This window comes from Kitasatospora sp. NPDC001159 (assembly GCF_053598235.1).
In genome coordinates this window covers 54,381-166,319 of sequence record NZ_JBSFJV010000001.1, presented here as the reverse complement: position 1 = coordinate 166,319, position 111,939 = coordinate 54,381, and the positions used below count along the sequence as shown (strand labels likewise).

The 111,939-nt window shown below is 71.6% G+C and carries 101 protein-coding genes, 6 tRNA genes, 1 other RNA gene and 3 pseudogenes (1 of these 111 cut by a window edge); 51 read left to right on the top strand and 60 right to left on the bottom strand.

The annotated features are described in order from the left end of the window. Positions 1-34: 34 nt before the first annotated feature. From ACWC9T_RS00860 to ACWC9T_RS00845, 4 genes are all read right to left on the bottom strand, one after another. Positions 35-1,018 (bottom strand): DUF5926 family protein, encoded by a 984-nt coding sequence (locus ACWC9T_RS00860; protein WP_449818925.1) that lies wholly within the window; start codon positions 1,016-1,018, stop codon positions 35-37. A gap of 131 nt (positions 1,019-1,149) precedes the next feature. Then, entirely contained in the window at positions 1,150-1,587 is a 438-nt protein-coding gene (locus ACWC9T_RS00855) for an ATP-binding protein (protein WP_449818924.1), read from the bottom strand. A gap of 403 nt (positions 1,588-1,990) precedes the next feature. Next, entirely contained in the window at positions 1,991-2,815 is an 825-nt protein-coding gene (locus ACWC9T_RS00850) for a glycerophosphodiester phosphodiesterase (protein WP_449818923.1), read from the bottom strand. Between the two features lie 79 nt (positions 2,816-2,894). Beyond that, positions 2,895-4,316, bottom strand: a complete 1,422-nt coding sequence (locus tag ACWC9T_RS00845; RefSeq protein WP_449818922.1) for a purine-cytosine permease family protein — start codon at positions 4,314-4,316, stop codon at positions 2,895-2,897. A gap of 371 nt (positions 4,317-4,687) precedes the next feature. Between ACWC9T_RS00845 and ACWC9T_RS00840 the strand changes: the two genes are divergently transcribed. From ACWC9T_RS00840 to ACWC9T_RS00810, 7 genes are all read left to right on the top strand, one after another. Further along, positions 4,688-6,652, top strand: coding sequence for a S1C family serine protease (locus tag ACWC9T_RS00840; protein WP_449818921.1), 1,965 nt, complete (start codon positions 4,688-4,690; stop codon positions 6,650-6,652). 63 nt (positions 6,653-6,715) lie between these two features. Then, positions 6,716-6,803: transfer RNA gene (locus tag ACWC9T_RS00835), tRNA-Ser, on the top strand. Positions 6,804-6,943: 140 nt separating this feature from the next. Continuing rightward, the gene (locus ACWC9T_RS00830; RefSeq protein ID WP_449818920.1) at positions 6,944-7,771 is read left to right on the top strand and encodes a MerR family transcriptional regulator; all 828 of its coding nucleotides are present in this window, start codon (positions 6,944-6,946) and stop codon (positions 7,769-7,771) included. Between the two features lie 58 nt (positions 7,772-7,829). Next, a complete protein-coding gene (locus ACWC9T_RS00825; protein WP_449818919.1) occupies positions 7,830-9,035 on the top strand; it encodes an MFS transporter in 1,206 nt (401 codons plus the stop codon). 132 nt (positions 9,036-9,167) lie between these two features. Continuing rightward, positions 9,168-10,532 carry an FAD-binding oxidoreductase gene (locus tag ACWC9T_RS00820; RefSeq protein WP_449818918.1) on the top strand — a complete coding sequence of 455 codons (1,365 nt, stop codon included), beginning with the start codon at positions 9,168-9,170 and terminating at the stop codon, positions 10,530-10,532. Between the two features lie 456 nt (positions 10,533-10,988). Further along, positions 10,989-11,318, top strand: coding sequence for a hypothetical protein (locus tag ACWC9T_RS00815; protein ID WP_449818917.1), 330 nt, complete (start codon positions 10,989-10,991; stop codon positions 11,316-11,318). 487 nt (positions 11,319-11,805) lie between these two features. Continuing rightward, on the top strand, positions 11,806-12,576 hold the full coding sequence (locus ACWC9T_RS00810) for a pyridoxine/pyridoxamine 5'-phosphate oxidase (protein WP_449818916.1): 771 nt from the start codon (positions 11,806-11,808) through the stop codon (positions 12,574-12,576). Between the two features lie 4 nt (positions 12,577-12,580). On the opposite strand, the gene ACWC9T_RS00805 is transcribed toward ACWC9T_RS00810, so the two are convergent. Then, the gene (locus tag ACWC9T_RS00805; protein WP_449818915.1) at positions 12,581-12,721 is read right to left on the bottom strand and encodes a hypothetical protein; all 141 of its coding nucleotides are present in this window, start codon (positions 12,719-12,721) and stop codon (positions 12,581-12,583) included. 734 nt (positions 12,722-13,455) lie between these two features. On the opposite strand from ACWC9T_RS00805, the gene ACWC9T_RS00800 reads away from it, so the two are divergent. Beyond that, positions 13,456-15,117: a long-chain fatty acid--CoA ligase gene (locus tag ACWC9T_RS00800; protein WP_449818914.1), complete on the top strand. Its 1,662-nt coding sequence runs from the start codon at positions 13,456-13,458 to the stop codon at positions 15,115-15,117. A gap of 56 nt (positions 15,118-15,173) precedes the next feature. Here ACWC9T_RS00800 and ACWC9T_RS00795 read toward each other — a convergent pair whose 3' ends face one another. Beyond that, positions 15,174-18,578, bottom strand: a complete 3,405-nt coding sequence (locus ACWC9T_RS00795; protein WP_449818913.1) for a PAS domain-containing protein — start codon at positions 18,576-18,578, stop codon at positions 15,174-15,176. A 177-nt stretch (positions 18,579-18,755) separates the two neighbouring features. On the opposite strand from ACWC9T_RS00795, the gene ACWC9T_RS00790 reads away from it, so the two are divergent. From ACWC9T_RS00790 to ACWC9T_RS00780, 3 genes are all read left to right on the top strand, one after another. Beyond that, positions 18,756-18,846 (top strand) — tRNA-Ser (locus tag ACWC9T_RS00790). 173 nt (positions 18,847-19,019) lie between these two features. Beyond that, positions 19,020-19,095 (top strand) — tRNA-Arg (locus ACWC9T_RS00785). Positions 19,096-19,126: 31 nt separating this feature from the next. Beyond that, positions 19,127-19,202: transfer RNA gene (locus ACWC9T_RS00780), tRNA-Arg, on the top strand. A 50-nt stretch (positions 19,203-19,252) separates the two neighbouring features. Here the strand turns inward: ACWC9T_RS00780 and ACWC9T_RS00775 are convergent. Both ACWC9T_RS00775 and ACWC9T_RS00770 read right to left on the bottom strand, forming a co-directional pair. Beyond that, the gene (locus ACWC9T_RS00775; protein ID WP_449818912.1) at positions 19,253-20,455 is read right to left on the bottom strand and encodes a globin domain-containing protein; all 1,203 of its coding nucleotides are present in this window, start codon (positions 20,453-20,455) and stop codon (positions 19,253-19,255) included. A gap of 15 nt (positions 20,456-20,470) precedes the next feature. Then, positions 20,471-20,881 (bottom strand): globin domain-containing protein, encoded by a 411-nt coding sequence (locus ACWC9T_RS00770; protein ID WP_449819025.1) that lies wholly within the window; start codon positions 20,879-20,881, stop codon positions 20,471-20,473. A 696-nt stretch (positions 20,882-21,577) separates the two neighbouring features. Here ACWC9T_RS00770 and ACWC9T_RS00765 point away from each other — a divergent pair. Then, positions 21,578-22,813 (top strand): SPFH domain-containing protein, encoded by a 1,236-nt coding sequence (locus ACWC9T_RS00765; RefSeq protein ID WP_449818911.1) that lies wholly within the window; start codon positions 21,578-21,580, stop codon positions 22,811-22,813. Then, a complete protein-coding gene (locus tag ACWC9T_RS00760) occupies positions 22,810-23,100 on the top strand; it encodes a hypothetical protein (RefSeq protein ID WP_449818910.1) in 291 nt (96 codons plus the stop codon). The genes ACWC9T_RS00765 and ACWC9T_RS00760 overlap by 4 nt, the downstream gene beginning before the upstream one ends. Before the next feature lie 59 nt (positions 23,101-23,159). On the opposite strand, the gene ACWC9T_RS00755 is transcribed toward ACWC9T_RS00760, so the two are convergent. After that, entirely contained in the window at positions 23,160-24,113 is a 954-nt protein-coding gene (locus tag ACWC9T_RS00755) for an aldo/keto reductase (RefSeq protein WP_449818909.1), read from the bottom strand. Positions 24,114-24,256: 143 nt separating this feature from the next. On the opposite strand from ACWC9T_RS00755, the gene ACWC9T_RS00750 reads away from it, so the two are divergent. Further along, complete coding sequence (locus tag ACWC9T_RS00750; protein WP_449818908.1) at positions 24,257-24,457, top strand: hypothetical protein; 201 nt, start codon at positions 24,257-24,259, stop codon at positions 24,455-24,457. Between the two features lie 100 nt (positions 24,458-24,557). Here the strand turns inward: ACWC9T_RS00750 and ACWC9T_RS00745 are convergent, their stop codons facing one another. From ACWC9T_RS00745 to ACWC9T_RS00710, 8 genes and pseudogenes are all read right to left on the bottom strand, one after another. Then, positions 24,558-25,538, bottom strand: a complete 981-nt coding sequence (locus tag ACWC9T_RS00745) for an endo alpha-1,4 polygalactosaminidase (protein WP_449818907.1) — start codon at positions 25,536-25,538, stop codon at positions 24,558-24,560. A 22-nt stretch (positions 25,539-25,560) separates the two neighbouring features. Next, a complete protein-coding gene (locus ACWC9T_RS00740; RefSeq protein WP_449818906.1) occupies positions 25,561-26,256 on the bottom strand; it encodes a spherulation-specific family 4 protein in 696 nt (231 codons plus the stop codon). After that, positions 26,253-27,170 (bottom strand): NAD-dependent epimerase/dehydratase family protein, encoded by a 918-nt coding sequence (locus tag ACWC9T_RS00735; RefSeq protein WP_449818905.1) that lies wholly within the window; start codon positions 27,168-27,170, stop codon positions 26,253-26,255. The genes ACWC9T_RS00740 and ACWC9T_RS00735 overlap by 4 nt, the downstream gene beginning before the upstream one ends. Positions 27,171-27,295: 125 nt before the next feature. After that, a pseudogene (locus tag ACWC9T_RS00730) lies at positions 27,296-27,997 on the bottom strand (nucleotidyltransferase family protein); the annotation flags it as partial. Positions 27,998-28,070: 73 nt separating this feature from the next. Continuing rightward, the gene (locus tag ACWC9T_RS00725; protein ID WP_355668787.1) at positions 28,071-29,063 is read right to left on the bottom strand and encodes an SDR family NAD(P)-dependent oxidoreductase; all 993 of its coding nucleotides are present in this window, start codon (positions 29,061-29,063) and stop codon (positions 28,071-28,073) included. Positions 29,064-29,164: 101 nt separating this feature from the next. Then, positions 29,165-30,724, bottom strand: coding sequence for a hypothetical protein (locus ACWC9T_RS00720; protein WP_449818904.1), 1,560 nt, complete (start codon positions 30,722-30,724; stop codon positions 29,165-29,167). A 73-nt stretch (positions 30,725-30,797) separates the two neighbouring features. Then, positions 30,798-32,312: a GT4 family glycosyltransferase PelF gene (gene pelF / locus ACWC9T_RS00715; RefSeq protein ID WP_449818903.1), complete on the bottom strand. Its 1,515-nt coding sequence runs from the start codon at positions 32,310-32,312 to the stop codon at positions 30,798-30,800. Between the two features lie 114 nt (positions 32,313-32,426). Continuing rightward, positions 32,427-34,793 carry a hypothetical protein gene (locus tag ACWC9T_RS00710; RefSeq protein WP_449818902.1) on the bottom strand — a complete coding sequence of 789 codons (2,367 nt, stop codon included), beginning with the start codon at positions 34,791-34,793 and terminating at the stop codon, positions 32,427-32,429. A 357-nt stretch (positions 34,794-35,150) separates the two neighbouring features. Here ACWC9T_RS00710 and ACWC9T_RS00705 point away from each other — a divergent pair, with 357 nt between their 5' ends. Next, positions 35,151-36,098: a tyrosine-protein phosphatase gene (locus tag ACWC9T_RS00705; protein WP_449818901.1), complete on the top strand. Its 948-nt coding sequence runs from the start codon at positions 35,151-35,153 to the stop codon at positions 36,096-36,098. Between the two features lie 9 nt (positions 36,099-36,107). Here ACWC9T_RS00705 and ACWC9T_RS00700 read toward each other — a convergent pair whose 3' ends face one another. The 8 genes from ACWC9T_RS00700 to ACWC9T_RS00665 form a co-directional block, all read right to left on the bottom strand. Next, complete coding sequence (locus tag ACWC9T_RS00700; protein ID WP_449818900.1) at positions 36,108-37,028, bottom strand: RNA polymerase sigma factor SigF; 921 nt, start codon at positions 37,026-37,028, stop codon at positions 36,108-36,110. A gap of 145 nt (positions 37,029-37,173) precedes the next feature. Further along, entirely contained in the window at positions 37,174-37,956 is a 783-nt protein-coding gene (locus tag ACWC9T_RS00695; RefSeq protein ID WP_449819024.1) for an RNA polymerase sigma factor SigF, read from the bottom strand. Positions 37,957-38,290: 334 nt separating this feature from the next. Further along, entirely contained in the window at positions 38,291-38,584 is a 294-nt protein-coding gene (locus tag ACWC9T_RS00690; protein WP_449818899.1) for a Dabb family protein, read from the bottom strand. A 92-nt stretch (positions 38,585-38,676) separates the two neighbouring features. Beyond that, complete coding sequence (locus ACWC9T_RS00685) at positions 38,677-38,841, bottom strand: hypothetical protein (RefSeq protein ID WP_387613602.1); 165 nt, start codon at positions 38,839-38,841, stop codon at positions 38,677-38,679. Positions 38,842-39,295: 454 nt separating this feature from the next. Further along, positions 39,296-39,382 (bottom strand) — tRNA-Ser (locus ACWC9T_RS00680). A gap of 68 nt (positions 39,383-39,450) precedes the next feature. Further along, positions 39,451-39,978, bottom strand: a complete 528-nt coding sequence (tadA, locus tag ACWC9T_RS00675) for a tRNA adenosine(34) deaminase TadA (protein ID WP_355668779.1) — start codon at positions 39,976-39,978, stop codon at positions 39,451-39,453. A gap of 26 nt (positions 39,979-40,004) precedes the next feature. Next, positions 40,005-40,562, bottom strand: coding sequence for a tRNA adenosine deaminase-associated protein (locus ACWC9T_RS00670; protein ID WP_449818898.1), 558 nt, complete (start codon positions 40,560-40,562; stop codon positions 40,005-40,007). A 327-nt stretch (positions 40,563-40,889) separates the two neighbouring features. Then, entirely contained in the window at positions 40,890-41,123 is a 234-nt protein-coding gene (locus tag ACWC9T_RS00665; protein ID WP_449818897.1) for a hypothetical protein, read from the bottom strand. Positions 41,124-41,286: 163 nt separating this feature from the next. On the opposite strand from ACWC9T_RS00665, the gene upp reads away from it, so the two are divergent. Further along, positions 41,287-41,922, top strand: a complete 636-nt coding sequence (gene upp, locus ACWC9T_RS00660) for a uracil phosphoribosyltransferase (protein WP_350506235.1) — start codon at positions 41,287-41,289, stop codon at positions 41,920-41,922. A gap of 97 nt (positions 41,923-42,019) precedes the next feature. Here upp and ACWC9T_RS00655 read toward each other — a convergent pair whose 3' ends face one another. The 4 genes from ACWC9T_RS00655 to ACWC9T_RS00640 form a co-directional block, all read right to left on the bottom strand. After that, positions 42,020-42,703: a LytR C-terminal domain-containing protein gene (locus ACWC9T_RS00655; protein ID WP_449819023.1), complete on the bottom strand. Its 684-nt coding sequence runs from the start codon at positions 42,701-42,703 to the stop codon at positions 42,020-42,022. A gap of 280 nt (positions 42,704-42,983) precedes the next feature. Further along, positions 42,984-43,280 carry a type II toxin-antitoxin system VapB family antitoxin gene (locus ACWC9T_RS00650; RefSeq protein WP_030273186.1) on the bottom strand — a complete coding sequence of 99 codons (297 nt, stop codon included), beginning with the start codon at positions 43,278-43,280 and terminating at the stop codon, positions 42,984-42,986. A gap of 332 nt (positions 43,281-43,612) precedes the next feature. Beyond that, positions 43,613-44,779 carry a hypothetical protein gene (locus tag ACWC9T_RS00645; protein WP_449818896.1) on the bottom strand — a complete coding sequence of 389 codons (1,167 nt, stop codon included), beginning with the start codon at positions 44,777-44,779 and terminating at the stop codon, positions 43,613-43,615. Between the two features lie 97 nt (positions 44,780-44,876). Next, positions 44,877-45,608 carry a rhomboid family intramembrane serine protease gene (locus tag ACWC9T_RS00640; protein ID WP_449818895.1) on the bottom strand — a complete coding sequence of 244 codons (732 nt, stop codon included), beginning with the start codon at positions 45,606-45,608 and terminating at the stop codon, positions 44,877-44,879. Positions 45,609-45,711: 103 nt separating this feature from the next. Between ACWC9T_RS00640 and ACWC9T_RS00635 the strand changes: the two genes are divergently transcribed. After that, positions 45,712-46,230, top strand: coding sequence for a YbhB/YbcL family Raf kinase inhibitor-like protein (locus ACWC9T_RS00635; RefSeq protein ID WP_449818894.1), 519 nt, complete (start codon positions 45,712-45,714; stop codon positions 46,228-46,230). Positions 46,231-46,235: 5 nt separating this feature from the next. Beyond that, a complete protein-coding gene (locus ACWC9T_RS00630) occupies positions 46,236-47,096 on the top strand; it encodes a hypothetical protein (protein WP_449818893.1) in 861 nt (286 codons plus the stop codon). On the opposite strand, the gene ACWC9T_RS00625 is transcribed toward ACWC9T_RS00630, so the two are convergent. Further along, positions 47,093-48,061, bottom strand: a complete 969-nt coding sequence (locus ACWC9T_RS00625) for a helix-turn-helix transcriptional regulator (protein WP_449818892.1) — start codon at positions 48,059-48,061, stop codon at positions 47,093-47,095. The genes ACWC9T_RS00630 and ACWC9T_RS00625 overlap by 4 nt on opposite strands. A 245-nt stretch (positions 48,062-48,306) precedes the next feature. Here ACWC9T_RS00625 and ACWC9T_RS00620 point away from each other — a divergent pair, with 245 nt between their 5' ends. Then, a complete protein-coding gene (locus ACWC9T_RS00620) occupies positions 48,307-49,788 on the top strand; it encodes an MFS transporter (protein WP_449819022.1) in 1,482 nt (493 codons plus the stop codon). Positions 49,789-49,874: 86 nt separating this feature from the next. On the opposite strand, the gene ACWC9T_RS00615 is transcribed toward ACWC9T_RS00620, so the two are convergent. Further along, positions 49,875-50,165, bottom strand: coding sequence for a DUF2087 domain-containing protein (locus tag ACWC9T_RS00615; RefSeq protein ID WP_449818891.1), 291 nt, complete (start codon positions 50,163-50,165; stop codon positions 49,875-49,877). 68 nt (positions 50,166-50,233) lie between these two features. Continuing rightward, the gene (locus ACWC9T_RS00610; RefSeq protein ID WP_449818890.1) at positions 50,234-50,875 is read right to left on the bottom strand and encodes an HhH-GPD-type base excision DNA repair protein; all 642 of its coding nucleotides are present in this window, start codon (positions 50,873-50,875) and stop codon (positions 50,234-50,236) included. A 262-nt stretch (positions 50,876-51,137) separates the two neighbouring features. Between ACWC9T_RS00610 and ACWC9T_RS00605 the strand changes: the two genes are divergently transcribed. The 3 genes and pseudogenes from ACWC9T_RS00605 to ACWC9T_RS00595 all read left to right on the top strand — a co-directional run. Further along, entirely contained in the window at positions 51,138-51,485 is a 348-nt protein-coding gene (locus tag ACWC9T_RS00605) for a DoxX family protein (protein WP_449818889.1), read from the top strand. A gap of 387 nt (positions 51,486-51,872) precedes the next feature. Further along, the gene (locus ACWC9T_RS00600; protein ID WP_449818888.1) at positions 51,873-54,371 is read left to right on the top strand and encodes a terpene synthase family protein; all 2,499 of its coding nucleotides are present in this window, start codon (positions 51,873-51,875) and stop codon (positions 54,369-54,371) included. A gap of 29 nt (positions 54,372-54,400) precedes the next feature. After that, positions 54,401-54,661: pseudogene (locus ACWC9T_RS00595) on the top strand (mycothiol transferase); the annotation flags it as partial. A 26-nt stretch (positions 54,662-54,687) separates the two neighbouring features. Here ACWC9T_RS00595 and ACWC9T_RS00590 read toward each other — a convergent pair. Beyond that, positions 54,688-55,434 carry an ArsR/SmtB family transcription factor gene (locus tag ACWC9T_RS00590; RefSeq protein WP_449818887.1) on the bottom strand — a complete coding sequence of 249 codons (747 nt, stop codon included), beginning with the start codon at positions 55,432-55,434 and terminating at the stop codon, positions 54,688-54,690. A gap of 132 nt (positions 55,435-55,566) precedes the next feature. Between ACWC9T_RS00590 and ACWC9T_RS00585 the strand changes: the two genes are divergently transcribed. Beyond that, a complete protein-coding gene (locus tag ACWC9T_RS00585; protein WP_449818886.1) occupies positions 55,567-56,820 on the top strand; it encodes a hypothetical protein in 1,254 nt (417 codons plus the stop codon). After that, the gene (locus tag ACWC9T_RS00580; protein ID WP_449818885.1) at positions 56,817-57,590 is read left to right on the top strand and encodes an isocitrate lyase/PEP mutase family protein; all 774 of its coding nucleotides are present in this window, start codon (positions 56,817-56,819) and stop codon (positions 57,588-57,590) included. The genes ACWC9T_RS00585 and ACWC9T_RS00580 overlap by 4 nt, the downstream gene beginning before the upstream one ends. Before the next feature lie 85 nt (positions 57,591-57,675). Here the strand turns inward: ACWC9T_RS00580 and ACWC9T_RS00575 are convergent, their stop codons facing one another. Beyond that, the gene (locus tag ACWC9T_RS00575) at positions 57,676-58,461 is read right to left on the bottom strand and encodes a TetR/AcrR family transcriptional regulator C-terminal domain-containing protein (protein ID WP_449818884.1); all 786 of its coding nucleotides are present in this window, start codon (positions 58,459-58,461) and stop codon (positions 57,676-57,678) included. 229 nt (positions 58,462-58,690) lie between these two features. Between ACWC9T_RS00575 and ACWC9T_RS00570 the strand changes: the two genes are divergently transcribed. Then, a complete protein-coding gene (locus ACWC9T_RS00570; protein ID WP_449818883.1) occupies positions 58,691-60,229 on the top strand; it encodes an MFS transporter in 1,539 nt (512 codons plus the stop codon). Positions 60,230-60,304: 75 nt separating this feature from the next. Here the strand turns inward: ACWC9T_RS00570 and ACWC9T_RS00565 are convergent. After that, positions 60,305-60,550, bottom strand: a pseudogene (locus ACWC9T_RS00565) (VOC family protein); the annotation flags it as partial. 308 nt (positions 60,551-60,858) lie between these two features. Between ACWC9T_RS00565 and ACWC9T_RS00560 the strand changes: the two are divergent. Next, positions 60,859-61,800 carry a molybdopterin-dependent oxidoreductase gene (locus tag ACWC9T_RS00560; protein WP_449818882.1) on the top strand — a complete coding sequence of 314 codons (942 nt, stop codon included), beginning with the start codon at positions 60,859-60,861 and terminating at the stop codon, positions 61,798-61,800. Between the two features lie 35 nt (positions 61,801-61,835). Here ACWC9T_RS00560 and ACWC9T_RS00555 read toward each other — a convergent pair whose 3' ends face one another. Further along, the gene (locus ACWC9T_RS00555; protein WP_449818881.1) at positions 61,836-62,348 is read right to left on the bottom strand and encodes a hypothetical protein; all 513 of its coding nucleotides are present in this window, start codon (positions 62,346-62,348) and stop codon (positions 61,836-61,838) included. A 69-nt stretch (positions 62,349-62,417) separates the two neighbouring features. Further along, complete coding sequence (locus ACWC9T_RS00550; protein ID WP_449818880.1) at positions 62,418-62,900, bottom strand: alpha/beta fold hydrolase; 483 nt, start codon at positions 62,898-62,900, stop codon at positions 62,418-62,420. 90 nt (positions 62,901-62,990) lie between these two features. On the opposite strand from ACWC9T_RS00550, the gene ACWC9T_RS00545 reads away from it, so the two are divergent. Beyond that, entirely contained in the window at positions 62,991-63,275 is a 285-nt protein-coding gene (locus ACWC9T_RS00545; protein WP_449818879.1) for a hypothetical protein, read from the top strand. Between the two features lie 12 nt (positions 63,276-63,287). Here ACWC9T_RS00545 and ACWC9T_RS00540 read toward each other — a convergent pair whose 3' ends face one another. The 3 genes from ACWC9T_RS00540 to ACWC9T_RS00530 form a co-directional block, all read right to left on the bottom strand. Further along, positions 63,288-63,911, bottom strand: a complete 624-nt coding sequence (locus ACWC9T_RS00540; protein WP_449818878.1) for a helix-turn-helix domain-containing protein — start codon at positions 63,909-63,911, stop codon at positions 63,288-63,290. Continuing rightward, a complete protein-coding gene (locus ACWC9T_RS00535; protein WP_449818877.1) occupies positions 63,908-65,416 on the bottom strand; it encodes an MFS transporter in 1,509 nt (502 codons plus the stop codon). Before ACWC9T_RS00535 ends, ACWC9T_RS00540 begins: the two co-directional genes overlap by 4 nt. A 189-nt stretch (positions 65,417-65,605) precedes the next feature. Then, the gene (locus tag ACWC9T_RS00530; RefSeq protein WP_449818876.1) at positions 65,606-66,232 is read right to left on the bottom strand and encodes a helix-turn-helix domain-containing protein; all 627 of its coding nucleotides are present in this window, start codon (positions 66,230-66,232) and stop codon (positions 65,606-65,608) included. Between the two features lie 265 nt (positions 66,233-66,497). Here ACWC9T_RS00530 and ACWC9T_RS00525 point away from each other — a divergent pair, with 265 nt between their 5' ends. The 6 genes from ACWC9T_RS00525 (at position 66,498) to ACWC9T_RS00500 (ending at position 72,087) form a co-directional block, all read left to right on the top strand. Next, on the top strand, positions 66,498-66,833 hold the full coding sequence (locus tag ACWC9T_RS00525; RefSeq protein WP_449818875.1) for a hypothetical protein: 336 nt from the start codon (positions 66,498-66,500) through the stop codon (positions 66,831-66,833). Between the two features lie 197 nt (positions 66,834-67,030). Continuing rightward, positions 67,031-67,936, top strand: coding sequence for a hypothetical protein (locus ACWC9T_RS00520; RefSeq protein WP_449818874.1), 906 nt, complete (start codon positions 67,031-67,033; stop codon positions 67,934-67,936). After that, the gene (locus tag ACWC9T_RS00515) at positions 67,936-68,457 is read left to right on the top strand and encodes a hypothetical protein (protein ID WP_449818873.1); all 522 of its coding nucleotides are present in this window, start codon (positions 67,936-67,938) and stop codon (positions 68,455-68,457) included. The genes ACWC9T_RS00520 and ACWC9T_RS00515 overlap by 1 nt, the downstream gene beginning before the upstream one ends. A gap of 50 nt (positions 68,458-68,507) precedes the next feature. Next, complete coding sequence (locus ACWC9T_RS00510; protein ID WP_449818872.1) at positions 68,508-70,127, top strand: peptidoglycan-binding protein; 1,620 nt, start codon at positions 68,508-68,510, stop codon at positions 70,125-70,127. Next, positions 70,124-70,804 carry an ABC transporter ATP-binding protein gene (locus ACWC9T_RS00505; RefSeq protein WP_449818871.1) on the top strand — a complete coding sequence of 227 codons (681 nt, stop codon included), beginning with the start codon at positions 70,124-70,126 and terminating at the stop codon, positions 70,802-70,804. The genes ACWC9T_RS00510 and ACWC9T_RS00505 overlap by 4 nt, the downstream gene beginning before the upstream one ends. Further along, on the top strand, positions 70,804-72,087 hold the full coding sequence (locus tag ACWC9T_RS00500) for an ABC transporter permease (protein WP_449818870.1): 1,284 nt from the start codon (positions 70,804-70,806) through the stop codon (positions 72,085-72,087). The genes ACWC9T_RS00505 and ACWC9T_RS00500 overlap by 1 nt, the downstream gene beginning before the upstream one ends. 407 nt (positions 72,088-72,494) lie before the next feature. On the opposite strand, the gene ACWC9T_RS00495 is transcribed toward ACWC9T_RS00500, so the two are convergent. Both ACWC9T_RS00495 and ACWC9T_RS00490 read right to left on the bottom strand, forming a co-directional pair. After that, the gene (locus ACWC9T_RS00495) at positions 72,495-73,193 is read right to left on the bottom strand and encodes a hypothetical protein (protein ID WP_449818869.1); all 699 of its coding nucleotides are present in this window, start codon (positions 73,191-73,193) and stop codon (positions 72,495-72,497) included. 60 nt (positions 73,194-73,253) lie between these two features. Further along, positions 73,254-73,400, bottom strand: a complete 147-nt coding sequence (locus tag ACWC9T_RS00490; RefSeq protein ID WP_449818868.1) for a hypothetical protein — start codon at positions 73,398-73,400, stop codon at positions 73,254-73,256. A 535-nt stretch (positions 73,401-73,935) separates the two neighbouring features. Between ACWC9T_RS00490 and ACWC9T_RS00485 the strand changes: the two genes are divergently transcribed. After that, positions 73,936-75,189, top strand: a complete 1,254-nt coding sequence (locus tag ACWC9T_RS00485) for a Mu transposase domain-containing protein (protein ID WP_449818867.1) — start codon at positions 73,936-73,938, stop codon at positions 75,187-75,189. A 165-nt stretch (positions 75,190-75,354) separates the two neighbouring features. After that, positions 75,355-76,518, top strand: a complete 1,164-nt coding sequence (locus ACWC9T_RS00480; RefSeq protein ID WP_449818866.1) for a PP2C family protein-serine/threonine phosphatase — start codon at positions 75,355-75,357, stop codon at positions 76,516-76,518. Between the two features lie 76 nt (positions 76,519-76,594). Here the strand turns inward: ACWC9T_RS00480 and ACWC9T_RS00475 are convergent, their stop codons facing one another. Both ACWC9T_RS00475 and ACWC9T_RS00470 read right to left on the bottom strand, forming a co-directional pair. Further along, the gene (locus tag ACWC9T_RS00475) at positions 76,595-77,659 is read right to left on the bottom strand and encodes a PP2C family protein-serine/threonine phosphatase (protein WP_449818865.1); all 1,065 of its coding nucleotides are present in this window, start codon (positions 77,657-77,659) and stop codon (positions 76,595-76,597) included. A gap of 397 nt (positions 77,660-78,056) precedes the next feature. Then, positions 78,057-80,000 carry a PAS domain S-box protein gene (locus ACWC9T_RS00470; protein ID WP_449819021.1) on the bottom strand — a complete coding sequence of 648 codons (1,944 nt, stop codon included), beginning with the start codon at positions 79,998-80,000 and terminating at the stop codon, positions 78,057-78,059. Positions 80,001-80,938: 938 nt separating this feature from the next. Between ACWC9T_RS00470 and ACWC9T_RS00465 the strand changes: the two genes are divergently transcribed. The 4 genes from ACWC9T_RS00465 to ACWC9T_RS00450 all read left to right on the top strand — a co-directional run bounded on the left by ACWC9T_RS00465 (position 80,939) and on the right by ACWC9T_RS00450 (position 83,495). Next, on the top strand, positions 80,939-82,147 hold the full coding sequence (locus ACWC9T_RS00465; RefSeq protein WP_449818864.1) for a PP2C family protein-serine/threonine phosphatase: 1,209 nt from the start codon (positions 80,939-80,941) through the stop codon (positions 82,145-82,147). Between the two features lie 156 nt (positions 82,148-82,303). Beyond that, entirely contained in the window at positions 82,304-82,795 is a 492-nt protein-coding gene (locus ACWC9T_RS00460) for a DUF5994 family protein (protein ID WP_449818863.1), read from the top strand. A 53-nt stretch (positions 82,796-82,848) separates the two neighbouring features. Then, positions 82,849-83,094, top strand: a complete 246-nt coding sequence (locus ACWC9T_RS00455; protein WP_449818862.1) for a hypothetical protein — start codon at positions 82,849-82,851, stop codon at positions 83,092-83,094. A 149-nt stretch (positions 83,095-83,243) separates the two neighbouring features. After that, a complete protein-coding gene (locus ACWC9T_RS00450) occupies positions 83,244-83,495 on the top strand; it encodes a hypothetical protein (RefSeq protein WP_449818861.1) in 252 nt (83 codons plus the stop codon). A gap of 213 nt (positions 83,496-83,708) precedes the next feature. On the opposite strand, the gene ACWC9T_RS00445 is transcribed toward ACWC9T_RS00450, so the two are convergent. Both ACWC9T_RS00445 and ACWC9T_RS00440 read right to left on the bottom strand, forming a co-directional pair. After that, positions 83,709-84,977 (bottom strand): ATP-binding protein, encoded by a 1,269-nt coding sequence (locus ACWC9T_RS00445; RefSeq protein WP_449818860.1) that lies wholly within the window; start codon positions 84,975-84,977, stop codon positions 83,709-83,711. Between the two features lie 125 nt (positions 84,978-85,102). After that, on the bottom strand, positions 85,103-85,549 hold the full coding sequence (locus ACWC9T_RS00440) for a DUF5994 family protein (protein WP_449818859.1): 447 nt from the start codon (positions 85,547-85,549) through the stop codon (positions 85,103-85,105). A gap of 258 nt (positions 85,550-85,807) precedes the next feature. On the opposite strand from ACWC9T_RS00440, the gene ACWC9T_RS00435 reads away from it, so the two are divergent. Beyond that, on the top strand, positions 85,808-86,239 hold the full coding sequence (locus ACWC9T_RS00435) for a CBS domain-containing protein (protein WP_449818858.1): 432 nt from the start codon (positions 85,808-85,810) through the stop codon (positions 86,237-86,239). A gap of 333 nt (positions 86,240-86,572) precedes the next feature. On the opposite strand, the gene ACWC9T_RS00430 is transcribed toward ACWC9T_RS00435, so the two are convergent. From ACWC9T_RS00430 to ACWC9T_RS00420, 3 genes are all read right to left on the bottom strand, one after another. Next, entirely contained in the window at positions 86,573-88,060 is a 1,488-nt protein-coding gene (locus ACWC9T_RS00430; protein WP_449818857.1) for an alpha/beta hydrolase family protein, read from the bottom strand. A gap of 608 nt (positions 88,061-88,668) precedes the next feature. Beyond that, entirely contained in the window at positions 88,669-89,085 is a 417-nt protein-coding gene (locus ACWC9T_RS00425) for an SRPBCC family protein (RefSeq protein ID WP_449818856.1), read from the bottom strand. 27 nt (positions 89,086-89,112) lie between these two features. Beyond that, a complete protein-coding gene (locus ACWC9T_RS00420; RefSeq protein WP_449818855.1) occupies positions 89,113-89,484 on the bottom strand; it encodes a VOC family protein in 372 nt (123 codons plus the stop codon). Positions 89,485-89,623: 139 nt separating this feature from the next. Here ACWC9T_RS00420 and ACWC9T_RS00415 point away from each other — a divergent pair, with 139 nt between their 5' ends. Then, entirely contained in the window at positions 89,624-90,439 is an 816-nt protein-coding gene (locus ACWC9T_RS00415) for a helix-turn-helix domain-containing protein (RefSeq protein WP_449818854.1), read from the top strand. Between the two features lie 278 nt (positions 90,440-90,717). Beyond that, positions 90,718-91,179, top strand: coding sequence for an SRPBCC family protein (locus ACWC9T_RS00410; RefSeq protein WP_449818853.1), 462 nt, complete (start codon positions 90,718-90,720; stop codon positions 91,177-91,179). Positions 91,180-91,558: 379 nt separating this feature from the next. Here the strand turns inward: ACWC9T_RS00410 and ACWC9T_RS00405 are convergent, their stop codons facing one another. Then, positions 91,559-93,106 (bottom strand): hypothetical protein, encoded by a 1,548-nt coding sequence (locus tag ACWC9T_RS00405; RefSeq protein WP_449818852.1) that lies wholly within the window; start codon positions 93,104-93,106, stop codon positions 91,559-91,561. 208 nt (positions 93,107-93,314) lie between these two features. On the opposite strand from ACWC9T_RS00405, the gene ACWC9T_RS00400 reads away from it, so the two are divergent. Continuing rightward, a complete protein-coding gene (locus ACWC9T_RS00400; RefSeq protein WP_181442628.1) occupies positions 93,315-93,464 on the top strand; it encodes a hypothetical protein in 150 nt (49 codons plus the stop codon). Positions 93,465-93,725: 261 nt separating this feature from the next. Here the strand turns inward: ACWC9T_RS00400 and ACWC9T_RS00395 are convergent, their stop codons facing one another. From ACWC9T_RS00395 to ACWC9T_RS00375, 5 genes are all read right to left on the bottom strand, one after another. Then, positions 93,726-94,814 (bottom strand): DUF4041 domain-containing protein, encoded by a 1,089-nt coding sequence (locus tag ACWC9T_RS00395; protein ID WP_380612921.1) that lies wholly within the window; start codon positions 94,812-94,814, stop codon positions 93,726-93,728. A 287-nt stretch (positions 94,815-95,101) separates the two neighbouring features. Next, positions 95,102-96,382, bottom strand: a complete 1,281-nt coding sequence (locus tag ACWC9T_RS00390) for a hypothetical protein (RefSeq protein WP_449818851.1) — start codon at positions 96,380-96,382, stop codon at positions 95,102-95,104. 79 nt (positions 96,383-96,461) lie between these two features. After that, positions 96,462-96,740, bottom strand: coding sequence for a peptide deformylase (locus ACWC9T_RS00385; protein ID WP_449818850.1), 279 nt, complete (start codon positions 96,738-96,740; stop codon positions 96,462-96,464). Positions 96,741-96,798: 58 nt separating this feature from the next. Next, positions 96,799-98,121: a hypothetical protein gene (locus ACWC9T_RS00380; protein WP_449818849.1), complete on the bottom strand. Its 1,323-nt coding sequence runs from the start codon at positions 98,119-98,121 to the stop codon at positions 96,799-96,801. A 14-nt stretch (positions 98,122-98,135) separates the two neighbouring features. Next, entirely contained in the window at positions 98,136-98,897 is a 762-nt protein-coding gene (locus ACWC9T_RS00375) for a hypothetical protein (protein WP_449818848.1), read from the bottom strand. A gap of 60 nt (positions 98,898-98,957) precedes the next feature. Between ACWC9T_RS00375 and ACWC9T_RS00370 the strand changes: the two genes are divergently transcribed. Further along, positions 98,958-99,788: a glycosyltransferase family 2 protein gene (locus tag ACWC9T_RS00370; protein WP_449819020.1), complete on the top strand. Its 831-nt coding sequence runs from the start codon at positions 98,958-98,960 to the stop codon at positions 99,786-99,788. On the opposite strand, the gene ACWC9T_RS00365 is transcribed toward ACWC9T_RS00370, so the two are convergent. Then, positions 99,785-100,792, bottom strand: a complete 1,008-nt coding sequence (locus ACWC9T_RS00365; protein ID WP_449818847.1) for an NAD-dependent epimerase/dehydratase family protein — start codon at positions 100,790-100,792, stop codon at positions 99,785-99,787. The two genes, ACWC9T_RS00370 and ACWC9T_RS00365, sit on opposite strands and share 4 nt — an antisense overlap. Before the next feature lie 41 nt (positions 100,793-100,833). Next, positions 100,834-101,091, bottom strand: coding sequence for a hypothetical protein (locus ACWC9T_RS00360; protein ID WP_449818846.1), 258 nt, complete (start codon positions 101,089-101,091; stop codon positions 100,834-100,836). 370 nt (positions 101,092-101,461) lie between these two features. Between ACWC9T_RS00360 and ACWC9T_RS00355 the strand changes: the two genes are divergently transcribed. Next, positions 101,462-102,868 (top strand): hypothetical protein, encoded by a 1,407-nt coding sequence (locus ACWC9T_RS00355; RefSeq protein ID WP_449818845.1) that lies wholly within the window; start codon positions 101,462-101,464, stop codon positions 102,866-102,868. 23 nt (positions 102,869-102,891) lie between these two features. Continuing rightward, positions 102,892-103,467 carry a GNAT family N-acetyltransferase gene (locus ACWC9T_RS00350; RefSeq protein WP_449818844.1) on the top strand — a complete coding sequence of 192 codons (576 nt, stop codon included), beginning with the start codon at positions 102,892-102,894 and terminating at the stop codon, positions 103,465-103,467. Between the two features lie 770 nt (positions 103,468-104,237). Here the strand turns inward: ACWC9T_RS00350 and ACWC9T_RS00345 are convergent. Next, positions 104,238-105,788 (bottom strand): DnaB-like helicase N-terminal domain-containing protein, encoded by a 1,551-nt coding sequence (locus ACWC9T_RS00345; RefSeq protein ID WP_449818843.1) that lies wholly within the window; start codon positions 105,786-105,788, stop codon positions 104,238-104,240. Between the two features lie 206 nt (positions 105,789-105,994). Between ACWC9T_RS00345 and ACWC9T_RS00340 the strand changes: the two genes are divergently transcribed. The 3 genes from ACWC9T_RS00340 to ACWC9T_RS00330 all read left to right on the top strand — a co-directional run bounded on the left by ACWC9T_RS00340 (position 105,995) and on the right by ACWC9T_RS00330 (position 108,463). After that, positions 105,995-106,537, top strand: coding sequence for a helix-turn-helix domain-containing protein (locus tag ACWC9T_RS00340; protein ID WP_449818842.1), 543 nt, complete (start codon positions 105,995-105,997; stop codon positions 106,535-106,537). Positions 106,538-106,902: 365 nt separating this feature from the next. After that, positions 106,903-107,208 (top strand): helix-turn-helix domain-containing protein, encoded by a 306-nt coding sequence (locus tag ACWC9T_RS00335; protein ID WP_449818841.1) that lies wholly within the window; start codon positions 106,903-106,905, stop codon positions 107,206-107,208. A gap of 10 nt (positions 107,209-107,218) precedes the next feature. After that, entirely contained in the window at positions 107,219-108,463 is a 1,245-nt protein-coding gene (locus ACWC9T_RS00330) for a tyrosine-type recombinase/integrase (protein ID WP_449818840.1), read from the top strand. Between the two features lie 192 nt (positions 108,464-108,655). Here ACWC9T_RS00330 and ACWC9T_RS00325 read toward each other — a convergent pair whose 3' ends face one another. Together ACWC9T_RS00325 and ACWC9T_RS00320 are read right to left on the bottom strand one after the other, a co-directional pair. Beyond that, positions 108,656-108,853 carry a hypothetical protein gene (locus tag ACWC9T_RS00325; RefSeq protein ID WP_449818839.1) on the bottom strand — a complete coding sequence of 66 codons (198 nt, stop codon included), beginning with the start codon at positions 108,851-108,853 and terminating at the stop codon, positions 108,656-108,658. Between the two features lie 1,479 nt (positions 108,854-110,332). Then, positions 110,333-110,417 (bottom strand) — tRNA-Ser (locus ACWC9T_RS00320). Between the two features lie 108 nt (positions 110,418-110,525). Between ACWC9T_RS00320 and ffs the strand changes: the two genes are divergently transcribed. Further along, an RNA gene (gene ffs / locus ACWC9T_RS00315) (signal recognition particle sRNA small type) lies at positions 110,526-110,622 on the top strand. Between the two features lie 99 nt (positions 110,623-110,721). Continuing rightward, positions 110,722-111,939: the 5' portion of a DNA polymerase III subunit gamma and tau gene (locus tag ACWC9T_RS00310; protein WP_449818838.1), read on the top strand. 912 nt of this gene lie beyond the right edge of the window; 1,218 of the gene's 2,130 nt are visible here — the first part of the coding sequence; its start codon is at positions 110,722-110,724; the stop codon falls past the right edge of the window.

Genomic DNA, 111,939 nt, shown 5'->3' with positions numbered 1-111,939 from the left:
CAATGTGACGCGTATCACCCGGATCCCGCGTGCTTTAGTTCAAAGTTACCTGACGGTTCACCAGGTTCGCGCGGGCGCGCCGCTCCTCGGCGGTCAGCGGGGTCTCGTCGGCGAGGACGACGGCGAGCCGCTCGGCGAACTCGGCGGCCGGCTTCTCGCAGTCGGCGGCGGTCATCGAGAGCGGGAGGTCCCACACCGGGACGGTCAGGCCGTGTGCGCGGAAGGAGCCGACCAGGCGGGTGTCCGCGCCGAGCGAGGCCTCGCCGGCGGCGTTCAGCCGGGCCAGCGCGTCCAGCAGCTTCTCCTCGGGCACGGTCATCACCCAGCGCAGGTGGTTCTTGTCCGGGGTGCCGCACCAGTAGGCGGCGTCGAGGCCGGCCAGCTTCTCGGTCGGGATGGCCGAGGCGTTGGCGCGCTCCAGGGAGGCAGCGACCTCGCCGGTGGCGCTCTCGGCGTCCTCCAGCCAGAACTCGAAGCCGGTGTGCACGGTGGGCGTGAACGCGGCGGTGGCGTCCAGCAGGTCCTGCAGGCGGCGCCCGCCCGGGACGGTCCGGCGGGCCGGCACCGGGGTGCCCGGCTCGGTGGCGAGGGCCAGCTCCAGGGCGTCCGCGAGGTCGCGGCTGAGGTCGCCGGAGGCGGACTGGGTCTGCAGGCCGAGCAGGATCGAGCCGTCCTGGCGGCGCAGGGCCGGCCAGGCCAGCGGCAGCACGGTGGCCAGGGTGACCGACGGGACGTCACCGTTGGCGGTCTCGGCGACCCCGGCGGCCAGCGTCAGCGGCACCGTCGCGGCCGGCACCAGCTCGCGCAGCGCCACCCAGTCGGCCTCGCCCGGCAGACCCTCGAACGGGCGGTGCACCAGTTCCTGCACCGCGTGCGAGGCCTCCCGGCCGTGGCAGGCCTTGTACCGGCGGCCGGAGCCGCAGGGGCAGTCCTCGCGGGCCCCGACCACGGGGATCTCGCCCGTGACGGCGGTGGTGGACTGGCGCTGCGGCGCCTTCTTGGCGGCCTTCTTGCCCATGGTGCGGCTCTCCCGGGAACGGTGGTCCTTTGCTCCGGGAAGCCTACTGACGTTCCCCCGGCGCGCGGGAACGCGCCGGAGCGGGCGTCGTGCGGATGCGTGCCCGCGGATGCGTGCCCGCAGGCGTGCGGCTACGCGCTGCGCGCGTCGCCGCCGGTGCGGCGGGCGTGTCGGCCCCGGGCGGGCAGCGCCGCCCAGACCGTCACCTCGCCCGGCGCGTCGCGCACGCCCCAGTCGCTGGCCAGCTGGTCGACGATGCTCAGGCCGCGGCCGCCGCGGGAGGTCAGCGAGGGACTGGCGGGCAGCGGCCGGGTGGTCGCGCCGCCGTCGGTGACCTCCAGGGTGAGCACGCCGTCGGTGTGCATCTGCCAGCGGACCAGCACGCCGCCGCCCGGCTCGTCAGCGCCCTCGAGGTGCTCGTGGCCGCCCGGTGCGGGGTGTGTCCCGGAGGGGACGCCGACCAGCAGTTGGTCCACCACCTCGGCTACGGCCCCGCAGCCGAGGGCCGGCAGCGGGCCGAGCGGACGGGCGTATCGACAGGCGTTGCTCAACAGTTCGGAAAGGATCAATACGGCATCGTCAATGACCGGTTCCGGTATCTGCCGGTCACCCAGATCTCGACGCAGTCGGCGCCGTGCGACCCCGACACTCGCTGGGCCGTGCGGCACTGCCATGGTCGATGAGGTCGGCCCAACTCCTGTGGGCACAGTACGCGCCACCATCAACGCCACCCCCGGACCTCCTTCAGCGTATGCCGAGGGATGGATGCCCCTTGGTAATGCGTCGGAAACGACCGCCGGAGGATCCCGCGAGTCCATTTCGAGCAGCGCGACTCAGGGTCGACAAGAGGCCATTCCGTGCTCACCCTCTGTCGCCCGAACGCAAGAATTCCGGCAATTACGTGCGCGGAAGGTTTGGCTGCCGACCAGCGTGATCAGGCTGAACCGGTACGGCCGTCGGCCCGCCGGCGGATCACCGTCCGAGCTGGGCCAGCACCTCCGCGGGCCGGTTGGTGATGATCGCGGCCACGCCCAGCTCCAGGCAGAGCTCGACGTCGGACGGCTCGTCCACGGTCCACACGTGCACCTCGTGGCCCAGCTCGCGCAGCCGGGTCACCAGCTGCGGCTTGGCCCGGACCAGGTCCATGCCCGGCCCGGCGATCCGCGCGCCACCCGGCAGCGGCTTGCCCGGACGCAGCTGGCCGAGCAGCGGCAGCATCCGCTCGAACAGGAACACCCGGTGGTACTCCGGCGCGGCGGCGGCGACCCGGTTCAGCGCGATCGAGGAGAAGCTCATGACCCGGGCGGCCGGGCGATCGCCCGCCCGGGTCGGGCTGATCTTGAACCGCTCCAGCATCCGCAGCAGTTCGGCCTCGACCCGGCCGCGGAAGCGCACCGGGTGCTTGGTCTCGATGGCCAGGTCCACCGGGCGGCCGCAGTCCACCACCAGCTCCAGCAGGCGCTCCAGCCGCAGCACGCCGCGCAGCTCGGGGTCGGTGCTGGGGCGGCCGGTCTTCCAGGCGCCGAAGTCGTACGCCTCCAGCTCGGCGAGCGTCATCGCGGAGACGGTGCCCTGGCCGTTGGAGACCCGGCCGATGCGGCGGTCGTGCACGCAGACCAGTTCGCCGTCGGCGGTGATCCGGACGTCGCACTCGACGGCGTCGGCGCCCTCGTCGAGCGCGCGCCGGAAGGCCGCGAAGGTGTGCTCGGGCAGGGAGTGGGAGGAACCGCGGTGCGCGATCACCTGGACGGAGGGCGCGGTGCGCGCCGTCGCCGAGGACAGGTCTGGGCTGGTCACGGGGGCAACGATAGGGGGCCAAAGTGAAGCGGAGGCGAAGCCGGTCCCAACCTGCGGGGCCGGCTTCGCCTCCGCGGTCTCAGGACTGCGCCGCGCGCCGGGTCAGCGGGGTGAGCGCGAAGGTGACCAGGGCGGGCGCCAGGAAGGCGAACAGCGAGGCGGAGGTCCACTCCTGCGGGGTGAAGTGCAGCGCCCGCTGGGCCGAGGTCCAGAAGTCCGTCCACCAGTCCGCCACCGCGGTCGGTGCGATGAACTGGTAGACCGCGAAGCCCAGCACCCACGGCAGCAGCATCAGCCAGCGGGACGGCGCCTTCTCGGAGAGGTCCCAGCCCTGCCGGCCGGCCCCGAAGAAGTAGTCCACCGCCAGCACCGCGAGCAGCGGCACGAACACCGAGCCGATCAGGCTGAGGAAGTTGCTGTAGGTGTCGGTGAACTTGTCGATCTGCAGCGCCAGCACGGTGGTCAGCACACCGATACCGCCGCTCAGCACCCGGCGGTCCACCCGCGGCAGCAGGTTCTGCAGCGACATCGCGGTCGAGTACACGTTGGCGAAGGACTGGTCGGTCTCGCGCAGCACCAGCACCAGCAGGAACAGCCAGCCGGCCCAGACGCCGAGGAAGGAGTCGAAGATCCGGCTCGGGTCGCCGTCGGACTGCAGCAGCGCCATCAGGCCGAGCACGTAGCACCAGACCTGGGCGACGGTGTATCCGGAGAAGCTGCCCCAGAAGGCCGAGCGGGCGGTGCGCGAGTGCCGGGTGTAGTCGGCGGCCATCGGGACGAAGGAGACCGACACCGCGATCATCGCGTCGGTGGCGCCCAGGAAGCCGTGCCAGTTGCCCGCGCCCGGGTCCGGCACGCCCTGACGGCCCAGCTGGACCGTGAAGTACACCATCGCGACCGCGACCGCCCCGGCCACGAAGCGGCGCAGCACCGCGATCGCGCCCAGCGGCCAGATGGTCAGCGCGGTGGTCAGCGCGCCCGCGGCCAGCACGAACAACCAGCGGTAGCCGCTGGTGTGGGCGACGGTCTGCGCGCCCGCCGAGATGGTCAGCAGCTCGAACACGCCCCAGCCGATGCACTGGACGATGTTCAGCACGGTCGGCAGGTAGGACAGCCGGGTGCCGAACAGCCCGCGCAGGTTGGCCATCGCGGGGGCGCCGGTCCGGGCGCCGATCAGCGCGGCCACGCCGAGCATCGCGGTGCCGACCGCCGTACCGGCCACGATCGCGGTCACCGCGGCGGCCAGCGACAGCTCGCTGCCCTTCTCGCCGAGCACGGTGGCGGCGGTGGAGAAACCGATCAGGCTGACGCCCAGGTTCATCCAGAGCGCGAAGTGGTCCCGGAAGCGCAGGGTGCGCGGCGGCTCGGTGTCCAGCACCAGCGGCGCCTCGACCCGCTCGTCGGTCGCCGGGGCGGCGGCCGCAGCCGAGTCCGCTGGAAGATCGAGGAAATCCTTGGACGCGGGCGCGCCCGAAGAAGAGGATGGCGAAGCAGGCGGCATGGCCGATACTCCCTACGCCGGCATTACCCGGACAGGTTCCGGCGGTCAGCGCCCCCTCGACGGTCCGCTGGTTCCTGCCTTGGCGTACGGTCGACATGCGCACTCTCAGCCTGGTCGGTCCAAGCTCCCGCGTGTCAGTTTGGAGCGACAGGCTAACCGGCACGGGTACGAACACCAAAGGCCACGGGGTGCGCGGTCCGCATTGCGGAACGCCCGGGCGGGGGGAGGGAGCCCCCCGACGGTCACCCGTCGTCGCTGTCGTCGGTGTCGGCTAAGGATTCTTATGAGTTCTTCAGAGGGGTCCTTACGGCAATCGAATCGACAGTGCGAAAAACTATGGTCCTTGGTTCTGTCAGCTATGGAGGTCGTCCGTGAGCACCGAGCGCGAGGTTGGGCCCACCGGGCCGCAGGGGGAGCAGCCCGCGGGTCCCCAGGAAGCGGCTGGGTCCGCGTCCGACGGCACCGCTCAGGGCGGCCACAAGCCGACGATGGCGTTCAGCCGGGTGCCCGAGCCCGAGGCCAAGCCGGAGGCCGCTGACGCGGCGCCGGCCGACGGCGCTCCGGGCGACGGCGGGCACAAGCCGACGATGGCGTTCAGCCGGGTCCCGGAGCCGGAGGCCAAGCCCGAGCCGGCTGCGGCCGAGGCCGCCCCGGAGGCTCCGGCCGCCGAGGCCGCTCCCGCCGAGGGCCGGCACAAGCCCACCGTGGCCTTCACCAAGGTCCCGGCGCCGGAGGCCCCGGCGGCCCCGGCGGAGGAGCCCGCGGTCGACCCGGTCACCGGCTACATCGACGCCCCGCCGCCGGTGCTGCCACCCGCGCCGCCCGCCGCGTCCGCCCCGGCGGCCCCCGCCGCGCCGGCTGCTGCGCCGGCCGCGGCCCCGGCCGCCCCGGCCCTGCCGCCGGCTGCCAACCCGTACGCGACCCCGTCGCACGGCGTGCCCGCCGCCGGTGCGCAGGAGCCGTACGGTGTTCCCGCCGCCAGCCAGGAGCCGTACGGCGCTCCGGCCGCCGCCGGCCAGGAGCCCTACGGCGCCACGCCCGCCGGTGCGCCCGCCGCTCACGGCCACCACCCGTTCGGCGCCGGCCAGCCGCTCGGCGGCTGGGGCGCCGGCCACGACGCCACCTCGGGCGGCGCGGGCTACCCCGGCGGTCCCGGCGGCCCGTTCGGCTACCCGGCCGACTACTCCGGCGGCCCGAACGGCCCCGGCGGCCCGCGCAAGAAGCGCGGCGGCCTGGTGGCCCTGCTCGCGGCCGTCGCGCTGGTCGCCGGTGTGGCCGGCGGTGCGATCGGTGTGGTCGTCACCAACCACACCAGCAGCAGCAGTTCGGCGGACGACCACCGCAGCACCACCGTCCAGGCCAGCAACACCCAGAAGAGCGAGCCCGCCCCCGGGTCGATCGCCGCCATCGCGCAGAAGGCGCTGCCCAGCGTCGTCACCATCAAGGCGCAGGGCAACGGCGAGTCGGGCACCGGCACCGGCTTCGTCTTCGACACCGAGGGCCACATCCTCACCAACAACCACGTGGTCGCGCCGACCCTCAATGGCGGCAAACTGACCGTCAAGTTCGCCGACGGCACGTCCTACAGCGCCTCGGTGCTGGGGCACGCCGAGGGCTACGACGTCGCCGTGGTCAAGATCGACAACCCGCCGAAGGGCAAGCTGGCGCCGCTGCCGCTGGCCGACTCCGACAAGGTCAACGTCGGCGACGCCACCATCGCGATCGGTGCGCCGTACGGCCTGGAGTCCACCGTCACCAGCGGCATCGTCAGCGCCAAGGACCGCCCGGTCGCCTCCGGCGACGACACCGGCTCGCAGGCCTCGTACATGAACGCCCTGCAGACCGACGCCTCGATCAACCCCGGCAACTCCGGCGGCCCGCTGCTCGACTCCAGTGGCGCGGTGATGGGCATCAACTCGGCGATCCAGTCCAACGCCTCCGCCAACGGCCGGGCCGGCAGCATCGGCCTGGGCTTCGCCATCCCGATCAACCAGGCCAGGTGGGTCGCGGACACCCTGATCAAGACCGGCAAGCCGGTCTACGCCAAGCTCGACGTGCTGCGCAACGACGACTACAAGGGCGACGGCGCGCAGATCCAGACCCGCGACATCCAGGGCCAGCCGGCCGTCACCCCCGGCGGCGCGGCCGACAGGGCCGGCCTCAAGCCGGGCGACGTGATCACCAAGCTCGGCGGCGTGCCGATCGATAACGGCCCTGCCCTGGTCAGCCGGATCTGGACGCATAAGCCGGGCGAGACCGTGGACGTCGAGTACACCCGCAACGGCCAACCGTTCAGCACCAAGGTCACCCTGGCGGAGCGCGTCGGCGACCAGTGATCCCCGGGTGCGCGGAATCGTGTGCGCCGAACCCCGCCGGAACCGTTAGGCTGACCTCCGCCTGGAGAGCTGCCCGAGCGGCCTAAGGGAACAGTCTTGAAAACTGTCGTGGCGTGACCCGTCACCGTGGGTTCGAATCCCACGCTCTCCGCTGGTAGGAGAACCACCTGCTCAGGGCGGGTGCCGAGACCACTCGGCACCCGCCCTCGGTGTTTGTCGGGGCGGTTCGGGGGGCGGTCCGACGGCCGGGGTTGACCCTGACACCGTGGGAGGCGGTGGAGTGGGAGCACCATGTTGAACATCGGAGACTTCGCCAGCCACGGCCGGGTGTCGGTGCGGATGCTGCGCCACTACGACGCGATCGGACTGCTGCGGCCCGCCCGGGTGGACCCGGTCACCGGGTACCGCTCGTACGGGGCGGGGCAACTCGCCCGGCTCAACCGGGTGATCGCGCTCAAGGACCTCGGCTTCACGCTGCAGCAGGTGCGGGCCGTCCTGGACGACCAGGTGGACGCGGTCGAACTGCGCGGGATGCTGCGGTTGCGGCGGGCCCAGCTCGCCGCGGCGATCGCGGCGGACGAGCAGCGGCTGGCCCGGGTGGAGGCGAGGCTCCGGACGATCGAGAGCGAGGGGAACATGTCCGAGCACGATGTCGTGGTGAAGCCCGTCCCGTCCGTGCGGGTGGCCCAACTGGCCGGCGTGGCAAGGAGTTACCAGCCGGAGGACATCACGCCGGTGATCGGCCCGCTGTTCGACGAACTGTGCCGCCGGATGGCCGCGGCCGGCGTCGAGGAGACCGGCCCGGCGGTCGCCCGTTACGAGGACACCCCGGAGGGCGACGGCTCGGTGCTGATCCTGGTCGCCGTGCCGGTCGGGCTGGCGGTGCGGCCCGACGGGTGCGACTTCGAGGTGGTCGACCTCCCGCCGGTCGAGGAGGCCGCGACCATCGTCCACCGCGGCCCGATGGACGACTCCATGGGCAGTTTCCAGGCCCTGGCCCGCTTCATCGACGAGAACGGCTACCGCTCGGCCGGCTACGCCCGCGAGCGCTACCTGGAGTGCCCGGAGGACCCGTCCGGCTGGGTCGTCGAACTCCAGGAACCGGTGACCCGCCGCTAGGGCCTGCCCCGGGGCGTGTTTGCCCTCGACCAGGTCGAGGGCCCTAGCGTCGCCCGGCATGACCACTGCCACCATCACGCGGGCGCCGCTGCCCGGGTCGTACCTGCTCTGGTTGGCCGGAACCCAGGCCGGACTGCTCGGCGACGCCGCGCTGTACTTCGCCCTCGGCTGGGCCGCCTCCGCGCACGGCGGCGGGGCGGCCGGGCTGGTCCTGACGGCGATCACCGTCCCGCGCACCGTGCTGGTCCTGCTGGGCGGCGCGGTCGCGGACCGGTTCGGCGCCCGCAGGGTGATGCTCGTCGGGGACGCGGTGATGCTGGTCGCGACGGCCGCCCTGGCGGTCGCGGCGGGCGGCCGGGGTGCGCCGCTGTGGCTACTGGTCGCGGCGGCGGCAGTGATCGGGACGGTCGACGCCTTCTACCTCCCGGCGAGCGGGTCGATGCCGCGCCGGCTGGTGCCCGCCGACCGGCTGCCCCGGGCGCTCGCGCTGCGGCAGGCCGGCGGGCAGAGTGCCGTCCTGCTCGGGGCGCCGATGGGAGGTCTGCTGGTCACCGTCGATGGGCTCGCCGGCGCGGCGCTCGCGGATGCGGTGAGCTTCGGGGCCGTCCTGCTGGTCCTGCTGCGGGTCCGGACCCGGCAGGACGCCCCCGGGCCGGCCGCACCGAGCGGGCTGCTGCGCGAGGCTGCGTCCGGGGTCCGGCTCGCCCTGCGCGATCCGTTGCTGCGGGCCGCGCTGCTGCTCACGGGGGCTGCCGCAGGTGCGCTGCTACCGGTGGTGTCGCTGCTCGGGCCGCTGCTCGCCCGGACGCACGGCTGGGCGGCGGGGACGGCCGGACTGGTGACCGGCGGGCAGGCGGCCGGGGTGCTCACGGTGGCAGGCCTGGTCGCCTGGCGCGGCGCGCTGCCCCGGACGGGGGTCGGGGCAGCGACCGGGCTCTGTACGGCCTCGGCGGGGATCGCGCTGTTGGCGCTGTCGCCGGTGCCGGTGGTGGCGGTGGCGGGCAGCACGGTGACCGGGGTCGGTTCCGGGCTGTTCGCCTGCCACCTCGGGCCGCTGGTTCTGGGTGGCGCGCCGACGTCCCATCTCTCCCGGGTGCAGGCGCTGTTGACGCTGGTGCAGAGCGTGGCGCTGGTGCTGTTCAACGGGCTGCTCGGCCTGTTCGCGGACGCTGCGGGTGCTGCCCTGCCCGCCCTCCTGTGTGCGTGTGCCTCCGGGGTCGCCGGTCTGGCTGCTCTTGCCACCCCGGCCCTGCGCCGCGCCTGACCCCGGCCGTACCCCTGGTCTTGTCCAGGGGTACCCCTCGTGCGCCGACACCCCCGAGGCCCACTTGCCCGCCCCGTCCCCTCCGGGCAGAGTGCGGAGGTGGAGGCGGGCGGCCATCGAGTGGAGGCGGCGATGAGTGATCTGACGGACCGACTGGCGCAGGGCCTCCCGGCGGAGGCCGTCGTGGTGGACCCCGATGTGACCGCCGCCTACAGCCATGACATGGCGGGCTTCTGCGCCGCCGGTGCGCCCGCCGTGGTGGTGTTCCCGGAGACGGTGGAACAGGTGCAGCACGTGCTGCGCACCGCCACCGAGCTGCGGGTGCCGGTGGTGCCGCAGGGGGCGCGGACCGGGCTGTCGGGGGCGGCGAACGCCGTGGACGGGTGCGTCGTGCTGTCCCTGGTGAAGCTGAACCGGATCCTGGAGATCGATCCGGTGAACCGCGTCGCGGTCGTCGAGCCCGGTGTGGTGAACGCCGAACTCTCCCGGGCTGTGGAGGAGTCGGGGCTGTACTACCCGCCGGACCCGTCCAGCTGGGAGTCCTGCACGATCGGCGGCAACATCGGCACCGGCGCGGGCGGGCTCTGCTGCGTGAAGTACGGCGTCACCAGTGAGTACGTGCTCGGGCTGGACGTGGTGCTGGCGGACGGGCGGCTGCTGTCCACCGGGCGCCGGACGGCCAAGGGGGTGGCCGGGTACGACCTGACCCGGTTGCTGGTCGGTTCGGAGGGCACGCTCGGGGTGGTGGTGCGGGCGGTGCTGGCGCTGAGGCCGGTGCCGGCCCCGCAGCTGGCGCTGGCGGCGGAGTTCCCGAGCGCCGACACGGCCGGCGCGGCGGTCTGCGAGGTGATGGCGCGCGGGCTGACCCCGTCGCTGATGGAGCTGATGGACGCGGTCTCGGTGCGGGCCGTCAACGAGCTGGGGCAGATGGGGCTGCCGGAGTCGACCCGGGCGCTGCTGCTGGTGGCCTTCGACGGGCCGGACCGGGAGGCCGAGTTGGCGAAGGTCGCCGAGCTGTGCCGGGCGGCCGGGGCGACCGAGGTGGTGCCGGCCGAGGACCAGGCGGAGTCGGACCTGCTGCTGGCGGCCCGGCGGCTGGCGCTGCCCGCGATGGACCGGCTGGGTACCACGGTGATCGACGACGTGGCGGTGCCGCGCTCCCGGCTGGCCGAGATGCTCAACGGCGTCGCGGAGATCGCCGAGCGGCACGCACTGACCATCGGGGTGGTCAGCCACGCCGGGGACGGCAACACCCATCCGATCGTGATCTTCGATGCCGCGGACGAGGAGCAGACGGTACGGGCCCAGCGTTCCTTCGACGAGATCATGGCGCTCGGGCTGGAGCTGGGCGGCACGATCACGGGGGAGCACGGGGTGGGGCTGCTCAAGCGGGACTGGCTGGCCCGCGAGTTGGGGCCGGTCGCGCTGGACCTGCAGCGGCAACTGAAGGCGGTTTTCGACCCGCTGGGAATCCTCAACCCGGGCAAGATGGTCTGATTTTCCACACCCGCGACTCACCTTCGCCCCGTCCCCTACCGGCCGCATTTTCAGTACGACTTTCAGATGGTCTATGAATGGCCGAAAAAGTCGACATGGAAGGGTGGTCGAACTTTTCGGTGGCGCGTTCACAGGTGGACTGCGCCGGGGTGGTGCGCCTGGTGGTTCGCGCGGCGTCGAAGCGCCATTTCCCGGAGGTCGTCGAGCGGCCTCCCGGTCGGGCGAAGTGCCAGGTCACCGGTGGTGTGTCGGCACGCTGTCCGGGTCGGCTGCCGTTATGCGCGGCCCGGGTGGATATCACGCTAACGGGCGAAAATCGCCCCGTCGACTGGTGCTTTGTCGACTTGTTGCGGAAGTCTGTCTCCCGGCGTCGCAGCCCGCAGGCGTTCGCCTGGCCGGCGAACTCCCGCACTCCGTGCTCGACATTGCTCGATCAACAGCTTCATGGAGGCTCACATGGCTCGCATCCATACCCGGCGGGTGGCCGGGTTCCTGCTCGCCGCCCCACTGGCGGTCGGCCTGCTGCTGGCGGGTGCCGGTGCCGCGGCCGCCGACAACGGCGCGGGTGCCGCGGCCGGCTCCAACGCCGGCGTGGTGTCCAACACCGGTACCGGCAACGTGTTCGGCGGGGTCGACGGCAACTACGTCTCCACCCAGCAGACGGCCACCGGTGCCGGTGCCTCGAACCGGGACAACACCGTCGCGGTGAAGGACAACGCGGGCAACGTCCTGGCCGGCCAGGGCAACAAGAACATCGACGTCATCTTCGCCCCGGTCTTCCGCTGACCGCCTCGGGCACCACCGACGGCGGGGGCGCCGGAGGTGGACGGCCGCAGGTGAGCTGAGCACCCGTGGAGGGGCTCGAAGCGGTCCCCGGGCGGGCCCCCGTCCGGGTGCGGACCGGGCAAGTGCTTCGACCGGCCGAGCGGAAAGGGTCGCCGCGAAACCGGCCTCGTGGGCGGTGCCGATGACGGCACCGCCCACGAGTGCGTTCGGTCACCGGTCGGCGGGAAGCCCTTGGGCCGGTACGAAGCGCCCGGCCAGGCGTACGAAGTCCCCGGTCCGTGCGGGGCTGCTGGTTCGTACAAGTCGCCTGCCCGTACGAGGCCCCCGGCCCGTCCGGGCGGCCCGGATCCGTTCATCGAGGGCCCGCGCCCGGAGCCGTCGGCCCACGGCGGTACGGTTGCGCTCCGACAGCGCACCACGTGCCCGGGTCCGGAACGGACGGCCCGGCCGGCGCGACGACCGCGGCAACCGGAAGGAAGGGCGCGCGATGGCGGCGGAGGACGAGGACCTGACCGGCCCGGAGGGGGCCAGGCCCGCACCGGAGCCGGAGGCATGCCCGGCGCCGCCGGACGAGCACCGGCCCGAGCCGAGGTCCGTCCCCGAGCTGCTGCTCGGCCGCCCGCCGATGGCCCGCCCGCTGCCCTCCTTCGACCACGAGGCCGCCCCCGCCGAGCCCGGCCCGCTGTTCGTGGACTGGCTCGCCACCGCCCTGGACGCCGGGGTGCTGGACCCGCAGGCCTTCACCCTCTCCACGGTCGACGCGGACGGCGTGCCGGACGCCCGGGTGCTGGTGTTGCGCGACGTCGACGCGGCCGGCACCGGCTGGAACTTCTCCGCCGCCGCCGACAGCCCGAAGGGCCGTCAGCTCGCCGACCACCCGGCCGCCGCGCTGTCCGTCTACTGGCCGCAGCTGGGCCGCCAGGTTCGGGTCCGTGGCACCGTCGAGCGGGCCGCCGACCTGGTCGCCGCCGCCGAGTTCGCCACCCGCTCGCCCGCCGCCCGGGTCGGCGCGCTGGTCGGGCGGCAGAGCGAGCTGCTGGGCGCGCTCACCGAGTACGACGAGGCGGTGACGGTCGCCCGTCGCCGGCTGGAGGCCACCCCGGACGCGGTCGCGCCCGGGCACGCGGTCTACACCCTGTGGGCGCACGAGGTGGAGTTCTGGCAGGGCGACGCCCAGCGCCGGCACGTCCGGCTGCGCTACACCCGCACCGGCCCGGTACGCAGCCCGGAGTGGTCGCGCACCCTGCTCTGGCCCTGACGCCCTATCGCCGTCCGGTCAGCGTGGCCCCCACGCTGGCCGCCACCACGCAGCCGATCCCGGCCAGCTGAGGCGCGCCCAGCAGCTGGCCGAGCACCACCAGCCCGACCAGCGCGCTGACCGCGGGCTCCAGGCTGACCAGCACGCGCGTACGGGATCACCGGCAGCAGCAGCGACACCCCGGCCACCGCGGCGAGCAGCACCAGCGACGAGGCGCCGGGCGCGGTCAGCCCGTCCCAGGCCTCGCCGAGCCCGAACGGCGCCAGGGTGAGCGCGCCGACCGTCATCGACACCGCCAGGCCCTGGAACCCCTGGAAGCTGGCGCCGACCTCGTCGGTGAACAGGATGTACGCCGAGTAGCAGGCGGCCGCGCCGAACGCGTACAGCAGGCCGACCGGGTCGAGCGGGCCGCCGCCGTCGCCCTGGTCCGGGCGTACACGCCGTCGGCGCGGGGCGAGGGAGAGCTGGGGCCGTGCTGTGGGCCGATGACACCCGCTACGCCCGCGCGAAGGACCAGCCGGAGTACCGGTGGCAGGAGGGCGGCACACAGGTGTGGAGCTTCACCGACCGGCACCGTGCCGCGTCGGGGCTGAGGACGAGGGCGGGTGGTCGAGCCGGGGGCGGACGGGGTGTGGCGGAGTCGGACCCTCACCCCGGACCAGTACCGGGCCATCCCGGCGGACGTGCGCACCTGGCTGCCGGCGGGGTTGCGAAAGCCGGCGGAGGGCGAAGTCGGCGCGACGACTTCGTGATCCGTGCAACGGCGTCGGGATGCTGACAGGGGGTGGCGCGGGGCGGCAAAATCGGGCAGGTGCGCGCATTACCGCTCGGTAGGTGCCGCAGGCGCAGCCGCCAGTGCCGCCAGGTCGAGGAGGACCCGTGTTCAGCACGATGCAGGACGTACCGCTCACCGTCACCCGGATCCTGGAGCACGGGTCGACGATCCACGCCCGGTCCACCGTCACCACCTGGGACGGCACCGGGCCGGTCGTCCGCAGCTACGCCGAGGTGGGCGCCCGGGCCGCGCAGCTCGCGTACGCGCTGCGGGACGAGCTCGGGGTGACCGGGGACGACCGGGTCGCGACCCTGATGTGGAACAACACGGAGCACCTGGAGGCGTACCTCGCCGTCCCCGCGATGGGGGCCGTGCTGCACACGCTCAACCTGCGGCTGCCGGGCCAGCAGCTGTCGTTCATCGTCAACCACGCCGCCGACCGCGTGATCATCGTCAACGGCAGCGTGCTGCCGCTGCTCGCCGCCGTGCTGCCGGAGCTCGCGCCGACGCTCAAGCACGTCGTGGTGGCCGGCCCCGGCGACCGCTCGCTGCTGGCCGGCTTCGCGGGCGGCGTGCACGACTACGAGGAGCTGATTGCCGACCGGCCTACCGACTACCCGTGGCAGCGGGACATCGACGAGCGCCAGGCCGCCGTGCTCTGCTACACCTCCGGCACCACCGGGGACCCGAAGGGCGTGCTCTACAGCCACCGCTCGATCTACCTGCACTGCATGCAGGTCAACACCGGCGACAACTTCGCCTTCACCCCGCGCGACACCGCGCTGCCGGTGGTCCCGATGTTCCACGTGAACGCCTGGGGCATTCCGCACGCCTCGTTCATGTCCGGCGCCAACCTGCTGATGCCGGATCGTTTCCTCCAGCCCAAGCCGATGGCCGAGATGATCGCCGCCGTCCGCCCCACCGTCAGCGCCGCCGTCCCCACCATCTGGAGCGGCCTGCTGGACGAACTGGACACGGGCGACTACGACACCTCCAGCCTGCGCATGGTGGTCATCGGCGGCAGCGCCTGCCCGCCCTCGCTGATGAAGGCCTTCGAGGAGCGCCACGGCATCCGGGTGCTGCACGCCTGGGGCATGACCGAGACCTCCCCGCTCGGCTCCTTCGCCCAGCCGCCGGGCGGCCTCACCCCCGAGGAGGAGTGGCCGTACCGGATCACCCAGGGCCTCTTCCCGGCCTCGGTCGAGGCCCGGCTGATCGGCCCGGGCGGCGAGCGGATGCCGCACGACGGCGTCTCCGCCGGCGAGCTGGAGGTGCGCGGCCCGTGGATCGCCGGGGCGTACTACGGCGGCGCCGGGCAGGACCCGCTCCGCCCGGACGACAAGTTCTCCGAGGACGGCTGGCTGCGCACCGGCGACGTCGGCACCATCACCGCCGACGGTTACCTGACCCTCACTGACCGGGCCAAGGACGTCATCAAGTCCGGTGGCGAGTGGATCTCCTCGGTGGACCTGGAGAACCAGCTGATGGCCCACCCGGACGTGGCCGAGGCCGCCGTGGTAGCCGTCCCGGACGAGAAGTGGGACGAGCGTCCGCTGGCCACCGTGGTGCTGCGCCCGGGAGCGACCGCCGGGCTGCAGGAGCTGCGGGCCTTCCTGGCCGAGCGGATCGCCTCCTGGCAGCTGCCGGAGCGCTGGGCGATCGTCGAGTCGGTGCCGAAGACCTCGGTCGGCAAGTTCGACAAGAAGGTGATCCGGGCCAGCTACGCGGCCGACGAGCTGGACGTCACGGTGCTCGGCAAGGCGTAGCGGCGGGGCGGCGAGGGCCGGTCCCCCCGACCGGGGGGACCGGCCCTGTGCCGTACTCAGCCCGCGGCGGCGACGCCGGCCTCGCCCATCGCGCCGATCCGCCCGAGCAGGTCGACGATCCGGGACTGGACGTCCTCGCTGGTCGAGCGCTCGGCGAGGAACAGCACCGTCTCGCCGGTGCGCAGTCGGGGCAGTTCGCGCGGGTCGAGGTCCACCGAGGTGTAGACCACCAGCGGGGTGCGGTGCAGCCGGTCGTTGGCGCGCAGCCAGTCCAGCAGGCCGACCCGGCGGCGGCGGATCCGGAACAGGTCCATCACCACCAGGTTGGGCTGCACGCTGGCGGCCCGGGCGACCGCGTCGTTCTCGTCCGTCGCGTGCTCGACGTGCATGCCGCGCCGCTCCAGGCTGCTGATCATGGCGGCCGCGATGTCCGGGTCGCCCTCGACCAGCAGTACGCGCGGGGCGTGGTGCTCGCCGTCGCGCGGCGCGAGGGCGCGCAGCAGCACGGCCGGGTCGGCGCCGTACGCGGCGTCCCGGGTGGCCTGGCCGAGACCGGCGGTGACCAGCACCGGGACCCGGTTGTTGAGCGCCGCGGTGCGCAGCGACTGCAGCGCTGTGCGGGTGATCGGGCCGGTCAGCGGGTCGACGAAGAGCGCCGCGGGGAAGCCTGCGACCTGGGCGTCCACCTCCTCGCGGGAGCGAACGATCACCGGCTGGTAGCCGCGGGCCTGGAGGGCCTGGTTGGTGGCCGGATCGGGCTCGGGCCAGACCAACAGGCGGCGGGCGTTGGCCAGCTCACCGGCTGCGGCCTGTGCCTGCTCGGCCGGGATCGGTCCGTCGGCGGGCGGCAGCTCGGCCAGCGGGCGCGGCGCGGTCCGCGCCTCGGCCGGTACGGGCGGCTGCGGCGGCACGGCGGGCACCGGCGGGGTGCCAAGTGGGCGCGGCGGGGCGAGTTCGGCCAGACCGCTGCCGACCGGGCGCGGGGCGCTCTGCTCCTCGGCGGTGGGCAGTGCGGGCCGGGCGGGCTCCAGCGCGGTGCCGGGGCCCGGAGCGCCCTGGGAGTCCGGTCCGGCCGGGGCCTCCGGCCCGGGGCCGGGCGGCACGGAGAGCCGACGGCGGCGGCCGGTCGGCGCGGCGGCCGGCGCGGGCAGGGCGGGCGCCGGACCGGCCGGCAGGGCGTGCTCCAGGCCCGGGTACACCGGGGCCTCGGGCATCCCGGGCAGCGCGAAGCCGCCCGAGGAGTCCTCGGCGGAGGGCAGGGCACGTCGCCGGCGCGGCTTGGCCTCGCCGCCGTCCTCGGCTGGCGCGTCGGCGGGCTGAGCGGAGGCGTCGGAGGGCGCGGGGCCTAGCGCGAGCGGCTCCCGGCCGCCGGGCCGGTTCTGCTGCGGGCGCCCGCCCTCGACGGGCACGGCGTAGGCGGGACCGGAGCGGCCGTCGTCCTTGCCCCACGGGTCGCTGTGCGCCCCGTTCGGGCCGGCCAGGCCCTGGCGGCCGTACGCGGGGTCGTTGCCGGTGCCGTTCCACTGCTCGGGGACGGCCCGCTCGACCCGGGCGGGGGCGTTCGGCCATTGGTCGGACTGGACGGCCGGGGCGGTGGTGGCCGCGGGGGCCTGTTCCTCGGCGGCGGGCTTGCCGCGGCGGCCGCGCCGCTCGGCCGGGGGCTCCTCGGCGGGAGCCTGCTCGGGCTTCGGGGCCTTGCCGCCGGGCTGCTCGGACGCGGCGGCGGCCTCGGCCTGCTCGCCACTGGTGGGCAGCTGCGGGATGCCCGGCAGCTCGGGCAGGACGGCGCTGTCGCTCTCCTTGGGCCGGTCCGAGCGGCCCTCGGCGGCCGCGCGCTCGGCGGCGGCCTTCGCGGCGGCCGGGTCCAGCGGCAGCTCGACCACGTACGTGGTCCCGGCCTTGCCGGGTAGCTCGTGGGGCTGGAGCACGCCACCGTGGCGCTCGACCACCGCGCGGGCTATCGGCAGGTGGACGGCGCTGCCGCCGATGCCGGGGCCGCGGATCTCGACCCGGGCGACCTCGCCGCGCTGAGCGGCGGCCAGCACCACGGTCGGCGGTTCGGCGGGCGTGGGCGGCGCGGGCGGGTTGCCCAGCCCGGGGACGGACAGTCCGGGGACGCCGAGGCCGGGGGAGGGGCTGGTGGGGGGGTCCAGCGAGAGGCCGACGCCGCTGACGTCGGCGACCAGGTGTGCGAGTGCCTGGGCGAGCCGCCGCTCGTCGGCTATCACCTCGACCGCGGCTGCGTGCACCGAGAAGCGCACCCGGTCCGGGCCGACCAGGGCGCCGGCCTCCTCGACGGCCCGGCGGACCACCTTGTCCAGGGCGACCGGCACCTGCTTGGCGGCCTTGCGCCCGTCCTTGCCGTCCTTGTCGCCCTTGGTGTCCTTGCCCTCCGCCGGGCCGTTCTCGCCGGCCTCGGAACGCTGGTGTTCGAGCACGCCGTCGATCAGCTTCCCGAACCGGCGGCACTCCTCGGCGAGCCGGCGCAGGGTCCAGTTGGCCTCCGGCCAGAGCTGCCCGGCGGGGTCGGCGGCGAGCGCGTCCAGCCGCTGGTTGAGCGCGGTCAGCGCGCCGCCGAGCTCGCTCTCCAGGACGGCGGTGAGGTGCTCGTTGCGGGCGATCAGGGCCAGCTCGCGGCTGCGGTCGGTGAAGGTCATCACCGCGCCGACCAGCTGGTCGCCGTCCCGGACCGGGGCGGTGGTGAGGTCGACGGTGACCGGGCGGCCGTCCTTGCGCCACAGCACGGTGCCGCGCACCCGGTGCTTGCGCCCGGAGGTCAGGGTGTCCAGCAGCGCGGACTCCTCCAGCGCCAGCGGGGTGCCGTCGGCCCGGGAGTGCTGGATCAGCGGGTGCAGCTCGCGCCCGCCCAGCTCGCTCGCTCGGTACTCCAGGATGTGCGCGGCGGCCGGGTTGACCAGCACGCAGCGGCCTTCGAGGTCCACGCCGAGCACGCCCTCGGCGGCGGCCCGCAGGATCATCTCGGTCTGCTTGTGCTGACGGCGCAGCTCGGCCTCGACGCCGAGCCGGCCGGAGAGGTCGCGGACCAGCAGCAGGAGCAGGTCAGAGGAGGAGGGCGGGCGCGAGCCCTCGCCGTACGGGTCGTACGGCGCGAGCGGGGAGCGCGAGTAGCCGTCGTCGTCGGCGAAGTCGTTGCCGGAGACCTCGACCGGGAAGGTGGTGCCGTCGGTGCGGTGGGCGGTCATCCGGACCGGGCGGTCCAGGGCGTCGCCGTCGCGGGTGGCCGGGCGCATCGAGCCGGGGATCCGGCTGGGGTCGAACTCGGGCAGGAGGCCCAGCACGCCCATGCCGACCAGTGAGGTGCCCGGCGCCTGCAGCGCCTGGACGGCCGCGCTGTTGGCGTCCACGACGGTGCCGTTGCTGTTCACCAGCAACAACGCGTCGGGCAGGGCGTCGAGTATGGCGGCGAGGCGAGCAGCGCCTCGGATCGGCCTGCTGCTCACGTCGACAGGTCTCCTCGGCTCAGGGCAGCTCCTCCGGAGGAGGCAGTATCTCATTCTTCTTTGCGGCGGGGACGACCCGCCTAGTAACGTGGGCGGTGGTTGGTGCCGAGCCCCAGGGTTGTGGCATCATCACTGACACACGGAACGGGTCCGCTCGCGCGGGCACGGTCCATGTGGGGAGGCTTCGCCTAGTCCGGTCTATGGCGCCGCACTGCTAATGCGGTTTCGGGGTTATTCCTGATCGAGGGTTCAAATCCCTCAGCCTCCGCAGCCGGGAGCCCCGTCGACGATCTTGTCGGCGGGGCTCTTCGCGTGTCCGGGCATGTCCGGGGCGTGACCGTCGGCCGGCCCGGAGGGGGCGGATCAATCGATTTCGTCCTGCGTCGCAGGTCATGTAATGTTGTCCCCGCAACGCCCCGGGGGCAACGTTCACCAGGGCGAGCGCTCATAGCTCAACGGATAGAGCACTTGACTACGGATCAAGAGGTTGCAGGTTCGAATCCTGCTGAGCGCACCAAAATCCGCAAGATCGGGTTCGCCCGTTCCTTGCGCTCATAGCTCAACGGATAGAGCACTTGACTACGGATCAAGAGGTTGCAGGTTCGAATCCTGCTGAGCGCACCATCGAGAAGCCCCCGGCCACCGGCCGGGGGCTTCTTCGTTCACGGCGCCGGTCACTCCAGCTCGGTCCGGTTGATCCACGGGACGTTCCGGTGGTCCAGGAACCAGTCCGAGCTGGTCAGCGGCCGGTTCCGGTTGAAGGTCGCCGGCGCCGGGTCGTGCTTGACCAGCCAGGGGTCGGCGCCCAGGGCGAGCAGCAGTTCGGTGAGCTCGGCGACCAGCTCCGGCGGGCCGCTGAGGTGAACCTCCCAGCCGGTGAAGTCGCCGTGCCCGAGCAGCGTCTCCCGCAGCAGCGCGGTGGCCCCCGCCGGGCCCGCGGGGTGGTCCGGGGCGGCCGTCAGCACCCGCAGCCGGGGATTGCGGGCGAGCAGCCGCCGTACCGTGTCCAGGTCGTACTGCCCGGCCGCCGACCGGGCCGCCAGCAGCACGGTGGCCGGCCGCTCCGGCTGCTCGGCGGTGACCTGCTCCAGCAGCGCCTTGGTCTGCCCCCAGCCGCTGCCGCCGGCCACCAGCAGCAGCGGCCGGTCCGAGGCGGGGGTGAGCACCGCGTCGCCGAGCGGCGGCCCGAGCCGCAGCAGCTCGCCGGGCATCACGTCCTCCACCAGGACGGGACTCAGCAGCCCGCCGGGCACCCGCCGCACGTGCACTTCCAGGCTGCCGTCCGGGCGCGGCGCGTTGGCCAGCGAGTACGGCCGCCAGACCCGGGGCGTCCGGGGGCTGCTGAGCGTGACGTACTGGCCGGCGGTGAAGGGGTACGGGCGCATCGGGGCGAGGGTGAGCACGACCAGGTCGGCCGCGGCCCGGCGGCGGGAGGCGACCTCGACCTCCCACCAGACCGGGTGGTGCTCCGGGAGGTCGGTGGCGGCCTCGGTCATCACCTGGGCGATCACCGTGTAGGCCTCGGTCCAGGCCTTCTCGGTCTCCGGCGTCCAGGAATGGCCGGAACACTGCCGCAGCGCGGCGATCAGGCTGGCCCCGACGGCCGGGTAGTGCTCGGGCGCGGCCTGGAACTTGCGGTGGTCGCGCCCGAGCGCCCGCAGGTACCCGGTGAGCCGTTCGGGGTCGTCCAGCCGCAGCACGATCCGGGTGAGCGCGGCGAACAGCCGGTCCCGCTGTTCGTGCAGCTGGGCCGGGAAGAGTGAGCGCAGCCCGGGGTTGTGGCTGAACAGGTGGGCGTAGAAGAAGGTGGTGAGTTGGTCGGCGCGGCGCTCGACCACGGCGAAGCTGGCGCGGATGACCGCGGGGTCGAAGGGCACCGCGCCGTTCCCCTGCTAGGCCGACCGGGCTTCGGTGAGCGCCGTGCCCATGGTGTCGCTGACCACCGCGTAGACGGTGGTCCAGGCGGCCTCGGTCTCCTCGGTCCACTCGTCCCCGGCGTAGTGGGCCAGGGTGGCGAGCAGGCTCGCGCCGACGGCCGGGAAGTGCTCCACCAGCGCGCCGTACCCGGCGTGCCGCGAGCCCAGGTCGCGGAGCAGCCCGAGCACGGTGTCGGTGTCATCCAGGTGGGTGACGAGCGCGCCGAGCGCGGCGAACAGCCGGTCCTGCTGCTCCTCCAGGTGCTCGGCGAAGAGGCCGCGGACACCGGGAGCGTGCTCGAACAGATGCCGGTAGAAGTATTCGGCGACGGCCGGGCCGTGCGGTTCGACGACCGCGAAACTGCGCTTGACGAGTACGGGGTCCATGGTCACGGGTCCCGACTCTACTGAGCGGGTGGGTAATTCGAACAGCATGCCCCGACGGATGGTCAGGTACCGGACGTCGGCGTCCGCCGGATTGGCCGGGATTCCCCGTTCCGCTCGTTCGGACGGGTCCGTCCGTTCGGGTGGGACCTGCTGCCGCCCAGTGGATGAATGCAGCTGTTTCAGGTGCATCCCGTCCTGCCGCCCGGATGACCGCCAAACGGGTGGGACACGGCCAAAAGCACAGGTGTCGCAGTATGGCCGGTCCGGGGTCGTGATTCCGTTTTGTCGGATCTTGTGCCCGGACTGCCCATCACCCGGCAGCCGACCGCGAAGGAGAGCCAGATGAGCCGACAGTTCCCGCGCACAGCTGCCGCCCTGGCCGTTCTCGCGGCCGGGCTGCTGACCGGTGCCCGACGGCGCTGACCTGCGTCGAACCGTCCCGACCATCCACTCATGCGCCCGGCTCGCCTCGCGCGCCAGGGGCATTCGCCCACACGCACCTTTTGATGACTCGCCCGCTCCGCTCACTCATGTGTCCGCACGTCAGGTCGGCTTTGGACGATTCGTCAGTAAATGTCGACACACCTTATCTCAAATGTCGCATTTGATGACGTATGAACTTAGCCTGACCTCTGGCACTGCCCGTCAGATCCGGGCCGCCCGTTGCGCGACACACCGACCCATGAGGATCCGTGCATGGACGTCACCCGCGATTCTTCGCAGCGCCCCGACAGCCTGCGCGAGGCGCTCCCTCCGGCTCTGCCGGAAGGTCCCGCCTCCGCTGCCAGCCCGCTGGCCAAGGTCTCGACCGTGAAGGCGGCCAAGGCCGCCAACCCGGTCGTCCCCGGTCCGTCCCCTGCCAGCCCCGCCGACTTTCGGGACCCGCTGGAGACGGCCGCCCCGGAGACCGTCGAACTCCCCGTCGCCGTCTGCGCTCCCGTCGCCGCCACCTCGCGCCGCCCCCCGCGCGCCGACCAGGCGCTGCGTGAGCACACCGCCACCGCCCTGCCGGGTTGGCTCGCCCTGCTGGTGGTGCTGCTGGGCCTGGCCGGTGTGGGGTGCGTGCTGCTGCGCACCGGTGTCATCCCGCACTGGGAAGCGCTGCCCGAACTGCGCGGCGCCGCCGCGAAGGAGAGCGGCCGGGCCGAGGTGGACGTCCAGGCGATCGCCGCGGTCGGCGCGGCCGGTCTGCTGGTGCTGCTCGCGCTGGCCGGTCTGCTGGCGAACGCGGGCGGTGAGACCCGGGTGCTGACCCGCTGGGGCCGCTACCGCGGCACGGTGCGCAGGACCGGGCTGGTCTGGGTCAACCCGCTGCTGCGCCGTCGCCTGGTGGACGTGCGACTGCGGCACTGGCGCAGCGAGCTGGTCAAGGCGGTCGACCGCACCGGCACCCCGATCGTGGTCCGGCTGCTGATCGTCTGGCGGGTCAGGGACACCGCGCGGGCGACGCTGGCGATCGAGGACCACGAGAGGTACCTGCGCGAGCAGGTCCAGGCGGTGCTCACCCGGACCGCGTCCACCCTGCCGTGCGACAGCAACGCGGCGCCCGGGCCCGCGCTGCGAGACGGGCATTGGTTCGCCGACGAGATGACCCGTGCGCTGGCCGCCGAGGCCGCCCCGGCCGGCCTGGAGGTCTACTCGGCGCAGCCGCTGGCGCTGGACTACGCACCCGAGGTCGCCGAGTCGATGCGCCGCCGCCGGCTCGCCGACCTGGACGCGGGCCTGCGGACCGTACTGGTCGACGACGCGGTGGAGGCCGCGGCGCTGGCCGTCCGCCGACTGGAGCGGGCGACCGCGCACGAACTGGACGAGGCAGCCCGCAGCGCGCTGATGGAGCAGCTGCTGGTCGCCTTCGTCGCCCCGCCCGGAGTGGCCGCCCCGGTACCGTCCCCGGCTGCCCGGGCCGGGCGGAAGGAAGGACGGCCCGCATGAGGATAATCACCGGCGCGTACGCCGACCCCGGCATCGACCTCGACGCAGACTCCGGTCTGATCGGCTTCGAGGAGCGCCTTGGCAGCACCCCCACGATGACGGGTTGCGGCTGCCCGAACTGCGCGGCCCGGCCGCGCACGGCGCGCGGTGCGGCGGCGCCCGGTAGCGGCCGAATCAACCGCGCCGTGCGAAGCACCTGCCTGGCCACCACCGTGCTGGCGGGCGCCGGCATGGTCTTATCGACGCTCGACTCGGGCTACCATCCGACCCACTTCGGGCGGCCGTAGCGCCGGGAGACGACACCGGGCCCCCGACAGCGCTCCGCTGTCGGGGGCCGGTCGTGTGTTCACTCGGAGGCGGCGTCCAGCAGGGCGGTCTGCTCCGGGGTGAGCTCCAGCGCGGTGGCGGCCAGTAGCGGCGGCAGCTGGTCGACGGTGCGGGCGCTGGCGATCGGGGCGGCGACCGTCGGGCGGGCGGCGAGCCAGGCCAGGGCGACGGTGGCCGGTGTGACGTCGTGCTCGGCGGCGACCGAGTCCAGCGCCTCCAGCACCCTGGGGCCGCGCGGCTCGGCCAGGTAGCGGGCGGCGCCCTCGGCGCGGGCGCTGTCCACCTCCGGGCCGCCGGGGCGGTACTTGCCGGTCAGGAAGCCGGAGGCGAGGGCGTAGTACGGCACGGTGGCGAGGCCGTGCTCGCCGACCACGTCGGCCAGCGGGCCCTCGAACGTGCCACGGGAGACCAGGTTGTAGTGCGGCTGGACCGCGACGTACTTGGCCAGGCCCTCGCGCTCGGCGAAGTCCAGCGCCTCGGCCAGTCGCTCAGCGGAGATGTTGGAGGCGGCGACCGCGCGGACCTTGCCCTCGCGGACCAGTCCGTCCAGCGCGGTGACGAACTCCTCGACCGGGGTGTCGTCGTCCAGGTGGGTGTAGTAGAGGTCGATCGACTCCACGCCCAGGCGGCGCAGCGAGGCCTCGGCGGAGGCCCTGATGTTGGCCGCGTCCAGGCCCTTCGCCTCGGGGTGCATGCCGACCTTGGTGGCGATCACGATGTCCCCGCGGTTGCCGCGGCTGCGCAGCCAGTCACCGAGGACGGTCTCGGACTCGCCGCCGGCGTTGCCCGGGGCCCAGGCGGAGTAGACGTCGGCGGTGTCGACGAAGTTGCCGCCGGCGGCCGCGTAGGCGTCCAGCACGGCGAAGGACTGCTGTTCGTCGGCCGTCCAACCGAAGACGTTGCCGCCGAGGGACAGCGGGTAGACGGACAGGTCGGAGTGGCCGAGGCGGACCCGGCTGGGGTTTCCGGTCATGTTCGAAGTCAACCCGATTGTGTGGGAACGAATTCCGGGAGTCGCGAGCCGTTCACACGCCCGTCGCACGTCGGGGCGGTTCGCCCGTCGGGGGAGGGGTCCGGGGTGTGCCTGAGGTGGGCTGATTCGTTAGAGTCCGTGCCATGGCTGACAACGACTACGACCCCGCCGGTAGCACCCAGATGTTCCGGGCGTTCGTCGACGAGAGCCCGGCGCCTCAGGCACCGGGCTCCGTCTCCACCTACGGCAACAGCAACAGCGGCAGTCGCACCGGAGTGATCGCGCTGATCGCCGTCGTGGCCCTGGCCGCCCTGGGTGCGGTCATCTGGCTCGCGGTCAAGTGACCCTCACGCGGGTGACCCCGATCAGGGTCACCCGCGCGACGGGTGGCACCGGCCGCAGGGCCCGTCCTCGAACTCTCGCCTGCGGGGTGATGCCGGGGTACTAGCAGGGCTTGCGCCAGGCGTTGAGGTCGAGTTTCTTCTGCATCGAACTGAAGCCCAGCGACTTGGCCTTGGCGCAGAACTGGTCCGTGTCGAGCTTGTACTCGACGTGGAACACCGCCTTGCCCGCCTTGATGAAGGGCGAGACCCGGTCGCACTCGTCGAACTGCGAGCACTCCTCGTTGACCGCGAAGTCGAAGTCCGGCAGCAGCGCGGGGATCTGGTCCAGGTCGTTCTTCAGGCCGATGGCCAGGCCGCGCTCGTGCGCGAGCTGGGCCAGCATCCGGTTGTACGCGAGCTGGTCATCGGGGGTCAGCGGGAAGCCGCTGTTCTGGTTGTAGGCCTCGATGGTGTCCGGCTCGATGGCGTCGAAGCCCTTGCTCTTGCACATGTCGAAGCGGGCGGCCATCAGCGGCTTCAGCTGGTCGAGCTTGCGGATGTCGAACCACTTCTCGCCCTTCCAGCCGGTGTCCGAGCCCTGCAGCGCCTTGGCGAAGGCGTTGGAGTCGGGGCGGAAGTCCTCCCAGGAGCCGGCGTTGATGTAGCAGATCACCTTGCGGCCCTTGGCGTGCAGTGCGGCCACCACCGAGGCGTCGTTCTCGAAGCCGTCGATGTCGTAGACCGGGACGTCCACCGACTGGTCCACGGTGCCGCCGAGCTGCCACTGCCAGGCGAGGCCCGGGGCGGGTTGCCAGCGGGCGCCGGCCGGGGGCGGGGCGGTGGTGCCGGGCGGCGTGCTGCTGCCCGGCGGGGTGGCGGGAGCGGTGGTCGCGCCGGGGGTGGCGGGCGCGGTGCTGGTGGTGCCCGGGGAGGACGGGGTGCCGGGGGTGCTGGGCGCGGTGGCCGCGGGCGAGTTGCTCGGGCTGCCGTCGGCCGGGTCCTGGTCGTCCTCCGAACCCGAGCTGCTACACGAGGTGACCAGCAGGGCGGTGACGGTGGCGAGGGCCAGGGTGGCCGGCAGCAGCCGGGTACGGCGGTTCACGGTAGTTGAACTCCGGATCGGGTCAGGTCAGTTCAGCGGCGGTCAGACCGTACGGCAGGGTGCGCCAGGGGTTCTCGCCGGCGCCCGGGACGGCGCAGCCGACGCCGGCGCGCCGGGCGGTGATCAGTGCGGAGGCGTCCGGGGCGGCGTCGGCCGGGACGTCGTAGACCAGGTGGCAGAAGCGGGAGGCCGCGTGGCGGCCGGTCCACAGCGGCAGCGTCATGGCGCGGTAGGTGTCCCAGTCGCCCTCGAAGGTGACCAGCAGGTCGGCCAGGCCGACCTCGGCGTAGCCCGGGTCCGGGTGCTCGCCGTGGCCGAACACCACGGTGCCGCAGCCGGCTGCCCGGGCGGCCGTGGCCAGCCGCCGGTAGTGCGCCAACGCGCCCGGGTGGGTGGCGACTTGGTCGAGGTACACGCCGGTGATGCCATGGCGCTGGCGGTACGTCAGGATGTCGGCCACCACGGCCGCGTGCGGCCTGCGGCCGTAGTCGGTGTCGGCGTAGCCGACCAACGGCAGGCCGGCCGCGCGGAGTTCGTCGGCGGCCTCGGCGAAGACGTCGTCCGGGACCTCTCCCGGACCATCCGCGAGGTTGAGCACCACGGCGGCGATCCGGGCGGGGTCGGCGGCGGCGACCGCCCGCCAGGCCGCCGGGTCCACCGCGGGGTGGACGTACAGCGGCACCAGCAGGCGGCCGTCGGGGGTGGTCCCGGCGGTCATGCGACCACCGGGGTCGGGGTGGGCTCGGCGGTGCTGAGCCACAGGTCGCGCAGGGTGTCGGAAAGGTCCGTCTCCGGGTTCCAGCCGAGCTCCCGGGCGGCGGCCGACACGTCGGCCTGCTGCCAGGAGACCGCGGCCGAGCGTTCGGAGCCGGCCCCGCTCTCGTCGATCCGGCCGGTGAAGCCGGCCGCCGCGACCAGTCCGTCGGCGATCGCCCGGACCTGACGGGCCCGCCCGGAGGCGAGGTTGAGCACCCGGGGGAGCGGACCGTCGGCGGTGACCGCCAGGCCGACCGCCGTGGCGATGTCCCGGGCGTCCACGAAGTCGCGGTAGGCGGAGAGGTCCCCGACCGTGATCACACCGTCGGCGCCCTCGGGCGTCACCCGGCGCAGCTCGGCGGCCAGCCGGCCGGGCAGCGAGCCCACCGGGGCGCCCGGGCCGACCGGGTTGAACACCCGCAGCACCACCGCGTCCAGCGGCGAGCCGGCCACCGCGAGGGAACCGGCCAGCTTGGTCGCGCCGTACACACCGACCGGGCGGGCGTCGGCCTGCTCGGACAGCGAGTCGCCCTCGGCACAGACGCCGTACTCGCCAGCCGAACCGATGTGCACCAGGCGGGACTTGGGGGCGCCGAGCTGCAGCGCCTCGCAGAGCACTGCCGGGCCGCGGGCGTTCACCTCGGCGAGTCTGACCGCGCTGCCAGCCACCGCGCCGGCGAAGTTGACCACCACGTCGGGGGCCAGCGCGGCCAGTTCCTCGCCGAGCGGGCCGGCCTGGGCGGTGCCCAGGTCCAGCCGGAGGTCGTGGGCGGGCCGCCGGCCCGCGGTCAGCACGGTGGCCCCGGGCAGTGACCGCAGGGCGGCGGAGGCGTGACGGCCGAGGAAGCCGTCGCCGCCGAGCAGCAGAATCCTCACGCGGCCCGTCCGTCGCTCTCGGCGCCCGCGGCGGCGGGCTCCTCGACGGTGGCGTCCGGGGCGGTGAGGACGGCCGGGATCGGCAGCTCCGCGAGGCCCGGCCCGGCGTCGGTCGACTCGAAGGGCATCAGTACCGGGCGGATGCCGGCGAACTCGGCGTTGGCCCGGTCGTAGTCGTCCGGGCGGCCGATGTCCAGCCAGTAGCCGCCGAAGTCGTAGGCGGCCGGCGGGGTGCCGGCGGCCAGCAGGTCGAGCACCAGCTCGTCGAAGCCCAGCGGCAGGCCGGGGGTGTACTTGGCGAGCGCCGAGCGCGAGACGCCGTACACGCCCATCGAGACGCGGTAGTCGATGCTGGGCTTCTCCTGGAAGCCGGAGATGGTGCCGGAGTCGGTGGTCAGCACACCGAAGTCGATCTTCACCTGGCGGGCGTAGGTGGCGATGGTCAGCGGGGCCCCGGACGCCTCGTGGTGCTTGAGCACCCCGGCGAAGTCCAGGTCGGTGAGGATGTCGCCGTTCATCACCAGGAAGTGTTCGGGCAGGCGGTCCTGCATGGTGAGCAGCGGGCCCATGGTGCCGAGCGGGCTGTCCTCGACGGCGTAGCCCACCCGCAGGCCCCACTGGGAGCCGTTGCCGACGTAGGCGCGGATGATGTGGCCGAGGTGGCCGATGGCCAGGGTGACGGTCTTGAAGCCCGCGGCGGCGAGCTGACGCATCACGATCTCCAGGATCGCGTGCTGGTCGCCGATCGGGACGAGCGGCTTGGGAAGCGCGGTGGTGTACGGGCGGAGGCGGACGCCCTTACCGCCGGCCAGGATCACTGCGTGCATGGTGTTTCCCCCACGGAAAGGATGCGTAGGACACGAACCTTGGTTACCAGGACGAGCATGATCGTTAAGGCGCTCAGACGTTGTAGATGTCGGTCTTGTACCGGGCCAGGTTGGCCGGGTCGCGGAAGAACTCGATGGTCTGCTCCAGTCCCTGCTCCAGCGTGAACTGCGGTGCCCAGCCGGTGGCCTCGCGCAGTCGGGTGGCGTCCGCGACCAGGCGCATGACCTCGGAGTTGGTCGGACGGATGCGCTGCTCGTCCTCCTTCACCACCAGGTCAACGCCCATCAGCTTGCCGACCAGGGTGACCAGGTCGCCGACGGAGATCTCGCCGCCGGTGCCGGCGTTGAAGGTCCGGCCGACCACGGCCTCGGCGGGCGCGGTACCCACGGTGCGGAAGGCGTTGGCGGTGTCCTTCACGAACATGAAGTCACGGGTCGGGCGCAGGTCGCCGAGGGTGATCTCGGTCTGACCGGCCGCGACCTGGGCGATCACGGTGGGGATGACGGCGCGCATCGACTGGCGCGGGCCGAAGGTGTTGAACGGGCGCAGGGTGACGACCGGGGTCTCGAAGCTGGCGTGGTAGCTGTCGGCCAGCCGGTCCCCGCCGGCCTTGGACGCGGCGTACGGGGACTGGGTGTTGATCGGGTGGTCCTCGGTGATCGGCACGGTCTGCGCGGTGCCGTAGGTCTCGCTGGTGGAGGTGTGCACCAGGCGGGGGATCTCCAGGTGGCGCACCGCCTCCAGCACGTTCAGCGTGCCGGTGACATTGGTGTCCACGTACGAGTGCGGCGCGCGGTAGGAGTATGGGATCGCGATCAGGGCGGCCAGGTGGTAGACCGCCTCGGTGCCCTTGACCAGGCCGTTGACCGAGCCCGGGTCCCGGACGTCGCCGAGGACGATCTCGACCGAGTCCAGCACCTCCTCGGACAGGGTCTCCAGCCAGCCGAAGGAGGAGAAGGAGTTGTACTGGACCATCGCGCGGACGTGGTGCCCGTCGGCGACCAGGGTCTCGACGAGGTGGGAGCCGATGAAGCCCTCGGCTCCGGTAACCGCGACGCTGCTCATACGGGATTCGCTTTCTCGATTTCGGGGGACGGCCGGGCGCTCTGTGGCGGCCGGCCGGTGGTGTCTCGGTTGAGGCTGGACCCTTCAGCGATGCTGAGGAGTCAGCGGTGTTGGGTGGTGCGGCCGAGCGCGGGCCCGGCGATGGCGGTGAGGACGAGTGCGGCCGCCCCGCAGCCGATCAGCTGCAGGACGATCGGGTCCGCACCGGTCAGCAGCCCGGCGCTCTCGGCGACCGCGGCGGCCAGACAGATGAGGGCGGTGCTCCAGCTGAACCCGAAGGCGTTCAGCAGCAGCGCCAGCCAGAGCGAGCCGCCCAGGAGCAGGATCGCGCCGAGCTGCGGCACACCGAGCGAGGGGGCGCCCGGCCACAGCACGGTCGCGGCTGCGTCCAGTGCGGCCACGGTGGTGAGGTAGATGAACAGGCAGCCGAGCAGGATCCCGCCGGTGCGGCGGGTGAACTGCCCGGTGGTGTGGCTGGTGCGCAGCGCGGCGACGGCCATCGCCCGGTAGCGGAACAGCAGCCACTCGGCGAGGCCGAGACTGAGCGTCAGCGCGATCATGGCCGGACCGGTGGGGGTGGTCTTCAGCTCGTGCACGGGGTGGCCGTGCAGGGTGTGGGCCGCGGTGTGCGCGGCGTGGGAGGAGGCGCGCACCGCCTGGTGGATGGTCTCGCCGAGGCCGGCGATCAGCGTCAGCGCGCCGCAGGCCAGGCCGAACAGGAGGTGGGGGACCTCCTGGCGGATCGGTAGCTTCAGCTCCACGCCGTCCCGCTCGCCGCCGCGGACGGCGACCAGCAGCTCCCGGACGGCCAGCCCGACGGCCAGCGCCAGCGAGGCCAGCAGCACCACCGTACGGACCAGCTGCGGGACGTCCGCCGCCAGCACCACGCCCGCGCCGACCGAGGCCGGGGCCAGCGCCGCCAGCAGGAACTTCTCCCGGCCGAGCACCAGCAGCACGGTGGCCGCGCCCAGGTAGAGCGACTGTCCGGCGGCGAACCACAGCGCGCCCAGCGGCCCGCCGACCAGGTACGCCGCGGCGGCGCCGAACAGCGCGCCGACCGGTGCCCCGGCGGCCAGGCAGACCGCGGCGTCCCGGCGGCGCAGCCGGCTCAGCCAGCGGTACGCGCGGTGCGCCAACGCCTGGTTGAAGCCCCAGCTGACCAGCGTGGCGATGGACAGCGCGAGCATGCCCGAGGGCAGCCCGAAGCGCATCCGGGCGGTCGCGAACAGGTTGGCGCCGAGCAGGTAGCCGAGCCCGGGCAGGGCGAACACCAGGCCGCGCACCACGCAGCGCCAGGGGTCGGCCCGCCAGGGGTTGGCGAACTCGGAGCTCGGGCCGGGGTAGCGGCGCTGGACCTTCTCGAACAGCTCCTCGGCGACGGTGAACGCGTCGGGCCGGCCGTACAGCAGGGCCGCCTGCTCGTCGGAGAGGCCGTCGGACTCCAGGAAGGCCGCGATCTCGTACGGGTGGACGGCGTCGGCGCAGATGTCGTGCAGGCGCTCGGCGAGCTCGTCCAGCGGGTCGGCGGAGAGGCCGAGCTGCTCCGCGGGTTCGGGCTCGACGGGCGGGGCGGGGCGGCGGCGCTTCAGCGGCAGGGTGCGCAACTGCATCGTCCGCTCGGCGCCGCCCTCGTCCGGAACCAGACGAATGGGACCGCTCACGCGCCCACCTCGCTACGCTCGGCAGCCGCTTCGCGGTACGCGCACCTGTCGATGGTTCGCTCACTTCGCTCGCTCACGCGCCCACCTCGCTCGGCCGGGGCTGGGCGGCGGCCAACTGCTGGTCCCAGTCGGGGCTGGGGACCTCGTCGGTGACGGCCACCACGCCGCCGGGCATCCAGCGGGCGGTGCCGAGGAGTTCGGTGTAGATGCCCCGGAAGCCGTCGATGTTCTGGCGGAGCGTGAACTGCTCGATGACCCGCAGCCGGGCGCCCTCGCCGAGCCGGGCGCGCCGTTCGGGGTCGCGCAGCAGCTCGATCGCGGCGGCCGCCATCGGCTCGGGCTCGCGCGGCGGGACGACCAGGCCGGTGTCCCCGACGGCCTCGCGCACCCCGCCGACGTCGGTCGAGACGGTCGCGCGGCCGCAGGACATCGCCTCGATCAGGGTGAACGGGAAGCCCTCGCTGATGCTGGAGAGCATCACCACGTTGCCCGCCGCGTACGCGTCGGTGATGTCGGCGACGCGGCCCTCGAAGGCCACCGAGTCGGCGATGCCGAGCTCGGCGGCCAGGGCTATGCAGCCGTCCCGGTACGCCTCGCCGCCCTTGGGAGTGCCCCCGAAGAGCCGCAGCCGCGCCTCGGGGATCTCACGGTGGACGATGGCGAAGGCCCGGATCAGCGTCTCCAGGTCCTTGATCGGGTCGACCCGGCCGGCCCAGCTGAGGGTCGGCGTCTCGGGCTCGGGACCGGCCGGGGGGAAGGCGGCCGGGTCCACCCCGTTGTAGACGGTGCGGATGTGCGCGGACGGCGTGCCGCCGCGCTCCTCCCAGCGCCGGTTGTACCGGTTGCCGGGGGTGACCAGCGCGGCCTGCCGGTAGCTCTCCTCGGCGAGCATCCGGTAGAAGCCGAGCAGCAGCGCCTTGACCGGCCAGCGGTACGGGCCGGTGCGGTAGCCGAGGTAGCGCTCGCGCAGGTAGATGCCGTGCTCGGTGAGCAGAAACGGTACGCCGAACTGCTGGGCGGCGATCAGCCCGGGCAGGGTGGCCAGACCGCCGCTGGCCGCGTGGGCGACGCCGTCGGTGGGCGGGTTGACCGAGAGCGGCCGCAGGGCGTGCTCCAGCAGGTCGGTGGCGTTCAGCGCGTCGTGCAGGGTGGGTCGGGAGACGGCGGTGGGCAGGTAGTCGCGGGTCCACACGTGCTGGAGGGTGCGCAGGGCGCGCTCGCTGCGCAGCGCGGGGCTGAGCAGCCCGCGCCGGGCGAGGTCGGCGAAGCCGTACAGCTCCGTCCCGAAGTGCGTGGTGTAGACCGGGTCGAGGATGGAGTGGAGGAAGCGCTCGTACGCGTTGAGGAAGCGCCGCATCTCCTTGCCGCGCGGCGGCCGGGCCTCCGAGGCCGGGCCCCACAGCGGTGCGGTGGTGACCGACCGCACGTTGGCGGGCAGTTCCCAGGCCAGTGGCTCCTGACCGGTTCCGGTGACGGCGATGACGTCGAAGTCGACGTCCGGCATGCCCTGAACGAGCTGGTCGCACCAGACGCTCACGCCGCCGTGCTGGTGCGGATACGTCCCCTCGGTGAGCAGGGTGACGCGCATCTCCTGTCCCCCCTCCTGTTCTTGCGTCGGTTGTCCGGCCTGGGTGGCCGGAGCGGGAGCCGTGGCGGGGCCGGGCCGGTTGCCCGGCCCGACCCCGTCAGCGGGTGGTACGGGTTACCGGTTGCCGGAGCGCCGGTTGGTGCTGCCGTGCGAGGCCGTCCCCCCAGAGGCCTTGCCGGACTTGTCGCCCTGGCCGTTGTCGCCGTTCGAGCGGGCGCCGTCGCCGTTGGCGACGCCCTTGCCGGGCACCGGGGTTCCGCTGCCGGGGACGAGCGACTTGGCAGCGGGCTTGCGGGTGGTGTCGCTCGGGCCCACCGGGACCGGGGTGGCGACACCCTGCGGCACGACCTTCTTGTCCGCCGGGGCCGGGGCCGGGACGGACTTGGCCGCGACGCTCGGCGCCACGGCGGCCGGGGCGGCCGGGGCGCTGCCGGAGGGGAGCTGCAGGATGACGCTGCTCTGCAGGGCGCCCGGGGACACCCAACCGGAGAGCGTACCGGCGTAGGCCGAACCGAAGGCGGTCGAACCGATGGCCAGCTTCTGAGCAGTTCCGGTCGGCATGGTGGCCTGGATCTGAACACCGGCCGGCGCGCTGACCGTGACGCTGTTGCCGACCTTGTACGCCGTCACCTGGCCGGAGGCGAGAGCCGCGTTCCAGGCTGCGCGACGCTGGAACTCCAGGCCGATCTCCCGCTCGCTGAGGTTCACGATCGGGGTGTTGTCGGCGTGCAGCGAGCGGTAGGTGCCGAGGATCTTCTCCAGCACCGGGTACGCGATCCGGCCCTCGGAGAGGTTCGACTGGTGGATGAAGTGCGGCCGCGGGTCGTTGCTCAGCACGTGGCCGAGGTCGATCCGGGCCTCCAGCGGCACGATGTACGACTGGTAGCCGGTGGTGGTGTCCAGCGGCTTGGGCAGGCAGGTGGAGTTGGCGTTGTTCTCGCAGACGCCGCTGCCGCCGTTGGCCTTGCTGGTGTAGATCCAGTTGTACTCGTCGGCCTCCTCCTGCGCCGTGCCGGCGTTGTAGAAGACGTTCATCGGGTAGCGCGGCACGGTCAGCGTGGACGAGCCGACGGGCCGCTGGGCGGACTCGCGGGAGGCGTCACTGCCGGTGAACTTGATGCCGTTGGCGGCCAGTGCCTGCGCCAGGTTCGGGTTGTCGCTGGTCTCCTGCGGCGCGGTCAGCAGGCCGGAGTGCTCGCCGGTGACGAGCACCTGCGGGTCGACCTTGAGGCCGTTCGTCGCGGCCCAGTCGAAGTTGTTCTTGATCTGGGTGGAGATGGTGTTCTGGTCGACCCAGACGGTGTTGCCCGAGGCGTCCTTGGTGCAGCGCCAGGGCACCACGCTGACGTCCTGGACGCAGCCCAGGTACGGGTGGCTGTAGGTGTGGTTGACCCAGCGGTAGCTGTTCTGGTCGGAGATCATCTGGCTGGCGGTCGGGTCCACCGTGGTCTGGTGGTCGGCCTTCCAGTCCTCGCTGCCGTTGCCGTTGAACAGCATGTCGAGGGTGAAGTTGTTGGTGGCCTCCCACTGCTTGGCGTACTGCGCGTCGGCCTGGGTCATCCGGATCGGGTTGGTCGTGTCCGGGGTGCCGGGCGGGCAGGTGACGTCGCCGGGGGTGCACTTGAGCACCGTGTCCCAGCGGTCGTCGGCCAGGAAGACGTCGTCGATGTGGGTGGCGAAGTAGTTCCGGTCGTAGCCGAGGTGGACGCCCTGGGTGATCCAGTCGACCATGCCGCGGGCCAGCAGGCGGTACTGCTGCTGGTACTGGTTGTAGACGAAGGTGACGACCAGTTCCTTGCGGCCGTCGTGGGTGTACTCGCCGACCAGCGAGCCGCGGGTGGTCGAGTTGGGTATCGGTGCGTCGACCAGCGGGACGAAGGAGGCCCCGGACGGCAGATTGGCGAGCGGGGTCGCCAGGTAGCCGTAGCTCTCACTGACGGTCGGGTCGTTGTCCTCGAACGGCACGTTGCCCTTGAGGTACCCGAACGGGCCCGAAGTTCCGGCCGTGGTGGTGGCGGCCTGGAATCCGTCGAGGGTGCCGACGAAACCGGGATTCTGCGCGTAGTTCAGACCAACGGCCGGGCTGGCCCAGGTGTACGCGTCAATCTGCCGCACGTTGAAAGCGGCTTCGTACGTCGCGATCGCCGTCATCTCGGCGGCACTGTTGGGGAAGGGGTTTTCGTTGGGCAGCACGATGCCCTGGTACTTCCCCCGCGGCAACCCGTTCACCGTGTCGCTCAGGAAAGCCGAGTCGATGACGGGGCGGTTGGGGTCATTGAGGCTGACGACCTTGTACGGCGTCCCCTGGCTCTTCAGCTCGGCGGTGATCGCCGCGACGGACGGACCCCCGTCATCGATGACCAGGACGGTGAGGTCGATCCTGGGCGGCGTGGTGTCGCCGTGGGCCAGGGTGGTCTGCAGGCCGCTGGCCAGCAGAACTGCCGCTGCGCAAGCGGCAACTCTTCGGGTCGCTCGACCCATGGTTGATCCTCCCCTTGGGGCTGGCGCAGCGCTGCTCTGCGCTCGCCCGCCCGTGTAGCTGTTCGCGGGCAGCAGGCTGCCCGGCGCCCATCCTGGTCGAGGGTCGGCGGTGCGAGGGACCAATTGGGCGAGAGTGCAGCGAACCTGTTACCAACGTTCATGGCGAAGCCATGGAGGCGCTGATTGTGACCGTAACCGGACCGCCCGCGCAAATAATGAATTGAAAATGAAAAAACGGAAGCCGAGCGCTACACCTGGTTACCGAGTGTGCGGCTCAGGTGGTTCTGCAGGACACCTACACTGTCGTCAGTTGCGCATGACACTCTCGCACATCTTGCCGGTCTGACGGGCAGGTTCATGCAATATCGGGCACCGCTGTGCCATGTGACAGTCCGAATATGCAATGGAGGCGCGCGGGTGGCCGATCAGCAGATCGAGTCCGAGCGAATCGGAGACATGTGGAATGCGCTCCCGGAGCGAGGTGGAACGGAGCTCGTCGGGCGCAGTCTCGGCCTGCGCGGGGCGGTCAACGCCCGGGATCTGGGTGGATATCGGACGGCTGACGGACGGTCGGTGCGCGCTGGTGTGGCCCTGCGCAGTGATGGCCTGAACCATGTCACCGCCGAGGACCTCGGTCCGCTGGGCGCGCTGGGCCTGCGCGGGGTGGTGGACCTGCGCAGTTCCGAGGAGGTCCGCGAAGCCGGCCCGGATCGTCTGCCGGACAGCGTCACCCTGCATCATCTTCCACTCTTGGCAGTGGACTTCGACATTCACGGGACGTTGCGCAGCGCGCTGGCCGACCGCAGTGCGCGCAAGCAGCGCGCCCTGCTCGGCGGCGGTCGGGCGGCCGTCATGATGACCGGCCTCTACCGCTGGTTCGTCACCGACGCGCAGGCCCGCGAGCGCTTCGCCGCCCTGCTGCGGCTGCTGGCCGCGCCGGACGGGGTGCCGCTGCTGTTCCACTGCTCGGCGGGCAAGGACCGCACCGGCTGGGCCGCCGCGGTGGTGCTGACCGCCCTGGGCGTGGACCGCGAGACCGTGCTCGCCGACTACCTGCTCACCAACGAGCGCTCGGCCCCGGTGGTGACGAGGGTGCTGGACGACTTCGGCAGCCGCGGCCTGATGCGCGAGCCCGATCTCCTCCTGCCGGTCTTCCGGGCCGACCGCGCCTATCTGGACGCGGCATTCGCGGAGGTCGAGGCCAGCTGGAGTGGCTTCGACGCGTTCTGGCGGGAGGGGCTCGGGCTGGACGACGACGTGCTGGCCGGACTGCGCGCCAACCTGCTGGACGGCGACGGGAGGTGAGCGGGCTGATCAGCCCTCGCTGATCAGCCCCTCGCGGAGCTGGGTGAGCGTCCTGGTGAGCAGCCGGGAGACGTGCATCTGGGAGATGCCGATCTCCTCGCCGATCTGCGACTGGGTGAGGTTGCCGAAGAAGCGCAGCATGATGATCCGGCGCTCGCGCGGCGGCAGCTTGGCCAGCAGCGGCTTGAGCGACTCCCGGTACTCCACGCCCTCCAGCGCGAGGTCCTCGTAGCCGAGCCGCTCGGCCAGTGGCCCCTCGCTGTCCTCCTCGCTGGGGCTGGAGTCCAGCGAGCTCGCGGTGTAGGCGTTGCCCACCGCGAGGCCCTCGACCACGTCCTCCTCGCTGACCCCCAGGCAGACGGCCAACTCGGCGACGGTGGGGGAGCGGTCCAGCCGCTGGGACAGCTCGTCCCCGGCCTTGGTGAGCGCCAGCCGCAGCTCCTGGAGCCGCCGGGGCACCCGGACCGACCAGCTGGTGTCCCGGAAGAAGCGCTTGATCTCGCCGACCACGGTCGGCATCGCGAAGGTGGGGAACTCCACCCCGCGCTCCGGGTCGAAGCGGTCGATCGCCTTGATCAGGCCGATGGTGCCGACCTGGACGATGTCCTCCATCGGCTCGTTGCGGCTGCGGAAACGCGCCGAGGCGTACCGGACCAGCGGCAGGTTGAGCTCGATCAGGGTGTCGCGGACGTAGGTGTGCTCCTCGCTGCCCGGTTCCAGCGCGGCGAGCCGCAGGAACAGCGAGCGGGAGAGCGTCCGGGTGTCCAGCCCGGAGCCGGGCGGCGTCTCGGGCGGAGCGCCGGCGCCGGGGGTCTCGGGGACGGGCTTTTCGAGGGACCTGGCCCGCTGCTGCGGGATCCGGTCCTCGGCGACCGCCGTGCCCTTGGCCTGACCAGCGTGGATCTCCGCAGTGCCCAGCTCTCCGGACATGCACCCACCCCCTTGTGACTGACAGTTGAACGGGGGCCGACACGCGGAGGTTCCCGGCGAGGGCCCAACCCCCTCCATACCGGAACACGGTGCACGGCAAACCCGAACGTCGCAAGATGTCACGCCGAGGTAACGCGCTGCAATCTCAATTTTCCCAGGAGTTGCCGGTGCGAAGCCTCGTCAGGATCCGCGAGAGCAGCCGGGAGACGTGCATCTGGGACATCCCCAACTCGGTGCTGATCTGCGACTGGGTGAGGTTGGCGAAGAACCGCAGCATCACGATCCGCCGTTCCCGTTCGGGGAGCTGGACCAGCAGGTGGCGGACCATGTCGCGGTGTTCGACCTCGGCCAGCGCGGAGTCCTCGTATCCCAGCCGGTCCAGTAGGGCGAGCCCGCCCTCGTGCTCCTGGGCGGCCTCCAGGGAGGCCGCGTTGTAGGCCCGTCCGGCGTCCAGGCAGGCCCGGACGTCCTCCTCGGGGATCCGCAGGCTGGCGGCGATCTCGGGCACCTTGGGGGCCCGGCCGTGCAGCACCGTCAGCTCCTCCATGGCGCCGCTGACCTGGACCCACAGCTCCTGGAGCCGGCGCGGGACGTGCATGGTGCGGACGTTGTCCCGGAAGTAGCGCTTGATCTCGCCCAGGATGGTCGGTAGCGCGTAGGTGGGGAACTGGACGCCGCGGCTGGGGTCGAAGCGGTCGATCGCGTTGATCAGGCCGATGGTGCCGACCTGGACGACGTCCTCCATCGGCTCGCTGCGGCTGCGGAAGCGGGTGGCCGCGTAGCGGACCAGCGGGATGTTCACCTCGATCAGGGCGGCCCGGACCCGCTCCCGCTCGGGGGCGTCCGGGGGCAGCTCGGTGAGCCGCTCGAACAGCACCCGGGTCAGCGTCCGGACGTCCACGGCGGGCCGGCCGCCGGTGCCGCGCAGCCCGTCCGGGCGGAGCTCGCCAGCCGGGCTGATGATCGCAGCCAGCACCTCGTCCACGGACACGTCACCCCTCCCAAAGTCGACAACGGCGGGCCCTGCGGATCGGGTGTCGCGGCTGGTTCACCACCTCGCCATGTCCGGCAAAACCGGTCATAGCATCACAAGGTGGGCGCAGGTCGGGCAAGCACCCGATGGAGGTGTGTTGGTGGGGCGTTCGGCCTTCACCGGCCCCGCGGGCGAAGCGCCGCAAGGATCGTTCCCGGACAGATCAAGACGCCCCGCCCGGGGGCAGGGCGGGGCGGGGCGGTCCGTCCGGGGGACGGGCCGGCGGGGATCAGACCTCGATGTCGGCGATCACCCAGGTGGCGAACTCGCGCCACTGGCCCGCGGCGGCCTGGTGGGCCGGGTGGGTCAGGTAGGCCTGCAGGGTCTCGCGGTTCTCCACCAGGCTGTTGATCGCGTAGTCGTACGCGATGTCGCGCTCGGTGGTGTTCCAGCCGCACTCCCACTCGCGCAGCTCGGGGATCAGCGAGCCGAGCTCATCGAACGCCTTGGCGCCGGCGAGCACGCGCTCTTCGTCCTTGGCGACGCCTTCATTGAGCTTGAACAGGACCAGATGCCGGATCACGATTGCCGCTCCTCGCGGACGGGGGTAGAGGGTCCCGCCCACGGTATCGGGTGCCGGGGTTGTCGCGGGCCGTCCGGCAGTCGGGCGGACCGCTACTTGATCAGGCCGGTCATGAAGGTGCCGACCGCCTTGGCCGCATTGGAGATGCCCTCGAAGCCGAGCTGGACCAGTTCGGCGGAGCGGGCGGGCGAGGTGATGATCGAGTAGAGCACGAAGATGAGCAGGAGGATCATGCCGATCTTCTTCGCCTGCGCCATCGTGACCTTCCTCCCTGCGGTGGGCCGCCGCCATTCGGGTCCCCGAACGGCCCTGCAGGGCAGCTTATCCACCGGACGGGCTATCAAGTGTGCGACGCGTTCGTCCGGCGGGACGAAGGTCCTCGCGAGGGGGGCCTTTCTCCGGGTGCCCGGACGAGGGCCGGGCGGCAGGATGGATGACGTACCGAGGATCTGGCAGGAATCTCCGGTGCGTGGATCCGGAGCTCCCCGCTGTGGGGCCGGACGCCGCGGCTTCCCCCCGACGCGGCGCCGGTTGTGGGACTCCGCCGGGGGAGCGGTCAGTCCCCCGAGCCGCTCCCCCTCCCCTTCCAGGCTCCGTACGGGCCGGGCAGCGGTGGTTGTTAGCCCGGAGGCGCGGAGCCCTTTCCGCGTTCGAGGGTGCGCGGAAACGCCGAGGGCCCGTCCGGATCGGACGGGCCCTCGGGCTTTCCAGCGGTAGCGGTGGGATTCGAACCCACGGTGGAGTTGCCCCCACACACGCTTTCGAGGCGTGCTCCTTTGGCCGCTCGGACACGCTACCGAGGGGAACTCTACCGGACGGGTGGCGCGGTCACGAAATCCGTATCGGGAAGGCCGTCACCGGGGGCCTCAGCGATGGGTGTCGAAGAAGGCGCGCAGCTGCTCGCCGCACTCCTCGGCGAGGACGCCCCAGATCACCTCGGGGCGGTGGTTGAGCCGGCGGTCGCGCATCACGTCGAAGAGGGAGCCGGCCGCGCCGGCCTTCTCGTCGAGGGCGCCGTAGACCACCCGGTCGATCCGGGACAGCACGATGGCGCCGGCGCACATCGTGCAGGGCTCCAGGGTGACCACCAGGGTGCAGCCGCTCAGCCGCCATTCCCCGGTCTTCTCGGCCGCCTGCCGGATCGCCACCACCTCGGCGTGCGCGGTCGGGTCGCCGACCGCCTCGCGCTCGTTGTGGCCGCGGCCGATCACCTCGCCGTCCGGGCCCAGGACGAGCGCCCCGACCGGGACGTCCCCGGTGGCCGGCGCCAGGGCGGCCTCGGCGATGGCGAGGCGCATCGGCGCCGCCCAGCGGTCACGGACCGGGTCGGGGCGGACGGGGGCGGGCAGCGGGGGGATGTGCGGGACGGTCAGCGGGGTGGATGCGGGCTGCATGGCATCCAGTGTCGGGCATCGGTCCGCTACCGGACCGCCTCCAGGACCTCGCCGCAGCCCAGGGCCTCGGCGATCTCCTCCAGGGCGTCGCCCGGCACCGCGCCCTCGCCGCTGAGGGCGAGCAGTTCCTCGGAGGCCAGGCCGAACTCGGTGAGCAGGTGGGCGTCGCCGAGCGGGCCGACCGGGACGCCGCCGCGGGCGTCCGCGTCCTCGTCGTCCTGGTCCTGCGCTTCCTCGGCCTCGTCCAGCAGGTGGTCCAGGTCTCCGAACTCGCTCTCGCCGGCCTGGTCGACCAGCTCGTCGGTGAGGACGGAGCCGTAGGAGCTGCGGGCGGCGGCGGCACCGTCCGACACGAAGATCCGCGGGTCCTCCTCACCGTCCACCCGGACGATGGCGAACCAGGCGTCCTCCTGTTCGATGAAGATCAGGACGCTGTCGTCGTCCTGCGCGGAGTCGCGGGCCAGGTCGGTCAGATCGGCCAGGGTTTCGACATCGTCGAGTTCCGTCTCGCTTACATCCCACCCGTCCTCGGTGCGAGCAAGCACTGCAGCGAAGTACGCCACCAGGGACACTCCCAAGATCATCGGTCTCGGCTGTCGGCGCGCTCGGGCAACGCGGAAATCTGGCCGCCCCCGCGCCAGAGGCGGTCCGCTTGTTCGGACCGTCCCATCGGAATCGTGACAGAAAGCCCGCCCTTGCGGGGGGTGTTCGGCAGCGCGTCTTTGCAGGTCGTGTCGGAAGGACCGGGTGGCGGACGGCGGAGTCGGGCCGGGACGGTCCGACACCGGTCGAAATTTGGTCCGAACGCCCGTTGGGGTCGGGTCGGGCCGACTCGGCTGCTGTCGCGGACCGGCATCCGAGCCGGCCCCGGATCCGGGTCAGGCCAGCGTCAGGCCGACATCAGGCCTGCGTCAGATCCGGAATGTTCGCATCCGCATCGCTTCGCGCATCCGCCGTTCCTTGGTCCGACGGGGCTGGACCCGCTCCCTCAGCTCGCGGGCCTCGGCGAGCTCGCGCAGGAAGACGGCCCGCCGCCTGCGGCGCTCCGTCTCGGTCTCGGGAGGGTCGTGCGGCGGGCCGGCGCCAAGGGCCGACCCGACGGGCTCGTCCGCCGAGCCGTCCCCGGCTTTCGGGTTGCTCGTCATAAGACACGACATTCCCAGAACGGGCGGGTTGATACCACAGCAGCCGGTTCCGTCCGGACGTTCGCGGTACGTCGCGGTGTGTCACGGCACCGTGACGCCGGTCGGCGGGAAGCCGTGGCACGGCGTGTCGTACAGGCGTCCAGGACCGGGCTAACCTCGATACATGCGTCTCCACGTCGTCGACCACCCCCTGGTCGCCCACAAGCTCTCCACCCTGCGCGACGAGCGCACCGACTCGCCGACCTTCCGTCGCCTGACCGACGAGCTGGTGACCCTCCTCGCCTACGAGGCCACCCGGGACGTCCGCACCGACGAGGTGGAGATCACCACGCCCGTGGCGGTCACCCTCGGTACCCGGCTCAGCTACCCGCGTCCGCTGGTCGTGCCGATCCTGCGGGCCGGCCTCGGCATGCTGGACGGGATGACCCGCCTGCTGCCCACCGCCGAGGTGGGCTTCCTCGGCATGGTGCGCAACGAGGAGACCCTGGAGGCCTCCACGTACGCCACCCGGATGCCCGACGACCTCTCCGGTCGCCAGGTCTACGTGCTCGACCCGATGCTGGCCACCGGCGGCACCCTGGTCGCCGCGATCAAGATGCTGATCGAGCGCGGCGCCACCGACGTCACCGCCGTGGTGCTGCTGGCCGCGCCGGAGGGCGTCGAGGTGATGCGCCGCGAGCTGGCCGACCTGCCGGTCACCGTGGTCACCGCCGCCCTGGACGAGCGGCTGAACGAGAACGGCTACATCGTCCCCGGCCTCGGCGACGCGGGCGACCGGCTGTACGGCACCGCGGGCTGAGTCCCCTTCTCCGTGCGGCTGATTCGACGCACGACTCCGAACGACCGAGAGCCCCCGGCACTGCGTCTGCCGGGGGCTCTTCCGTGTCCGTCGGGCGTCAGCAGCTGCCGGTGGCGCTCGGGGTGGGGGAGGGCTTGACGGCCAGGGCGAGGGCGGCGGCCGCCTGGGTCTCGTCCAGCAGGGCGTTGTAGCTGTCGCCGATCACGAAGTCCACGCTGGCGTCGGTGCGGGCGTCGGCGGTGACGGTGGCCCCGGCGATCTGCGAGCCCACCAGGGTGCCGGCCCCGGCACCGGACGGGCCGGCGATCACCTGGGCGGTGCCGGGCACCTTCTTGTCCAGCTCGGCCGGGGCGTTGCCGACCTTGCCGATGACGAAGCCGCGCTTCTTGAACTCCTCGGCGGTCCGCCCGGCCAGGCCGGCCTTGGTGGTGGCGTTGTAGATGTTCACCGTGACCGCCGTGGCCTGCGGGATGGTGTGCGGGTCGCCGCCCGGCGCGGCCGGGGCGCCGGAGGCCGCCGGGGTGCCCGGGGTGGCACCCGCCGTCGGGGCGGCCAGCGCCTTGCCGGACGGGCTCGCGCAGGCCTGTGCGGAGGTGTGCTTGTCCCTGCCGCTGAAGATGTCGTAGAGCTGCACGCCGCCGAGGGCGATCAGGGCCAGCGCGAGCAGGCCGGCGAGCGCCGCGATGACCTTGCGGCTCTTCTTCGGGGGCCGGCCCAGCCGTGGGTAGGCGTTGCCGGTGATGCGGTACTGCTTCCCCTTGAGACCTTGGGGAGTCAACATGCTCACGGTTTGTCTCCCCCTCGTGCCAGGGCGGGGTCGGGATGACGGGCGGGCCGGGTAGAGGTGTCCCCCAGGTGCGGGCGGATCCCCTGGTCGCGGCCGTAGTCAGCAGATTAGTGCCGTACGGCTGTGAAGGTACTAAACGATCATCATCTGGAGCACTCCAGTACCCGAAAGGGGGTACCCGGGTACGCGTGGACCGCCCTCCGCCGGTTGGCGAGGGGGCGGTCCGTGAAGCCTGTGTGGATGTCCTGGGCGGGTGTCCCGAGGTGGGGCGCCGTCAGTCCATTTCGAGGACGCGGGCGTGCAGCACCTGGCGCTGTTGCAGCGCGGCCCGTACGGCCCGGTGTAGCCCGTCCTCCAGGTAGAGGTCGCCGTGCCACTTCACCACGTGGGCGAAGAGGTCCCCGTAGAAGGTCGAGTCCTCGGCCAGCAGGGTTTCCAGGTCGAGTTGGCCCTTGGTGGTCACCAGCTGGTCGAGCCGCACCGGACGTGGGGCGACGTCAGCCCACTGGCGGGTGCTCGTCCGGCCGTGATCCGGGTACGGCCGCCCATTGCCGATGCGCTTGAAGATCACACGGAAAGCCTACCGTTTGGGCGGCGGATGGCGCAGCAGCCGCGGCACCGCCACGCGCACGGGTGTGAGCCGCGGATGGACGAATGCGGCTGTTTGGTGGGAAATGTCGCGAACATCGGTCCGGTTTCGATCGGGTTCCGGTCCTGAATCCGAAGCGTTCCGGTCCCGCGTCCCGATCCGCCCAGGAGGGTGCACCGATGTCCTCCACCCTCGCCCCGTCGGGCGAGCGCACCGGCTCGCGTGCCGCCGAGGTCGGGCAGCAGCGGACGCCGCAGGGCTGCCCGGCCGAGGGACGTCCAGGCGGCGGCGGTGAGCCCCCATCCGGAGGGCCGTCAGCCGGAGAGCGCGGCGCCGATCCGGTCGAGCGAGGACAGCCGCATCAGGCCGTAGTTGTAGAACTCGACCTCGGGGACGCCGAGTTCGCGCAGGGTGGCGATCTTGGCGGCGAGGTTCTCCGGGCCGTCGCAGTCCGAGGCCATCGGGCGCAGGATCACCGCCATCCGCTGCGGGCGGACGCCGTGCAGGGCGAAGGCGGCGAGCTTCTCCCGGACGGCCTCCGGGGTCCTGGCGTAGCCGAGGGTCTCGATCTGGTCGGTGGCCTCGGCGAGGGCGGGCAGGTCGATGCCGGACAGCCAGCCCTTGCCGGGGCCGCCGCCGTCCATGAAGCTCAGCCGCATGCCGTGCCGGCGGGCCTGCTCGGTGAGGTCGGCGGCGAGGGCGGTGACGGTGGTGGCGGAGGCGTCCACGTAGGCGGCGAAGGCGCCGTCGGCGAGGGCGCTCAGGTCGGCGGGCTCGGCGGCGGCCTCCTGGTCGGCCAGCCGGCGGCGCAGCTCGGTCCGTACCGCCCCGGCGACCTGCTCGGCCGGGACACCGGAGCGGGTGGCGGCGGCGCGGCAGTGCGGGCAGAAGCAGACGCCGAGCAGGGCCTCGGCGGTCGGGCCCAACTCCTCGAAGTAGCGCTCGTGGTGGTAGCCGTGGCGCAGGCCGTGGAAGTGCAGGGACTCGGCGCGGATCGCGTCCACGCCGTACCGGGCCAGTTCGGCGACCAGGGTCAGTGCGTACTCGCGGACCTCCGGGGCGGCCGGGCAGAGCTCGGTGAGGTGGCGGTCGCCGAAGGCGTTGGCCGGGGCGCAGTCGGGATGGGCGAAGCCGAGCCGGTCGTTGTGGCAGAACACCGTCCAGGCGTGCAGCTTCAGGTCGCGCCGACCGGCCTCGGCGGCGGCCTCGGCGAAGGGGTCGCGGTCGCCGATCGCGGTGGACGGGACGGGCGCCAGGCGGCGGCCCCGCCAGCGGGCCGGGTCGGGGCGGAAGTAGGCCGCGCCCGGCTCCAGGTAGCGGATCACCCGGCGAGGGTTGTGCGGGAAGACGTCGCGCGCCTCGTGGTAGACCGAGGCCAGGGTGACGCCGCCGACCCCGGCGCGGTCGGTGAGGTTGCCGAAGAAGATGTCGGTGCCCTCGTCGAGCAGGTCGGTGGCGAAGGCGAGGACGGACGACTCCACGGTGCGGCTCCGGAGCTGGGGGGCGGATGCGCTGTTCACGCTAGCCGCGGGAGCTGGGAATGGTCTATACCTAGCTCGCCGGGCTCCCCTGGTGGGCCTACAGGCCGAGGTCGTCGAGCTCCTTGAGCAGGGCGGCGTTGGGGCTGCTCGGGTCGGTGGCGGGCTTGGCGTTGGACCTGGCCTTGGCCTTGGCGTTGGACCTGGGGTCGGCGACCGGGCGCGGGGCGCGGTTGCGGAAGATCCAGGCGCCGGCGAGGCCGCCGACCAGGCCGCCCAGGTGGGCCGACCAGCTGATGCCCGGGGCGACGCCGGGCAGGGCGCTGGTGACCATGTAGGCGTAGGAGGCGCCGAGCACCACGCCGATCAGGGTGTCGATCGGGTTGCGGTCGAAGATCCCGCGCAGCACCACGTAGCCGAAGTAGCCGAACACCACGCCGCTGGCGCCGGCGCCGATCCGGTTCGGGCTGTCGAAGACCCAGGAGGTCAACTCGCTGGTCAGGGCGACCAGCAGGGTCAGGCCGAGGAACTTCTTGACCCCGCGGTAGGCCGCCAGGAAGCCGAAGACGAACAGCGGGCCGGAGTTGGCCTCCAGGTGGGCCCAGTTCCAGTGCAGGAACGGCGCGGTGACGATGTTCGGCAGTCGGCCCAGGTCCTGCGGGATGATCCCGAAGCGCTTGCCGAGTTCGTAGTCGTCCATCCAGTTCACCAACTGGATCAGCCAGATCGCTGCCAGCACCCCGACCATGGTGAAGAGCGCCCGCCGGGCGTCCGCGATCATCTGGACGGGGTCGAGCGTGCTAGCCGTGCTGCTGCGGTGTTCCGAGGCCATGACCTCGACTTTAGGGGCGGCGGAATCGGACGTGCACCCCATTACAGTGATTCGAGACGGTCAGTCCGTGGCCGTCACGGGCCCGTTGAGAGGTGACCACCCCATGAGTGTTCGTCCGCCGCTGCCTTACGAGTTCCTGCCGCAGGTGCCGTCCTTCCCGCTGAGCAGCCAGGACATCACCGAAGGCGCCACGCTGGGCAAGGAGTTCATCTACGCCGGCGGCAACCTCTCGCCGCAGCTGGCCTGGTCGGGCCTGCCCGAGGCCACCAAGAGCATCGCGGTCACCTGCTACGACCCCGACGCCCCGACCGGCTCCGGCTGGTGGCACTGGCTCGCCCTCAACCTGCCCGCCGACACCACTGAACTGCCGCGCGGCGCCGGTTCGTCGGACGAGAGCCTGCCGGGTGCCGCCTCCTTCCACGGGCGCAACGACTTCCCGGGCAACAAGTACGACGGCGCCGCCCCGCCGCCCGGCGCCCCGCACCGGTACGTGTTCGCGGTACACGCGCTGGACGTGGAGAAGCTCGACGTCACCGCCGACACCCCGCCGGCCCAGGTGGGCTTCAACCTGACCTTCCACACGCTGGGGCGGGCGCTGCTGACGGGCGAGTACGGGGTCTGAGCACCTTGGCGCCCGAACGTCCGGTCGAGGTCTGGCGACTGCCCGAGGAGGATCGGCGGGCGGGCCGCCGGGCCCCGGCCTGGACGGTCGGGCCGGGCGGGGAGCTGCTGGTTCTGCTGACGGTCGGCCTGGAACCGCAGCCGCCCTACGACGCCAGTCTGGTGACCGTTGCGCGGGGCGGCGAGCAGCGGCTCGATCTGCCGCAGGTCTCCCTCCACCGCCCGATGTACCTCGGCCTGCTGCCGGGCGGTCGGCCGCTGGTGGTGGACGGCCGGGCGGAGGAGTCGTCGGACGGCTGGGAGCGCAACGGCCTGGTGTTCGCGCCGGACGGTCGGCTGATCCGGAAGCTTCAGCTCGGCGACGACATCCAGGCACTGGTGACCGACCGGGACGGCCGGATCTGGCTGGCCTTCGGCGATGAGGGCTGCTACGGCGACAACCCGCTCGCCCGGCACGGCCTGTTGGGGCTGGACGACGCCGGGCGGACCGTCTGGGAGCCGGACTCCGAGCAGCTGCCCGGTGATCCGCTGGAGGGCCTGGCCGCCGCCACCGAGGGGCGGCGGGTGTGGCTGGCCTGGTACGGGGATCGCACCTTCCTCACCGCCGTCGATCCGGGCGGTGCGTCGTCCACCGGCATGCGGCTCCCGGCCCGGCAGCCGGTCGGCATCGCGGTCGTCGAGGACCGGGCCGTCTTCCTGCAGCCCGACGGCGAGCTGGTCCGGTGCGCACTGGAGGGCAAGCAGTGGCGGGAGGTCAGCCGGGATCGGCTGGACCTGCCAGGGGAGTTGGACCGACACCATGCGTACGGGCGGGACGGTGTGCTCTGGTTCCGCTGTGGGAACGGGTGGTACCGGGTCGCGGTCTAGCTCCCTTTTCCCACCGCCAGGTTGGCACGTTCCGCGAGGATGCGCAGGTGCTCGCGCAGCTCCGGCGGCTCGTGCACCTCGAAGGCGCAGTCCAGCATCAGCAGCCCCGCCGCCAGCCACCTCAGGGAGTCCGCCCGGGAGCGCAGGCGGCAGCTGTGGTCGTCGATCGGTTCGATCTCGTAGTCCCCGGTCCAGGGCATCCAGCCGTCGACCTCGGTGGCGGACCGGTGGACGGTGGCCACCATGGTGTGCGTCGGCGACTGGCCGCGCAGCCTGCTCGCCACGAACACGGCGGCGTCCTCGGCGGGGAGCGGGCGCGGGGTGAATCGGACGCCGGTGGCGAAGGGTTCGCTCAGCCGGTCGATCCGGAAGAGCCGCCAGTCCTCGCGGTCCAGGTCGTAGCCGATCAGGTACCAGCGGCGACCGGTCGAGACGAGGCGCTCGGGTTCGACGTTGCGTCGGGTCTCGGCGCCGTCGCGGGCCCGGTAGGCGAAGCGCAGCCGCTCCCGGGCGGTGACGGCGCGGGCGAGCACGGTGAGGTCCTCCGGGTCGACGGTCGGGCCGTCCCCGGCGAGCAGCGGCACGGTGGCGGTGTTGAGGGTGCCGACCCGGTGCCGCAGTCGGCCGGGCAACACCTGGAGCAGCTTGCCGAGGGCCCGTACCGAGGCCTCCTCGATGCCGACCACCGCGTGTCCGGCGGCCGCGCGGAGCCCGACCGCGATGGCCACCGCCTCCTCGTCGTCCAGCAGCAGCGGTGGCATCGCGGTGCCTGCCACCAGCCGGTAGCCGCCGTCCGCGCCCATGGTGGCCTGCACCGGGTAGCCGAGGTCGCGCAGCCGGTCGATGTCGCGCCGGATGGTGCGGGGGCTGACGCCGAGCCGTTCGGCGAGTTCGCTGCCGGGCCACTCGCGGGGGGTCTGCAGCAGGGACAGCAGGTTCAGCAGTCGGGCCGGCGTGTCGCTCATGCGCCCGCCTCGCTTCGCTCGACAGGGGCATTCGCCCGCGCGCACCCTTGATTGATTCGCTCGCTGCGCTCGCTCATGCGCCCGCCTCGCTTCGCTCGGCAGGGGCATTCGCCCGCGCGCACCCTTGATTGATTCGATCAGTTCGCTCGCTCATGCCGTCCAGCATGCCGGATGAACTGGGACAGGTTCTGACCTACATGGCCGTTACCGTCGTGGACGTGCAGCAGACGAGCGAGGAGTACGCAATGACCACGGCGGGAACCGACCGGCGGAGGTGGATCGCGCTGGCGATCGTGATGGTCGCCTCCTTCATGGACCTGGTGGACGTGACCATCGTCAACATCGCCATTCCGAGCATCCAGCAGGACACCGGCGCCTCGTTCGGCGCCATCCAGTGGGTTACCGGCGGCTATGCGCTGGCCTTCGCGATCGGCCTGATCACCGGCGGCCGACTGGGTGACATCCACGGCCGTAAGCGGCTGTTCCTGATCGGGATCGGCGGCTTCACCCTGGCCTCCGCGCTGTGCGGGCTGGCCTCCGGCCCCGAGATGCTGGTCGGGATGCGGCTGCTGCAGGGCGGTACGGCGGCGTTGATGGTGCCGCAGGTGCTGTCGATCATCCACGCGACCTTCCCGGCGGAGGAGCGCGGCAAGGTGTTCGGTATGTTCGGCGCGGTGGTCGGGCTGGGCGCGGTCTCCGGTCCGATGATCGGCGCGCTGCTCACCGAGTGGGACCTGCTGGGCCTGGCCTGGCGGCCGATCTTCCTGATCAACCTGCCGGTCGGCATCGCCGGACTGCTGCTCGGCCGCCGCTTCATCGACGAGTCCAAGGCCGAGCACGCGCTGAAGCTGGACCTGGTCGGCGTGGCGCTGGCCAGCCTCGGCCTGCTGATGCTGATCTACCCGCTGACCCACGGCCGGGAGGCTGGCTGGCCGCTCTGGGGCTATGCGTCGATGGCCGGGAGCCTGCCGGTGTTCGTGCTGTTCGTGGTGTACGAGAAGGCCAAGACCCGGCGGGACGGTTCGCCGCTGGTGGAGCTGTCGCTGTTCCGGGTGAAGAGCTTCGCGGCCGGGATCTGCGTGCAGCTGGCCTTCGGCGTGGCGCTCGGCATCTTCTTCCTGGTCTGGACGCTCTACATGCAGGTCGGACTGGGCTGGAGCCCGCTCAAGGCCGGGGCGACCGGCATCCCGTTCTCGCTCGCGGTCTCCACGGCGGCCGGGCTGTCGGTGCAGAAGCTGGTGCCGCGGTTCGGGCGGAAGGTGCTCCAGGCGGGCGCGCTGGTGATGGCGGCGGGCGTGCTCACCTACATCTGGGAGGCGGACCGGTACGGGACGTCGATCGCGCCCTGGCAGATGGCGTTGCCGCTGGTGGTGATGGGCCTCGGGATGGGGCTGATCGTCGCTCCGATCACCGACGCGGTGCTGTCCGAGGTGCCGCGCCGGCACGCCGGGTCGGCCTCGGGTCTGATCAACACCGTGCAGCAGGTGGGCAACGCGCTCGGGCTCGGGCTGGTGTCGGTGGCCTTCTTCGGGGCGATGGACGACGTGGTCGCGCCGGACGCGGTCGGGGCGGCCTTCGGCGGGGCGTTCACCAACGCGCTGTGGTGGGTCGCCGGGGTGCTGCTGGTGGTGTTCCTGCTGATGTTCGCGCTGCCGCGCAAGCGGGCGGCGGGGGTCGTCGCCGCGGCCGAGGACGCGGCGCAGGAGCGGGAGACCGCACTGGTCTGACCTGGTTCCTGACGTGGTTCCCGGCGAGGGCCTCGGTCGCGCTCCTGCGGCCGGGGCCCTCGGTGCACCGCGGGCCGGGCCGCCCGCTACGGGTGTCCGGGTGCCGGGACCCGCTGGTAGCTGCTGCCGTCCCTGGGGCGGGCCAGGTGGCCTGCCTCGACCAGGTCGCGGCGCAGGGCGGGGGCGTTGTCGTGCACGGTGTGCAGGGCGTCGTTGACCTCGGCCTCGGTGTAGTTGCGGCCCGGCTCGAACAGGGTCCCGGCGAGATGGGCCAGCAGCTGCTCCCGGCGGACCGCCTTGCGGGGGACGGCGGTCAGGCGCCCATCGGGGGTGAAGAGCGCGGACACGCCGTGGCGTGGGGAGGTGGATGCGGTCATGCCGGAAGCGTCGCCCGGTGGGGCGGGGCCGGGCAAGCGGTTTTCGGCGTCGTCGTCCTGCGGCCGGCTCAGCAGGTGCCGGTCGCGGCCGCGGCGGTCGTCCGGGACGTGGTGCGGGGCTTGGCGGCGGCCTTCGCCTCCTTCGCGGCGCGCTTCAGCTCCTGCTTGAACTCCCTTACCAGGGTGAGGGATTCGGGGCCGGTGATGTCGGCGACCGAGCGGTACGCGCCCTCCTCGCCGTACGCACCGGCCGCCTCGCGCCAGCCCTCGGGCCGCACGCCGTACTGCTTGCCGAGCAGGGCCAGGAAGATCTGCGACTTCTGCTTGCCGAAGCCGGGGAGGGCGTTGAGGCGGCTGAGCAGCTCCTTGCCGGTGCGGGCGTCCTTCCACAGCGCGGCGGCATTGCCGTCGTACTGCGCGACGAGGAACTGGCACAGCTGCTGCACCCGTTTGGCCATCGCGGCCGGGTAGCGGTGGACGGCCGGCTTCGCGGAGAGGAGGGCGACGAACTCCTCCGGGTTGTAGGTGGCGATCTCGTGGGCGTCGAGGTCGTCCCGGCCGAGGCGCTGGGCGATGGTCAGCGGGCCGGTGAACGCCCATTCCATAGGCACCTGTTGGTCCAGCAGCATGCCGACGAGCGCGGCGAGCGCACTCCGTCCGAGCAGTTCGTCGGCCTCGGGCTGCTGGGCGAGCCGGACGGTGACGTTCATGGGGTTTGCCCTCCTCGGAGTTGACGTCGGGTCGGCGCCCAGTCTTATGGACGCGGCGTGGGCGGACGCCGTCAACACGCCCGCATCTGGGGAAGTCTTGGAGTCCCGGCCTTGCCAGGCTTGCATAGTTCGTTGGCGGAATGGTTGCTGGGGCCCTTCGTAGGGAGCGCGGAAAAATTTTTGTCCGCGCCTGTCACACCCGCGACGCGTGCCGGGTCAGTGCTGTGTCCGACCGACCAGCCACTGAAATGGGGAGCACACAATGTCCGTCGCCTACACCATCGTCACCGTCCTCGGCGCCCTCATGGTCGGCTTCTCGGCCTACTCCGTCTTCGCCAAGGCCGAGTACGTCGTGGGCCCCCTGGCCGAGTACGGCGTCCCGCGCGCCTGGTGGACCTGGCTCGGCATCGCCAAGGCCGCTGGCGCCCTCGGCCTCCTGGTCGGCCTCGCCGTTCCGGCCCTCGGCTACGCCGCCGCCGTCGGCATCATCCTCTACTTCCTCGGCGCCGTCATCACCGTCGCCCGCGCCCGCGCCTACGCCCACATCCCCTTCCCGCTGATCTACATGGCGCCGGCCGTCGCCTCCCTCGTCCTGGGGTTCGCGGCCTGACCGGGGTCGACTGCGGCAGGGGCGGACCACTTCGGTGGTCCGTCCCTGCCGTGGTGCTTCCGTGGGGAGTTGGGGGCGATCGCGGTGGTGCGGGTTGGGGTGGGGCGTGCGTCGGAGGGGGTGTGCGCTCGGCTGATCGGGTGGTTGCGGTGGGGTGAGTGTGGGGGGCGAAATCGCTGGTGGGGTGGTGATCCGAGCCTCGTGCGGGCGATCCGGGGCCGACCGATCGATCGGGCGGGAGTTCGGGCCTGAATTTCGGGCGGGGGTTCGAGAGGGGATTCGAGCAGGTGGGTCATCTCATATGACTGTTCCTGTTGTGCCGGTGCGGTGACCCGACGGCGGGTCATTCTTGGTCCAATCGACGCGTCCAGAAAGGCTCGCCCCGCCGTGACCCAGCCGTTCGAACTGCCGTCCTTCTACGTGCCGCACCCGGCACGCCTAAACCCCCATCTGGACGAGGCGCGGGCCCACTCCACCGACTGGGCCCGGGAGATGGGCATGCTGGAGGGATCGGGCATCTGGGACCAGGCCGACCTGGCAGCCCACGACTACGGCCTGCTCTGCGCGTACACCCACCCCGACGCCTCCGCCGAGGCGCTGTCGCTGGTCACCGACTGGTACGTCTGGGTCTTCTTCTTCGACGACCACTTCCTCGACATGTACAAGCGCACCAACGATCGCGAGGCCGGCAAGGCGCACCTCGACCGGCTGCCGCTGTTCATGCCGGCCGACCCGACCACTCCGGTGCCCGAGCCGGAGAACCCGGTCGAGGCGGGGCTGGCCGACCTGTGGCGGCGCACCGTGCCGGCGATGGGCGAGGACTGGCGGGTCCGGTTCGCCGAGAGCACCCGCAACCTGCTCAACGAATCGCTGTGGGAGCTCTCCAACATCAACGCCGGCCGGGTGGCCAACCCGGTCGAGTACATCGAGATGCGGCGCAAGGTCGGCGGGGCGCCGTGGTCCGCCCAGCTGGTCGAGTACGCGGCCGGCGCCGAGGTACCGCAGGAGGTGTCGGGCTCGCGCGCGCTGCGGGTGCTGATGGACGCCTTCTCCGACGGGGTGCACCTGCGCAACGACATCTTCTCGTACCAACGCGAGGTCGAGGACGAGGGCGAGCTGAGCAACGGCATCCTGGTGCTGGAGCGCTTCCTGGAGTGCTCCACCCAGGAGGCCGCCGAGGCGGTCAACGACCTGCTCACCTCGCGGCTCCAGCAGTTCGAGAACACCGTGTTCACCGAACTGCCGGTGCTGTTCGCGGAGACCGGGCTCGACGCCGAGGGCCGCGCCCGGGTGATGGCGTACGTCAAGGGCCTGCAGGACTGGCAGTCCGGCGGGCACGAGTGGCACATGCGGTCCAGTCGGTACATGAACGGAAGGGGCACGAACGGCGGTGGCGCGACGGCGGGTTCGGCCGACGAGGTGGCTCCCGGCTCCGGCGGCGGGCTGCCCGGGCTGCCCGGTTCCGGCAACTGGTGGGACCAGTACGCGATCGGCGGCATCGGCACCTCGGCGCTGGACATCCTGCGCAGCGGTGCGGTGACGGGCGGGCCCCCGGCGGCCCCGGTGCCCCACGCGGCGCCCGCCGAGCGGCGGGCGCGCTCGCACGGGCATGTGCCGTTCCAGGCCGTCGGCCCGTCCCAACTGCCTGAGTTCAAGCTGCCGTTCGGTCTCTCGCTGAGCCCGCACCTGGACGGCGCCCGGGAGCGGGTGATCGAGTGGGCCGAGCGGATGGGCCTGCTGTCGGATCACCCCGGCATCCCCGGATCCGGCATCTGGGACGCCGAGTCGATGCGGGACTACGACCTCCCGCTCTGCGCGGCCGGCATCGATCCGGACGCCACCGTCGACCAACTCGACATCTCCTCGGCGTGGTTGGCCTGGGGAACCTGGGCCGACGACTACTATCCGAAGGTCTTCGGACGCACCCGCGACCTGGCCGGTGCCAAGGCCGCCAACGCGCGGCTGTCGCTGTTCATGCCGCTGGACGGCGGCCCGGTGCCCGAGCCGGCCAACGCGCTGGAGCGCGCCCTCGCCGATCTCTGGGAGCGGACCACCGGCACGATGACCGTCGAGGCCCGGGGCCGGTTCCGCGAATCGGTCGAGGTGATGACGGCCAGCTGGATCTGGGAGCTCAGCAACCAGATCCAGAACCGGATCCCGGACCCGGTCGACTACCTGGAGATGCGCCGCACCACCTTCGGCTCCGAGCTCACCACGGGCCTCAGCCGGCTGTCGCACGGGCAGACCGTGCCGGAGGAGGTGTACCGGCACGGCTCGATGCGCGCGCTGGAGAACTCCGCCATGGACTACGGGTGCATGATCAACGACGTCTTCTCGTACCAGAAGGAGGTCGAGTACGAGGGCGAGCTGCACAACATCGTGCTGGTGGTGCAGAACTTCTTCAACTGCGACTACCCGGCGGCGGTCCGGATCGTCGACGACCTGATGCACTCGCGGCTGGAGCAGTTCCAGCACGTCGCGCAACAGGTACTCCCGGTGATGTGCGAGGACTTCGGGCTGAACCGGGCCGCTCGGAAGCTGCTCGCCGGGTACGTCACGGAGCTGGAGAACTGGCTCGCGGGCGTCCTGAAGTGGCACCAGGACTGCCGCCGCTACCGCACGGTGGACCTGGAGCGGCACTTCGGCGCCGAGCGGGACCTCGCGGACGCCGTCCGGGCGCGGGCGGCGGCCCCTGAGGCGTCTGAGGCACCCGAGGCGCCGGTGACCCCGGCCGCCCCCGTCCCGTCGGTGCCGGTCCCCGTACCCGCCTCGCAGGCCCCCGAGCCGAGTGCCGCCGCGGTGACCGGCGCGGTACCGCTCGGCCCGACCGGCCTCGGCACGAGCTCGCTGCGCCCGCCGCTGAACGGGGCGGTCCCGGCGAACTGAGGCGGGACGCCCGAGGCGCACCCGACACACGCCCGAGGCGCACCCGCGCGGGATGGCTCGCGCGGGTGCGCCGCGTCGTGGCTACGCTGGCGAGTCGGGGGCCGCGCGCCTTCCGGCACGCGGCCGCGTCGCCACACCTCGCCCACCAGCTGCCGCCCGAGCCCTGGCTCGAGGGGGCGAACTGGTCGGCCCGGCGGGTGCTGCTGCACCTGATCGCCGAGACCGCGCAGCACGCCGGGCACGCGGACATCACCCGGGAGTCGCTGGACGGGGCGAAGTCGATGGGGTGAGCGGGCCCGGGACACGGTGAGCGGGCTCAGGACACCTCGACGGACACCTCGACACCGAGGAGTTCGCGCAGCGCCCGGCAGCCGTCCGGGGTGACCCGCAGGGCCCGGCCGGAGCCGATCCGCTCCACCCAGACGCGGTCCAGGGCGGTGCGGCAGAGCGCCGCGCCCAGCGCACCGCCAAGGTGGCTGCGGCGCTCCGTCCAGTCCAGGCAGCTGCGCACCACCGGGCGCGCGCCCGGGCGGCCGGCGCGCGGCGGCAGCTCGATCGCCTGCGCGGCCAGCCAGGCGTGGCCGCGCTCGGTGACGGCGAGTCCGGCGTCGTCGCTGACCAGGCCGCGGTCGAGCAGCGCGTCGGCGACGGCCACGCCGAGGCGGCCGGCCAGGTGGTCGTAGCAGGTCCGGGCGCGGGCCTCGGCGCTCTGCCGGGTGGCCTCACGGAGGGTGGTGGGTGCCCGGTCGGGCTTGCCGCCAGCCTCGGCGAAGACGGTGAGGTCCTCGATCAGAGCGGCGACGGCCGGGCTGGCCAGCCGGACGTACCGGTGCCGGCCCTGCCGCTCCTCGGCCAGCAGGCCGCCCGCGATCAGCCGGGACAGGTGCTCGCTGGCCGTGGACGGCGCGACGCCCGCCGACCGGGCCAGCTCGCCGGCGGTCCAGGCGCGGCCGTCGAGCAGCGCGGAGCAGAACTCGGCGCGGGTGGGGTCGGCGAGCAGGGCGGCGAGGGCGGCGAGCGAGGAGCCCCGGTGGTCCAGCGGCATGCGTCCATGGTCGGGCATACCGCCATGGTCGCCCCGGCACAGTTCGGCCGGGGCCGAAACGAGTCGGGGCCACGATGGCGGCATGAGTGAGCGAATCATCGAGAGGTGCGTGTGGGCGAATGCCCCTGTCGAGCGAAGCGAGGCGGGCGCATGAGTGACCCCACGGAGATCCGACTCCACTTCTCCCGGTACGAGGACGTGACCGCGGCCCTGGCCGACCCGGCGCTGGTCCCGCCGCCCGCGACATCCGGCCGGTACGGCACGGTGGCCTGGCTGCGGGCCGCAGTCGCCCGGTTCAGCACGGGTGAGCCGCACGCCCGGCGGCGGGCGCTGGTGCTGGCCGATCTGGAACGGCTGGACCCGGCCGCGCTGCGGGTCGCGGCGGCGGGCGGCTACGGGACGGACGTCCGGCTGCGGGTGGTCCGGGCGCTGGCGGCGGCGCTCGGGCTGGCCGAGCCGGAGGCCGTCGCGCGGGACGTGAAGGCGGTGTCCCGGGCGTACTTCGAACCGGCGCCGGACGACCCGGAGGCCGATGCCGCGGTGGCCCGGCTGCTGCCCGCGATGGGGGACGCCGACGAGGAGACGGCGGCGAACCGGATCGGCCTGCTCGTGCAGGCCTGCGATGCCACGGCCACCCTGGTCGAGCACGCCCGGCGGCATCCCGACGGCCTGGTCGGCGCACTGCGGGAGGACTCTCCAGTGCGGGGGATGCGCCGGTTCGCCGCCCGGGCGACCGAGGTCGGCGGGGTCGCCGTACCCGCCGGGGCGCAGGTGCTGCTGGACGTCGCCGCCGCCCAGCAGCCGGGCCGCGAGCCGCTGGCCTTCGGCGCCGAGCCCCGGCTCTGCCCGGGCCGCTCGCACGCGCTGGTCCTCGCCGGGGGCATCCTGTACGGCGCCTCGGACCCGGCGGACGCCTCCGGGCCATCCTCGCGGGACATCGGAAAGGACGAACTCGTCGCGCTGGTACCGGAGATGGTGGATCACGTGCTCGATCTCGCCGCCACCTGGACGGCCTGGGACGGCCGCCCGATCGTCAACGCCGACGGCCGAACATACACCCCGCACAAGGCGGTTCGCCGGGTTGCCGACCATCTCCTCGACCACCTGGCCGAGTTGGAGGCCCGTTTGGCCGGCCAGTCGACCGAGCCCGACCACTGGCACGCCTCCAACGTCACCACCCCGGCCGACCTCGCGCCGTTCACCGCCGCCGACCTGGACGAGGCCCGCAGCCGGCTCACCCGGCTCGGGCGGATCTGGGCCCAGCGGGTCGCCGCGCTGCCGGAGGGGCACCTGGACGACTCGCCGGGTCGGGGCTGGAGCTTCCGTCAGATCGTCTGTCACCTGGGCGGGTCCGGCTACTACGCCGACTCGGTCGGGAAGTTGGCCCCGGAGGTGGCCCGATGACCCCGTTCGCCGCACTGCACCACCGCCCCGGCCGCCCGCTGCTGCTCCCGAACGCCTGGGACCACGCCTCGGCCGTCGCCCTCGCCGCCGAGGGCTACCCCGCGATCGGCACCACCAGCCTGGGCGTGGCGGCCGCCGCCGGACTGCCCGACGGCGCCGCCGCCACCCGGTCGGAGACCGTACGGCTGGCCCGCCGGCTCGGGCGGGACGGCTTCCTGCTCAGCGTCGACGTGGAGTCCGGCTTCACCGACGATCCGGACGAAGTCGCCGCACTGGCCGTGGAGTTGGCGCAGGCCGGGGTGGCCGGTATCAACCTGGAGGACGGCCGGGCGGACGGCACGCTGGCGCCGGCCGCCGTTCACGCGGCGAAGGTCGCGGCGGTGAAGGCGGCCGTACCGGAGCTGTTCGTGAACGCCCGCACCGACACCTACTGGTGCGGGCACGAGGACCCGGAGCCGGAGGCCGTCCGGCGGCTGGAGCACTACCAACGGGCGGGCGCGGACGGGGTGTTCGTCCCCGGTCTGGCCGAACCGGCGGCGATCGCCCGGCTGGTCGAGAGGGTCGCCGTCCCGCTCAACATCCTGCTGGCGCCGACCGGCCCGGGCCTCGCCGAGCTGGCCGAGCTCGGAGTGGCCCGGGTCAGTCTGGGCTCGCTGCTGTACCGCGCGGCGCTGGCGGCGGCGGTGGCCACGGCGGCCGCCGTCGCCTCGGGCAGAGCGGTCGGGCCGGTGCCGGGGTACGCCGACGTGCGGGCGCTGAGCGGGAGTTGAGCGCTGAGCGGTAGTTGGGCACTGATCGACGGTGATCGACGGCCCGGGCGTTCGCAGTGCACTGCCCGGGCCGTGGTGATGGGGCTCAGCCCTTGTCCTGTGCGGCCCGGGTCGCCTCGATGCCGTCCAGGATCACCCCGACGCCACGAATGAAGCTGTTGTCCCGGCTGCCCTCGTTGACCTCCTGCTGCACCTGGGTGGTGTACAGCCGGTGCAGTCGAGGATGGCTCTTGGTGGCCTCCAGAACGGCGGGCAGCAGCTGCTCCATCCACACCCGCTCGTCCTGGCCGCTCTTGGTCAGCGCGCTCAGCCAGGCGGCCTCCACGCAGGCGGTCCCGATGGTGTAGCCCATGACCGCGCTCATCGCTTCGTTGGCCTCGGCGAGTTCGAAACCGGCGGTCTCCATCAGGGCCAGGAGGGACTCGGAGAGCCGCATCCAGTTGGGGCCGAGGTAGACCATCCCGACGTCGCCGATCACCGACACCAGCCACGGGTGGCGCATGATGGCCGCCCGCATGCTGCCGGCGCAGTCAACGACGGCCGCGCGCCAGACCTCGGGGTCCTCGGCACCCTCGGCCGTCGGCATCGGGAGCTCGCCGAAGACCTGGTCGACGATCAGGGCGAGCAGTTCGTCCTTGTTGGCGACGTGGGTGTAGAGCGAGGTGGCGCCGGCGTTGAGGCGGGCGCCGAGCTTGCGCATGCTCAGCGCCTCGATGCCGTCGGAGTCCAGCAGTGCGAGCGCCTCGGTGACGATCTGCTCGCGGCTGAGGGCGGGCTGGTCCCGCCGTCGCGGCGGGCGGCTCCACGGCGACTGGAAGCCGGCCGGGTCCGGTCGACCGTCCGACGATGTGTCCTCTGACCTGGCCGCCATCGGCCCTCCTCGCTTCTCGGTCCGGGTTCTCCCGATTCAGCATAAGCCGCGACGCACGCTGTACGGCGTTGCGAACAGCGTACGGTGGCCGTACGTTGTTCGATGTGGCGCACGCCGTACGGCTGGGGACGGCGGACGGCGTGCCCACGCGGACTTCCGCGCGGCTGTCGCCGATGCGAGGACTTGTGCGCGGCTGCGGTCGGCACGCCGATACCGAAGGGGGATCGCGGTGGATCGTCACCCGCGTCGCTGGCTCATCCTGGTCGTGCTCTGTCTCAGCAGCCTGGTGCTGGTGATCGACAACATGGTGCTCACGGTGTCCATCCCGCCGATCGCGGAGGACCTCAAGGCCGGGGCGCAGGACATCCAGTGGATCATCGACTCGTACATCCTGGTCTTCGCCGGGCTGCTGCTGACCTCGGGCAGCCTCTCCGACCGCTTCGGACGGCGAAAAGTGATGATCACCGGCCTGGCGCTGTTCGGTGCGGCCTCACTGGTCGCGGCGGTCGCCACCAGCCCCGGCCAGCTGATCGCCGGACGCGTCCTGATGGGCGTCGGCGGCGCGCTGGTCATGCCCAGCACGCTGTCCATCCTGATCACCGTCTTCGACGACGAGGAGCGGCCCAAGGCGATCGCCGCCTGGAGCGCGGTGGCCATGGTCGGCCTGGTCGGCGGCCCGGTGCTGGGCGGCGCGCTGATCGCGCACTTCTGGTGGGGCGCGGTGTTCCTGATCAACGTGCCGGTGGCGGCGGTGGCGATCGTCGCGGCGGTCGTGCTGATGCCGGAGTCCAAGGGGCCGTGGCGCCGGCCCGACCTCCCCGGGATGCTGCTCTCGATGGTCGGCATGACGGCCCTGGTCTGGTCGATCATCGTGCTGCCCCGGGACGGCTTCACCAGCCCCAGCACCCTCGGCTCGCTCGCGGTCGCGGTCGCCGCACTGACCGGCTTCGGCGTCCGTCAGGTTCGCACCGACTCGCCGATGGTCCCGCTCAAGCTGTTCCGCAACCGGGTCTTCACCGGCGCCAGCTTCTCGCTGGTCCTGCTGACCTTCGCCACCGGCGGCCTGATGCTGGTGCTCACCCAGTACCTGCAGTTCGTCCTGGAGTTCTCGCCCACCGACACCGGCCTGGCCTTCATCCCGCTGGCCGTCGCCTCGCTCACCTTCAACGTGATCGGCGCGGCGCTCGGCAAGAAGCTCCAGCCGCGGGTGCTGACCTCGATCGGAATGGTGATCATCGCGGGCGGCTTCGCCCTGCTGGCCACCCTGTCGGTCGACGACGGCTTCACCAAGGTCGCCCTGGCCATGCTGGTGCTGGGCATCGGCTCCGGCCTCGGCATGCCGGCCGCCGCCAACGCCCTGATGGGCTCCATCCCCGGCGAGCACGCGGGCGTCGGCTCCGCGCTCAACGACACCATCCAGCAGTCCGGCGCCGCGCTCGGCGTGGCCATCCTCGGCACCGTGCTGTCCGGCACCTACACCGACTCGATGCCGACCGGCACCCCGGCCCCTGCCCGGCACGCCATCACCGACGCGCTCGCACTCTCCGCCACCACCGGCGACGGGGCCCTGGCGAGCGCGGCCCGCGAGGCCTTCAACACCGCGACCTCGACCACCTTCACGGCCGGCGGCTTCGCCGTCCTGGCGGCCGCGGCGCTGACCCTGGTGCTGATGCGCGACCGCGGCAAGGGCGGTCGGGCGGCTGGGCAGGAGGCCGGTCAGGAGACCCCCGCCGAGTCCGCCGAGCCCGCCGTCGAGGCGGTCGGCTGACCCCCCACCTGCCCCGGCTGCACGTCGCAGCCGGGGCAGGTTGGCTGTTCGTACGGGCGGTGGCGCGGGCGGTCAGCGGAACGCCAGCGCGGCCCGGCCGTTGCCGGTCGGCGGCCGCCAGTCGGGGTCGAACGAGCGGATGGTGGACTCGGCGTCGAGCACCAGGAGCAGCCCGCCGGGCAGCTCGGCCTCGACGTGCGGCTCCTGCTCGGAACCCTCGGGTAAGACGATCCCCAGCCGCCGGTAGAACGCGACCGAGGCGACCATGTCGGAGACGGCGAGGCCGAAGAAGGCGAGCTGCGGTGCGGGTGTGCTGTTCATGGTCGTCACGCTAGGCGGGGTGCGGGCGGGCGGTCTTGAAGGAATCGGACATCCGGTCCGGCCGACCCGGGCCGGTGGCCGCCACCCTCGCGGGCCTGTCCACGGGTGGCGTCCCGCTCGGCGCGGGCGCAGCGGGCGGCCGCCTCCGGGTGGCCCAGGTGGTCGCGGAACAGCAGGAGGCGCGGGCCTTCGGGGCCTCCAGCGCCGTCGGGCCTCCAGGGCCTGGGCGGCGACCGGAAAGGCCCGCTGTCAGTCGCTCCTTGTACTGTCGATCGCGGAACAGTGATCACTGCACGGGGGTGTGACGAATGATCAGGACCGACCCGGAGACACCGGACCTCTACCTCACTCCGGTCGAGGACGTCTTCATCCGCAACCACCTCGGACCGCACCCGCGGCTCGACCCCGACACCTGGTCGCTCACCGTCGAGGGCTTGGTGGCGCGGCCCCTGCGGCTGGACTTCCGGACCCTCCGGGGCCTGCCGCAGACCCGCTTCACGGCCGTCCACGAGTGCTTCGGCAGCCCGCTGCGCCCCGAGGTGCCGACCCGCGCGGTCACCAACCTGGAGTGGGCCGGCGTTCCGCTCGCCGCCGTGCTGGAGCTGGCCGGCCCGCGTCCGGAGGCCCGGCACGTCTGGCTGGAGGGCGCCGACCGCGGCGACTTCGCGGGGGAGAGCGGCGTGGGCTACCTCAAGGACCTGCCGCTCGACCAGGCGGGCGCCGAGGTCGTCCTCGCGCACACCATGAACGGCGAACCGCTGCGCCCCGACCACGGGTACCCGGTGCGTGCGGTGGCGCCCCGGATGTTCGGTACCAACTCGGTCAAGTGGCTGACCCGGATCGTGCTGGCCGCCGAGCGCCCCGAGCACCTCTTCACGACCCGGTTGTACACCCGCGTCCTGCCCGGCGAGAGCGAGTCCCGGCCGGTCCGCGAGAAGGACGTCAGCAGCAAGCTGCTCACCCCGCGCGACGGGCGGCACGTCCCGGTCGGAGTCTGTGAACTGGCGGGCTACGCCTGGAGCTCCACCGAGGTGACGACCGTCGAGGTCGCCGTGGACGACGCCGACTGGCAGCCCGCCGAGCTGGACCGGCGCGGTCCGGACCCCAGCTGGCAGCGCTTCCGGTTCCGGTACGACCTCGCCCCGGGCCCGCACCGCGTCCGCTGTCGGGCCACCGACTCGGCCGGGCGGGTCCAGCCGCTCGCCGGCGACCGGAACGCCGTCCATGAGATAACCATCGTCGCCGGGTGACCGGTGCCGGGTGCCGGGCGACGGTGTCGCCGAGGTCAGCGGGCGGCCGGCTGGGCGGTGATCGCCGGGCGGACCTTGGTGAGCATCAGGTCGAGGAACTGGTCGGGGTGGCGGAAGCTCGCGAAGTGGCTGGCATTCCGGATCAGGGCGAACCCCTTGACCGGCGCGGTGACTTCGTCGAAGAAGCGCTTGGCCGGCTCCGGCGGGGTGAGGACGTCGCCGTCGCCCTGGAAGACGAAGAACGGGATCCGGAACTCCGTCCCCTCGGCCCGCTCGTCGATGGTGGCGGCCTCCAGCTGGAGGCGCTCGGAGAACTCCATGGCCTTCATGTACGACCGCAGGCCGCGCAGCGTGTGCAGGGGTGAGAACCAGAGCGAGCGCACCACCACGGTCTTCATGGTGTCGAAGGAGAGCGGGTCGGTGGTGAGGACCAGCTTGTTGTACTCGCCGACGTCCTTGGTGGTCCATGTGGACCGGTCGGCGCCCATCGCCAGGGCGGCGGCCAGTTCCTTCCCCTTCTTCCGGCCCGCTGCGCGCAGCCGGCCCACGAGCGCGTCGTATGCCGAGCGCTCCCGGCCGCCGTCGATGACGTTCTGGTCGGTGCCGACGTAACCCGACTACAGCTCCGGGTGGTTGCGGGCCAGCCGCAGGCCGAGGACGGTGCCGAAGGAGTTGGCGACCAGCAGCAGCTCGTCGACGCCGAGCCGGGCCCGCAGGTGCTCGGTGACCTCCAGCGCGTCGCGGTGCAGCTGCTCGTAGCTCAGCTCGCCCTGCCCCTCTGGGCTGGTGGCGGCGAAGGTGAAGCCGGCGCCGCGCATGTCCCAGCGCACGATCGTGAAGTGCTTCTCCCAGCTGCGGGTGCGGGGGACGAACGCCAGGTTGGAGGCGCCGGGGCCACCCAGGATCTCCAGGATCACCGGGTTGCCGCGGTCCTCGCCGCGGATGGAGACCCACTGGTCGATGCCGCCGATCCGGACGAAGCCCGCCTCGTCGATGCGGTTCGGGCCGCCGGACAGTCCGCTCGGACGAACACCAGTGCCGCCAGCCCCAGGTAGACGCCGCCGACGGCCCGGGACAGCCGCGGGGTGCCGCGCAGCCACCCGGTCAGCGCGGCACCGAGCAGGGCGTAGCCGGACATCCCCGCCCTCGCGGACTCCCGCGAACACCTCCGCCGCCAGCAATTGGCCACCATGGCCGGCCTGTTGGTCGACCGCCTACCGGACTGGCGCTGGCCGACCACGCACGGCGGCTCGGTCCTGTGGATCCGCCTGCCGCCGGGCGCCGACACCCGCGGTTACGCCCAACTCGCCCTGCGCCACGGCGCGGAGGGCATCCCGGGCAGCGCCATGGACCCCACCGGCGCCCACGACGACCACCTGCGGCTGCCGTACTCCTTCACCCCGTCGCTCGCCGCCGAGCTGGTCACCCGCCTCGCCGCGGCCTGGGCGGCCCTTCCGCGCACGGGGAACCGGTGAGGCCTACCTCCGCTACCGGGTCGGGGGGCGGCTGGCGGCCAGCAGGTCGTGGAGGAGGGGGAGCAGTTCCCCGGGTTCGGCCTTGGCGAGTTCGCCGAAGGCGCCGCTGGAGCGGGCCAGGATGATTCCGGCGAAGGCGGCCGCCGCGAGTTCGGCGCGCAGCTGGGGGCGGTCCACGTCCTCGGCGGCGAAGCGGTCGTGCAGGGGCTGCACCAGGCGTTCGTGGAGGTAGGTGCGGGCGGCCTGCTGGACCTCGGTGTTGTCGCCGGGGAGTACCGCGGCCTGGAAGGAGGGGCCGGGGCCGCGGCGGGTGAGTCGCTCCACCAGGGTGCGCAGGCGGTCCTCGTCCAGCAGGTCGGCGGGTGCCGAGTCGCCCAACTCCATGCGGACGGTGGCCAGATAGAGCTGGGTCTTGCCGCCGAAGTAGCGGGCGATCAGCGCCGGGTCCACGCCGGCCCGGTCGCCGATCTCCCGGGTGGTGGTGCGCTCGAAGCCGCGGTCGGCGAAGAGTTCCAGCGCCGCCCGGATCAGGAGCTCCCGGCTGCGGGCGGCGTCCCGGCGCCGGGGGGCCGCGGGTTCCGGCCGTCCGCTGTCCGCGGCGGTGGTCCCGTCGGACCCGGGGGCCGCCTCGGTCACCGCTCGGCCCCGGCCCGCAGCGCGGGCACCTCGGCCTCGCCGGCCACGCCGTCGGCGATGCTCTCTTCCACCATCAGCTCCTCGTCCACGCGCGCACCCCTGCGGGCGGCGGTCGCGGCACTGAGCCGCGGCAGGACGATCGTAGTCAGGCCGATCACCACCCACACCGCACAGCCGATCAGCGCGGCGTCGCGGTAGCCGCTGTCCGCGGGCAGCAGCTGTCCCGGCGCGGTGCGCGCCTGGAGCACGGCACCGCACAGCGCGCTGCCGGTGGAGTAGCCGACGGTGCGCAGCAGTTGGTTGAAGCTGACCGCGCTGCCGACCTCCTCGGCGGGCACCGCGTTGACGATCAGCCCCGGCATCACGGCAAAGGTGCAGCCGACGCCGAGTCCGGCGATCCCCATCACCACCAGGAGCTCCCACAGGTGGGCGCGGGCGAACAGGAAGAACAGCATCGAGGCCAGCGAGACCGCGCAGCCCAGCGGCAGCACCAGGGCGGACGAGGTGCGCCGGGCGAGGCCCGGGACCACCTTGCTGGACAGCAGGCTGACCGCCGAGAACGGCAGCAGCACCAGGCCGGCGACGACGACCGAGGCGCCCAGGCCGTAGCCGGCGCTGACCGGGGTCTGGACGTAGCGGATCACCAGCGACATCAGCAGGTACATCCCGACGCCCGCGACCAGACCGGCCACGTCCGCGGTCAGCACCACGGGGTTGGTCAGGCTGCGCAGTTCCACCAGGGGGTGGGCGGTGCGCAGTTCGTGCCAGATCCAGCCGGCCAGCAGCAGCAGGGACACGCCCGCCACCGTCCACAGCCGGGCGCTGCCCCAGCCCCAGGTCTCGCCCTCGCTGAGCGCCAGCAGAAGTCCGACCAGCGCCAGCCCGAGCAGCACCGCACCGAGCGCGTCCAGCGGGCGCCGCTCGCGGTCCGTGGCCGGGGGCAGCACCAGGACGGCCAGCACCAGGGCCAGGGCGCTGATCACGGCGCCGAACCAGAAGCCGGCGTGGATGCCGAAGGACTGGGCGATCAGGCCGGTGATCGGGTAGCCGAGGCCGACGCCGGCGACGGTGGTGATGGAGAGGAGCGCGACCGCCGAGCGGGAGGCCGTGGCGGGCAGGGCGTCCCGGGCGGTGGCGATGGCCAGCGGGGTCAGGCCGACCCCGACGCCCTGCAGCGCCCGCCCCGCGATCAGCCAGCCGAAGCCGAGCGGCAGCGCGGCCAGCACACTGCCGAGCACCACCATGGCGGCGGCGGTGAGGGTGACCGTACGTCGGGCCGGCCCGTCGCCCAGGCGGCCGAGCACCGGGGTGGCGACCGCCCCGACCAGCATGGTGATGGTCAGCGACCACTGCGCCTCGGCGAGCGACACGTGGTCGACGGCCGCGATGGTCGGGATCATCGGCGCACCGAGGCTGCTGATCACCGCCACCACGGCACTGAGGAACACCAGTACGGGCACCAGGGCCCGTACACGTCGCGTCGACAGGCCCGTCGGGGTCTCCATGGACGCGCCCTCCCTTGTCGGAGATCGGGTGTCCAACGACTGTCATCATGCGATGTCATCAGACGATGTCTTCGCATGATGACATACTTGCCCGGCCGGGCAGAAGTCCGTACCGGCAGGGGGCGGCTGCGACCGGGCCGCGGAACGGCGAAGGCCCCGACCGGAATCCGGCCGGGCCTTCGGGAGGCGTCAGGGCTTTCGGCAGGCGCTGAGGCCTTCAGGGGAAGTCCGGGCTTTCGCGAGAAGGAGGCGGCGATGCAGCAGGGCGTGCCGTCGGTCGTCGTGGGAGAGCCGCTCGGCCAGGGCGGCGAGCGGCAGTTCGGGCTGCACGGCCAGGACGGCGCCGAGCAGTCGTACGGCGCTCGGCTGTCCTGAGCACGCGGCCAGCAGGGTCGCGGTGATCCGCGGCTCCCACCGGGCGGGATCGGCCAGGCTGAGTCGGCGGAGGGTCGAGACCACCTCGGAGTCGCTCAGCAGTCCTTCCTCCTCGTGCGGCGCCGCCTCCTTGCGCGACGTCGCCTCCTCGTACGGTGCTCCCTCCTCGCGCGGGAGGTGGCAGCCGTTCCGGGGGCCGATGCCGCAGCGGGTGGACGTGGTCGCCGCGTACCGGAAACCGGAGGCGCGGTCCTCGTCGAGGTCGAGGGCTTTGATCAGTTCCCTCAGGGTGTTGCCCCTCGGTCGGCTGCAGCCCCGCTCCAGGTTGCTGATCGAACGGGCCGTGATTCCGGACCGTTTTCCGAGTTCCTCCTGGCTGAGTCCGCAGAGTACGCGGGTGCGGCGCAGCAGTGCGCCGAAGCTTTCTACCTGCTCTGGCAACGAATCCCCCCGTGGTCGGCGGCGAGGCAGGTTTGTTCGGGCAGGTGTGCAGTCTAAGCAGTATCAGGGGGGCGAAGATCGTGTGATGCGCATCACGTCGCGGTATTCGGAACATATCGTTCCGCTCCGCTTCGGGGAAAATCTTCTGGCAATCTTCCGTGGAATTTCGGGTCCAAATTCATGTTGCAGCTCCGGCCGACTCTGCAGAATTGCTGCCGCGAACAGTCGTTCGGCTGCTCGTAAGGCATTGATCCAGGGAGGGTAAATGCGCAAGATCGCGACCACGGTCGCCGCGGGGCTGCTGAGCCTGGGCGCACTCGGGGCGGGCAGCGGGGTGGCCGAGGCCGGGCAGTGGGGCGGCTACAACACCCGCGACGGCGGCGTGGCGCTGCGCAACTGTGCGTGGACCAGCTGCACCTTGTACGGCCGCGGCTACAGCGACCAGCACGCGTACATCTACTGCTACGTCATCGGCCAGAGCATCAATGGCGACGCCGGCTGGGCGGACCACGATCACTACCTCGCCGACTGGTCGTACTACGGTCGCTACTACAGCGCCGACAACTACATGACCTGGGGCGGCAGCATTTACAAGTGCTGAACCGGGGCGCTGCGCGCGGAGCGGATTCGCCCGCTCCGTGCGCAGCGCGCATTCGGATGCCTCCGGCGTGCCGGAAGTTCTCCAGAAATATCGCGGATACGGCAGCCTCGGCTGCCCGTCCCTGCTCTAATCGGATCAAGGATCCTCGACGGTGATTGCCTGAATTCGATCACCGTCCGACCGGGAGGGTGGAATTCGTGGTGCGAGGCCGCGAGCTGCGACGATTCGGCGCGGCTGTCGTCCTGGCGGGGCTGGTCACCGGCTGTGGGGGTTCCGGCGGTGGCGGCGGTCACGACGCCGCGCTGGCCGAGCCCGCCCTCCCCGCCGTGCTGGCCGAGCCCACCGACGGGGCGGCGGTTCCGCTGCCGCTCGACGGATACGCCGTCAGCAGCGCGGACTCGGCGCTGATCTTCCAGGCCCGGGAGGCGGCCACCCGGGCGTGCATGAAGTCGAAGGGGTTCGACTACACGCCCGCCGTGCTCCCGGACGCGCCTCCGCCCTCGCCGCTCGACCCCGACTTCCTCGGCATCCTCTCGGCCACGGCGGCCCGGCAGACCGGCTACCACCGCCCGCCACCGCCGCCCGGGCAGAGCGCCGTCCAGCAGCAGCGCAACGACGGCCCCGAGTACCGGAAGGCCCTGGAGGGCGCCGGGGGCACGCCGGGGCCCGGGGATCCGACGGCCGACCGGGGCTGCATGGCCGCGTTCGACCAGCAGCTCGGCGGAGCGCTCGCCGCGCCGGCCAAGGACGACGTCGTGGGCGGACTGCGGTCCAAGGCGTACGACCACGCCACCGCGGACAGCCGGGTGAAGGCCGCGATCGCCAAGTGGGCGGGCTGCATGACCGGGCAGGGATACCACTACTCCACGCCGACGCAGGCGAGTTCGGCCGCCTGGTCGGATCCGGCCTCGCAGCAGGAGAAGGACACCGCGGCGGCCGACATGACGTGCAAGACCCAGGCCCAGCTACTGGGCACCTGGTACGCGGTCGAGGCGGGCTACCAGAACGAGCTCATCCAGCAGAACGAGCCCGCCCTGCAGGCGGTCAAGGACCGGGTGACCCAGCGGGTGGCCGCGGCCAAGAAGGCGCTCGGGGCGGGCTGATGGCGATCTCACGAAAGCGGGTGCTGCTGCCGCTCGGCCTGCTCGCCGCCGCCGCGTGCGGGGTCGGCTTCCTGGTCGGCGGCCCCGGCAGTGACACGGACGCCCACGGCGACGCGGCCTGGACCCCGCAGCAGGAGCAGGTCCGGCAGCGCTATCTCGCCTACTGGGACGCGCTGTTGCAGGCCAACGCCACCGGTGACGCCGACAGCCCGGCACTGGCCGGTACCGCGGCGAGCAACCAGCTGAACCTCGTCCGGCAGAACGTGACGCATCTGCGTGGCCAGGGCGCGGTGGCCAAGGGCGCCGTCGGGCACGCGGTCCGCGGCATCTCGGTGCAGGACGGCGTCGCCACCCTGGTGGACTGCGTCGATGTCAAGAACTGGATCCAGTACGACCTCGCCACGGGCGCCCAACGGTCCGGGCAGCTGATCGACCGTCCCAGCCAACTTGGCAGCTACACCTTGGCGTTGAAGGACGGTCAGTGGATGGTGACGGACAGCAGGTCGGGCGGGACGTGCTGAACGGACGGTCCCGGGGCCGAGGGCGCGCGGGACGGGGAGGGGCCGACGTCGTGTCGGTGGAGACGGACGAGCCGTCGGGCGGCCGGGGTGAGGAGCCGGACGAGCTGTCCGGCGGTCCGGGTGGCGGCCAGGCCGGGCCGGGGCGGCCGCGGTTGGCGCGCCGCCGCCGTGCGCTCCTGGGGGTCGCGGTGGCCGCGACCGTGGTGGCCGGCGGAGGGCTGGGCGCCGCCTCGCTGATCAAGTCGCCCGCCGAGCGGGCCGCGGACACCGCACCGCCGCCCAGCACCCTGATGACCGCCCGGGTGACCAAGCAGGTACTCACCGAGACCACCGTCATCCGGGGCCAGGTGTACCCGCCGACGCAGTACAACGTCTCGCCGACGGCGGCCTCTCCGGACATCACCCAGCTCTACGTCTCGGCGCTCTCGGTCAAGTCCGGCGACCAGGTCGCCAGCGGCCGCAAGCTCGCCGAGGTCTCCGGCCAGCCGCTGTTCGTGCTGGAGGGCCCGGTGCCCGCGTACCGGGATCTCAAGCCGGGCTCCAGCGGCCCGGACGTCACGGAACTCCAGGCCGCACTGGACCGGCTCGGCTACGGGCGCGGCGACGATGCGCCGGGGACGTACGGTCCCGGCACGGCCAAGGCCGTCGCTGACTACTACCACCACCTCGGCTACACCGCGCCGACGACCGGCGCGACCACCCAGCAGGCCGTCGACACCGCGCGGAAGACCGTCGAGGCCGACCAGCAGACCGTCGACGGGCTCAAGGCGCAGCAGGCGGCCGGCACGTCCGCGCCAGCCGGCACCCCGGCGCCGACCGCCCCCGGCGGTGCCACCGCCGCAGGCGGGACCTCCACAGGTCCGACCTCCGGAGGGCAGGCTCAGGGTGCCCCCGCCGGGCCGGGCCTCGCACAGCAACTCGCCAACGCCCGGAAGAAGCTGGCCGAGGACGAGGACGCCCTCGCCAAGGCGGAGGCGGTCAACGGGCCGATGGTCCCGGCCGGTGAGGTGGTCTTCCTGCCGTCGCTGCCGGCCACCGTCACGGCCGTCAACTCGGCGGTCGGCGCGCCGGTCTCCGGTCCGCTGCTCTCGCTCACCAGCGGCGGCCTGGCCGCCACCGGGCAGCTCACCCCGGCTCAGGCGGCTGGGATCAAGCCGGGCATGGCGGTCGAGATCTTCTCCGAGGCGAGCGGGACGACGGTCAAGGGCACCGTGGCCGAACTCGGCGCGCAGAGCACGACCCCACCGGCCGGCCGGGTGATCGCGGTTGGCGGTGCGGCCGGTGCCGGTGCCGGTGCCGGGGCCGGCGGCGGCGCGGGTGGCACCGGCACCGGAGGCGCGGGTGCGCCGAACGCGCCCGGGGGCCAGCCGGTCGCCGCCTACGTGCCCCTGCAGATCGCCCCGGCCGACCCGCTACCCGCCGCCTTCAGCGGGCAGAACGTACGGATCACCGTGCTGAGGAGCAGCGCGGCGGACCCGGTGCTGGGCGTCCCGGTCGCGGCCGTCTTCACCGACTCCGCCGGGCAGACCGCCGTCACCAGGGTCGACCGGGCAGGGCAGCGCACCACCGTTCCCGTGACGACCGGGGTCAACGCCAACGGCTTCGTCGGCGTCACCCCGACCGGGGGCGCGAAACTCGCCGAGGGGGACCAGGTGGTGGTCGGCGAGTGACACCGGTCATCCGACTCGACGGGGTGGGGCGGAGCTTCCCCGGCACCCCGCCCGTCGTCGCGCTGCACCCCTGCGATCTGACGATCGAGCGGAACGAGTACGTGGCGATCACCGGCCCGTCGGGATCGGGGAAGTCCACCCTGCTGCACCTGCTCGGCCTACTCGACACCCCGACCACCGGCAGCTACACCCTGGACGGCATCGACACCGCACGGCTCTCCGACCGCGACCGCTCCACCCTGCGCGGGCGGCGGATCGGCTTCGTGTTCCAGTCCTTCCACCTGCTGCCGAACCGGACGGCCGAGGAGAACGTGCTGCTCGCCCAGGTCTACAACCGCACCCCGCGCGCCGGGCGCCGGGAGGCCGCCAGGGCCGCCCTGAGCCTGGTCGGCCTCGGCCACCGGGCCGACTCGCTGCCGACCGTCCTCTCCGGCGGCGAACGGCAACGGATCGCGATCGCCCGGGCGCTGGTGAACCGGCCCAGCCTGTTGCTCTGCGACGAGCCGACCGGCAACCTGGACTCGGCCAACGCGAAGTCCGTGCTGAACCACTTCCGGCAGCTGCACGAACAGGGCTACACGCTGGTCGTGATCACCCACGACCCGGCCGTGGCCGGCGGGGCGCAGCGGACGGTGCGGATCAGCGACGGCCGCCTCAGCGAGCCGGTGACCGCCTGATGGCCCGCGAGCCGAGGAGCCGCGAGCCGAGGGGCCGCAGCGCCGTCAGTGACCCGCCCTCTCGGCTGAGCCTGCGGGACCTGGCCGCGGAGGCACTGGCCGGGGTGCTGCAGCGGCCGGGCCGCTCGGTGCTGACCATGCTCGGCACCGTGCTCGGCATCGGCGCCTTCGTGGCCGTCCTCGGCCTGACCGCAACCGCCTCGGGGCAGATCGGCCGGCAGTTCGACCTCACCAAGGCGACCACGGTGACCGTGGCCGACAACCCGGTGGAGGACGGCGTGCCGCCCGGGACCAACCCGCCGATGAGCTTCCCGGAGGACGCGGACGCCCGGGCCCGGGGGGTGAACGGTGTCACCGCCGCAGGCGTCTGGTGGCGGGTCCCGGCCGACCAGCACCGGATCGGCACCTCGCCGACCTCCGACGGCTCCGCGGGACAGGGGCTCTCCCTCTTCGCGGCCACGCCCGGCGCGGTCACGGCGATGCGGCCGACTCTCGCCGCCGGGGTCACCCTGGACCCGTACGCGCAGCAGGCCCGGCTGCCCGTGGTGCTGCTCAGTCGCACGGCGGCCGGCCGACTCGGCGTCACCCGCCTCGACGCCCAGCCGGCGATCTTCATCGACGGTCTGCCGTACACCGTGATCGGCGTCTACTCGGACGTGCAGCGGCTGCCCGACACCCTGCTCGGGGTGATCATCCCCGGCACCACGGCGCTGGACCGCTTCGGCAACCCCGGCAAGGGCCAGGACCAGGGCGCCCACCTGCTGGCCGCGACCAGGGTCGGGGCGGCCCCGGTGGTCGCCCGGCAGCTGGCGGTGGCCCTGCGCCCCGACGCGGCCTCCCGGTTCACGGTGACCCCGCCGCCGGACCCGCACAGCCTGCAGGACCACATCACCTCGGACCTCACCGGTCTGTTCCTCGCGCTCGCCGCGATCTGCCTGGTGGTCGGTGCGGTCGGGATCGCCAACACCACCCTGGTCGCCGTCCTGGAACGCACCCAGGAGATCGGCCTGCGCCGCTCGCTCGGCGCCCGCACCCACCACATCGCGGCCCAGTTCCTCACCGAGTCCACCGCCCTCGGCACTCTCGGCGGCCTGCTCGGCACCAGCTTGGGCGTCCTGGTCGTGCTGGCGGTGGCCGCGGCCCGCTCCTGGACCGCCGTCCTCCAGCCCGCGGCCACCCTCCCCGCCCCGCTGATCGGCACCGTCGTCGGCCTGCTGGCCGGCCTCTACCCGGCTCTCCGCGCCGCCCGCACCGACCCCCTCAAGGCCCTGCGCAGCGGCTGACCACCCGAACCCGACCCCGTGCCCTACCGGCGGCCCGCACCCGCACCAGCCACTTCGCAGCACTCGCCCCGCCGAGCAGCTCGGCGGGGCGAAGTGATCAGGACTCCGGATTCACCGACAGCGTCGGAACCCGTCGGGGCCCTCGGGAACGCGGAGACACCCTGAGGCCGTCGACCGCGTTCCGCCCCTGTGACCGCGGCCGGCAGCCCAACGGCCCGGGTGGTCTTCGTGTCCGTCTGCCGCCCGGGTCGGTGGCACGGCAGGTCGAGGGCAAGCGTGGCCGGGGAGCCGTCAGGGTTTCCCGCACCCACCGGTCGGCGTCGGGGCGCGCGACGACGGCTTCTCGGCAGTTCAGCCGTTGTCGACACGGCTGAGCGGGCCGACGGGGACGGGCCTCCGGCCCGGGCTCAGCGCCTTCGCCGCCGCGACACCCGGTGGGTGGTGTGTCGTGGCGACGGGCGGGAGGGACGAGAGGTCGCTGCGATCTGCCGCACCAACTGGTGCAGACAGACGGCCGAGGTGATCGGCGGCAGGCCCGCGACGACGATGTCGAGCGGATCGAGAGATGTCCGGTACACCTCGAAGGAACACAACCCCGTCGCGATGCCGGAGAAGACGACCACCACGACCCACGCGTGCACCAGCCTGCGTGACTCCAGCGTGCTGCGCAGCGTCGAGAGGCTGCCCACCAGCCACGGCCCGTAGATGATCACTGGCCACAGGTGGTCCATTCCGTGCGGCACCCGGGACCCGGCGAGGTCGCGCAGCGGGTTGTAGCAGAGCACCCAGTCCAGCACGCAGACGGCGGTGACCGTCATGGCCGTCAGTACCCCGAACAGCCTGCGGAAGACCAGCGGCCACGATGTCACCCGCTGTTCGCGGCGGTGCCGGACGGCCGGAGCGGGCTCTCTCGTCGCCTGGTGCGGCACGGTGTCGAGCAGGCTGAGGTCGTCCAGCGACGCGTAGGCGTGGAGCGGCCCTGGCTGCCCGCTGTCCCATCCGGGCTGCCCGCTGTCCCAACTGACCCATTCCTCGGCGGTCGGGACGCCGAGGACACTGGCCCCGGTCCGGAACCAGGCGGAGGACTCGCCCATCGGGTCGTACATCGCCAACTCCCAACTTTGTGCCGTCCGCTGCCCTGCTCGCCCGCCGCCGAGTCGTGCGGGTCAGCATTCGGCCGAGGCCGAGGAGCCGGTGCGCTGGGCGTGGTTCTCCTGGAGGTGGCGGATCGTACGCAGGAAGTCGGCCAGCAACCGGGAACAGTGCGCCAGGACGACGCGCTCCCCGTTGCGCGACAGGTAGCCGCACTGCACGTCTCCCGCAGGATTTCGACGATCGGGCACAAATAGCCAGGTGCCGACGCTGCACACGGGGTCCCGGTCTGCCGGGGGCAAATTTTGCCATTGACGAATTACACTCATACCCCGATCAACGACGGGGATGGCCCATCGAATGTCCGCAATCCGAGCGACCTTTAATAGCTCATTTCGGGCATGCTACATGGAATTCCCCGGTCGGTCCACCCGGGCTGCTGGATTAGGGATCCCGCATGATGCTCGCGAAAATTCCTCACCCATCAGAGTGGTGGTCATATGTTCATAACTGGCCGCACCTGCTTAATGATCCTCCCCGAGTGGTGCGACGGGCGGCGCACGCGGAGACCACATCCTCCCCCGTAATGCCCAACGAGCCATTGGTGTAGACATCCTGCCCGCTTCGCATCTTCCGGATACTCCTGTAAGGTCTTTGGCTCGTTGGAGGGATCCGCCATCCACGTGCACCCGGCATGATTTTTTGGTCGGTTTCGGCAGGGGGACTGGAATGCTCGCCGGAAAGGAATACTTGGAGATGCGGGAGCTGCATCTCCAGGGCTGGTCGATCTCGGCGATCGCCCGGCATCTGGGGCGCGACCGCAAAACGGTGCGGTCCTATCTCGGCGGCGGCCGGGTCGCGGGCGTGCGCAGTGCGACGCCGGACGTGTTCCTGCTCTTCCTGCCCTACTGCCGGCAGCGGCTGGCCGATGACCCGCACCTCCTGGCGACCCGGCTGTTCGCGGAGGTGGTCGAGCTCGGCTACCGCGGCGCCTACTCCACCTTCACCCGGTCGCTGCGTCGGCACCTGCTGCGTCCGCCCTGTGCGCACTGCCCGCCCGGTGCGTACCCGGGCGGGCCGACGGTCGCGCCACGAGGCGGCCAGGAGATCCGGTTCGACTGGCTCCGGTTGCCCGCCCCGCCGGCGTGGTGGGGGTGTGGTACCCACGCGCACCTGCTGCTCGGCACCCTCACCACCTCCGGTCGCTGGCGCGGCGTGCTGAGCGACGGCGACGACCTTCCGCACCTGGTGGAGGCGATCGACCGGGTACTGCGCCGGTTCGGTGGCACCCCCGAACGCTGGTGGCTCGGCCGGACGCCGGTCGCGTGCAGCGTCGCGACCGGCCAGCCGAAGCCGGCCTTCGCGCAGGTGGCTCGCTACTACGGCGCGGCAGTCCGGCTTGGTCCGGCCGACCACGTCGACCCGCCGGACGAGGCCCGGGGCGCGGTGCTGCGTGACTGGTGGCACGGCGCCGCGCGTGACACCTGGTTGACCGATGCCCAGGACGAGCTCGATCGGCTCGCACTGTGCCAGGACGCCCAGGACGACCATCGGCTGCCGGCCCTGCCGGCCCTGCCGGCCCTGCCGGCCCTGCCGGTCACCCCGTTCCCCGCGCGATTGTGCGCTCACCGGGTCGTCGGCCCGGAGGGGCTGGTGCCGTACCGCGACAGCTTCTACGCGGTCCAGCCCGACCTCGTCGGCGCGTTGGTGACGGTCCACCACCGGCTGGACGAGCCGTACCTGTCGATCGCGACCCCCACGGGCGCGGTCATCGCCCGCCACCGGTTCGCGCCGCCGGGGTCGGCCCGAACCATGGCCGACGGTGCCGAAACGAACACCCTGGAACGCCCGGCGCGCCTGGAGCACCCCCGGGTTCCGGCCTGCCGCGACGGCCGGGGGCCCAAGCCGCTCTCGCCGCAGGCGTTGGCCGAGGCGCAGGCGCTGCGCGGGGTCGACGGCGGACGCGCGGGGGTGGCGGACGCCGGCCCGGAGTCCGTGGCCGCCCATTGACACCAGGTGCACCGGCGAGGACGGCACGAAGGGAGTCCGACTCGGTATCGATCACACCCCCGCCTCAACCGGAGCGGGTCACGACGTGCCACCGGACTCGGTGACGGCGGCCATCGCCCGTGCTCCGCGTTCGTCGGCGACGCGGGAGAGGTGCACAGTAAAAGGGTGGGTCTCGGACGGCGCTTCGCCGGTCTGGGGCAGCCATGGCGGTCGCGCCATGCGCTGCTGGTGATTCCGCTCGTGCTCATCGCGGTGATCACCGTGGCGGACCTTCGTTCTCCCACGGGCGTCCACCTGGGGCCGGCTCTGGTCATCGCGCCCGCGATCACCGCGTCGTTCGCCGGTCCCCGGTCGACCGCGGCAATGGGAGCGCTGGCCCTGGCAGCGCAGGTGATCATCGCGGTCTTCCACGGAGGACTGACCACGACGAACCACCTGGTGCAGATCGTCACCCTCGCCGTGCTGTCGGTCCTGGTCGTCTGTTTCTGTCTGGTACGCGAGCGGCGCGACCGCCAGCTGGCCAAGGTGCGGTCCGTGTCCGAGGCCGCGCAGCACGTCCTGTTGTGGCCGCTGCCCGAGCAGATCGGCCCGCTGCAGATCTCCTGCCTCTATCTGGCCGCCGAGGAAGAGGCCCGGATCGGGGGTGACCTGTATGCGGCCACCCGCACCGAAGACGGGGTCCGAGTGATGATCGGCGACGTCAGGGGCAAGGGCCTGCCCGCGGTCGGAGAGGCCGCGATCCTGCTCGGAGCCTTTCGCGAGGCTGCACACCAGCACACGGACCTTCCGGCGCTGGCCGCAGCCCTGGAGCACAGCATCAGCCGCTACCAGGCCGAGTTCGCGACACCGGACGGCGACGCGGGAGAGCACTTCGCCACCGTTCTGCTGCTGGAGATCCCCGACGGCGGCTCCGCCACCCAGATGATCAGCTGTGGACACCCCCCGCCTCTGCTCCTCACGCCGGACCACTCCGTCTCGCCCCTGAGCCTGCACCCCGCGCCTCCACTGGGCGTGGCCGAGATGGCGGCGGCGGACCACGCCCCCGATGTGGTGGCCTTCCAGGTCGGCGACACCCTGCTCCTCTACACCGACGGCGTCATCGAGGCCCGCGATCACGACGGCGACTTCTACCCTCTCGCGGAGCGGACCGCGCACTGGACGGACAGCTCTCCCGACGTGCTCCTGCACCACATCCGTCGCGACCTCCTCGCCCACGTCGGCGGGCGACTCGACGACGACGCCGCGCTCGTCGCCATCCACCGCCCGCCCACTCCGCACCCCGGCCACCGCCTGGGGAAAGCCATCCACGCGGGCAACTCCCGCCGTTGAGCACGCCACAGCGGTGGTGTGGGCGCACTGCACCGATACCGGCGGCGCGGCGGCGCCGTGGGAGTCCGCTTCCTGATCAGGTGGCGCGGGAAGGGTGGTGGCGCCGGGTGACCACCAGGATGGCCATGTCGTCGTCGCGTTTGCCCTCGGTCCAGTGGCCGACGTCTTCGGTGAGGGTGTCCACCACCGCATCGGGGCCACTGAACTGCCTGTGCATGCGCTCTGAGGCGAGCGGATCGTAGAAAGTCCCCCGCTTGTCCCGCGCCTCGGTGACACCGTCGGTCACCAGCAGTAGCGAGGCCCCCGGGGGCAGCCGCACGACATCGGCGGGCACGGAGCCGGCAGGAGCGAGATCGCCCAGTCCCAGGCCGAGGGGCAGCTGTGGGACGGTCGGGTCGAGCCGCGCGAGCTGTCCGTCGTACATCAGGTACGGGGGCGGATGCCCGCGGTTCACCAGGCTCAGTACCTCGCCGTCGGCGGAGACCTCGGCCAGCACGGCGGTGACGAAGCCCTCCGTAGAAGACAGCGGGTCGCTCCGGGCTGCTTCTCTGGTCACCGCCTCGTCGATCCGCTGTCCCAACGTGACCAGGCTGGGAGCGTACTCGGCCTCCTGGCGGAAGGCTCCGATCGCGATCGACACGGTGGCGACAGCCGCAATACCTTTGCCCCGCACATCGCCGATGACCATCCGCACCCCGAACGGCGTCTCCTGCACGGCGAAGAAATCACCGCCGATCCGTGCCTCGGCCTGCGCCGCCGTGTACCCCGCAGCCACTGCCAGCGGCCCGACGTTCCTCGGGGGCTCCGGGAGCACCGCCCGCTGGACCCTCTCCGCGACGTCCCTGGTCAGTGCCAGATCGTGCCCTTGCCGCACGATCAGCTGGTTGACCGCGAGAGCCAGCACGCCGATCACGCTGACCACGGCGAGATCGACGATCAGTGGTGTCGCCGGACGCCCGCGTTCGATGTCCACCAACACCGAGACCACGCACGTGACGCACACGACGGCGAGCGCGGAGCGGAAGGACAGTGTGGCACCCGCGATGAGTGGTGCGGCTGCCAGCAGCGGGAGCCCCGTGTACGGCTGGGGCGCGAAACGGTCCAGCAGGAGGCCGGCCACGAGGACCAGCGCCGCGAGCATCCACGGCACCTTCGCCAGTGTGGGTCGCAGGACTTTCACGGTGCATCTCCCGTCCCGGCCGATCAAGGCCCAGAACGCAGGCCCCGGCCAGCCTGTCACATCACGGACTTACCCGATCTTTCGGACACGCTCGTGGTCGCCCGCAGGGCTTGCGGCCCGGCTGCTCCGCTCCTCCGTCGTCGGCGGTGCCTCGCGCCCGGCAGAGGACACGGCGGCGGGCAAGCCGGGGCTACTGCGGATTACTGACACCGAGCAGAGGCATGTTCTTCCTCGGCCGGTTCCGTCCGCCGTAGTGCTTCTGCGCCGTAGCGCTTCTGCACGACGCGGGTGAAGGCGGACCGGACGACTGGATGCGGCAGGGCGAGGTCGCAGCCGCTGGTGGCGGTCGGACCGGCCGCTACCGGTCCGATGGCGTCTCCGCCGGGTCCAGGGACAGGGTGAACCAGGTCGTCTTCCCCTCCACAGCGGGGCGCACACCCCAGTTGTCGGCGAGGACGTCGACGAGCAGCAGGCCGCGGCCGGACTCGTCGTCGTTCTCGGCCAGGCGGGGCTGCGGCAGGTGCGGGCTGCGGTCGGCAATCTCGATGGCGAGTTCGGAGGCGTGCCGGTACAGGCTCAGGTGGACCGGGCCCTCGGCGTGCTGGACCGCGTTGGCCAGCAGCTCGGAGGTGAGGAGTTGGGCGTCCGCGGCCCGGTGGACCTCGCCCCAGGCCGCGATGACCTTGCCGACGAAGGCCCGGGCCTCGGGCACGGAGGCGGCGATGGCGGGCAGGTCGATCGCGGCGGTGGCCAGGGGCGCCTGGGGCAGTCGGGCCAGGAGCAGGGTGACGTCGTCGTCGTGCTCGGCGGCGTCGGGGAGCACGACGCCGAGGACGTGGTCGGCGGCGGCCTCCAGGTCGTTGGTGGCAGCCAGAGCGCCGGTCAGGATCGCGGTCAGGTCGGTGAGCCGCTGCTCGATGTCGCTCCCGGGGGTCTCGATCAGTCCGTCGGTGTAGAGGGCGAGGGTGGTACCGGGCGGCAGGACGACGGAATTCTGCTGGTGCGGTACGCCTCCGACGCCGAGTGGCGCGCTCACCGGAGCGGGCAGGCCGCGCACCCGCTCGCCGGGGGCGGTGATGAGGACGGGCAGGTGCCCAGCCGAGCAGACGGTCACCTCCCGGGTGTCCGGAGCGATGACGAGGTAGCAGCAGGTGACGAGCTGATCGGGGACGTCCAGGCCGGCGACGAAGGTATCCAGGGCATGCATCAGCCGCCGGGGTTCCAGCCCGATGGCTGCCAGGGCGTGGGCGGCGGAGCGCAGCTGACCCATCACGGCGGCCGCCTCCAGGCCGCGGCCCATGACGTCGCCGATCATGATTCCCACCCGGCCCGCGCCGAGCGGGATGAGGTCGAACCAGTCGCCGCCCACACCGGCGCCCTGGGTGGCGGGCCGATACCGGTGGGCGGTGGCAAGCCCGGGGATGGAGGGGGGAGTGCCCATGAGGCTGCGCTGGAGGGTGAGGGCGATGTGCCGCTGCTGTTCGTAGAGGGCGGTGAGTTCGGCCTCGACCCGTTTGAGGTCGCTGATGTCGCGGATGATGGCGCACGCACCGGTGACGGTGCCGTCGGCGCTGCGGGTGGGCCAGAGCGTGACGTCGACGTCCAGTAGCCGACCCGACCGGGTGACCCGTAGGGTTCCGAAGTGCTCGACCTTCTCCCCGCCGCACAGCCGGTCGAGGATCGCACCGACCTCGTCGGTCCGGTTGGCCGGTGCCAACAGACTTACGTGCCGGCCGATGGCCTCGGCGGCCGTATAGCCGTACATCCGCTGTGCGGCGGCGTTCCAGTAAGTGGTGTACCCATCGAGGGTCATGGCGAGGATGGCATCCTGGGAGGACTCGACCAGTCCGGCCAGTTCACTGATGCGCTGCTCGGCAGCCTTCCGCTCGCTGACGTCACGGACAGCTGCGGACACCAGCGGCCCGTCGACGGTTTCCAGCGGGCTGAGGCTGATCTCGACCGGGAACTCGGTGCCGTCCTTGCGCAGTCCGTGGAGTTCCAGCCCGGCGCCCATCGGGCGCAGTTGTCGGTTGGCGGCGTAGTGCTCGCGATGGCGGACGTGGTGCCCGCGGAACCGGCCGGGGACCAGCAACTCCACCGGCTTTCCCAGGAGTTCCTCGCGGCGGTAGCCGAACAGCGCCTCGGTCTGCGCGTTGACGAGCCTGATCGTCCCGGTGTCGTCCACGATGACCATGGCGTCGGGCGCCGCCTCCAGCAGCCCGCGGAAGAGTTCTTCGCCGATCGCCGACGTACCCCTGTCGGGTCTGGCCGGATCAGTCGTTGCCCTGCCCGCTTCTGCCATGTCGACCTCAACCGCCTCGATGTCGGTGGTGATTTCGGGCAATCCCAGCGCAATTCCGGCCCTCCCGGGACGGGGTTTCGCCTACTGGCGCTGCAATGTTCGAACGGTTGTGTGCGATGTCGGAAAACGACCGTCCGGACGGGGCGTCGGCAGCGGTCCGGGCGTGGCCTCCGAGCAGGCAGATCAAGGTGAGGACAACCGGTCACCGACGAGAGCGGGGCTTGGCGTAATCCGTGCTCCGCCCGGGGGCTCCGCAGCCGAAGGGTTGGCTATCCGAAGCGCCTCCTGGAGGACGCCGGAGTGCGGGACGGCCGGTTGCACGACGCGCGGCACACTGCGGCGGCGGTCCTGCTGATTCTTGCGTCCCCGAGCGGGTCGTGACGCAGATCATGGCATAGTCGTCCACCGCCATGGCCGCGCGGTGCCAACCCGTGACCGGCGGCATCCTGCGGGACGTCGCTCGCAGGGCTCCGGCGAGGACAGCGCGGAGGACTCCGAAACGGCCCGTTGAGACTGCGGACGAGACTACGGACGCGGACGGCCCGCGCCGGTTTCCCGGTGCGGGCCGTCTACCTGCGGAGGATACGAGATTCGAACTCGTGAGGGGTTGCCCCCAACACGCTTTCCAAATGTTCGTCCGATTGTCCGGGGAGGTCCACACGTGTCCTGACCTGTGGCGGAGCGTCCAGCCAGCCGGGCTCTGAACGGCAATGGACGGAGGTGAATGCAACCCGAGCTGCAACCACGGTGGGGGTTGTGCTCCGCCCGCCCGGGGCTTCGCCGGCGGGTGGCCGGTGAGCGGAATCGTGACCCGGGGGCGCAATGCACTGCCGTCGGGCGTAATGGAAGGACCTGCCCGGCGAACTGCACCGATTGGCGGGGTTGACCAAGCCGGGGCCGAGTGCCCGCGACAGGAGTAGGTCGGCGGTGAGTCAGGGATGAGCGGTGAGCGGCCGTCCGGCGCAGCGGGACCGGACCGGTCGGAGGGGCGCGGCGAACGCCTGCTGGGCGCGCTGCTCGATCAGTCCCGCGAGCTGCCGCCCCAGCTGATCGCTCCGCTGGTCGCCGACGCGGTGCGCGGGTTCGGCGGCCGTGACCCGGCGCTCCTGCTGCAGGACTACGGCCAGGTGGTGCTGACGCCGCTTCCGGGGCGGGGGTTGGCCGACGGGGAGCCGATGCCGATCGACGGCTCCCTCGCGGGTGCGGCCTTCCTGCGCGGTGTCCCCGTCGAGGAACCGCAGGCCGACGGGGTGCGGGTGTACCTGCCGTTGCTGGACGGCGGCGACGAGATGGGGGTCCTGGCCCTCACACTGGACGCCGTCGATGACGACCACGACCGGTTGCAGCTGCGGCGCCTCGCCGCCCTGGTCGCCGATCTGCTGATCACCAAGAGCGGCTACACCGACCGGATCTTCCAGGCCCGGCGCCTCGAACCGATGAGCGTGGCCGCGGAGATCCAGTGGTCGCTGCTGCCACCGCTGTCGATGACTGTTCCCCGGGTCGCCGTGGCCGGCATCCTCGAACCCGCCTACCAGGTGGCCGGCGACAGCTTCGACTACGCGCTCAACGACGACCTCCTGCACGTGGCCACGATCGACGCGATGGGCCACGGGCTGGACGCCGCCACCATGGCGACCGTCGCCATCGGCGCGTACCGGCACGCCCGGCGCGCCGACATCGGACTGGCCGAGATCTACGCCTTCATGGACCGGGCCATCGCCGAGCAGTTCGGGCCCGACCACTTCGTCACCGCGCAGATGATGCGCCTGGACACCGGAACCGGCCACCTTCAGTGGGTCAACGCCGGTCATCCTCAGCCGTTGCTGATCCGCGACCACGTCGTCGTCGAGAGGCTGGAGAGCGCCACCACCCTGCCGGTCGGGTTCGGCGGCGAGCAGCCGGTGATCAGCGAGCGGGTGCTGCGGCACGGTGACCGGGTCCTGTGCTTCACCGACGGCCTAGTCGAGGAGCGCGAGGCCGGCGGGGAGCAGTTCGGGGAGGAACAGCTCATCGACTGGGTCAACCGCATCGAGCGCTCGCAGGCCGGGGTACGGGCCGTGGTGCGCGCTCTCTCCCACGTCCTGAAGGAGAAGCGGGGCGGTCGTACGAGTGACGACGCGACCCTGTTCCTGATCGAGTGGCGCTGAGACAGCCGCACCCCCGCCGCGGCTCTCCTGAGCGGCCGGATCGGTCCGGCGCGGGCGGAGTACCGTGGGGATATCGGGGCGGCCCGAGCCGCCGCGCTCTGAGGGTCGGCCCTCGCTCAGCTGGCTCGGCCCGCGCCCGCGGATGGGTGGCGAGCCATGTCGGATGAAACCAGTGCTTCGCACCACGGGCTTCTGCCGGACCGGTTCCGGCAGACCGCGAAGCCGGGGACGGTCCTGTTGCGCCTGGAGACCACCCAGTCACGCGAAGGTGCGCTCGACGGCGCGTGGTGGCCGCATTCACGGGACATCAGCGCCGAACTTCCCGGCCTGGTCCGCGCGTTGACCGAACACCTCGGCCCCATCGCGAGCGTCGGCCTGGACACGCAAGCCTGGGACGACGTCCCGGCCCGCCTGGTCGTCGACGGCCGGGCGGTGCACATCGACCGGTACCCGGTCGGCGACGACACCGTGATCATCACGCGGGGCGACCGCGACCACTTCAGCCTGCTCGTCGTCCCCCCGCGGGCGAGCCAGGAGGCGGCCCTGGCCGCGATGGCCCGCGCGGTCGAGGCCGGCGGAAGCGACTCGGCACGGCAGATCCTCATCGCCACTGGCATCGGCTCCCAGCCACCGGCCGAAGCGTCCTGAGGGACGGCCTCGTGGGCCGGGCTCCTCGGGCAGACAGGAAAGGCGGGAGAGAGATGTCCGTCTACGTGAAACTCTCGGCCGACGCCCGGGCGCCGGCGGAGCCGTCGAAGGGGCCGCTGGACCTGCAGTACGAGGACGCCGCCGACGGGGTCACCTTCGAGTACGACCTGCATCCGAGTGGCGCGCTGCGCGTCCTGCGGGTCTTCGAGGACACGCCGCACCGGATCGAGGCGTGCTTCAGCGCCGGGGCGTGGCTCCAGGTCGTGGGCACCTACCTGCGAAGCGGCTCCGAGTACTGACGGCGATCCGTTCCGGGCGAACCGCAGGCCGTCGGCGGCGGTTTGCCCGGCTGCTCAGCGGTAGCCGGGCGGAGTCCACCGGTCGCGGTTGACCCGTCCCGCCCATACCGTCGTGTCCGGGGGTGGGATCGTCGGCACGGGAGGCCAGGATGCGGCACTACCGATGGGTTCTGGAGACGCAGGACGACGACGGCCACTGGTCCCGGCAGGACGGCAAGCACATCCAGAATCCGCTGGAGTACGACGGGCCGCCCCAGCGGGCGGCCAACCACCTGCGGGAGGTGTTCGTGCGCACGCTCTCCCGGCCTGCTCCCGGCCCCCGGGCGATCAGGATCCGCCTCTGGGAAGAGGCCGATGCCGACGGCCTGCCCCAGGCCGAGGCCGAATGGTCACGCGAGTGACACACCCGGCCCTGCGGCCGTACGGGCGGCTCCCCGTTCCGCGGACTACGCGGGTGTCGGCCAGGAGGCGGCCCGGCTGCGGGCGACATCCGCCCGCCTGCCGGCCTCACCGGCGCCGTCGGAGGGAGCGACGGCCGACGGCAGGAAGCCGGAACGCGACTCCGGCCCCTGCGCGCCGCCGCCCGTCCACGGCGGAGGAACGAGGGCGGCCGCTCAGACACGCCCGTAGCGGACCGCCTGGTCGGCGAACTCCCGGGCCATCTCCTCGGAAACGGTCGGACGGGTGCGGTGGATGGCGTCCAGGTAGTCCTGGGTGCTGGGCTGCGTCCGCTCCCCCGTGTCGAGCGTGCGCTCGAACGCGCTCTGGGCAACCGCCATGGCGACCTGCCTGATGTCGGCGGGAGTGAAGCCCTCGCTGGCTTCGGCGAGGACCGCGGTGTCGGCGGCGGTACCGGTTTTCGCCGTGTAGCCGGCCCACAGCACGTCGCGGGCCGCGGAGTCGGGTGGCCCGACCGGCAGGACGTAGTCGAACCGGCCGTGACGCAGGAACGCCGGGTCCAGGGTGGTCACCGAGTTGGTGGCGCAGACGAGGAGCCGGCCGTCGCGGTCACGGAACCGCACGATCGACTTGAGGAGTTCGTTGACCACGCCGACCGACGCGGGGGCGGCGAGGCTGCGCGTACCGGCGACCTCCTCGACCTCGTCGATGAAGAGCAGCACGTGGTCGAGCTGCGCCACCTCCTCGAAGCGGCGGCCGAGTCCGGTGGCCAGCCCGTCCTCGGACGCGAGCCGGGAGGGGAAGAGCTCGACGAACGGCCAGCCGAGCCGACCGGCCACGGCCCTGGCGAACGTGCTCTTGCCCGTGCCCGGCGGACCGAACAGCACGACCGCGCGGGGTGGCTCCACTCCGTGGGCGTCCGCCAGCTCGGGATTCGCCAGGGGCAGCACCAGGCGCCGTTCGATGAGCCGCTTCTCGTCGGCCATGCCCGTGAGTTGCTCCCAGAGGCGGGCTTCGGGCATGACCGCGCCCAGCATGGCCAGGACCGTCGAGCCCTGGGCGCTGACGGCCTCCGACTTCTCGAAGTACGTGAGCCCCCGGCGGGGGCGGAATCCGGAGTTGACCAGTGCGGTGGCGCCGGTCTCCTCATCGGGCAGTATCGCTGCGACGATCCTGGCGCCGTCGTCCCGCAGACGATGCTCCAGCGCGGACAGCAAGGCGGAACCCATGCCCAGGTTCCGCCAGGCGGGGTGCAGGGCGATGCGCAACACCCATGCCCGGTCCCCGTCCACCCGGCCCACCGCCGCGCCCACGAGATGTCCGTCGGCCACCACGACGACGCTCGGATTCCGTGCCTGCAACGCGGCGACCACGTCGGAGAGGCGGAAGACGGCGGCGCGGTCCGTGGTGGCGCTCTCGGCGTCGAGCCGGACCACCGCTTCGAGGTCGTCCAGTGTGAAGTCCCGAACATGCCATACAGCCATACGCCGCTCTCGAACGTCGCGCGCCCCCGGACTTCCATCATCGGGCGACGCCGGCGCGGCCGCCTGCCTGGACGAGCGGCCATGACCGGTTCGCGCCGGGGGCGGGCATAGCGGTGCCGGACCGCTCAGCCGAGCAGGAGTTCTGCCGCTGGGGTGTGGTTCCCGGTCGCCGAGGCGCCGGCCATCGCCGAAGCGGCCGTCGCCGGGTTGGTGCCGGGCGGCACCACCAGCAGCAGGAAGTGGTCCTGGAAGCCCCGGGTGACACTGACCGTCGCGTCGCTGCCGGCGAACCAGTTGATCCTGATCGTCAGGCCGTTCGCCGCGACGGACCGGGGCACGCCGTCCCAGGCCGTGGTGTCGAGGCCGACCCGGACGATGCGCCCGAAGTGGGCGCCGAGCGCGGTGATCAGGTCCGGCAGTTCGGCGAGCACGTGGTTCGAGCGGGGCCACCAGGCGCCGTCGAAGACACCGTCCCGCGACATCGTCGGCTCCAGTTCCAGCCGCGGCAGCAGCGGGGTGCCGGGCACCGACCACGGCCCGGAAGAGGAAGAGGTGGGGAAAGGAATCGGCATCATGCGAAGCCGCCCGTCCGGTCCACGAGGGACCCATCACGACCCAGGGCGACGTCGGCGCTGATGCCGATGTGCGGAATGTCCTCGGTTGTCTCCCACGCTACTCCGCAGCGGTCTCCTCCGGGCCGCTCGCCACGGGAGTAGAGTCGTAGGCATCCAGGGCATGCCGCATTCCGGTACCCGTTCCGGCTTCGTTCTGGGTGAAGGACAGCCCGGCAGCCCCCGGCGGGCAGCCAGAGACGGGAACGGTGAACGCCGTTGTCCACTTCTCCCTCCCCGCAGTCGGCACGGCGCAGCCACGGCCTCACGGTCGCCGACGCCATGGAACCCTGCGACTACCAGATAACCGACGACAGCACCGTCGACCAGGCCAACGACGTCTTCCGCAGCGCCGACGTCGAGTACCTGCTCGTCCGCGACCACGACGGCCGGTGCGAGGGGCTGGTCACCCGCGCCGGACTCCGTCCGTTCCTGACCCGTTCCTGGTACACCGAGCTGGCCACGATCAGCATCACCTCGCACCAGCGCGGCCCGTTCGCCTGGCCGACCATGGGCCTGGCCCTGGCCGCGCTCACGATGCGGATCAAGCACCTGGCGGTCTGGCCCGTCGTCGACGAGGACGGCTACATCCTCGGCGTACTCACCGCGGACCGCGCCACCGGCCTGCTCGCCGTCGCGCCGACTCCGTGAAGCGCCCGGTGTTTCCCGCCGTTCGGTGAGAACCGGGCGGACTACTGAGACCAAAACTGAGACCACGACATGACGAAGGCCCGGACCGCTGAGCGGCCCGGGCCTTCGACTGCCCTACTGGGCAAAGGCGGAGGATACGAGATTCGAACTCGTGAGGGGTTGCCCCCACCGCTTTCCAACTGTTCGTCCGGTTGTTCGCGGGCGGTCGCAGGGGTCCTGGCCTGGTACGAAGCAGCTCGCCCTGCGGTAGTCGGACGGTGCCGGACTGGCGTGAATGCAACCAGAACTGCAACCAGAGCGGGTAGCGAGGTGAGAGGGCGCACGCAGGGGCTGTCAGGGCAGGAGGAGACCCCAGTAGGCCGCCCAGGGGACGAACACCGCGCCGGCGGCCAGTAGAAGGCCGAGCCGGGTCTGCTCCAGCGGTGACAGCACAGGCCGAGTGCGCCGCCATGTGACCACGGTCCACGCGGTTGCGATGACAGTGACAACGGCCAGGCACTGGACGGCGAGCCAGACCGCCGGTCGGCCCAGGAGCACTGGTCCCAGCATGTTGGCCGCTGTGATCACGCAGAAGAGCAGGTAGCCGACCGCTCCTGTCGTGGCGGCCAGCCCGGCTCCGGCGAGCCAGCGGGCCGGTCGGCCCAGCGGCGCGGGGGTTCGGCCACCGAGGAGCCTGCGCACGGCACCGACCAGCGGGTAACCGGCGAACCCGGCGGCGAACAGCACGATGGCCACCAGTTGGAGCCAGGACGACTCGTACCAGCTCAGCGGGGGCAGTGTCCGGCTCTGCTGGTCCTGATGCGGAGCGGGGTCGATGCTGACCGGGGGAAGGCCTTCGCTGTCACTCAGCCGCTGAATCCAGGACGCCTCGTAGCCGGCGTAGTCGGCCGGAAGCGCTGACGGCCGGTCGAAGCCGTCGCCGTCGGTCAGGTGCAGGTTGTGGCGAACCGCTGGGACGAAGTGGATCGTGTAGTGAGTGTTGCCACCCCGGTCCAGCGCCTGCCGGATGATCTGGGCGCTCTCCGCGGGTGCGGCCTCGCGGTCGAGCTCCCCCCAGAGGGCCAGGACGGGCTGGTGCACGCCTTCCCAGGCGGGCACCGGGTCGTAGTCAGCTTGCGGGAACAGTCCCGCGCCGACCAGTTGCCGGGTGGAAGTGTCCTGAAGGGCATTCAGCAGGGAGCCGGACACCCGCTGGTGACTGAGGAACTCGCCGTAGGACCATGCCTGTTGCCGGGCGGGGGTGAGCCCCACCGCGCCGGCGGTGATCAGGAACGCCACGTCGGCGGAGCGACTGGCGGCCAGGGAGGCCGGCCATGCTCCCTCGGACAGGCCCCAGAGCCCGACCCTGTCGCGGTCGACGTCCGGCCGCTCCCGGAGGAGATGGAGGCCGGCGAGGGCGTCGTCGGCGAGCAGCGAGTAGTCCCGGTGGACCATCGAGTACCCGGTCGTCCGCTTGTCATAGATCAGGGTGACCACACCGTGACGTGCGTACGCCTCCGCGGCGGTCCGCAGTTCCGCCCGTCCGCCGGGCCCCGCTCCGGACAGCATCACCAGGCCCGGGTGGCGCGCGGTGGCGCCCTGCGAAGCAGGTGCCACGACCGTTCCGTGCAACTCGACGCCACCGGCCCCAGCGAAGGAGACCTCGCTGGTCGTGAGATCCGCGGGGCTGGCCGCGGCGGGACCCGCGGGTAGCAGAACCATCGCGACGCACGCCAGGACCAGGGAGACCACGACGCGACGGCAGGTGGTGACGACCTCCGCGAGGGCGGTGAGCGACCCGGCCCGGCCCCTGTCCCGCTTCCCGATTCTCACTGTGCGCATGGCGGTCGTCCCCCTGGTGCGGGCCGCCCCGGCGGCCGTCGATTTCGTACCGCCAGCCTCGTTCACCGCACCCTGACGGTCCATGAGGAGCGCCCCCGGATGAGGGTTGGGATAACACCAGCGCGCCGGGAAGGCTTCGGGACGTGGTCGGACAGGGTGAACGCAACCAGGAACGGAAACCCGGGGCGAAGGGACCGGCCGTGGGACCTGTCATCAGGTCGTGTAAGTCCCGGGCATGTCCGGTCGGGCACAACGGAGACCAAACCGAGACCAGAGACGACGTCGGCCCCGACCGCTGAAGCGGTTGGGCCTTCGAGCTGCCCTGGCGGGCAGGTGGCGGGCGAACTGCTGCGGAGGTCGAGATCGCGAAACGACGAAGGCCCGGACCACTGGTGCGGTCCGGGCCTTCTGCCGGCGGAGGATACGAGATTCGAACTCGTGAGGGGTTGCCCCCAACACGCTTTCCAAATGTTCGCCCGGCTGTCCGGTGGCGGCCCTAGGCGTCCTGACCTGCGGCGGAGCGGCTCGTTCGCCAGGTTTCGGACACTGCTGTACGAGGGTGAATGCAACCGAAACTGCAACTGTGCCGAGTGTCGACGGCCTGCTGATCAGTGGGCCGGGGTGGCTTCTCGATCCAGGGTGCGCTTGATCACGCGGATGCCCTGGTCGACCATTTCGGCGATGGGCTCCCCGAGGCTGTCCGGTGTCACGTCGGTGATCCAGACGAAGCGACTGCGGTTCTCGGTGTCGCTGACGACCTGCATGGACGCGTGGTGGTGCTTGGGCTTCAGGGAGCCGCCGATCACCGAGTAGGCGATGCGCCGGGCCTCGTCGTCGATGTCGACGATCAGCTCGTGCACCACGGTGCCGCTCGCGAAGGTCACGATCCTGATGTCGCCCTCGACGCGGGTGCCGGTGACAAAGCCCGGCGCGAGGCGTTTGTGGACCTCACCGAAGTCGCGGACAGCGGCCCAGACGTTTTCGGGAGTGTCGTCGATCAGGATGTCGCGGTGGATGGACGCCATGGGTGGGTCTCCTCGCTGTGGGGGTGCTCAGTTGCCAGTGGTGTCGGCGGTGAGACAGAACGGGTGGCCCTCGGGGTCGGTGAGGACGATCCACTGGCCGTCGCCCGGCTGGAACGCGGGGCGGGAAGCTCCGATGCCGAGCAGTTCCTCGGTCGCGCCGTCCAGGTCGGTGACGGTGAAGTCGAGGTGCATGTACTTGGCGCCGTCGGGCCAGCCCGGCGCCTGGTGACCCTCGACGCGGACGAAGGCGAGCTGGACCGGGGTGCCGTCGCCCAGGGACGCGAAGTCCTGGTCGCTGTAGGTGATCTCCCGCCCGGTGGCCTTCTGGTAGAACGCGGCGAGCGCGGCCGGATCAGCGCAGTCGATGACGACCGTGCTGAGCTGCTTGAGAACAGGCATCCTGATAACTCCTGAGTGTCGGTGCTGGACGAGGCGCGAAGGGAACGGCCCTCGCACCCCGCCAGCGTGCCCCCCGCGACAGGCCCCCGTCTTGAACATCCTTGCGCGGCTGTCAGACCGGCCGCGTAGCGTTCGAAGGGTGCTCACCGCCGTTCCCGTCGCCACCCGTCCCGACTTCGGCATCAGCGCGGTGGCCTGCCGCGACGACCACACTCGCTGGTCGGTACCGGAAGTTCGCGACGACTACCGCGTGGTGCTCGTGCGCCGCGGGCGGTTCCGCAGGATGGCGGCTGGCGTGCCCGCCGACATCGACGCGACCCTGGCCTATGTGGGAGCCCCGGCCGAGGAGGAGAGCTTCGCCCACCCCGGCGGTGGTGATCTCTGTACGGCGATCAGCGTGACGCCGAAGCTGTGGCGCTCCCTGGCCGGGGACGTCGCGGGGCAGGCCGCGCGGACGGTTTACGTCGACCCGCGCCTGGACCTGGCCCACCGTCGCCTCCTCGCCGCTGCTGAGTCGGGAGATGTCGACTACGCGCTCTCCGAGGAACTGCTGGCTCTCCTGTCGACCGCCATCGGCCGGATCACGACCGGACGAACACCGATCGCCGGAGCGTGCGCCCGACACGGCCGGGACCTCGTGGCAGCGGCCCGCGAGGCGATCACTGAAGGAGACCCGGCCTCGGACACGCTGTTCTCCTTGGCCGAGTTGCTCGGCGTCTCTCCCTACCGGCTGAGCCGGGCGTTCCCGCGTGAGCTTGGTGTGTCGGTGACTCGCTACCGCCACCGCGTCCGTATCGGCAGGGCCCTCGACCGCCTGGAGGTCGGCGAACAGAGCCTCAGCACCCTCGCCGCCGACCTCGGTTATGCCGACCAGGCTCATCTGACCCGGACCATGCGCCAGTACCTGGGCCACACGCCGACGGCGGTGCGACGGCTTCTGGCGTCCGCACACTGACCATGCCTACCTTGGCGGGGCGGGGCCGACCGAGACGGAGGACGACGTTGGCCCGGACCGCGATGCGGTCCGGGCCAACGGTTGAGCTGGCGGAGGATCCGGGATTCGAACTCGTGAGGGGGTGTCCCCAATGCGCTTCCGCTGAGCCCCCTGATCCGGCCCATGTCGAGGAGCTTTCCGCGATGGCTTGGCGGAGCCAGCAGGATGGTGCGATCATCCACCGATCGTTCCCGGTCCACGACGATGACCGGATTCGGACCGGACAGGGGGAGTTGGACGTGCCCAGCACCGAACTGAGCCGCAGCTACGACATTGCGGCGACCCCCGCCGCTGTGCTCTCACATCTTGCGGAGCCCGAGAACTACATCGGTCTCTCCCCGCTGCTCGTGGACGTGCGGGACGTGCGGTGCGAGGGCGGGGTGACACACTACGCGGCCGTCGAGCGGTTCCGGTTCCTCGGACTGGTCAGCCACGACAACATCATCCAGGTCACCCTGCGCACCGAGAGCGCCCGGCTGCCGGGCGAGGCGACGGTCAGTGGCGAGGTGGTCAGCCCTGGTGGCGTGCGGATGGACTACCGCTTCGCCGTCACCGCGCGGGACGGCGGTGGCTCTGTGGTGGTCGACACGCTGCGGCTGCACGCGCCGTTCGGCCTGCTCCGCTACGCGGCTGGGAAGGCCGGAGCGGTGCAGGCCGAACGCGGCCGAGTGCTGGCCCGGCGGTTGGGCGCCGGCAACTGAGGCGGGCGGGCCAACTGCTGCGGAGGTCGAGATCGCGAAACGACGAAGGCCCGGACCACTGGTGCGGTCCGGGCCTTCGCGAAGGCGGAGGATACGAGATTCGAACTCGTGAGGGGTTGCCCCCAACACGCTTTCCAATTCTGCTCAGCACTGTTCGGGGGCGTTCATACCCGTTCTGACCTGTGGCGGAGCGAGTCTGGGGCTATCGGCTGAACCTCGGCGGACGGCAATGAATGAGACCAGAAATGAGACCACCCGCCATCGGCCTCTGGCCGGCACGGCGGTGCCGCCGTGGGCATGGGCATAGGCCCAGGCTGATCTTCAGGCGATGGTGCTGCAGCAGGCGTCCGGCGCGGTGGCGCGCTTGCAGAGGGGCCGGCTACCGGGGAACGGCCACAGCCATGAGGTCGCCGTCGCCGAGGTGCAGCCAGCCGCGGCCTGGGGTGGACGATACGCCGACGAGAGAGGTTGCCGAGGCGCTGCCGATCAACTTGCCGGACGTGTTGGCCTGCGGTGCGAGTAGGAGGCCCCGGCGCGCCTTGGTCAGTTCGCTCAGCCACTTCATGCTGTGGTCGATCTCCCGCTCGTCGCCGGCTGCGACCAGAGCTGCACCTTCGCTGGATCCGTTTTGGAGCAGTCGCCTCAGCACACGGGACGCACCGCAGTCCGCCAGCACTTCGGCGTCGTCCATCACCACCACCACGGGGTCGTCCCGCGTAGCCGTGTCCAACACCTCCTCAAGTTCCTGACGTTCGATGTCGTCCTGGACGAGGCAACCCAGCACAGACGGCCGCTCCGCCAGTTCGCGCAGCGGGGAAGGTCGTGGCGCTACTAGGAGGAGCCGCGTGCCGCCCGCCAGCAAGGAGCGCGCGACGGTCGTCAGCGCGGTGGAGCGCCCCGATCCAGCTGGTCCGGCAATGGTGAAGGCGGGAGTGGATCCGGCTGCTAGATCGGGACCGTGGGCGGAGAGGGGGTCGCCTCCGACACCTGCGAGCGCCCACAGTCGTGGTACCGCTGAGGGTCGCATCGCCCACGCTTCGTCAAAGCCGATGTCCGACGGTAGGGAGTCGAAGCGCAGCTGTCGCTCCAGAGCCTCACGGGCCGTGCTCCAGAGCCCCAGCAGCAGCGTGTGGTCCTCCAATTGCAGGTGCGCCGCGTTGGAGAAGGCGATCAGCGCTTCGCGGTCGGGCAGCTCGTCATGGGTGTACCAGCGGATCCATCTGTCCGCCGAGATCCCTGTCTGGTGTTCCAGCTCAGTGAAGGACCAATGGTGTTTGAGCCGGTGCTCTTCGAGGCAGCGTTGCACAGCGATGAGTTCCCGACGTGCGGGGGAGCGGGCCACCTCGAACTCGTGGCTCTGCACCCCGTAGAACGTCGCATTCGCCGGGCGGTGCTCCTCCAGCGCGTCCGCCATCCTGGCGAATCCATCGCTACGGCGAACCACGCCGAGGAAGACCCTGAGTGCGTCCTTGTCGTCCCACAGCGACTGCGCCGCATTGATGATCAGGGACTTCAGCGATTCCAATGCGGCGTCGCCCTGCGTGTCGTTGTCTGTTTCCTCGCCGGGCTCCGTGTTGTCGTCCTGGAGGCTTGCGTGCGCCTGGGCGACCGTCTCGCTGACGGCCAGCTTCCACAGCTCCTTGAACCGGTCGGCCACAGTGTCGTCATCATGGCGGGCGATCTCGGCAAGGGCGCGGACGATGAGGTCGAGGCGGCCTAGCGGCGGCAGGTCGGTCTTCTGGAAGACATCCAGGACCGCTTGGTGGTTGACGATCCAGAAGCCCTGAGTGTCCTTGCCGATCCGATCCCGGATGCCCCGTGCGGACGGGAGCCCCGCGTCCAGTCTGAGGTCGTGGAGATCGCCGTTCAGCTTTTCCAGACAGGGCTGATGGGAGAGGTCCGGCCTCGTCCACAACTGAGCACTCACGGTTCCTCCCCCGGGGCAGAGTTCATAAGTCGTCAGCCCGGCACTCGACGGCGCCGGCCATTGTCAGACTCTGTCACAGGCCGCGCGCTCGCGGCCCCGGTTGGCCAATGTCGTCAGGGACTGTCCGGGGCCGTCAGCGGCAGCTGCCGGTGACCCACGCTGGCTGTGGCAACGGCAGTAGGCCGGTCACCGACGGAAGGCAAGTCCTATGGAACAGCTCAGTGTCCGCACCGTCGTCCTCCTCCTGGTGGGCATCCTCGCTGTCGTTCTCATCGTGCGCGCACCGACCCTCGGGTTCGCCATGGTGGGGGCGACTGCAGTGGTCGCGCTGCTGGCCCAACTCATGGGTAGGGAGTGAGGCTGCCGCCCGAGAGCACCGCGTGCAAGGCCGCACTGGTGCTGATCACTCTCGGCGAGCTAACTGACCCGGATGCCTCCGACTGAATCGCTGGTGCGGCTCCGGCCATCCTGGGGATCAGTAGTAACTGCAACTACGGAACGACGAAGGCCCCGACCGCTGAGCGGTCGGGGCCTTCGTTATGGCTGGTCGGCCATGGCGGAGGATGCGAGATTCGAACTCGTGCGGGGTTGCCCCCAACGCGCTCCCCACGATTCACATTTAGCTCTGCTGCGGCCAGCGGCTGCGGCTCTGAAAGTACTCGAGAGCCGCGGGTTCCTCCGTGAACTCAAGCAGGCCGCCTACCCTGTCTGCCAATAGAGCTCGGACCTCGGATGGTGTGGCGAAGAAGAACTCGCGTCGAGCGTTGACGAAGTTGACCCGTCGATCGGCGAACGCCTTATGGAGTTCGGACTCCAGTGCCACGGCGTCCTCGGAGAAGAACAAGGCATGGACGTCGTACCGGAACGGCACTGAAGCGTCGCCGAGCTCGCGGACGCGGTCCATCGGGTCGAGGCGGCGGGTCATGCCGATCTTGACGATGTTCGGACCGAAGGCGCCGATGTTCGAGATGACGTATACGTAGCCGGCGCGGATGTTCGCGATGCGGTAGTCGTTGGCTGCGATGGCTTTCTCGATGTCAGCGAGTCGGCCGGAGAGTTCGGTGGCGGCGGTGTCGTCGCCGTTGGCGCGGAGGGATGCCAGGACGCTGATGTAGTGCGCTCGTTCTTTCTCGAGTCGCTCCTTCTCTGCGGCCAACTCCTGCTCAGCCCGGCGCTGTTCGCGGAGAAGCTGGCGCTCCTGGCGGGCGTGTTCGCGCTCTTCCTGCACCTTCATCTGGAAGTCAGCAGTCAGCTCGAGCTCAGCGACTCGCAGAGCGTGATACTCGGGGTTGATCCGCATCTCCATGATTGCCCCGAGCTTCTCGACCGCCGTGACCGCCGACTCCAGCCGCTTCTGCGCGGTGCGCACGTTCCCTGACCTCAGCGAGCGTACGCAGTTGTCGGCCTCGGCGTTGTAGGCCCGCAGCATCAGCTTGGACAGATCGCCGACAAGTTTCCGTCCTCGGGCTAGAGATCCGTCGAACGTGAACATGTCTGCGGCGAGGATCGCGCGGCTGCTCTTGATGACGTCGTCGATCTGGCCTTCGAGACTGCGCAGCCGGTCTTTGTAGGCCGCCGCGTTCTCCAGAGGATGGTGGTAGCGGTAGATGCCGACGTCCTGCAAAGCGCGCTGGTCGCTGAGATCGATCACGTCGGCGCCACTCTGTGCGGCGGCGAGTGCCGCTTCGAGATCGGCGATACGGGCCAACAGTGGCGCGGGGTCGACTCCGCGGAACGGTGGCAGAGTCGGTGGGATGGCAGATGTCTGGTCTGGCCCAGTTCCCGGTGACCCTTGCGCCGGGTCCGTGGGAGCCTCGGTGGTTGGCGCGGTCGCGGACTCGTCGAAGTCGTTGTCCGATTCGGACTCGTCGTCGGGCACGAAGAGGTGCCAGCCAGGTGGTGGGGTCGGCCAGGTCGGGTCAGGCTTCCATCCTGGCGGGGGAGTCCAACCTTCGGGCGGCGTGGGCCACCCCGGCGGTGGGTTGAATCGCACTGTCACTGCCCTCGAACGCGGATGCCGCGACTGGTGTCAGCCTTGACCAGGCCGAATGGCGACTTCGACATTGCGGCACCGAGGTGCTGCAACGTGGCCTGGGGGATCACTTTGGCCAGATCGAAGCTGTTGAAGGTCTCGCGGTCCGCGGCAACGATGACAAGAGGAACAGTGGTTGGGCGGCCGGTGGCGGGGTCGATCGTATCGACGCCGACCGTCAGCGCGATCGAGTGGACTTTGCCGGCGCGGTCGGCCTCGAAGACTTCGTGGAGACTGCGAACTGCGACCTGCCAGACCGCGTTCGCGTACCGCTCCTTCTTTTCGCGAACGGGCAGGTCAGTTGAGGCAATCTCGTCCTTCGCCTTCACGTATCGGTACGCCTTCACCGCGGGTATGGTTGAGGGCTCTGGAACGCTGACTGTAAGCGTGAGTTCGCGGGATGCGAGATTGAACGCATGGTCGTGCTCGACCGGGAAGACCTCGGGGTAGACCGAGTTGGACAGGACGATGCCGACGTATTCTTGGATCGCGGATTCGACATCGAAGGCAAGGTCGTTGATGAGCTTACTGACCTTGGCGTTGTGAGCCGACGCCTCAGCCTCGCGCTTTTCGCATTCCTGCTTGTATTTCTCCTCGGCGGCAGATAGTTCCGCCACGCGCTTGGCTTCCAACCTCTCGCGGCGGGCCATTTCCTTGAGGTAGCTGCTGTGGACAGCATTCCTGGTGCGCTCCCAGTAGCCATGCGCGTTTTCAAAGGCGGCCCGGGCTTCCTCGATGGCCTGTTGGTGCCGTTTTTTGCCGCCAAGCATGGCTGAGAGTCCGCTGGGTGCGGTCGGCTCCTGATACACGGGCTCAGGCGCGTAGTGCGGCTCTGTAACCTTGGGCGCAGGGACAGCCAGGCCACGAGGAATGAACGGAGGATGCTCGACCTTCGAGATCTTCAATGATTCGAGATCGACAAAGTCGTCTATGCCCAGGGTCCACGCAAGCAGACTGTCGATGTCGGCAAGGTCGCTGGCCAGATCGGTGTTCATGGACTCGACTTCGGCGAGCCTGGACTCCACATGGAGTCGCGCAGCCTCACGCTCCGCGGCCTTCTTCTCGGCGGCAGAGGCTCTCGCCGCCGCCACCTGCGCGCGTTCGTATGCCCTCATGGCGTGTTCGGCTTGGCGCTGCGCTGCAAGATGAGCACGATGGGCGGCGGCCTGCTGCTGGCGTCGGCGCTTCTCCGCTTGCTGCGCCTGGTAGTTCATCTCCGCGAAGAAGCCGCGACGTTTGCCCATGACATCCCCTACAAGACCCGGTACCGAGGATCAAACCTTGCGAGTTTCACCGTAGCGATGATCACTGCCGCTGGCGGGCTTAACCCAGGATTGAGGGCGCAGGTCGCTGCAGGTCCCGCGCAGGTAGCAGGACGATGGCAGCGGCGCGGGGGATACCGATCTGTGGGGCGGCGAGGCCCATGCCCTTGGCGAAGGAGTGGACGCGGCCGATCCGGTCGAGGGCGGTGAACAGTTCGTCGACCACGGTCTGGGCGGCGGTGCCCTCGGTCGGCAGGTCGAACGGCTCGGCCGGGTGATTGAGGATGGGGGTGCCCTGTTGGACGATGCCGAGGGACTGCATCTGCTGGCTGGGAGGCACCTTGAGCACCTGTTCGGCGCGGCGACCGACGCGAAGCCAAACGGACCTCTGATCCACGCTACCGGCGGTGCCCTGCTGCCTTCCCCGTTTCGTCTCTGCGCATGGCGGTCATCGACAACTCGGCGAGGCGCGGGAGGAGTTGAACGTCGAGCTGTTCGACCGGGTGAAGGAGACCTCGGTCGCAGGTCTCAGCGACCCACATCGCGCAGTTGGCTCGTGGGTAGGCGGGGTTGATGCCGATCTCGCCCTTCGGGACCGTCCCGTTGAACGGGGCGGGGACGCCCTCGGTGTTCCAATAGGCCCATGCCTCCATGGCCTTGGCCTGCTCGAAGGCGAGGTAGAGCTGCGGGTAGCGGTCGATGACCCGTAGGTCGCGAAAGACGAGCTGTCCCAGCAACCCCGGCGCCGCTTTGGTGAGAGTGTCGAAGTCCGAGTGGTGGAGGGTGAAGGAGGCCGCGTCCTGACCGGGGGCGAGCGCCACGGTGGCGAACAGGTGCGACAGGCGCCTCCTCGTGTACTGGGCGACTCCGGCGGTCAGGCCGGTCTCGATCTGGCCGACGAGGTCAAGGAGGCGGTCGTGTCCTGGGTTGAAGCGGGATAGGTCGAAGAGTTTGTCCATGCCCTGGACGGCGGTGAAGGCGAGCTGCTTGTAGAGGCGGTTGTTCATCTCCCCCAGCTCTGCGTAGGCCTTGGTCTCGTGGCTGGTGGAGTGGAGCATCAGGTACTCGGAGAGCACCTCGAAGTAGAGGTAGCCGAGGAACGGGAATGCTGGCACGGTGGCGGCGAGTTGGTCGATGAAGTCGGTGTCCGGCGTTGGTGTTCCGGTGGCGTTGGCGAGGGCAGTGTCGAGGAAGGGCGCCGCAGCCTGGATGCGTTGCAGGGCGGCGCGGCGGAGCTTGGCGTCCTCGTGCTCGGTGAGGAAGCTGCGGTGGGTGAAGTAGGTCCGCAGGTGGATGGCGCCGAGGCGGAGGTAGTTGATGCCCTTGGGTGGGGCCGGGGCGTCGGGGGTGATCTCGAAGACAAGGGTGCGGGTGTGCTTCTTGGTCTCCAGGAGGTAGGAGCCGAGGTTGTGGGGGCGCAGACCGGCGGGTTCCGGGGTGAGGGGCGCGCAGTAGAGGGCGGCCACGAGGCAGCCGCTGGAGGCGTAGAGGTGTCCGCTGGCGCGGATGGCGTCGAGGGCGACGGTGGTGTGCATCAGGTGGATGGGGCGGCTGGAGACGAGCGTCTCGGTCATGGCGTTGCCGCGTAGGAGCCAGCCGTTGGGGGTGTCGTGTTCGAGGTGGGATCGCCAGTCGGCTTCGGTCTCGGTGAGGCCGACGGGTCCGGGGCGGGTGGGGGTGGTGGTGTGGTCGGTGTGGGCGTTATCCCATTCGGCGTGCATGGCGCGGCCTCCTTCTAGCAGGTGGGGTCGAGGATCTGGCGGGCGTGGATGAGCGCTCCGTGGTTGCTGGCGCCGTCGAGGCGGGCCTGTTCGCTGCGGACGACCAGGTCGTGGGCGACGGCGTGGAGCCAGGCGGGCGGCACGAGCCGCAGGTGGGACGGGTCGGGCCACCAGCGGGCGAGGGGGAGCCGGTAGCGGTCCAGGCAATCGGCGGCCTTGAGTAGGTCGATCAGGTGCGGTGCTCGCTGGTAGACGCGGTTCTGCTGCACGGTGAAGCGCTCGTACGGCACGTCGTGGAGGCTGATGGCGGTAGCGGCCTGCGTGAGGGCGTCCTGCGGCAGCTCCCGGCCGACCAGGCCGGTGACGGCGGCCTGGTTGCGGGTGAACCATGCAGCTGCCCGCAGGCCGTGGCCGAGGTCGTCCCGGTCGTTGTGGCGCTGGCAGTCGTGGACGGCTGCGGCGACGCACAGCGCGGCTCTGTGGTCGCGGTCGAGCCCGTACTCCTGGGCGAGGACCGACGAGAGCAGCGAGACGCGGGCGTTGTGCCGGACGCCGTGGACCGAGTCGGCGCACCGGGGCTCCGCGAACCAGGTGACGTCCGGTACCAGCATGAGCGGCGGGTGTGGCAGGGTGGGCGGCGCGGCGGAGACCTCGGGCCGCATCCCGGTGATCCAGGTCAGTGTGGATTGGTCCATGACCTGGTGGTCCGGAAGCATCCGGTTCTCGGCGAGTTCTCTGAGCGACGCGGCGCCCGAGCGGTGTGTTCGTTGGGCCATGTCTGTTTCCCCGAAGGGATGGGTTCGGTGGGCTTGAAGCTGGGCGTGGCGGTTCTGACCATGGGCACGCGGCCGAAGGAACTGGCCGAGCTGCTGGCCTCGGTGGAGATGCAGACCGTCCCGGCCGCGAGGGCCGTGGTGGTTGCCCAGGGTTGCCCCCTGCCGGAGCTACCGGCGTGGGTGGAGGGCGTCGAGCTGGCCGAGAACCTCGGGGTGACCGGCGGCCGGAACGTGGCGCTGGAGCACCTGCGTGACGTGGACGTGGTGATCGACCTGGACGACGACGGTCTTCTGGTCGCCGACGACGTGTTCGCGAGGATCGAGGCCCTGTACGAGGCCGACCCCCGGCTGGGCATCGTCTCCTTTCGGATCGCCGACGAGACCGGGCTGACCCAGCGCCGCCACGTTCCCCGGCTGCGGGCCGGCGATCCGATGCGCGGTGGCGAGGTGACCAGCTTCCTCGGCGGCGGCCACGGACTGTCGACGAAGATGCTGGCGCAGGTCGGGGACTGGCCGGACGCGTTCTTCTTCGCGCACGAGGAGACCGACATGGCCTGGCGGGCGCTCGACGCGGACTGGCGAGTGCTGTACGCGCCGGAGTTGCTGCTGCAGCACCCGCGGACCAGCCCGACCCGGCACGCGTTCTTCTACCGGGTGAACGCCCGCAACCGCGTGTACCTCGCGCGCCGGCACCTGCCCGCTGTGCTGGTGCCGGTCTACCTCGGCGTGTGGGTGGCGCTCACGGTCGCCCGCACGCGGAATGCGGCCGGGCTGAAGGCGTGGTTCTCCGGCTTCGCCGAGGGCTGGCGCACACCGTGCGGTCGGCGCAAGCCGATGCGCTGGCGCACGGTGTGGACCATGACCCGGCTCGGCCGGCCCCCGATCATCTAGGCCGCAGCCGCCCGGCGCATCCAATCCGGGATCGCGCCGGGGTTCGCCCGCAGCCAGGCCACGTACCGGGCGACGCCCTCCTCGATGGTGGTCGCCGGCCGCCAGCCCAAAAGCTCCTCCATCCGCTCCACGGAGGCGTACCCGCCCTCAGGGTCGCCGGGCGGCATCGGCGTCTCCACGAGCTGCGTGTCGGGGTAGTGAGCGCGGACCAGATCGGCGACCTGCCGGATCGACGTCCCGGTGCCGGTGCCGATGTTGACCGTCTCGTTGTGCGCGCGGGGCGAGGTCAGCGCGTGCAGGGTGCCGGTGGCGATGTCGTCGACGTGGACCAGGTCACGGATCTGGTGGCCACCACCGTTGAGCTGCAGCGGCAGGCCGAGTGCCGCCCGCATGGCGAACCAGGCGACCACCCAGGAGTGGCTGTTCTCCTTCACGACCTGCGGTTCACCGTAGACCGAGAAGTACCTCACGATCGCGTAGGAGCGACTGGCCTCCCCGAGCACGGCGGCGGTCTGGTACTCGCCCCAGACCTTGCTGTTCCCGTACACCGACACCGGCGCGACTGCCGCGTCCTCGACGAACCGCGGGCTGCCGTTGCCGTAGACGCTGGCCGAGGAGACGAAGACCATGCGCTGCACCCGTGTGGAGGCGGCGACGGCGTCGAGGACGTGCGGGGTGCCGATGATGTTGGTGTCGATGGCGTCCAGCGGCCGGCGCGTGCAGGCGGCGACGTCGGCCAGCGCGGCGGCGTGGATCACGTAGTCGCATTCGGTGATCACTCGGTTCATCAGGCCCGGTTCGGCGATGTCGCCGACGATGAAGTCCGGGTTGAAGGTGTCGATGCCGAAGCGCTCGCGGTACACCTCGGGCGGATAGGCGTCGAGCTTGCACACCGAGATGGCGCGTGCGCCAAGTTGGCGGAGCTGGCCCGTGATGCGGCTGCCGATCAGGCCGCCAGCCCCGGTGACCAGGATGGTCTTCCCGGCGAGCTGTTCAAGGGACATGAGGTGTTCCCTTCCTGTGGTGAGCGTGGAGTGTTGGCGGATCAGTTGGCGCGGTGTCGCGGGCAGGCGCAGTCGGGCCAGACCTCGATTCGGGCGACGTACTCGTCGGGGCCCGGGTTGGCGGTGATCATGCCGGAGTCGTCGTAGCGGGTTCCGTCCTGCGCGACCCTGAACGTGCGGATGGTCAGACCCGGACGGCGCCTGGCGCGAGTGGCGCGGTCCTCTTCAGCAGTTGCGCTCGCCTTGCTATCCGCCGGGGACTGCGCTTCCTCCGTGCGTCGGGTCGTGGCGTTGTCCATCGGATCTCTCCCATTGCCGGCCGCGGGGCGGTGCGCCCGTGGTGCTGGACGGGGTGATCGGCAGGTGCTGCAAGCCGCCCCGATCTCACTCTTCGCTGTCACTTGTGCGCGGATTGCGAAGTGTCGTCAGCATGGCGGCGGGCGGTGAGGCATCGATACGACGTCGCTGCCGTCATGGTGGCGTCGCCATCGGGCGCTGGTTGGCGTGGCCGACGACGTCGTGCGTCATGACCACCGTCATGGCTGCCGCCATCTGGCCCGAGAGCCCTCCTGACGGGTTTCCTGCCGACGGACCATGGCTATCGTCAGAGCAGACGAACGGGAACGGAGAGGATCTGCGGTGGCCGAAACCCCCACGCTATTAAGGGTCTTGACGCTGCAGCGCCACTGGCAGGTCTACGAGACTTTCCGTCTCCGGTTCGAGGCGACGGCCAACTCGGCCGCCGAGCAGGAGAACGACCCCCGGCTTCGCGGCCTGTCGGTCTCCAAGCGGCAGTTCGAGCGCTGGTACGGCGGCGCAGTGAAGACCCGCCCTTACCCGGACCAGTGCCGGGTCCTGGAGGCGATGTTCGGCGTCAGCGTCGGCGTGCTCCTCGCGCCTGCGCCGGCCGCTTCCCTGCCGGCGCCTGCGGTCGCCGGCTCGTTCGTCGTTCCGCCGCCACGGCTGGCCCCTGTCCTTCTCCCCTCCGAGCAGGCAGCGGTGCCGCCTGCCGGCGGCCCGTCCAACAGCGAGACCCGCTTCGACGCGGGCACCACGGAATTGGAAAGGCAGGTCGCAATGGCGGCTCGTCGTGCACTTCGGTTCACCGCGATGGCGGAGGGCAGCAGCATCGGCCCGGAGACCCTGGGACAGATCCACGACGAGGTGCGGCGACTGACCGTCGCCTACCCCAGGCTGGCGCTGCCGACCCTGCTCGGCGACCTGGTCGAGGTGCAGGACCTCACCTTCCACCTCCTCGAACACGGCCGCGTCAAGCCCCTGCAGGCCCGCGACCTGTACCTGCTCGCCGGAGTCACCTCCGGCATGCTCGCCAAGGCCAGCCACGACCTGGGCAACCCAAGCGCCGCGATGATGCAGGCCCGTACCGCCTTCGTCTGCGCCGACAACGCCGACCACCACGCCATGCGCGCCTGGGTCCGCTCGCTCCAGTCGCTCATCTCCTACTGGGCGGGCCGCCCCGGCGAGGCCGCCGACTACGCCGCCCTCGGGCAGAGCGTGGCCGGTGACGTCCGCGGCACCACCAGCGTCTGGCTGGCCTGTCTCTCCGCCCGCGCCCATTCCCTCCTCGGCGACGGTGAGGCCACGCGCACCGCCATCCAGCAGGCGGACGACGCCCGTGCGGCCGTCGAACCCGATGACCTCGACGCCTTCGGTGGCATCATGACCTTCCCGGTGCCCCGGCAGCTCTACTACGTCGCCGAGGCCACCGTGCAGCTCGGCGAGGACGCCGCGCTCGGCGAGAGCCAGTCCGAGGCCGCCGTCGCCGCCTACCGCGACGCCTCCGAGGACGAGTGGGCCTTCGGCGACGAGGCCGGCGCCCAGACCGACCTCGCCCTCGCCCGCATCGCCCGAGGCGAGATCGAAGGTGCCGCCGAGGCAGTCCGCCCGGTGCTCGACCTCCCCATCGAGCAGCGGAACTTCGGCATCGTCAGCAGCGCCCAGCGCGTCCACGCCGCCCTGCACGGTGACGGCCGCCACCGCGTCGGTGCGGCGGCCGACCTGCGGGAGGAGATCGAGGCTTTCACCGCCACCCCGACCTCAGTCCTCGTCCGGTGACCCCACGGATAGGCTCCGCAGCCATGACCCCAGTCCACCTGGCCGGCCCCCGCCTGGCACTGCGCGAAGTCGAACCCGAGGACACCGACGACCTCCTCGCCATCTACGGCGACCCCGAGGCCACCCGACACCTCAGCTTCGAACCCCGCACCCGCGACCAGGTCCAGGCGATCACCGCCCGCTCCATCGCCTCCGCGAACGCCACCCCGCGCACCGAGTACTGCCTCGCCATCACCCGGCTCGGCGAGCACCAGCTGATCGGCTACGCGCGCCTGGCCACCGAGCCGCAGCAGGCCGCCACCATCGGCTTCGCCCTCCATCCGGCCGAGTGGGGCAAGGGCCTCGGCACGGAAACCGTCCACCTGCTGTGCGCGCTCGGCTTCAACGTCCTCGGCCTGCACCGCATCTGGGCAGCCCGCTCACCGCTCAACGAGGCCTCCGCACGCACCCTCCTGCGGGCTGGGATGACCGAGGACGGGCGGATCCGCGACCACGTCTTCGTCCACGGCGCCTGGCGCGACTCGATCACCTACTCGATCCTGGAGCAGGAGTGGTCGCCGAACGGCGTGCTGGGAATCGCCGCCGATCACGAGAGCTGAGTCCTCGGGGATCTGTTCCTACGGGCCTGGCAGCGCAGCACCTCTGTGGCCTTCCCGCTGGTGCTTGGCTTCGAGGCCTGTCCTCGCACCCCTGGGCGAGGACAGATGCGTGCGGAGGGCGGTGAGACCGTCCGGTGCGACAACTTGCTCCGTCAGGAGCGAGCCGGGGTAAGGATGACTTACCCCACAACTTGCTCCGGCTTCCGGCGGTCTGACCTGGGTTCGGTCACAGGTGATCTCGTGTAGCCAGGAGCTGCCGATGCGCTGGCAGTGCTGTTCCTGGTCTTATGCAGAGTAGGTCAGGGGACGTTACGGGGTGCGGTGGAAGCTCGGAAATCTGCTTGAAGGCAGGGCGTTCACGGCGGGGCGTACACGCGAGCCCCCTTCTAGAGGGGGGCTCGCGCGTGAACGCCGGGTCGCGTGGACGGCATGTGCGCCTCCGTGATCGCTCTACCTGCGGTTTCTTCGCCTGGCGTGGACGATGTGAACGGCTTTCGCAGGACCCTATGCGGAGGGCGTGCGTGGACGGTCCCGTGTGCGGTCCACGCCCGGCAGGTGCCCCGTGATGGCGATCGTCTGCCTGTTCACCGGAGGGCTGGTTGCGACGGTTGGCGCTGCCCGCTGGCCGACGCGGTCACCCCGGTCAGTCCGGTCGGTCGCAGCCACCGGGGTGACCGGAGCTCCGGTCACTGCGGTCGGTCAGTACGACGGACTGACCGGGGACTCGGTCACTGTGCTGTCCCCGGTCACTCCTGTCGCTGCGGCGGCTGTCAGGAGACGGCGGCGATGTGCCGGGCGGAGGGGCGGTAACGGGCCTGCTGGCCGCCCCCGGCGCCGCCGGCGGTGCCTTCGGTCTTGACCGCCAGCCCGCTCTTGACCAGGCGGTCAAGGTGACGGCGGGCCTTCTCGATGTCGGCGCGGTCGGGGTTGGCCTCGCCGGTCAGGGCGGTCGCCAGGTCACGGGCGGTCAGACCGTCCGTGGCGGCGCGCAGGAGGGTGACCGGGTCCAGGGTCGGCTCGACGTAGGTGGTTCCGCGCTGGTGGTCGTGGACGACCGGCAGTGGGCCGATCTCGCCGGTCACGGTCTTGAGGTGGTGAATGGCGACCGCCGGGTCGCCGGCCTCTCCGGCGATGAACAAGACACTGCCCGCTCCCGCGGTCAGCCAGGTTGAGCCGTACACCCGGTCCAGGGTGGGACGCTGGCCGCGTGGCGCGTCGGCGGTGGCCTTGCGCTGGTGGTGGAGCTCCATGATCTGGACGCCTGCGCGCAGGGCCCGCATGCGGGCGTTGTTGAAGGCGACGGCCAGGGAGTCGTCCACGAGGGTGCTGACCGCGTCCTTGAGGCTGTCGATGACGACGGTGTCGGCGCGGTGGGCGGCGGCGAGTTCGGCGAGGAGGTCGGGTTCCTTGTCGAGAGTGGCGGGGAGCGGTCCCTGCCACACGGCGAGACGGTCGCGCAGGTGGGCCTCGTCGGCAGGCAGGATGCGGCGGGCCATGGCGCGGGCGATCTGCTGGGGGCGGTCCATGGCGAGGTAGAGGACGCGCTCGCCCTCTGCGACCGGGAGATCGAGGACGGCGGCCTGGAGGCCGAGGCGGGCGAGGACGACCTGGTGGGCGATGGTGGTCTTGCCGACGCCCGGCGCGCCGACGATCATCAGGCTTTCGCCGGAGGCCCAGGCGGTCTGTTCGCGAGTGCCCCACAAGGGTTCCTTGTCCGCGCCGGTCTTGGTGACGAAGTCCCAGCCGTTGACGATGTAGCGGGACAGACGGCTGCTGCCGGAGGCCAGGGCGCGTTCGCGCTCGGCGCGGATCTCGGTCTCGACGGCCATACGGATCTCGTCCGGGTCGGCGCCCGGAGTCAGCGCATGCTGGACCGTGCGGATGCCGGTGGCATGCAGGGTCCGCAGTTGGGCGTCGCGGCGCACGATCTGCGCGTAGTGGTCGGCGTTATCGGCAGAGGGCGGTGCGACGGCGACGAGCTTGTGGAGGTACTGCGCGCCCCCGATGCGGGAGAGAGCTCCCGATCCCCGCAGGTGGTCGGTCAGGGCGATGGGGTCGGTGGGCGCATCCTCGGCGCGCAGGGCCAGGATCGCGCGCCAGATGGTCTCGTGGGCAGGCCGGTAGAAGTCGCCTGCGTCCAAAGTGCCGCGGACCTTCTCCACCGCCTGGTGGTTCAGCATGCAGGCGCCGAGGACCGCCTGTTCGGCGTCGACGTTGTGCGGCGGCTCTCCGGGGGTGAGGCCGACGCGAGCGTTCGACGCGTCGTGCCGTCGCCGGTCGTTGGATGACGGCTTTGACGGCGGGGCCGTAGGCTTGTCCACAGCGGTGTCCTCACTCGGAGGCGCTGGGCGGCTACCCGGTTCCTCCGTTGTCGACTGTTCCAGGGATGGGCGGTTTCGAGGTTCTGCTTCGGCCCTCGGCGTTCGTAGCGCCGGGGGCCTTTGTGTTGTCGCAATGCCGGGTGGCTGGCCCGGCTCCGCGATGCGGTTCGGCTTAGTTGCGTTTCGCTTTGCATCACGTTAACGTCGTGCTCGACGCATTGCAAATGGGCTTAATGACGATGCATGGAGGGTTGATCGTGGCTGGCGCGGATCTGAGACAGCGACTGGAAGGGGAAGAGAACGTCGCCCGGCGCATCAAGATGGAGCGCGAGGCGCGCGGGTGGAGTACTGCCACGCTCGCCGAGCGGCTGACCGAGGCCGGCTACCCGCTCAACCAGTCGGCGGTGTGGCGCATCGAGAGCGGCGAACCTCGCCGGAGAGTCAACCTGGACGAGGCCATCGGCTTCGCCAAGGTCTTCGACATCTCCCTGGACAACCTGGTCGGTCCGCCCGAGATCGCCGCCAACGCTCACGTAAAGCGGCTGCTGGCCGAGTTCGCCGAGAGCTGGCAGAAGTCCGTCGCGGCGCGCAAGGAGATGGAGAGCGCCCGTGACGCGCTCGACGCCTACGGCACCGCCCACCCGAACCTCGCCGAACTCATCAGCGCGATGATCACCCGTGTCGTGGCTGACGAGGCCGGTGACGATTACCGCTCGTCGAGCTCTCCGTCTGGCTCGTCCGACGCCTAGGGTCTCGCTGACCCGGGAGCCGCGACATAGCCCGTCGCTCCCGACAGCGGCCCTGGCCACTTGAGGGGACCTACTGCACGCTGGTGGGTCCGCACGTCACTCCTGCCGCTAATCCGATGTTGACCGACATCATGCTGGACGTCCGGTGGTTTGGTGCGGCCGGAATCAACCGCTAACGTCCCCTCCCGCCAGTCCGACCACGGGCTTTGCCAGCCCATGGAGCCTCGACCAGTCGTGCCCTCCGCAGCCCCCGGCGCTACGAACGCCGGAGGCCACAACGCGGACCCGTGCAACCGAATCCGCCCATCCCTGGAACATCGACAACGGCGGCGCATAGCCGAAAGCGCCGCCGGGATAGGACACCCATGCCCGAAACACCGTTGGAGCTTGCTCGGGTGGCCCGCGCTCTCGGCACTACCGAGCGCGTCCTCCTCCGCCTGATCGCAGATCAGGGCGGTGGTGCAGCCGACCCGACGCTCGTCGCCCTCACCGTCGAGGAAGCCGCCCGCCGTCTCGGCGTCGGCCGGACGACCATGTACGCTCTGGTCGCCTCCGGCGAAGTCCCGTCCGTGACGATCGGCCGCCTCCGCCGAGTGCCCGCCGAGGCGCTCAAGGAGTATGTCGCCGCCCGCACGGCCGCCGCCGCTTCGAACGTCGCCCTTGCGGCCTGAGGGGGCGCAGATGGCGAAGACCCGCAAACCCAACGGCGACTCCTCGATCTACGAGGGCAGCGACGGCCGCTGGCACGGCCGCGTCACGGTCGGCGTAAAGGACGACGGAACCCCTGACCGCCGCCACGTCAGTGCCAAGACCCGGCCCGAGGTCACGGCCAAGGTCCGCAAGCTGGAGAAGCTGCGCGACGACGGCACCGTGCCCAAGGCCGGCCAGAAGTGGACGGTCGGCAAGTGGCTGACCCACTGGATCACCGAGATCGTCCCCGGCACCGTCAGCGAGAACACGTACGCCGGATACGAGGTTGCCGTCCGCGTGCACCTCGTTCCCGGCCTCGGCGCGCACCGCCTGGAGAAGCTGGAGCCCGAGCACCTGGAGCGCTTCTACAAGAAGATGCAGGCCAACGGCGGGGCCGCCGGTACCGCCCACCAGGCCCACCGCACTGTCCGGGTCGCCCTTGGCGAGGCCGTGCGGCGCCAACACCTCACCCGCAACGTGGCCACGATCGCCAAGTCCCCGAAGCTCGAAGAGGAGGAGGTCGAGCCGTTCGAGATCGAGGAGGTCCAGGCGCTCATGGACACGGCGCGCAAGCGCCGCAACTCCGCCCGCTGGATCTTCGCGCTCGCCCTCGGCCTGCGTCAGGGCGAGGTGCTCGGGCTCCAGTGGAAGGACGTTGACTTCAAGCGCGGTGTCGCCTGGGTCAAGCGCGGCCGGCTGCGGCCCAAGTACCGGCACGGCTGCGACGACCGCTGCGGGCGCAAGCCCGGCTTCTGCCCGCAGAAGGAGCCGATCCGCCGCGAGACCAAGGACACCAAGTCCCGGGCCGGTCGACGCGCGGTGCCGCTGCCCGAGCAGCTCGTCGTGATCCTCCGGCAGCACAAGGAGGAGCAGGACCGCGAGCGGGCCCTCGCGCGCGACCTCTGGACGGACAAGGGCTACGTCTTCACCTCGGAGATCGGTGAGCCGCTCAACCCCAGCACCGAATACCACCACTGGAAGCGGCTCCTGCGCGAGGCCGGCATCCGAGACGGCCGCCTTCACGACGCCCGCCACACCGCCTCGACCGTCCTGCTCCTGCTCGGCGTGCCGGAGCGTATCGTCATGGCAATCATGGGCTGGTCTTCGACCGCCATGGCTCAGCGGTACCAGCACATCACCGAGCCGATGTTGAATGACGTTGGCAAGAAGATCGGCGGCCTGCTCTGGGGCGGAGCGGACAGTGAGCACCGCGAGCCAGGCGAGGATGCCGCCTGAGCGGAAGCTCGGGTCGAGCCGATGGCTCCGACTGCGACGCGGTCGGAGCCATCGCCAATCAGGTCGGAGTGGCCTTGGCTCTCAGGAACGAGCGCGGCGTGGCCTCGGCGGTGGTTGGGCTAGCCGTGGTCGGCACCACCGGCAGCCGGGGCCTATGAGTGGGTCTCGCGAAACCCGTCCTGCGGATCTTGATTAGCCCAGGGTGTGGACTAGCAATTGCCCGATGTACTCGCCGGCCGAGGTCACAACGCCGGTCGCCAGTGCGACGGTCGCCACGTCGGCCCAGCGGCGCCAGCGGCCCCAGGGGTCAGGTGCCGGAATAGCGATGGGGCCGGTAATGACGCGGACGGTGGCGTACGGGGCGAGGGCGAGCAGCACGAACACGCGCATGGTGAATCCCCATATGAGTGTGGGCGGTTGATCTCCGCGAGTGCGGGTTCAACGACGGTAGCGCCGACCAGGTGCCGCGCGCTTGCGGCCAGTCGGCGGGGTGCCTCTCTCGCGCGTTACGCGCGTGCACGCGCGACGCGCGCGTCACGCGCGAGGATTTCTGGCTGTCAGCGACCTACTCTCACCGCAGAAGTGTGACGTGAATCACTTAGTCTTCTGGTGGGCCGATGGTGCCCCAATCCTGTTGTGCATACCAGTGTTCGACGGTCCCTGGGCCGTAGCCAGTGGCCGTAGCGAACTCCTCGGAGGTGATGCCCACGAGGCGCCCCAGCATCGCGGCCCTCGCCGCGCGCTGTGCGGTGTTGCGCCCACTGGTGGTGGACGCCTTCCGGCGGCGACCGATCAAGCGGAGTGCTCCCAGCGGGGATGCGAGGTCAGTAATCGTGGGAGCGTTCCGTCGGCGGTACCTCGCCCACTTCTCCACCGTGCTGAGCCCGTACCCGGTCTCGTTCACGATCACCGAGAAGGAGATGCCGCTGGCCGCCGCGAGACGGACCAATTCGCGGTGCTCGTCCAGGTCTTCTCGGTCTGCACTCCTGTTGAGCATGTGCTGCTCGCCGATGTTGGCCAGCGCCTCGCGAATGTGGGCTTCTGTCCGTCCCCGCTCAGCCTCTGGGACGACTAGCTTTCCGGAACTCGCACAGATTGGGGCGCGATCAGAGCCGACCGGGCGGCGGGGTCTTGGGCCATGGGTGACGAAAGCCCAAACCCCTGGAAGGCGGAGACCGATTGTGCGCCATCCCGGTCCATGGATTCCGATTGGCCGCACAGCCACTTCGCGCCTGCATGCCTCGCAACGGATGCGCGGGTATGGACGTGTTGTCCGGCCCTCTCCTGGGTCTGTCGCGGCGCTCGCAGGGGCCAGTGACCCGCTTCCTGGGCACAGAGATTCCGCGCCTGGAGCCTCGTGGTAAGCAATCGTCAGATTTCCTGTACCGTCAGGGATCGCCGGTATGTCCTTGTTGCATCCCTTGCATAGAGTGTGCGCCACTTTTGCCACCTATGCCTCCCTCCGAGCGGCTTCCGGTGTCACGGTAGCCGGGAGGCGGTGACGGCCTCATTCGAACAGGACAGCTGGTGCGTGCGTCGGGGTGGATCAATGCCTACCTAGAGCGCCGCGAAGGGCGTCTGGATCCACGGCTGACGGAGGCCCCCTAATCGGCTGCTAGATCGCTGGGTGGAGGAGGGCAGGCAGCACTTTGCGCCACTGAAAGGCGGGCTTCGGCGCTGCACTCGACGGCCCACCTGGTGCTGGTGGCCGGCTCGCAGAAGAGCACCGCCAGTGAGGATTGACTGCGCCAGTAACGAGGTGGCTGGCCAGGCCCGAAACTGCAACTGAGACCAAAACTGAGACCACAGCGCGACGAAGGCCCGGACCGCTGAGCGGTCCGGGCCTTCACTTGCCCTGGCGGGCAGAGGCGGAGGATACGAGATTCGAACTCGTGAGGGGTTGCCCCCAACACGCTTTCCAAGCGTGCGCCCTAGGCCTCTAGGCGAATCCTCCGAGGGAGAGCTTAGTACATGTTTTGGGGTGGTCGCGACCAGCTATCCCGCAGGCGGAGGGGCGGGGGTGGCCTGTGGATCGTCGGGGCCGGGATCCGGTAGTGTGGGTGTCAGCCCCTCGTGTGGCGTCATCTCTCTGAACCCCCCCAGGGCCGGAAGGCAGCAAGGGTAGGAGGGCTCTGGCGGGTGCGCGGGGGGTCTTTGCGTTCCCGGGGCCGTGCGGGACCGTGCGAGGTCGTACGGAGTGAGGGGCCGGGAGTGGAGGGGCGACGCGTTTGTCGGTCCGTCCCGATATCGTCGGTGGTGTGTCCCTAGCCCTGTACCGCCGCTACCGCCCCGAGACCTTCGCGGAGGTCATCGGGCAGGAGCACGTGACCGCTCCGCTCCAGCAGGCCCTGCGCAACAACAGGGTCAACCACGCGTACCTGTTCAGCGGGCCGCGCGGCTGTGGCAAGACGACGAGCGCGCGCATCCTGGCCCGCTGTCTGAACTGTGAGCAGGGGCCGACGCCGACGCCCTGCGGGGAGTGCCAGTCCTGTCGGGACCTCGCGACCGGCGGGCCCGGCTCGATCGACGTGATCGAGATCGACGCGGCCTCGCACGGTGGTGTGGACGACGCGCGCGAGCTGCGCGAGCGGGCCTTCTTCGCGCCGGTGCACAGCCGGTACAAGATCTTCATCCTGGACGAGGCGCACATGGTGACCTCGGCCGGGTTCAACGCGCTGCTCAAGGTGGTCGAGGAACCGCCGGAGCACCTCAAGTTCATCTTCGCGACCACCGAGCCGGAGAAGGTGATCGGGACGATCCGGTCCCGTACCCACCACTACCCGTTCCGGCTGGTCCCGCCCGGCACGCTGCGCGACTACCTGGCGGACGTCTGCGGCCGCGAGGGCATCCAGGTCGAGGACCCGGTGTTCCCGTTGGTGGTACGGGCCGGCGCGGGCTCGGTGCGTGACTCGATGTCGGTCATGGACCAGCTGCTGGCCGGCGCCGGGGACGAGGGCGTCACGTACCAGATGGCCACCGCGCTGCTCGGGTACACGGACTCCGCGCTGCTGGACGAGGTGGTGGACGCCTTCGCCGCGCACGACGGGGCGACGGTGTTCCAGGTGATCGACCGGGTGGTCGAGGGCGGGCACGACCCGCGCCGCTTCGTCACCGACCTGCTGGAGCGGCTGCGCGACCTGGTGATCCTCGCCACGGTGCCGGACGCGGGGGAGAAGGGGCTGATCGACGCCCCGGCCGACCGGGTCGCGGTGATGCAGGCGCAGGCGGACGCGTTCGGCGCGGCCGAGCTGAGCCGGGCGGCGGACATCGTCAACACCGGGCTGACCGAGATGCGCGGCAACGCGGCGCCCCGGCTGCAGCTGGAGCTGATCTGCGCCCGGGTGATGCTGCCGGGCGCGTACAGCGACGAGCTGTCGCTGCAGGCCCGCCTGGACAAGCTGGAGCGGCGGGCGGCGGCCGGTGGGCTCGCCGCAGCTACGGGCATGGCCCCCATGGCCGCGCCGGTGGGTGTCCCG

Excerpts from the sequence above, each read along its gene's own strand:
- ACWC9T_RS00860 (WP_449818925.1), bottom strand. The coding sequence starts at position 1,018 with ATGGGCAAGAAGGCCGCCAAGAAGGCGCCGCAGCGCCAGTCCACCACC.
- ACWC9T_RS00845 (WP_449818922.1), bottom strand. The coding sequence starts at position 4,316 with ATGCCGCCTGCTTCGCCATCCTCTTCTTCGGGCGCGCCCGCGTCCAAG.
- ACWC9T_RS00830 (WP_449818920.1), top strand. The coding sequence starts at position 6,944 with ATGTTGAACATCGGAGACTTCGCCAGCCACGGCCGGGTGTCGGTGCGG.
- ACWC9T_RS00825 (WP_449818919.1), top strand. The coding sequence starts at position 7,830 with ATGACCACTGCCACCATCACGCGGGCGCCGCTGCCCGGGTCGTACCTG.
- ACWC9T_RS00820 (WP_449818918.1), top strand. The coding sequence starts at position 9,168 with ATGAGTGATCTGACGGACCGACTGGCGCAGGGCCTCCCGGCGGAGGCC.
- ACWC9T_RS00815 (WP_449818917.1), top strand. The coding sequence starts at position 10,989 with ATGGCTCGCATCCATACCCGGCGGGTGGCCGGGTTCCTGCTCGCCGCC.
- ACWC9T_RS00810 (WP_449818916.1), top strand. The coding sequence starts at position 11,806 with ATGGCGGCGGAGGACGAGGACCTGACCGGCCCGGAGGGGGCCAGGCCC.
- ACWC9T_RS00770 (WP_449819025.1), bottom strand. The coding sequence starts at position 20,881 with ATGGACCCCGTACTCGTCAAGCGCAGTTTCGCGGTCGTCGAACCGCAC.
- ACWC9T_RS00765 (WP_449818911.1), top strand. The coding sequence starts at position 21,578 with ATGGACGTCACCCGCGATTCTTCGCAGCGCCCCGACAGCCTGCGCGAG.
- ACWC9T_RS00760 (WP_449818910.1), top strand. The coding sequence starts at position 22,810 with ATGAGGATAATCACCGGCGCGTACGCCGACCCCGGCATCGACCTCGAC.
- ACWC9T_RS00755 (WP_449818909.1), bottom strand. The coding sequence starts at position 24,113 with ATGACCGGAAACCCCAGCCGGGTCCGCCTCGGCCACTCCGACCTGTCC.
- ACWC9T_RS00750 (WP_449818908.1), top strand. The coding sequence starts at position 24,257 with ATGGCTGACAACGACTACGACCCCGCCGGTAGCACCCAGATGTTCCGG.
- ACWC9T_RS00740 (WP_449818906.1), bottom strand. The coding sequence starts at position 26,256 with ATGACCGCCGGGACCACCCCCGACGGCCGCCTGCTGGTGCCGCTGTAC.
- ACWC9T_RS00725 (WP_355668787.1), bottom strand. The coding sequence starts at position 29,063 with ATGAGCAGCGTCGCGGTTACCGGAGCCGAGGGCTTCATCGGCTCCCAC.
- pelF (WP_449818903.1), bottom strand. The coding sequence starts at position 32,312 with ATGCGCGTCACCCTGCTCACCGAGGGGACGTATCCGCACCAGCACGGC.
- ACWC9T_RS00710 (WP_449818902.1), bottom strand. The coding sequence starts at position 34,793 with ATGGGTCGAGCGACCCGAAGAGTTGCCGCTTGCGCAGCGGCAGTTCTG.
- ACWC9T_RS00705 (WP_449818901.1), top strand. The coding sequence starts at position 35,151 with ATGCAATATCGGGCACCGCTGTGCCATGTGACAGTCCGAATATGCAAT.
- ACWC9T_RS00700 (WP_449818900.1), bottom strand. The coding sequence starts at position 37,028 with ATGTCCGGAGAGCTGGGCACTGCGGAGATCCACGCTGGTCAGGCCAAG.
- ACWC9T_RS00685 (WP_387613602.1), bottom strand. The coding sequence starts at position 38,841 with ATGGCGCAGGCGAAGAAGATCGGCATGATCCTCCTGCTCATCTTCGTG.
- tadA (WP_355668779.1), bottom strand. The coding sequence starts at position 39,978 with ATGCAGCCCGCATCCACCCCGCTGACCGTCCCGCACATCCCCCCGCTG.
- ACWC9T_RS00670 (WP_449818898.1), bottom strand. The coding sequence starts at position 40,562 with ATGATCTTGGGAGTGTCCCTGGTGGCGTACTTCGCTGCAGTGCTTGCT.
- ACWC9T_RS00665 (WP_449818897.1), bottom strand. The coding sequence starts at position 41,123 with ATGACGAGCAACCCGAAAGCCGGGGACGGCTCGGCGGACGAGCCCGTC.
- upp (WP_350506235.1), top strand. The coding sequence starts at position 41,287 with ATGCGTCTCCACGTCGTCGACCACCCCCTGGTCGCCCACAAGCTCTCC.
- ACWC9T_RS00655 (WP_449819023.1), bottom strand. The coding sequence starts at position 42,703 with ATGTTGACTCCCCAAGGTCTCAAGGGGAAGCAGTACCGCATCACCGGC.
- ACWC9T_RS00640 (WP_449818895.1), bottom strand. The coding sequence starts at position 45,608 with ATGGCCTCGGAACACCGCAGCAGCACGGCTAGCACGCTCGACCCCGTC.
- ACWC9T_RS00635 (WP_449818894.1), top strand. The coding sequence starts at position 45,712 with ATGAGTGTTCGTCCGCCGCTGCCTTACGAGTTCCTGCCGCAGGTGCCG.
- ACWC9T_RS00625 (WP_449818892.1), bottom strand. The coding sequence starts at position 48,061 with ATGAGCGACACGCCGGCCCGACTGCTGAACCTGCTGTCCCTGCTGCAG.
- ACWC9T_RS00620 (WP_449819022.1), top strand. The coding sequence starts at position 48,307 with ATGACCACGGCGGGAACCGACCGGCGGAGGTGGATCGCGCTGGCGATC.
- ACWC9T_RS00615 (WP_449818891.1), bottom strand. The coding sequence starts at position 50,165 with ATGACCGCATCCACCTCCCCACGCCACGGCGTGTCCGCGCTCTTCACC.
- ACWC9T_RS00610 (WP_449818890.1), bottom strand. The coding sequence starts at position 50,875 with ATGAACGTCACCGTCCGGCTCGCCCAGCAGCCCGAGGCCGACGAACTG.
- ACWC9T_RS00605 (WP_449818889.1), top strand. The coding sequence starts at position 51,138 with ATGTCCGTCGCCTACACCATCGTCACCGTCCTCGGCGCCCTCATGGTC.
- ACWC9T_RS00590 (WP_449818887.1), bottom strand. The coding sequence starts at position 55,434 with ATGCCCGACCATGGACGCATGCCGCTGGACCACCGGGGCTCCTCGCTC.
- ACWC9T_RS00585 (WP_449818886.1), top strand. The coding sequence starts at position 55,567 with ATGAGTGACCCCACGGAGATCCGACTCCACTTCTCCCGGTACGAGGAC.
- ACWC9T_RS00580 (WP_449818885.1), top strand. The coding sequence starts at position 56,817 with ATGACCCCGTTCGCCGCACTGCACCACCGCCCCGGCCGCCCGCTGCTG.
- ACWC9T_RS00575 (WP_449818884.1), bottom strand. The coding sequence starts at position 58,461 with ATGGCGGCCAGGTCAGAGGACACATCGTCGGACGGTCGACCGGACCCG.
- ACWC9T_RS00560 (WP_449818882.1), top strand. The coding sequence starts at position 60,859 with ATGATCAGGACCGACCCGGAGACACCGGACCTCTACCTCACTCCGGTC.
- ACWC9T_RS00545 (WP_449818879.1), top strand. The coding sequence starts at position 62,991 with ATGGCCGGCCTGTTGGTCGACCGCCTACCGGACTGGCGCTGGCCGACC.
- ACWC9T_RS00535 (WP_449818877.1), bottom strand. The coding sequence starts at position 65,416 with ATGGAGACCCCGACGGGCCTGTCGACGCGACGTGTACGGGCCCTGGTG.
- ACWC9T_RS00525 (WP_449818875.1), top strand. The coding sequence starts at position 66,498 with ATGCGCAAGATCGCGACCACGGTCGCCGCGGGGCTGCTGAGCCTGGGC.
- ACWC9T_RS00515 (WP_449818873.1), top strand. The coding sequence starts at position 67,936 with ATGGCGATCTCACGAAAGCGGGTGCTGCTGCCGCTCGGCCTGCTCGCC.
- ACWC9T_RS00500 (WP_449818870.1), top strand. The coding sequence starts at position 70,804 with ATGGCCCGCGAGCCGAGGAGCCGCGAGCCGAGGGGCCGCAGCGCCGTC.
- ACWC9T_RS00495 (WP_449818869.1), bottom strand. The coding sequence starts at position 73,193 with ATGTACGACCCGATGGGCGAGTCCTCCGCCTGGTTCCGGACCGGGGCC.
- ACWC9T_RS00485 (WP_449818867.1), top strand. The coding sequence starts at position 73,936 with ATGCGGGAGCTGCATCTCCAGGGCTGGTCGATCTCGGCGATCGCCCGG.
- ACWC9T_RS00475 (WP_449818865.1), bottom strand. The coding sequence starts at position 77,659 with ATGCTCGCGGCGCTGGTCCTCGTGGCCGGCCTCCTGCTGGACCGTTTC.
- ACWC9T_RS00470 (WP_449819021.1), bottom strand. The coding sequence starts at position 80,000 with ATGGCAGAAGCGGGCAGGGCAACGACTGATCCGGCCAGACCCGACAGG.
- ACWC9T_RS00465 (WP_449818864.1), top strand. The coding sequence starts at position 80,939 with ATGAGCGGTGAGCGGCCGTCCGGCGCAGCGGGACCGGACCGGTCGGAG.
- ACWC9T_RS00460 (WP_449818863.1), top strand. The coding sequence starts at position 82,304 with ATGTCGGATGAAACCAGTGCTTCGCACCACGGGCTTCTGCCGGACCGG.
- ACWC9T_RS00455 (WP_449818862.1), top strand. The coding sequence starts at position 82,849 with ATGTCCGTCTACGTGAAACTCTCGGCCGACGCCCGGGCGCCGGCGGAG.
- ACWC9T_RS00450 (WP_449818861.1), top strand. The coding sequence starts at position 83,244 with ATGCGGCACTACCGATGGGTTCTGGAGACGCAGGACGACGACGGCCAC.
- ACWC9T_RS00445 (WP_449818860.1), bottom strand. The coding sequence starts at position 84,977 with ATGGCTGTATGGCATGTTCGGGACTTCACACTGGACGACCTCGAAGCG.
- ACWC9T_RS00440 (WP_449818859.1), bottom strand. The coding sequence starts at position 85,549 with ATGCCGATTCCTTTCCCCACCTCTTCCTCTTCCGGGCCGTGGTCGGTG.
- ACWC9T_RS00430 (WP_449818857.1), bottom strand. The coding sequence starts at position 88,060 with ATGCGCACAGTGAGAATCGGGAAGCGGGACAGGGGCCGGGCCGGGTCG.
- ACWC9T_RS00425 (WP_449818856.1), bottom strand. The coding sequence starts at position 89,085 with ATGGCGTCCATCCACCGCGACATCCTGATCGACGACACTCCCGAAAAC.
- ACWC9T_RS00420 (WP_449818855.1), bottom strand. The coding sequence starts at position 89,484 with ATGCCTGTTCTCAAGCAGCTCAGCACGGTCGTCATCGACTGCGCTGAT.
- ACWC9T_RS00400 (WP_181442628.1), top strand. The coding sequence starts at position 93,315 with ATGGAACAGCTCAGTGTCCGCACCGTCGTCCTCCTCCTGGTGGGCATC.
- ACWC9T_RS00390 (WP_449818851.1), bottom strand. The coding sequence starts at position 96,382 with ATGGGCAAACGTCGCGGCTTCTTCGCGGAGATGAACTACCAGGCGCAG.
- ACWC9T_RS00380 (WP_449818849.1), bottom strand. The coding sequence starts at position 98,121 with ATGCACGCCGAATGGGATAACGCCCACACCGACCACACCACCACCCCC.
- ACWC9T_RS00375 (WP_449818848.1), bottom strand. The coding sequence starts at position 98,897 with ATGGCCCAACGAACACACCGCTCGGGCGCCGCGTCGCTCAGAGAACTC.
- ACWC9T_RS00370 (WP_449819020.1), top strand. The coding sequence starts at position 98,958 with ATGGGCACGCGGCCGAAGGAACTGGCCGAGCTGCTGGCCTCGGTGGAG.
- ACWC9T_RS00365 (WP_449818847.1), bottom strand. The coding sequence starts at position 100,792 with ATGTCCCTTGAACAGCTCGCCGGGAAGACCATCCTGGTCACCGGGGCT.
- ACWC9T_RS00360 (WP_449818846.1), bottom strand. The coding sequence starts at position 101,091 with ATGGACAACGCCACGACCCGACGCACGGAGGAAGCGCAGTCCCCGGCG.
- ACWC9T_RS00350 (WP_449818844.1), top strand. The coding sequence starts at position 102,892 with ATGACCCCAGTCCACCTGGCCGGCCCCCGCCTGGCACTGCGCGAAGTC.
- ACWC9T_RS00335 (WP_449818841.1), top strand. The coding sequence starts at position 106,903 with ATGCCCGAAACACCGTTGGAGCTTGCTCGGGTGGCCCGCGCTCTCGGC.
- ACWC9T_RS00330 (WP_449818840.1), top strand. The coding sequence starts at position 107,219 with ATGGCGAAGACCCGCAAACCCAACGGCGACTCCTCGATCTACGAGGGC.
- ACWC9T_RS00325 (WP_449818839.1), bottom strand. The coding sequence starts at position 108,853 with ATGCGCGTGTTCGTGCTGCTCGCCCTCGCCCCGTACGCCACCGTCCGC.